At 71.3% G+C, this 112703-nt stretch carries 106 protein-coding genes and 1 riboswitch (2 of these 107 running past the window's edge); of the genes, 60 read left to right on the top strand and 46 right to left on the bottom strand.

What is annotated here, in order from left to right:
• The 6 genes from ACZ7M7_RS00810 to ACZ7M7_RS00785 all read left to right on the top strand — a co-directional run.
• Positions 1–89: the final stretch of a DMT family transporter gene (locus ACZ7M7_RS00810; protein ID WP_328428545.1), read on the top strand. 232 nt of this gene lie to the left of the window's left edge; the window shows 89 of its 321 coding nt (coding positions 233–321); its start codon lies off the left edge, out of view; it ends in the stop codon at positions 87–89.
• Entirely contained in the window at positions 89–637 is a 549-nt protein-coding gene (locus ACZ7M7_RS00805; RefSeq protein WP_383597155.1) for a TetR/AcrR family transcriptional regulator, read from the top strand. Before ACZ7M7_RS00810 ends, ACZ7M7_RS00805 begins: the two co-directional genes overlap by 1 nt.
• A gap of 224 nt (positions 638–861) precedes the next feature.
• Positions 862–1851 carry a 2,3,4,5-tetrahydropyridine-2,6-dicarboxylate N-succinyltransferase gene (gene dapD / locus ACZ7M7_RS00800; protein ID WP_383597157.1) on the top strand — a complete coding sequence of 330 codons (990 nt, stop codon included), beginning with the start codon at positions 862–864 and terminating at the stop codon, positions 1849–1851.
• A 337-nt stretch (positions 1852–2188) separates the two neighbouring features.
• Positions 2189–2428: a hypothetical protein gene (locus ACZ7M7_RS00795; protein WP_383597160.1), complete on the top strand. Its 240-nt coding sequence runs from the start codon at positions 2189–2191 to the stop codon at positions 2426–2428.
• A 176-nt stretch (positions 2429–2604) separates the two neighbouring features.
• A complete protein-coding gene (locus ACZ7M7_RS00790; protein WP_383597163.1) occupies positions 2605–3162 on the top strand; it encodes a SigE family RNA polymerase sigma factor in 558 nt (185 codons plus the stop codon).
• Positions 3159–4373: a WD40 repeat domain-containing protein gene (locus ACZ7M7_RS00785; protein ID WP_472111557.1), complete on the top strand. Its 1215-nt coding sequence runs from the start codon at positions 3159–3161 to the stop codon at positions 4371–4373. Before ACZ7M7_RS00790 ends, ACZ7M7_RS00785 begins: the two co-directional genes overlap by 4 nt.
• Here ACZ7M7_RS00785 and dapA read toward each other — a convergent pair whose 3' ends face one another.
• Positions 4374–5276 carry a 4-hydroxy-tetrahydrodipicolinate synthase gene (gene dapA / locus ACZ7M7_RS00780; RefSeq protein ID WP_472111556.1) on the bottom strand — a complete coding sequence of 301 codons (903 nt, stop codon included), beginning with the start codon at positions 5274–5276 and terminating at the stop codon, positions 4374–4376.
• 161 nt (positions 5277–5437) lie between these two features.
• Here dapA and ACZ7M7_RS00775 point away from each other — a divergent pair, with 161 nt between their 5' ends.
• The 7 genes from ACZ7M7_RS00775 to ACZ7M7_RS00745 all read left to right on the top strand — a co-directional run bounded on the left by ACZ7M7_RS00775 (position 5438) and on the right by ACZ7M7_RS00745 (position 9833).
• On the top strand, positions 5438–5590 hold the full coding sequence (locus ACZ7M7_RS00775; protein WP_383597169.1) for a hypothetical protein: 153 nt from the start codon (positions 5438–5440) through the stop codon (positions 5588–5590).
• Complete coding sequence (locus ACZ7M7_RS00770; RefSeq protein ID WP_472111554.1) at positions 5587–6282, top strand: hypothetical protein; 696 nt, start codon at positions 5587–5589, stop codon at positions 6280–6282. The genes ACZ7M7_RS00775 and ACZ7M7_RS00770 overlap by 4 nt, the downstream gene beginning before the upstream one ends.
• Positions 6283–6335: 53 nt before the next feature.
• Complete coding sequence (locus ACZ7M7_RS00765; RefSeq protein ID WP_472111552.1) at positions 6336–6755, top strand: phage holin family protein; 420 nt, start codon at positions 6336–6338, stop codon at positions 6753–6755.
• Complete coding sequence (locus ACZ7M7_RS00760) at positions 6752–7357, top strand: DUF3618 domain-containing protein (RefSeq protein WP_472111550.1); 606 nt, start codon at positions 6752–6754, stop codon at positions 7355–7357. The genes ACZ7M7_RS00765 and ACZ7M7_RS00760 overlap by 4 nt, the downstream gene beginning before the upstream one ends.
• A 291-nt stretch (positions 7358–7648) precedes the next feature.
• Positions 7649–8350 (top strand): antibiotic biosynthesis monooxygenase, encoded by a 702-nt coding sequence (locus ACZ7M7_RS00755; protein ID WP_472111548.1) that lies wholly within the window; start codon positions 7649–7651, stop codon positions 8348–8350.
• Positions 8351–8464: 114 nt separating this feature from the next.
• A complete protein-coding gene (locus ACZ7M7_RS00750) occupies positions 8465–9073 on the top strand; it encodes an ArsR/SmtB family transcription factor (RefSeq protein WP_383597183.1) in 609 nt (202 codons plus the stop codon).
• A gap of 16 nt (positions 9074–9089) precedes the next feature.
• Positions 9090–9833 (top strand): SRPBCC family protein, encoded by a 744-nt coding sequence (locus ACZ7M7_RS00745; protein ID WP_472111546.1) that lies wholly within the window; start codon positions 9090–9092, stop codon positions 9831–9833.
• Positions 9834–9846: 13 nt separating this feature from the next.
• On the opposite strand, the gene ACZ7M7_RS00740 is transcribed toward ACZ7M7_RS00745, so the two are convergent.
• On the bottom strand, positions 9847–11673 hold the full coding sequence (locus ACZ7M7_RS00740) for an endonuclease/exonuclease/phosphatase family protein (protein ID WP_472111544.1): 1827 nt from the start codon (positions 11671–11673) through the stop codon (positions 9847–9849).
• Positions 11674–11989: 316 nt separating this feature from the next.
• Here ACZ7M7_RS00740 and ACZ7M7_RS00735 point away from each other — a divergent pair, with 316 nt between their 5' ends.
• The 6 genes from ACZ7M7_RS00735 (at position 11990) to ACZ7M7_RS00710 (ending at position 19948) form a co-directional block, all read left to right on the top strand.
• Complete coding sequence (locus ACZ7M7_RS00735) at positions 11990–13423, top strand: hypothetical protein (protein ID WP_472111542.1); 1434 nt, start codon at positions 11990–11992, stop codon at positions 13421–13423.
• A 249-nt stretch (positions 13424–13672) separates the two neighbouring features.
• On the top strand, positions 13673–15121 hold the full coding sequence (locus ACZ7M7_RS00730; RefSeq protein ID WP_472111540.1) for an alkaline phosphatase PhoX: 1449 nt from the start codon (positions 13673–13675) through the stop codon (positions 15119–15121).
• A 341-nt stretch (positions 15122–15462) separates the two neighbouring features.
• A complete protein-coding gene (locus ACZ7M7_RS00725; protein ID WP_472111538.1) occupies positions 15463–17043 on the top strand; it encodes a TROVE domain-containing protein in 1581 nt (526 codons plus the stop codon).
• A 92-nt stretch (positions 17044–17135) separates the two neighbouring features.
• Positions 17136–17783, top strand: a complete 648-nt coding sequence (locus ACZ7M7_RS00720; RefSeq protein WP_383597200.1) for a GntR family transcriptional regulator — start codon at positions 17136–17138, stop codon at positions 17781–17783.
• Positions 17784–17802: 19 nt separating this feature from the next.
• The gene (locus tag ACZ7M7_RS00715) at positions 17803–18819 is read left to right on the top strand and encodes a 1-aminocyclopropane-1-carboxylate deaminase (protein WP_472111536.1); all 1017 of its coding nucleotides are present in this window, start codon (positions 17803–17805) and stop codon (positions 18817–18819) included.
• Positions 18820–18910: 91 nt separating this feature from the next.
• Positions 18911–19948, top strand: coding sequence for a LacI family DNA-binding transcriptional regulator (locus ACZ7M7_RS00710; RefSeq protein WP_472111534.1), 1038 nt, complete (start codon positions 18911–18913; stop codon positions 19946–19948).
• 76 nt (positions 19949–20024) lie between these two features.
• Here the strand turns inward: ACZ7M7_RS00710 and ACZ7M7_RS00705 are convergent, their stop codons facing one another.
• The 7 genes from ACZ7M7_RS00705 to ACZ7M7_RS00675 form a co-directional block, all read right to left on the bottom strand.
• Positions 20025–21242, bottom strand: coding sequence for a TerD family protein (locus tag ACZ7M7_RS00705; protein WP_472111532.1), 1218 nt, complete (start codon positions 21240–21242; stop codon positions 20025–20027).
• A gap of 259 nt (positions 21243–21501) precedes the next feature.
• Positions 21502–22491, bottom strand: a complete 990-nt coding sequence (locus ACZ7M7_RS00700) for a zinc-dependent alcohol dehydrogenase family protein (RefSeq protein WP_383597212.1) — start codon at positions 22489–22491, stop codon at positions 21502–21504.
• Positions 22488–23336 carry a carbohydrate ABC transporter permease gene (locus tag ACZ7M7_RS00695; protein ID WP_451168028.1) on the bottom strand — a complete coding sequence of 283 codons (849 nt, stop codon included), beginning with the start codon at positions 23334–23336 and terminating at the stop codon, positions 22488–22490. The genes ACZ7M7_RS00700 and ACZ7M7_RS00695 overlap by 4 nt, the downstream gene beginning before the upstream one ends.
• Positions 23333–24271, bottom strand: a complete 939-nt coding sequence (locus ACZ7M7_RS00690; RefSeq protein ID WP_383597218.1) for a carbohydrate ABC transporter permease — start codon at positions 24269–24271, stop codon at positions 23333–23335. The genes ACZ7M7_RS00695 and ACZ7M7_RS00690 overlap by 4 nt, the downstream gene beginning before the upstream one ends.
• On the bottom strand, positions 24268–25638 hold the full coding sequence (locus ACZ7M7_RS00685) for an ABC transporter substrate-binding protein (protein WP_472111529.1): 1371 nt from the start codon (positions 25636–25638) through the stop codon (positions 24268–24270). Before ACZ7M7_RS00685 ends, ACZ7M7_RS00690 begins: the two co-directional genes overlap by 4 nt.
• Positions 25639–25749: 111 nt before the next feature.
• On the bottom strand, positions 25750–26520 hold the full coding sequence (locus ACZ7M7_RS00680; RefSeq protein WP_328882455.1) for a DeoR/GlpR family DNA-binding transcription regulator: 771 nt from the start codon (positions 26518–26520) through the stop codon (positions 25750–25752).
• Positions 26521–26781: 261 nt separating this feature from the next.
• The gene (locus ACZ7M7_RS00675) at positions 26782–27606 is read right to left on the bottom strand and encodes an NAD-dependent epimerase/dehydratase family protein (RefSeq protein ID WP_472111527.1); all 825 of its coding nucleotides are present in this window, start codon (positions 27604–27606) and stop codon (positions 26782–26784) included.
• Positions 27607–27802: 196 nt separating this feature from the next.
• Between ACZ7M7_RS00675 and ACZ7M7_RS00670 the strand changes: the two genes are divergently transcribed.
• Positions 27803–28756: a 5-dehydro-4-deoxyglucarate dehydratase gene (locus ACZ7M7_RS00670; protein WP_472111525.1), complete on the top strand. Its 954-nt coding sequence runs from the start codon at positions 27803–27805 to the stop codon at positions 28754–28756.
• Positions 28753–29916, top strand: coding sequence for a hypothetical protein (locus tag ACZ7M7_RS00665; protein WP_472111523.1), 1164 nt, complete (start codon positions 28753–28755; stop codon positions 29914–29916). Before ACZ7M7_RS00670 ends, ACZ7M7_RS00665 begins: the two co-directional genes overlap by 4 nt.
• Here the strand turns inward: ACZ7M7_RS00665 and ACZ7M7_RS00660 are convergent.
• Entirely contained in the window at positions 29853–31091 is a 1239-nt protein-coding gene (locus ACZ7M7_RS00660) for an MFS transporter (protein ID WP_472111521.1), read from the bottom strand. The genes ACZ7M7_RS00665 and ACZ7M7_RS00660 overlap by 64 nt on opposite strands.
• 187 nt (positions 31092–31278) lie before the next feature.
• Between ACZ7M7_RS00660 and ACZ7M7_RS00655 the strand changes: the two genes are divergently transcribed.
• The 4 genes from ACZ7M7_RS00655 (at position 31279) to ACZ7M7_RS00640 (ending at position 34125) form a co-directional block, all read left to right on the top strand.
• Positions 31279–32277, top strand: coding sequence for an RNA polymerase subunit sigma-70 (locus ACZ7M7_RS00655; protein WP_383623539.1), 999 nt, complete (start codon positions 31279–31281; stop codon positions 32275–32277).
• A gap of 63 nt (positions 32278–32340) precedes the next feature.
• On the top strand, positions 32341–32796 hold the full coding sequence (locus ACZ7M7_RS00650) for a DUF6069 family protein (protein WP_472111519.1): 456 nt from the start codon (positions 32341–32343) through the stop codon (positions 32794–32796).
• Between the two features lie 186 nt (positions 32797–32982).
• Positions 32983–33420, top strand: coding sequence for a DUF6010 family protein (locus tag ACZ7M7_RS00645; RefSeq protein WP_472111517.1), 438 nt, complete (start codon positions 32983–32985; stop codon positions 33418–33420).
• 114 nt (positions 33421–33534) lie between these two features.
• On the top strand, positions 33535–34125 hold the full coding sequence (locus ACZ7M7_RS00640) for a TIGR03086 family metal-binding protein (RefSeq protein WP_383597243.1): 591 nt from the start codon (positions 33535–33537) through the stop codon (positions 34123–34125).
• Positions 34126–34140: 15 nt separating this feature from the next.
• On the opposite strand, the gene ACZ7M7_RS00635 is transcribed toward ACZ7M7_RS00640, so the two are convergent.
• Positions 34141–34797, bottom strand: coding sequence for a hypothetical protein (locus tag ACZ7M7_RS00635; protein ID WP_383597246.1), 657 nt, complete (start codon positions 34795–34797; stop codon positions 34141–34143).
• 198 nt (positions 34798–34995) lie between these two features.
• On the opposite strand from ACZ7M7_RS00635, the gene ACZ7M7_RS00630 reads away from it, so the two are divergent.
• The 14 genes from ACZ7M7_RS00630 to ACZ7M7_RS00565 all read left to right on the top strand — a co-directional run bounded on the left by ACZ7M7_RS00630 (position 34996) and on the right by ACZ7M7_RS00565 (position 51266).
• Positions 34996–35664 carry a GntR family transcriptional regulator gene (locus ACZ7M7_RS00630; protein WP_472111515.1) on the top strand — a complete coding sequence of 223 codons (669 nt, stop codon included), beginning with the start codon at positions 34996–34998 and terminating at the stop codon, positions 35662–35664.
• Positions 35661–36569 carry a dihydrodipicolinate synthase family protein gene (locus ACZ7M7_RS00625; protein WP_472111513.1) on the top strand — a complete coding sequence of 303 codons (909 nt, stop codon included), beginning with the start codon at positions 35661–35663 and terminating at the stop codon, positions 36567–36569. The genes ACZ7M7_RS00630 and ACZ7M7_RS00625 overlap by 4 nt, the downstream gene beginning before the upstream one ends.
• Positions 36566–38296, top strand: coding sequence for an L-arabinonate dehydratase (gene araD, locus ACZ7M7_RS00620; protein WP_472111511.1), 1731 nt, complete (start codon positions 36566–36568; stop codon positions 38294–38296). Before ACZ7M7_RS00625 ends, araD begins: the two co-directional genes overlap by 4 nt.
• Before the next feature lie 126 nt (positions 38297–38422).
• Positions 38423–39358: a carbohydrate ABC transporter permease gene (locus tag ACZ7M7_RS00615; protein WP_369270244.1), complete on the top strand. Its 936-nt coding sequence runs from the start codon at positions 38423–38425 to the stop codon at positions 39356–39358.
• Entirely contained in the window at positions 39355–40251 is an 897-nt protein-coding gene (locus ACZ7M7_RS00610; protein ID WP_383597258.1) for a carbohydrate ABC transporter permease, read from the top strand. The genes ACZ7M7_RS00615 and ACZ7M7_RS00610 overlap by 4 nt, the downstream gene beginning before the upstream one ends.
• 83 nt (positions 40252–40334) lie before the next feature.
• Positions 40335–41666 (top strand): pectate lyase family protein, encoded by a 1332-nt coding sequence (locus ACZ7M7_RS00605; RefSeq protein WP_472111508.1) that lies wholly within the window; start codon positions 40335–40337, stop codon positions 41664–41666.
• Positions 41663–42832, top strand: coding sequence for a Gfo/Idh/MocA family protein (locus tag ACZ7M7_RS00600; RefSeq protein WP_472111506.1), 1170 nt, complete (start codon positions 41663–41665; stop codon positions 42830–42832). Before ACZ7M7_RS00605 ends, ACZ7M7_RS00600 begins: the two co-directional genes overlap by 4 nt.
• Positions 42832–43677, top strand: coding sequence for a DUF6807 domain-containing protein (locus ACZ7M7_RS00595; RefSeq protein ID WP_472111504.1), 846 nt, complete (start codon positions 42832–42834; stop codon positions 43675–43677). The genes ACZ7M7_RS00600 and ACZ7M7_RS00595 overlap by 1 nt, the downstream gene beginning before the upstream one ends.
• The gene (locus ACZ7M7_RS00590; RefSeq protein ID WP_472111502.1) at positions 43674–45218 is read left to right on the top strand and encodes a glycoside hydrolase family 43 protein; all 1545 of its coding nucleotides are present in this window, start codon (positions 43674–43676) and stop codon (positions 45216–45218) included. Before ACZ7M7_RS00595 ends, ACZ7M7_RS00590 begins: the two co-directional genes overlap by 4 nt.
• A gap of 32 nt (positions 45219–45250) precedes the next feature.
• Positions 45251–46351: a pectate lyase family protein gene (locus ACZ7M7_RS00585; RefSeq protein WP_472111500.1), complete on the top strand. Its 1101-nt coding sequence runs from the start codon at positions 45251–45253 to the stop codon at positions 46349–46351.
• A gap of 70 nt (positions 46352–46421) precedes the next feature.
• Complete coding sequence (locus ACZ7M7_RS00580; protein WP_472111498.1) at positions 46422–47771, top strand: ABC transporter substrate-binding protein; 1350 nt, start codon at positions 46422–46424, stop codon at positions 47769–47771.
• Positions 47772–47876: 105 nt separating this feature from the next.
• Positions 47877–48680 carry a rhamnogalacturonan acetylesterase gene (locus ACZ7M7_RS00575; RefSeq protein WP_472111496.1) on the top strand — a complete coding sequence of 268 codons (804 nt, stop codon included), beginning with the start codon at positions 47877–47879 and terminating at the stop codon, positions 48678–48680.
• Between the two features lie 34 nt (positions 48681–48714).
• A complete protein-coding gene (locus ACZ7M7_RS00570) occupies positions 48715–50025 on the top strand; it encodes a pectate lyase family protein (protein ID WP_472111494.1) in 1311 nt (436 codons plus the stop codon).
• A 101-nt stretch (positions 50026–50126) separates the two neighbouring features.
• Positions 50127–51266, top strand: coding sequence for a pectinesterase family protein (locus ACZ7M7_RS00565; protein ID WP_472111492.1), 1140 nt, complete (start codon positions 50127–50129; stop codon positions 51264–51266).
• A gap of 523 nt (positions 51267–51789) precedes the next feature.
• Here ACZ7M7_RS00565 and ACZ7M7_RS00560 read toward each other — a convergent pair.
• Positions 51790–52656, bottom strand: a complete 867-nt coding sequence (locus ACZ7M7_RS00560) for an anti-sigma factor (RefSeq protein WP_472111490.1) — start codon at positions 52654–52656, stop codon at positions 51790–51792.
• Positions 52653–53222 (bottom strand): SigE family RNA polymerase sigma factor, encoded by a 570-nt coding sequence (locus tag ACZ7M7_RS00555; RefSeq protein ID WP_472111488.1) that lies wholly within the window; start codon positions 53220–53222, stop codon positions 52653–52655. The genes ACZ7M7_RS00560 and ACZ7M7_RS00555 overlap by 4 nt, the downstream gene beginning before the upstream one ends.
• A 257-nt stretch (positions 53223–53479) precedes the next feature.
• On the opposite strand from ACZ7M7_RS00555, the gene ACZ7M7_RS00550 reads away from it, so the two are divergent.
• Positions 53480–54931 carry an NCS2 family permease gene (locus ACZ7M7_RS00550; RefSeq protein WP_472111486.1) on the top strand — a complete coding sequence of 484 codons (1452 nt, stop codon included), beginning with the start codon at positions 53480–53482 and terminating at the stop codon, positions 54929–54931.
• Positions 54932–54935: 4 nt separating this feature from the next.
• Here the strand turns inward: ACZ7M7_RS00550 and ACZ7M7_RS00545 are convergent, their stop codons facing one another.
• From ACZ7M7_RS00545 to ACZ7M7_RS00520, 6 genes are all read right to left on the bottom strand, one after another.
• The gene (locus tag ACZ7M7_RS00545) at positions 54936–56381 is read right to left on the bottom strand and encodes a peptidoglycan D,D-transpeptidase FtsI family protein (protein WP_472111484.1); all 1446 of its coding nucleotides are present in this window, start codon (positions 56379–56381) and stop codon (positions 54936–54938) included.
• Positions 56382–56436: 55 nt separating this feature from the next.
• Positions 56437–57099 (bottom strand): response regulator transcription factor, encoded by a 663-nt coding sequence (locus ACZ7M7_RS00540; protein WP_451168074.1) that lies wholly within the window; start codon positions 57097–57099, stop codon positions 56437–56439.
• Positions 57096–58370, bottom strand: coding sequence for a sensor histidine kinase (locus ACZ7M7_RS00535; protein WP_472111481.1), 1275 nt, complete (start codon positions 58368–58370; stop codon positions 57096–57098). The genes ACZ7M7_RS00540 and ACZ7M7_RS00535 overlap by 4 nt, the downstream gene beginning before the upstream one ends.
• Positions 58367–59365, bottom strand: a complete 999-nt coding sequence (locus tag ACZ7M7_RS00530) for a hypothetical protein (RefSeq protein ID WP_472111479.1) — start codon at positions 59363–59365, stop codon at positions 58367–58369. The genes ACZ7M7_RS00535 and ACZ7M7_RS00530 overlap by 4 nt, the downstream gene beginning before the upstream one ends.
• An 80-nt stretch (positions 59366–59445) precedes the next feature.
• On the bottom strand, positions 59446–59916 hold the full coding sequence (locus ACZ7M7_RS00525; protein WP_427841671.1) for a GNAT family N-acetyltransferase: 471 nt from the start codon (positions 59914–59916) through the stop codon (positions 59446–59448).
• Between the two features lie 4 nt (positions 59917–59920).
• Positions 59921–60694: an IclR family transcriptional regulator gene (locus tag ACZ7M7_RS00520; RefSeq protein ID WP_383597305.1), complete on the bottom strand. Its 774-nt coding sequence runs from the start codon at positions 60692–60694 to the stop codon at positions 59921–59923.
• A gap of 130 nt (positions 60695–60824) precedes the next feature.
• Between ACZ7M7_RS00520 and ACZ7M7_RS00515 the strand changes: the two genes are divergently transcribed.
• The gene (locus ACZ7M7_RS00515; protein ID WP_472111476.1) at positions 60825–62354 is read left to right on the top strand and encodes an aldehyde dehydrogenase (NADP(+)); all 1530 of its coding nucleotides are present in this window, start codon (positions 60825–60827) and stop codon (positions 62352–62354) included.
• Between the two features lie 12 nt (positions 62355–62366).
• Here ACZ7M7_RS00515 and ACZ7M7_RS00510 read toward each other — a convergent pair whose 3' ends face one another.
• Together ACZ7M7_RS00510 and ACZ7M7_RS00505 are read right to left on the bottom strand one after the other, a co-directional pair.
• Positions 62367–63029, bottom strand: coding sequence for a response regulator transcription factor (locus ACZ7M7_RS00510; protein WP_383597311.1), 663 nt, complete (start codon positions 63027–63029; stop codon positions 62367–62369).
• Positions 63030–63121: 92 nt separating this feature from the next.
• Positions 63122–64846 carry a sensor histidine kinase gene (locus tag ACZ7M7_RS00505; RefSeq protein ID WP_472111474.1) on the bottom strand — a complete coding sequence of 575 codons (1725 nt, stop codon included), beginning with the start codon at positions 64844–64846 and terminating at the stop codon, positions 63122–63124.
• A 217-nt stretch (positions 64847–65063) separates the two neighbouring features.
• On the opposite strand from ACZ7M7_RS00505, the gene ACZ7M7_RS00500 reads away from it, so the two are divergent.
• Both ACZ7M7_RS00500 and ACZ7M7_RS00495 read left to right on the top strand, forming a co-directional pair.
• Complete coding sequence (locus tag ACZ7M7_RS00500; protein ID WP_472111472.1) at positions 65064–65660, top strand: LURP-one-related family protein; 597 nt, start codon at positions 65064–65066, stop codon at positions 65658–65660.
• A gap of 53 nt (positions 65661–65713) precedes the next feature.
• Entirely contained in the window at positions 65714–66322 is a 609-nt protein-coding gene (locus ACZ7M7_RS00495; protein ID WP_383597320.1) for a DUF1349 domain-containing protein, read from the top strand.
• Here the strand turns inward: ACZ7M7_RS00495 and ACZ7M7_RS00490 are convergent.
• Entirely contained in the window at positions 66282–67670 is a 1389-nt protein-coding gene (locus ACZ7M7_RS00490) for an MFS transporter (protein ID WP_472111470.1), read from the bottom strand. The genes ACZ7M7_RS00495 and ACZ7M7_RS00490 overlap by 41 nt on opposite strands.
• Positions 67671–67741: 71 nt before the next feature.
• Between ACZ7M7_RS00490 and ACZ7M7_RS00485 the strand changes: the two genes are divergently transcribed.
• The 6 genes from ACZ7M7_RS00485 to ACZ7M7_RS00460 all read left to right on the top strand — a co-directional run bounded on the left by ACZ7M7_RS00485 (position 67742) and on the right by ACZ7M7_RS00460 (position 72908).
• On the top strand, positions 67742–68737 hold the full coding sequence (locus ACZ7M7_RS00485) for a GlxA family transcriptional regulator (protein WP_472111468.1): 996 nt from the start codon (positions 67742–67744) through the stop codon (positions 68735–68737).
• Positions 68734–69237, top strand: a complete 504-nt coding sequence (locus ACZ7M7_RS00480) for a GNAT family N-acetyltransferase (protein ID WP_383597328.1) — start codon at positions 68734–68736, stop codon at positions 69235–69237. The genes ACZ7M7_RS00485 and ACZ7M7_RS00480 overlap by 4 nt, the downstream gene beginning before the upstream one ends.
• Before the next feature lie 74 nt (positions 69238–69311).
• Positions 69312–70028 carry a DsbA family oxidoreductase gene (locus tag ACZ7M7_RS00475; protein WP_383623469.1) on the top strand — a complete coding sequence of 239 codons (717 nt, stop codon included), beginning with the start codon at positions 69312–69314 and terminating at the stop codon, positions 70026–70028.
• 99 nt (positions 70029–70127) lie between these two features.
• Complete coding sequence (locus ACZ7M7_RS00470) at positions 70128–71180, top strand: aminotransferase class V-fold PLP-dependent enzyme (RefSeq protein ID WP_383597334.1); 1053 nt, start codon at positions 70128–70130, stop codon at positions 71178–71180.
• A 45-nt stretch (positions 71181–71225) separates the two neighbouring features.
• Complete coding sequence (locus tag ACZ7M7_RS00465; RefSeq protein ID WP_369270216.1) at positions 71226–71843, top strand: RNA polymerase sigma factor; 618 nt, start codon at positions 71226–71228, stop codon at positions 71841–71843.
• Positions 71844–71891: 48 nt separating this feature from the next.
• Positions 71892–72908 (top strand): maleylpyruvate isomerase family mycothiol-dependent enzyme, encoded by a 1017-nt coding sequence (locus ACZ7M7_RS00460; protein ID WP_472111465.1) that lies wholly within the window; start codon positions 71892–71894, stop codon positions 72906–72908.
• 3 nt (positions 72909–72911) lie between these two features.
• On the opposite strand, the gene thpD is transcribed toward ACZ7M7_RS00460, so the two are convergent.
• The 5 genes from thpD to ACZ7M7_RS00435 all read right to left on the bottom strand — a co-directional run bounded on the left by thpD (position 72912) and on the right by ACZ7M7_RS00435 (position 76889).
• Positions 72912–73799, bottom strand: a complete 888-nt coding sequence (gene thpD / locus ACZ7M7_RS00455; protein ID WP_383623463.1) for an ectoine hydroxylase — start codon at positions 73797–73799, stop codon at positions 72912–72914.
• Between the two features lie 7 nt (positions 73800–73806).
• Complete coding sequence (locus tag ACZ7M7_RS00450) at positions 73807–74211, bottom strand: ectoine synthase (protein ID WP_383597343.1); 405 nt, start codon at positions 74209–74211, stop codon at positions 73807–73809.
• 28 nt (positions 74212–74239) lie between these two features.
• Positions 74240–75511 carry a diaminobutyrate--2-oxoglutarate transaminase gene (gene ectB / locus ACZ7M7_RS00445; protein WP_472111463.1) on the bottom strand — a complete coding sequence of 424 codons (1272 nt, stop codon included), beginning with the start codon at positions 75509–75511 and terminating at the stop codon, positions 74240–74242.
• A gap of 31 nt (positions 75512–75542) precedes the next feature.
• On the bottom strand, positions 75543–76049 hold the full coding sequence (ectA, locus tag ACZ7M7_RS00440; RefSeq protein WP_427841683.1) for a diaminobutyrate acetyltransferase: 507 nt from the start codon (positions 76047–76049) through the stop codon (positions 75543–75545).
• Positions 76050–76355: 306 nt separating this feature from the next.
• Entirely contained in the window at positions 76356–76889 is a 534-nt protein-coding gene (locus ACZ7M7_RS00435) for a DinB family protein (protein WP_472111461.1), read from the bottom strand.
• A 109-nt stretch (positions 76890–76998) separates the two neighbouring features.
• Here ACZ7M7_RS00435 and ACZ7M7_RS00430 point away from each other — a divergent pair, with 109 nt between their 5' ends.
• Positions 76999–77475, top strand: a complete 477-nt coding sequence (locus ACZ7M7_RS00430) for a hypothetical protein (RefSeq protein ID WP_472111459.1) — start codon at positions 76999–77001, stop codon at positions 77473–77475.
• 89 nt (positions 77476–77564) lie between these two features.
• Positions 77565–80600 (top strand): tetratricopeptide repeat protein, encoded by a 3036-nt coding sequence (locus ACZ7M7_RS00425; RefSeq protein ID WP_472111457.1) that lies wholly within the window; start codon positions 77565–77567, stop codon positions 80598–80600.
• A gap of 3 nt (positions 80601–80603) precedes the next feature.
• Here the strand turns inward: ACZ7M7_RS00425 and ACZ7M7_RS00420 are convergent, their stop codons facing one another.
• Entirely contained in the window at positions 80604–81713 is a 1110-nt protein-coding gene (locus tag ACZ7M7_RS00420) for a pyridoxal-phosphate-dependent aminotransferase family protein (protein WP_472113837.1), read from the bottom strand.
• 193 nt (positions 81714–81906) lie between these two features.
• Here ACZ7M7_RS00420 and ACZ7M7_RS00415 point away from each other — a divergent pair, with 193 nt between their 5' ends.
• The 4 genes from ACZ7M7_RS00415 (at position 81907) to ACZ7M7_RS00400 (ending at position 85699) form a co-directional block, all read left to right on the top strand.
• On the top strand, positions 81907–82755 hold the full coding sequence (locus tag ACZ7M7_RS00415) for a transporter substrate-binding domain-containing protein (protein ID WP_383623457.1): 849 nt from the start codon (positions 81907–81909) through the stop codon (positions 82753–82755).
• A 4-nt stretch (positions 82756–82759) separates the two neighbouring features.
• Complete coding sequence (locus ACZ7M7_RS00410) at positions 82760–83602, top strand: amino acid ABC transporter permease (RefSeq protein WP_362378573.1); 843 nt, start codon at positions 82760–82762, stop codon at positions 83600–83602.
• Positions 83599–84408, top strand: a complete 810-nt coding sequence (locus tag ACZ7M7_RS00405) for an amino acid ABC transporter ATP-binding protein (protein ID WP_383597359.1) — start codon at positions 83599–83601, stop codon at positions 84406–84408. The genes ACZ7M7_RS00410 and ACZ7M7_RS00405 overlap by 4 nt, the downstream gene beginning before the upstream one ends.
• 196 nt (positions 84409–84604) lie before the next feature.
• Complete coding sequence (locus tag ACZ7M7_RS00400) at positions 84605–85699, top strand: amidohydrolase family protein (RefSeq protein WP_472111454.1); 1095 nt, start codon at positions 84605–84607, stop codon at positions 85697–85699.
• Here the strand turns inward: ACZ7M7_RS00400 and ACZ7M7_RS00395 are convergent.
• Positions 85696–86097, bottom strand: coding sequence for a carboxymuconolactone decarboxylase family protein (locus ACZ7M7_RS00395; protein ID WP_383623449.1), 402 nt, complete (start codon positions 86095–86097; stop codon positions 85696–85698). The genes ACZ7M7_RS00400 and ACZ7M7_RS00395 overlap by 4 nt on opposite strands.
• A 277-nt stretch (positions 86098–86374) precedes the next feature.
• On the opposite strand from ACZ7M7_RS00395, the gene ACZ7M7_RS00390 reads away from it, so the two are divergent.
• Positions 86375–87292, top strand: a complete 918-nt coding sequence (locus tag ACZ7M7_RS00390) for an SCO1860 family LAETG-anchored protein (protein ID WP_472111451.1) — start codon at positions 86375–86377, stop codon at positions 87290–87292.
• 36 nt (positions 87293–87328) lie between these two features.
• Here the strand turns inward: ACZ7M7_RS00390 and cobC are convergent, their stop codons facing one another.
• The 16 genes from cobC to ACZ7M7_RS00310 all read right to left on the bottom strand — a co-directional run bounded on the left by cobC (position 87329) and on the right by ACZ7M7_RS00310 (position 107440).
• On the bottom strand, positions 87329–88402 hold the full coding sequence (cobC, locus tag ACZ7M7_RS00385; protein ID WP_472111449.1) for an Rv2231c family pyridoxal phosphate-dependent protein CobC: 1074 nt from the start codon (positions 88400–88402) through the stop codon (positions 87329–87331).
• On the bottom strand, positions 88392–89321 hold the full coding sequence (locus ACZ7M7_RS00380; protein WP_383597375.1) for a sirohydrochlorin chelatase: 930 nt from the start codon (positions 89319–89321) through the stop codon (positions 88392–88394). Before ACZ7M7_RS00380 ends, cobC begins: the two co-directional genes overlap by 11 nt.
• Positions 89318–89944: a precorrin-8X methylmutase gene (locus tag ACZ7M7_RS00375; protein WP_472111447.1), complete on the bottom strand. Its 627-nt coding sequence runs from the start codon at positions 89942–89944 to the stop codon at positions 89318–89320. The genes ACZ7M7_RS00380 and ACZ7M7_RS00375 overlap by 4 nt, the downstream gene beginning before the upstream one ends.
• Positions 89941–91644, bottom strand: a complete 1704-nt coding sequence (cobJ, locus tag ACZ7M7_RS00370; RefSeq protein ID WP_472111445.1) for a precorrin-3B C(17)-methyltransferase — start codon at positions 91642–91644, stop codon at positions 89941–89943. Before cobJ ends, ACZ7M7_RS00375 begins: the two co-directional genes overlap by 4 nt.
• Complete coding sequence (cbiE, locus tag ACZ7M7_RS00365; protein WP_472111443.1) at positions 91641–92876, bottom strand: precorrin-6y C5,15-methyltransferase (decarboxylating) subunit CbiE; 1236 nt, start codon at positions 92874–92876, stop codon at positions 91641–91643. The genes cobJ and cbiE overlap by 4 nt, the downstream gene beginning before the upstream one ends.
• Positions 92873–93691 (bottom strand): precorrin-4 C(11)-methyltransferase, encoded by an 819-nt coding sequence (gene cobM / locus ACZ7M7_RS00360; protein ID WP_383597386.1) that lies wholly within the window; start codon positions 93689–93691, stop codon positions 92873–92875. The genes cbiE and cobM overlap by 4 nt, the downstream gene beginning before the upstream one ends.
• A gap of 65 nt (positions 93692–93756) precedes the next feature.
• The gene (gene cobI / locus ACZ7M7_RS00355) at positions 93757–94503 is read right to left on the bottom strand and encodes a precorrin-2 C(20)-methyltransferase (RefSeq protein ID WP_472111441.1); all 747 of its coding nucleotides are present in this window, start codon (positions 94501–94503) and stop codon (positions 93757–93759) included.
• Complete coding sequence (locus tag ACZ7M7_RS00350) at positions 94488–95963, bottom strand: cobyrinate a,c-diamide synthase (RefSeq protein WP_472111439.1); 1476 nt, start codon at positions 95961–95963, stop codon at positions 94488–94490. Before ACZ7M7_RS00350 ends, cobI begins: the two co-directional genes overlap by 16 nt.
• A 7-nt stretch (positions 95964–95970) precedes the next feature.
• Entirely contained in the window at positions 95971–96570 is a 600-nt protein-coding gene (gene cobO, locus ACZ7M7_RS00345; protein WP_472111437.1) for a cob(I)yrinic acid a,c-diamide adenosyltransferase, read from the bottom strand.
• Positions 96570–98561, bottom strand: a complete 1992-nt coding sequence (locus tag ACZ7M7_RS00340; protein WP_472111435.1) for a putative cobaltochelatase — start codon at positions 98559–98561, stop codon at positions 96570–96572. Before ACZ7M7_RS00340 ends, cobO begins: the two co-directional genes overlap by 1 nt.
• Positions 98558–102214, bottom strand: a complete 3657-nt coding sequence (gene cobN / locus ACZ7M7_RS00335; protein ID WP_472111433.1) for a cobaltochelatase subunit CobN — start codon at positions 102212–102214, stop codon at positions 98558–98560. Before cobN ends, ACZ7M7_RS00340 begins: the two co-directional genes overlap by 4 nt.
• The gene (locus tag ACZ7M7_RS00330; protein WP_472111431.1) at positions 102211–103722 is read right to left on the bottom strand and encodes a cobyric acid synthase; all 1512 of its coding nucleotides are present in this window, start codon (positions 103720–103722) and stop codon (positions 102211–102213) included. The genes cobN and ACZ7M7_RS00330 overlap by 4 nt, the downstream gene beginning before the upstream one ends.
• Positions 103719–104660, bottom strand: a complete 942-nt coding sequence (locus tag ACZ7M7_RS00325; RefSeq protein WP_383597405.1) for a cobalamin biosynthesis protein — start codon at positions 104658–104660, stop codon at positions 103719–103721. Before ACZ7M7_RS00325 ends, ACZ7M7_RS00330 begins: the two co-directional genes overlap by 4 nt.
• A gap of 102 nt (positions 104661–104762) precedes the next feature.
• Positions 104763–104902: riboswitch (cobalamin riboswitch) on the bottom strand.
• A 116-nt stretch (positions 104903–105018) separates the two neighbouring features.
• On the bottom strand, positions 105019–105240 hold the full coding sequence (locus tag ACZ7M7_RS00320) for a hypothetical protein (RefSeq protein ID WP_328428633.1): 222 nt from the start codon (positions 105238–105240) through the stop codon (positions 105019–105021).
• Between the two features lie 53 nt (positions 105241–105293).
• Positions 105294–106526, bottom strand: coding sequence for an inorganic phosphate transporter (locus tag ACZ7M7_RS00315; protein WP_328882522.1), 1233 nt, complete (start codon positions 106524–106526; stop codon positions 105294–105296).
• A gap of 164 nt (positions 106527–106690) precedes the next feature.
• Entirely contained in the window at positions 106691–107440 is a 750-nt protein-coding gene (locus tag ACZ7M7_RS00310) for a lysozyme (protein WP_383597411.1), read from the bottom strand.
• A gap of 208 nt (positions 107441–107648) precedes the next feature.
• Between ACZ7M7_RS00310 and ACZ7M7_RS00305 the strand changes: the two genes are divergently transcribed.
• From ACZ7M7_RS00305 to ACZ7M7_RS00295, 3 genes are all read left to right on the top strand, one after another.
• Positions 107649–108380, top strand: a complete 732-nt coding sequence (locus ACZ7M7_RS00305; RefSeq protein WP_451168128.1) for a class II aldolase/adducin family protein — start codon at positions 107649–107651, stop codon at positions 108378–108380.
• Positions 108381–108663: 283 nt separating this feature from the next.
• On the top strand, positions 108664–109791 hold the full coding sequence (locus ACZ7M7_RS00300; protein ID WP_451168130.1) for an alpha/beta hydrolase: 1128 nt from the start codon (positions 108664–108666) through the stop codon (positions 109789–109791).
• A gap of 182 nt (positions 109792–109973) precedes the next feature.
• On the top strand, positions 109974–111383 hold the full coding sequence (locus ACZ7M7_RS00295; protein WP_383633215.1) for a hypothetical protein: 1410 nt from the start codon (positions 109974–109976) through the stop codon (positions 111381–111383).
• A 13-nt stretch (positions 111384–111396) separates the two neighbouring features.
• Here ACZ7M7_RS00295 and ACZ7M7_RS00290 read toward each other — a convergent pair whose 3' ends face one another.
• Entirely contained in the window at positions 111397–111810 is a 414-nt protein-coding gene (locus ACZ7M7_RS00290; RefSeq protein ID WP_383633217.1) for a VOC family protein, read from the bottom strand.
• A gap of 305 nt (positions 111811–112115) precedes the next feature.
• On the opposite strand from ACZ7M7_RS00290, the gene ACZ7M7_RS00285 reads away from it, so the two are divergent.
• Positions 112116–112703 carry the 5' portion of a hypothetical protein gene (locus ACZ7M7_RS00285; protein WP_472111427.1) on the top strand. It continues 237 nt past the right edge of the window, so the window shows 588 of its 825 coding nt (coding positions 1–588); the start codon lies at positions 112116–112118; its stop codon lies off the right edge, out of view.

Genomic DNA, 112703 nt, shown 5'->3' with positions numbered 1-112703 from the left:
TGGGGGAGGGGATGACGGTCGCCAAGGCCGCGGGCATCGCGCTGATCATCGCCGGCGTGGTGGTGCTGAACCTGGGAGGAGCGCACTGATGCCCCGTCGCTATGACCCCGAGCGGCGCCAGCGGATCATCGACGCGGCGATCCGGGTCGTCGGGGAGAAGGGCATCGCGGGGCTGAGCCACCGCACTGCCGCGGCCGAGGCGGACGTGCCGCTCGGCTCCACGACGTACCACTTCAAGACGCTCGACGATCTGCTGGTCGCGGCTCTTCGCCAGGCCAACGAGGGCTTCGCCAAGGTGATCGCCTCGCGCGGCGGCCTGGCGGACCCGGACACCGACCTGGCCGCCGAACTCGCCGGCTGGATGGGCGAGTGGCTCGCGGGGGACCGCACGGGCGTGGAGCTGGAGTACGAGCTCTACCTCGCCGCCCTGCGCCGCCCCGCCCTGCGCCCGGTCGCCGCCGAGTGGGCACAGGACCTCGCCGACCGACTCTCCCGGCGCACGGACGCGGTCACCGCGCGGGCGCTGGTGGCGTTGATGGACGGGATCTGTCTGCAGGTGCTGCTGACTGAGGTGCCGTATGACGAGAGGTATGCGTGTGAGGTGCTGCGGCGGGTGATTCCTGCAGGGGTCGGGTGAGTCCCGACGGGGTGTGATCTGTGGCAGGGCGCGATGGCCTGGCCGGCGGTGCGATGCCCTGGCCGGGGCCGCCGGCCGGAGCGGGACGGCCGGAGCGGCCGACCGCACCCGGCCAGGGACGGTGGCCTGGGATCGCTGCCACGGACGTCCACCAGCGGCCCGCACCCTGAGACGCCCCTCCCGTCGGTTGGCCCGGGCGGCCCCCCGCCGGTTAGGTTGCCCTCATGACCGACACGACTGCTCCTCGTACCACCGGCGCCGTGGCAGCCGGCCTTGCCACGATCGCTGCTGACGGCACTGTTCTCGACACCTGGTTCCCCGCGCCCGAGCTCGTCGCCGAGCCCGGTCCCTCCGGCAGCGAGCGGTTGTCCGCCGAGCGCGCCGTCGAGCTGATCGGCGAGGGCGCCGCGAAGGCGATCGGGCCGGATGCGCGCCGGGGCGTCGAGGTCGTCGCGGTCCGCACGGTCATCGCCTCGCTCGACGAGAAGCCGATCGACGCGCACGACGTGTACCTGCGCCTGCACCTGCTCTCCCACCGCCTGGTCAAGCCGCACGGCCTGAGCCTGGAGGGCCAGTTCGGCTTCCTCGCCAACGTCGCCTGGACCTCCCTCGGCCCGGTCGCCGTCGACGACGTCGAGAAGGTCCGCCTGAACGCCCGCGCTGAGGGCCTGCACCTCCAGGTCACCTCGATCGACAAGTTCCCGCGGATGACGGACTACGTCGCCCCCAAGGGCGTGCGCATCGCCGACGCCGACCGGGTCCGCCTGGGCGCCCACCTCTCCGAGGGCACCACCGTCATGCACGAGGGCTTCGTCAACTTCAACGCCGGCACCCTCGGCACCTCCATGGTCGAGGGCCGTATCTCCGCGGGCGTCGTGGTCGGCGACGGCTCGGACATCGGCGGCGGCGCGTCGACGATGGGCACGCTCTCCGGCGGCGGCAACGTGATCATCACCATCGGCGAGCGCTGCCTGATCGGCGCCGAGGCGGGCGTCGGCATCGCACTGGGCGACGAGTGCGTCGTCGAGGCCGGCCTGTACGTCACCGCCGGCACCCGCATCACGATGCCCGACGGCCAGATCGTCAAGGCCCGCGAACTCTCCGGCGCGTCCAACATCCTCTTCCGCCGCAACTCGGTCACCGGCACGGTCGAGGCCCGCCCGAACAACGCGGTGTGGGGCGGTCTGAACGAGATCCTGCACAGCCACAACTGATCATCGGCGGCCGTGACCTGCGGCCGTCTTACGGTCAACGTCCTTATCTGCCGCTGTGCTGTCGGTAGCGGTCGGCGTTGGTCATCGTTGAGCGCCCTTCCACGGCCCGAGGACGGCCTGGGAGGGCGCTCGCACGTCTGCTGGTCCTGTGCGCCAGGTCGCTCCAGTCCACCTGCCCGGCCGGAGGTTTCCGGGGTCCTGACCCAGGGCGACTCCTACGCATCTCGACCCGACCCGTTCACGTACGGGTTACTCCACGTGACCTCACCCCGGTCCAGGCAGATGAACAGGTCGACGCAGTTTCCGATCACACGCCGAACCGACGAGATGAGGGCCGATGGTGGGTCGAGTGAAGACGAGGGCGCGGACCAGGGTGGTAGTGCGCCTGGTGGTGGGGACGTTGGCCGCGGGGGCGGCGTGCTGGCTGCCGGCCGGGGCCGCGTATGCCGACGAGACCAACACGGGCTCGCACAACGGGCCCCGCATCGGGCTGGTCAACGTGGGGCAGGTGGACGATCCGATGGAGGATGTGCTGGAGCACTTCCTGCTCTTCGGTGACGGGTACAAGTGGGGCTGATCGCGCGCTGAGCGCATCGAGCGTGGGCGGGGCCCGTACCGCACTGGGCGGCGGTACGGGCCCCGCTCCGTGCGCGAATTGTTTTCTGCGCGTCGGCATAGCGGCAGCACCCCGCACGCGTCACAAGGAGTAGGAGAGACGGGCACCCGGTCCGTCCGGGGGAAGAGAAGGTGACGATGGATGCCGAAGCGCAGGAAAGGTTTCGGGAGTTCGTGGAGAACCGTTCGTCCGCGTTGCTGAAGACGGCTGTGCTGCTGAGCGGGGGCGACCGGCACGCCGCGGAGGACCAACTGCAGAACGCCCTGATCAAGGCGGCCGGCCGCTGGCATCGCATCGACGAGCCGGAGGCGTATGTACGCCAGATCCTGTACCGGCAGCAGATCAGCCGCTGGCGGCTGAAGTGGCCTCACCGTGAGCTGACCGTCGCCGAGCCGCCCGAGACCGTCGCGAACTCGGACGCCGCCCCCGCCGCGGAGCTGCGGCTGCTGATGCGCGGCGCGCTGGCCCGGCTGACCGCGCGTCAGCGCTCCGTGCTGGTGCTGCGCTACTTCGAGGACTTGCCGGAGGCCGACGTGGCCCGGATCCTCGGCTGTTCGGTCGGCACAGTACGGTCCACCACTCACCGCTCGCTCGCCCGGTTGCGCGCACTTGCGCCCGAGCTGGCCGCGCTGGGCCCGGCCGAGGCCGAAGCCCGGCCGCCCCATGACTTCTCGCCAGTGGAGGTGCGTCCGTGAACGTCGAGGAACTCGTGCGTGACTCCTTGCGGGAACTGGCCGGCGAACAGGCGTCGGCGAGGCCTGGATTCGCCGACCGGGTGCTGGCGGTCCGCCGCCGCCGCCGGACTCGCCGGATGACCTCCGTCGCCGTGGTCACCGCCGCCGTGGTCGGCGTTGCGGTGGCGGTGCCACTGCTGGACTCGGGGAAGAACGACGTGCGGCCCGCGGACGTCGTGGAGAAGAGCAAGGTCAACGCGCATCCGGACCAGTCACCGCCGCGCGAGTTGATCTCGGTCGGGAACACGGCGCTGGCCGCGTACTACGTCCCCAGGACCATCAAGCACTCCGCCGAGCAAGCCGAACGCGTCCGCGACTACTGGCTGCTGGACCAGAGCACGGGCCGGTACGTGAAGACCGCCAAGTGGTCGTACGTCGCCGTCGCCCCGGGCATGAAGACCGCCGCCGTGCTGGAGCGGAACCTGCCGGCCTCCCGGATCGGCCTGCTCGACCTGGTCACCGGCAAGGTCTACCGGTGGATCCCCGTCGACCACAAGGTCGCCGGACTCTCCTTCTCGCGTGACGGCTTGAAGCTGGTCGCGACGACCTACGGCGAGAACCCCGACGCGCTGGTCAGGATGGAGGGCGCCCCCGACGGCTGGGACCAGAAGCAGCCGTCCAGCCGCACCGGCTTCTACATGTTCGACGTGGTCTCCGGCAAGGGCTCCTGGAGCGAGGTGAAGCTCGACTCGAACGACGACACGGGCGGTTTCCTCAACGCGCGGCAGGACTTCGCCCTCAGCCCCGACGGCAGGCACGTCTGGGCCGGGAACCCCATGGGAGACGTCGGCAAGCAGTTCTATGACCTCAAGGGCGCCGAGGTCGCCGTACCGGCGAACCAGAAGTACCTGCAGTGGTACGTCGACGCCTGGCAGTCGCCCAGCGGCAACCTCGTCGCCGGTGACTTCGCGGGCAAGAAGTGGAAGACGTCCTCCTGGGTCATCGACGCCCGTTCCGGCGAGAAGACCGAGGTGCGGGGGCAGCAACTGCTCGCCTGGGTCGGGGACACGTCGCTGATCGCGTGGGACATGGCGAAGGACGGCAAGAACGAGTTCCACCAGCAGCTCGTGCAGGTGACCATCGGCAGCGACAAGACGGTTCCCCTGAGCGGCTTCCGCAAGGGCAACGACGGCGACGCCGGGCGCTGGGAACCGGTCTTCGCCGAGCGCTGATCAGCCGGCGGCGCACTCCTCGTACGCCGCCAGCAGCCCGTCGACCGCCTCGCGGCCGGCGGGTCGCAGCGGTGCGCGGAGCGGGCCCGCGGGCAGGCCGAGCTCATTGAGCAGGGCCTTCGCGGTGACCGCGCCGGGCAGGCCGGCCGCCATCATCAACTCGATGAGTGGCGTGGCACGTTGCTGGAGGCGGGCGGACACGGGGGTGTCGCCCGCCTCGAACGCGTCGAGAACCGCACGGAGTTGGGACGGTACGACGTTCGCGACCGTGCTGATGTAGCCGGTGCCGCCCACCGCGTACAGCGCGAGGTTGTGCTCGTCGCATCCCGCGTAGTACGCCAACTCCGTGCGGGCGAGCACCTTCTGGGTGCCGAGGAAGTCGAAGGAGCAGTCCTTCACCGCGACGATCCGGGGGTGCTCGGCGAGCCGGATGATCGTCTCCGGCTCGATCCGGGTGCCGGTGCGACCGGGGATGTCGTACAGCGCGAGGGGCAGTCCGGCCGCGTCGGCGATCTCGCGGAAGTGCGCCTCGACTGCGTCCTGCGGGGGCTTGCTGTAGTACGGCGCGACCACCAGCAGACCGTCGGCGCCCGCCTTTTCGGCCGCCAGGGCGAGTTCGACGGTGTGCCGGGTGTCGTAGGTGCCCACACCCGCGACGACCGTCGCCCGATCGCCCACCGCTTCCCGGACGGCCGTGATCAGGTCGGACTTCTCGGCGTCCGAGGTGGTCGGCGACTCGCCCGTGGTGCCGGAGAGCACGAGCCCGTCGCACCCCTCGGTCACCAGCCGGTCGGCCAGACGCTGGGCGCCGTCGAGGTCGAGGGATCCCGCCTCGGTGAAGGGCGTGATCATGGCGCAGAGGGCCCGGCCGAAGGGAGGGGCGGAGGCGTTGGCGGTCGTCATGGTAGTAGTGTCGGCACTCTCACGTCGTAGCTCCACTTAATTTTTCTACGGGATATTGGTAAGCATTGCTTTGGCGTGTGGGGGCTTGCCCTATGTCCAAAGTCGGGCGCCATGGGTCACCATGGCCGGGACGGTCACCACCCCTGGTCATGGGAGGCGTCATGAAGCTCGGCAGGGCACTCGCCACCGGAGTCGCGGAAGAGCGGCCGCAGGACCGCGACGAACAGCTCGAACTCGCCCAGGAGATCGGGGAGATCGGGGAGATCGAGGTCGCCGAGGCGTCCGCGCCCGAAGAGGTCCCGGTCGCCCGATGAGGCTGCGGCTTCCGGAGGAACGCCCGACGGAGCCGCCGACCGGATACAAGATCGCCCACCCGATGCTGTCCCAGGACGGCGCCCGGGCCGGGTTCACCGGTGTGTCGCTGGGCGGCGCGCTGCCGTACGGAGTCCTGGCCGACGCGTCCTGCGTCTACGGCCTGCGGCACCGGGCGCCGAACCGCCGCTGCGACTGCGGCTTCCACTGTGTGCACGACCGTGCGGCGGCCGAGGCGCTGCTGTGCACGGCCGAGCACCGGGCGGCCGTACTGCTGGAAGTCACCGTGCTGGGCCGCTACCTGCGCTTCGAGCGCGGCTTCCGCTACGCACGTCAGCGGGTACGCACCGCCACGGTCGGCCCGTGCGGCTGCGGTACGGTCGCCGCCGCCCTGGCCGACGCCGGCTGGGGCCGCCCCGGCTGGCGGGCACTCGCCCCGTCCTGCGCGGGCTGTCTGCGCGGCCGTACGTCCGTCTCGCTCGCGGAGTTCGCCCGGCTGGCCGGGGAGCGGCTGCGGGTGGAGGCCGGGAGAGGGGTGTCCGTCGCCTCCGTGACCGACCTCGCCGCGGCCGATGAACTGGGTGTGCCCGAACTGGCAGCCGAGGCCGCGCTGTTGCAGGCCCGCCTCGACTGGTTCCAGGCCCAGCTGGCCCGGCTGGGCGGGCGCGGACCCGACGGCGGACGGAAGGGATAGCGGGGGCGGCACCGGGTACCCGGGTGTTCCGAATCGAGAGGAGGCGGAACACCGTGACCGGGTCCACGACCCCCGAGCGGGTGCCCGACGAGCACCACTCGGTGAGCGAACTCGTAGGGCAGGCGGGCGAACAGCTCTCCCGGCTCGTACGACAGGAAGTCGCCCTCGCCAAGGAGGATCTGGCCGAGAAGGGCCGACGCGCCGGCACGGGCGGCGGGCTGCTCGGCGCGGCGGGCGCCGTCGCGTACGCCGGTCTGCTGTTCCTGGCCGCCGCGGCCACCGCCGCACTCTCGCTGACGCTGCCCGTGTGGGCCGCGGCGCTGATCGTGACGGGGGTCCTGTTCGCCCTCGCCGGTCTGCTGGCCGCGACCGGCCGCGCCCGGCTCCGGCGCGCCGTACCCCCCACTCCGGAGGAGGCCCTCGGCAGCGTCAGGGCCGATGTCGAGGAGATCAAGGAAAGGGCACACCGATGACGGACCGCAAGGCGGGGGCGACGGGCGGCGGAAAGGCCGCGCAGAAGGGTGCCGCCAAGGCCGCTGCCGCGGGGAAGTCCGCGGCGGCGAAGGCGAGCGCGGGGGCCAAGGGCCCCGAGGAACTGCGCAGCCAGATCGAGCGGACGCGCAGCGAACTCGGCGACACCGTGGCGGAGTTGGCCGGGAAGGCGGATGTGAAGGGCCGGACCTTGGCGCGCGCCGCCGATCTCAAGGACAAGGCGGGCGCGATGACCGTGCAACTGCGCAGCAGCGCGGCCCAGGCCGGGCACGTGGTGCAGGAGCGGGCCGTACGCGCCGGGCACGTCATGCAGGACCGGGCGACCCAGGCGGGGCACGTCGTGCAGGACAAGGCGACGCACGCCGGGCACACGGTGCAGGACCGGGCGACCCAGGCCGGGCACACCGTCCAGGGCAGGGCGACGCACGCGGGCCATGTGGTCGAGCACAGCGTGCCGCGCCCCGTGCGCACCGTCGTCCAGGCCGGACTGCGGAATCCGCGGCCGGTGCTGATCGCCGGCGCGGCCGTGGGCGCTGTGGTCGCCGCGCAGATATTGCGGCGCCGGCACCACGGGCACCGCTGAGAAACGCCGATCGAGGGAGACGGCGAGGCGGGGCGGGACCGGTCACCGGTCCCGCCCCGCTCTGTGTGTACTCGGGTCCCGCGCGGCGGCTGCGTGTACTCGGACCCTGCGCGGCGGCTCCGTGTACTCGGACCCCGCGCGGCCCTGCGCGTACCGGATCCCGTGCCGTCCTGTGCCATCTCGCGGACCCCGCCCTCGAACCCCCGTCCGCCAAGGGCCACTTGACCTCAAGTCCGGTTGAGGTCGAAAGGTGTTCAGTGCACGCATTGACCACCGATGCCGGAGGCCTCCATGACCCGTCGCACCGACGCCCACCCCGACCTCACCCGCCCCGAGATCGGCGCCCCCTTCTTCAGCACCTGGCGGGTCGGCACCCCCTTGCGGCAGAAGCAGGCCGTCGAGGCGATCGCCGGCACCTGGGAGCGCCGACCCTGGCCCGCCGATGGTCTGCTCGGCTACCACGTCTACACCGGGCAGGACGCCGCCACCCTCCTGCACTACTCGCAATGGCGCAGCGAGCAGGCCTACGAGGCGTTCGTGAAGACCCACCGCCAGGAGCGCAACGACGAGATCGACACCGCCGTACCGGGCATCGAGCGGCTCGGACTCGGCCGGTACCGGCACTACCGCAGCGGCACGCGCGAGGGCGACACCCGCGTCCCCGGCTGCGTCGTGATCGTCGACATCGAGTTCGAGGGACCCGACCCCGACCGGCAGCGCGCCTGGGTCGACGCCGTCTTCGAGGCGCTGGAGAGCGAGCCGACGCCCCATCCCGGGGGCATCTCCGCCCACTTCCACCTGAGCACCGACGGCACCCGCGTCCTCAACTACGCCGAGTGGGAGAGCGCCGCGGACCACATCGCCGCCCTCGCCGCCCCGGGCGACGGCATCGGCTCGGCGACCGAGTTGTGGCACCGCGTCCAGACCTGGCCGGGGCTGAAGAGCAGCACGGTCAGCCGGTACGACCACGCCGTCGGCCTCGTCCCCGACTGACGCCGCAGGGGTCGCCGTACAAGGTCCAGCAGGGTCGATGAGGCCGACGAGAGCCGCCTCACCGAAAACTCCAACCGTCTGGACAAAAAAAGTTTTCGGTGAGACGGTGGATGCATGCTGGACGTCACCGTGATCGAGGACCCCGAGGCCGCAGCCGTCTCCCTGGACCCCACAAGGGCCCGGCTGCTCGCCGAGCTGGCGGCCGGCCCCGCGTCGGCCGCCATGCTGGCCGGGAAGGTCGGGCTGCCCAGGCAGAAGGTGAACTACCACCTCAAGGCACTGGAGCGGCACGGACTGGTGGAGCTGGCCGGTGAGCGCCGCAAGGGCAACGTCACCGAGCGGCTGATGCAGGCGACCGCCGCGTCGTACGTGATCTCGCCGCTCGCGCTCGCCTCCGTGCAACCGGACCCGGACCGCTTCCGCGACCAGCTCTCCGCCCGCTGGCTGCTCGCGCTCGGCGCCCGGCTCGTCCGGGACGTCGGCTCGCTGATCACCGGCGCCGCGAAGGCCCGCAAGCGGCTGGCGACGTACGCCCTGGACGGCGAGGTCCGCTTCGCCTCGGCGGCCGAACGGGCCGCGTTCATCCAGGAGTTGACAGCGGGCGTGAGCGCGCTGATCCACAAGTACGACGCGCCCGACGCGCAGGGCGGCCGCGATCACCGGATCGTGGTCGCCGTACACCCCACGGTCAAGGACCAGCCGAACCCCGCACTCGACCAGTAACCAGCAGGAGCCCGCCATGTCCAAGGAATTCGAGATCGCCCGCGAGTTCGAGGTCGACGCCACGCCGGAACAGGTGTGGGACGCGATCACCCGCAACACCGGCGGCTGGTTGTGGCCGTCCGAGCCGCCCGAGCCGCGCGTCGGCGGCAAGGGCGCGATGGGCTCCACGGTCACCGCCTGGGACCCGCCGCACCGCTACACCAACCGCACGGAGGACGTCGAGGGCATCGCCGAGCAGAGCCTCAACCAGCTCGACTACACCATCGAGCCACGCGAGGGAGGCCGCCGGGCCTGGGTGCGGTACGTGCACAGCGGCATCCTCGTCGAGGACTGGGACAACCAGTACGACGCCGCCGGCCGGCACACCGACTTCTATCTGCACACCCTGCGCCAGTACCTGACGGAGTTCGGCGGCCGACCGGTCGTCGCCTTCACGACCTTCGACGGACCCGACACGTCCAAGTCGGCGGACGCCTTCGCCGCCGTGGGCCGCGCGCTCGGCCTCGGGGAAGACACCGCCGAGGGGACGCGGGTTCAGGCACGCGGTCCCCAGGGGCGGCTCCTCGACGCCGTGGTCGACTTCCGCAATCCGTACTTCCTCGGGCTGCGCACGGACGACGCCATGATCCGCTTCTTCGGCCGCAATCACTGGGGCTACCCCGTCGGCATCTCCGTGCACGACTTCGCCCCGGGCGCCGACGCGAAGGCGGTGGAGGCCGCCTGGCAGGACTGGCTGAACGGCGTGTTCAGCCAGTCCTGAACCTCATCGGAGGTTACGGGCGGAACCGCAGCACCTGCGGGTCGTGGTCGCTGATCTGGTCGTTGAACTCCGCGTTGACGTGCACGCTGTCGTACTCGAAGTCGCAGGAGCGCCGGATCGACGGGCTGACCAGGATCTGGTCCAGCGTCTGGGCGTTGCCCTGGTAGACGTAGGAGTAACGCTCGCTCTTGGGCAGCGACTTGATCGCCGACCACAGCGCGCCGTCGTCCTCCAGCAGCTTGGTGGTGCCGGAGAACTCGAAGTCGTTGATGTCGCCGAGCGTGACGACGTCCGCGTTCTTCTGGACGGCCAGGATGTCCTTGACGAACGTGTTGACCGCACTCGCCTGGAGGTGACGCTGGGTCTCCGAGCTGCGGGTCGGCGGCTGGTACTGCGCGTGCAGCGACTGGTCGCCGCCCTTGGAGGCGAAGTGGTTGGCGATCACGAAGACCGTGCGGCCGCGGAAGTCGAACTCACCGGCCAGCGGCTTGCGGCTGTTCGTCCAGGCCGCGTTCGCCGGGTCGATACGGCCCGGGGAGACCGTCAGTGCCGCCTTGCCCTGCACCTTGGTCACACCGGCGGCGGTCGTGGCGTCGCCGCCCGCGCGGTCGGTGAAGGAGACCCGCTTCGGGTTGAACAGGAACACCTGGCGGATGTTGCCGCCCGGCTCACCGCCGTCGGCCTTGTCGACCGGGTCGATGGAACGCCAGTCGTAGGCCGGGCCGCCCGCCGCGACGATCGCGTCGATCAGCTTGCCCACCGTCTGGTCGGCGGCGACCGTGCCGTCGTTCTTCGCGCCGTTGTTGTCCTGGATCTCCTCCAGGGACACGATGTCGGGCGACTGGAGGTTGTTCACGATCGCGGAGGCGTGCTCGGCGAACGTGGCGTCGGACGGGTCGAGGTTCTCGACGTTGTACGTCGCGACCGCGAGCTCGTCGCGCCGCTGCTTCTGGGTCGTCTCCCGCTCCAGGCCACCGCTCTTGAGGGTGCCGAGCTCGCTCGCGACGAGGGTGTAGCCGCCGAACTGGTTGTAGTCCAGCGGGCCGGCGGTGGTGCCCGTGAGGGTGTCACCCACGTTCGCGACCGGGAACTCGGCGCCGGGGCCGAGCGACTGGATCTGCAGCCGGCCGGTGTTCTGGGAGTCGTAGGAGCCGTAGACCGTGCCGCCGCGGCGGTTGCGGTGCTCCCATGGCTTCACCGTCACCCACAGCTCGTGGAAGTCGTCGGTCGCGGTGACCACGCGGGCGTCGGCGACCTCGACGTTCATGCCCTCGAGGGACTCGTAGTGGTCGAGGGCGTACTTCGACGGCCGCAGCGTCAGGCCGTCGATCGAGCCCTTCGCGGCCGCGTCGCCGGCCGGCGTGTACCTGTCCGGCACCGAGTCCTCGTCGACGACCTTCGCGGCCGGGACCGCGTTGCCGCTGGAGACGACGGTGACCGTCGGCTTGGTGATCTCGGTCAGCGACTGGTTGCCCGAGGTCGCGCCGCCGGGGACGTACTCGGCGACCGTGCCCGCCACCAGGACCGAGTCGCCGACGGCGACCTTCGGGACGGAGCTGGTGAAGACGAACACGCCTTCACTGGTGGCCGCGTCGGCGTCGGCGTCCGGATCCTGGATCCAGAAGCCTCTGGACGAGCCGTAGGTGCGCACGCCGGTGACGATTCCGGCCACGTCCGTGACCTGCTTGCCGGCGTACGGGGATATGCGGGTGCTGCCCTGGATGTCATGGATGCGCACGGAGTCGGCGTGCGCGGGCGCGGTGAGGACAACGGTGGACGCCGCGGAACACACGGCGGCGACGGTGAGCGCGGCGAGGCGCGCGGACTTCTTGCTCGGCAACGGGATCCCTCCGGGGACATACGTGGGCGCCGGGACGAGGGTGGTGCGTGGAACGGTGGGTGCAGGCGCGACCGGTGGGGCGGCGGCGACGCGCGTAGAAAATACAGTGAACAGATGTCCGCTCGATTTCTACGCGCGTCAATCTCCTGCCTGCTCCGGTCAGTTGTCAAGGTTTCGGCCACGTACACCGCCCGACGGGGAGATGAACCGGGCGGCATGGGTGGAAACCCGTCTAGGGTGAGCGGTTGAGCCGTGAAGTGGAGCGGCTGGGCCGTGACGCCTACGGCCCTGCGGAACGCCCTAGGAGAACCAGCCGATGTCAGACAGCTCCCCCCTGCCGCCGGTGCGGCTGCATCCCGAAGCGGAGCTGGCGCGGGACGCGCTGTCCACGCCGTTGCTTGCCCGGGCCACACGGCTGGCCCGCTGGGCCGGCCCCGAGACGCGGGTCGACGCCGGGGGTGGCCTCCTCGAAGCGCAGCTCCCGGCCGCCGCCGAGGTGCTCGGACTGAGCGGGGACGACGCCGCCGCGTACGCCAGTGAGGCCTTCCGTGTCGCCGTCGACACCGGGCTGGTGGAGATCGTCGACGAGGAGGCGGGCACCGTCGCGGCGGGCGCGGACCTGGCGCTGCTGACCGGCGGTTCGCCGCAGGACGTGCTCGCGGTGTGGCTCGGCGCACTGGAGACGGTGCTCGCGGACGCGAGCGTGCCCGACCTCGACGACCTCGTCGACGCCATGGGTGCGGGCGGCGAGATCGACCTCTCCACGCTGGACTGGGACCCCGAGGCCGAGGCGGAGTTCCTCGACGGAGTGCTCGGCAACCTGTACCTGCTGACGGTCAGTGAGGACGGGCCCGGCGACGCCCCCGTGCCGCTGCCGGCCCTCGCCGCGTCGATGATCGTGCCCAGCGACATGGGCGAGCCCACCAACGACGTGCTGGAGCAGGTCTCCGACGCGATGATGCGCCTGGACGACCAGTTCCGGCTGCTGGAGCCGGTCGGCCTGGTGGAGTACCAGCCGGTCGACGAGGCGCTGATGGCGGACGTCGAGGGTGCCGAGGAGGCGGCGGCCGCCGTCGACGACACCGACGTGTCGCGCTACGGCATGGTGCGGCTGACCCCGCTCGGGCTGTACGGGCTGCGGGCGCGGCTGCTGGAGGCCGGGTTCGAGTCGCCCGCGGTCGGGGACCTGGCGGACAAGGGCGCCGACGTGCTGCTCGACGGCACGGCCACCTTCCCGCAGGCCGCCGCGCACGCCGAGACGGTGCAGTGGCTGGAGCGCCGCGAACCCCTCGCCGCGGCGCGGGAGTTGCTCGCGGCGGCACGAGGCCTGGACGCCGGGGCGCCGCTGCGGCGGCTGCGCTGCCAGCAGGCGCTGTCCCTGGTGGGCGCGGAGGCCGAGCCGGCGCTGCGGGAGGTCCTCGACGATCCGGAGCTGGGCGGGCTGGCCCGGGTCTGGCTGACCGAGGCGGGGTTCTCCGACGTGCCCCCGCCGTCCCAGGACCTGGTGTTCTGGCTGACCGTCGACACGCTTGCCGCGCAGCTCGCGGCCGAGGGGAACTCCGAAGAGCTGAGGGCGCTGGTGGAGGGGCTGGCCGAGCAGCACAGCGGGTTCTTCGCGGCGGCCTGGCGGGTCGAGCATCCGGCCACGGCGGATGTGCTGGAGGCGATGGGGCGGTTGCATCCGGACAAGAAGATCGCGAAGGAAGCGCGGAAGGCAGCGTTCAAGGCGCGTTCGCAGCAGGGGGGCTGAGCTCGTTTCGCGGGTGCGGGTGCGGGTGCGGGTGCGGGTGCGTGGGGGCTGGTCGCGCCCACGCGGCTGAGCCGCATATCGATACAGCCCCGCGCCCCTTGAGGGCGTTGTCCTGTGCCGTGCTGATTCATTGAGGTAGCTCCACTGAATCCTTCCGGCGTTCAACCCGTGTTCAGAAACAGGCGGCAGCGTTGCGGCGTTCCGGAGTTCGCCGCCCTCCACGACACACCCACTGTCACAGGAGACAGCATGTCGCTCACCCGCAGGGACTTCGCCAGGAATTCCGCGATCACCGGGGCCGGTGTCGCGTTGGCCGGCAGCGCCGGTGTCCTCGCCACCGCGCCGAACGCGCTCGCGTCCACGGAGTCCGAGACCGCGAGCGAGACGTCCGCGGACGCCCACTGGGGCGGTGTCGGGTACGGACCGCTTGTCCCGGATCCGAAGGGCCTCCTCGCGCTGCCCGCCGGGTTCAAGTACCGGATCATCACCTACAGCGGCAGGACCAAGCTGGAGTCGGGCGAGTTCACCCCCTCGAACCACGACGGCACGGCCGCCTTCGACGGCCCGCGCGGCACGACCCTCCTCGTGAACAACCACGAGCTGAAGGGCCCGCGCGCCGCCTGGGACCACCCCGTCCCGCTCACCGAGGGCCTCGTCTACGACCCCGCCGCGGCAGGCGGCTGCACCGTAGTCGAGGTCCGCCCCGGCGGGCAGGTCGCCGAATGGGTCGGCATCGCGGGCACCTCCACCAACTGCGCGGGCGGCAGCACCCCTTGGGGCACCTGGCTGACCTGCGAGGAGAACTCCGACAAGGCCGGCACCAACGGCATGACCAAGGACCACGGCTACGTCTTCGAGGTCGACCCCGCCGACCGGCGCGCCAACAAGGACCCCAAGCCGCTGAAGTTCTTCGGCCGCTACGACCACGAGGCCGTCGTCATCGACCCCAGGCGCGGCCACGCCTACCTCACCGAGGACGCCGCCTCGCCCAACGGCCTGTTCTTCCGCTGGACCCCGCCGAAGGGCTTCGAGTACGGCCGCGGCACGTTCCGCAAGCTGGCCGACGACGCCGGTGTCCTCCAGGCGCCCAAGTGCTTTGACTCCGGCGGCAAGTTCGTCGACGACCTCTCCCGGGCGACCAGGATCGGCACCGTGTACGGCGTCGACTGGCTGGACGTCCCGGACCGGGACGCCAGGACCACGCCCGTGCGCAAGCAGTTCGCCGACGGTGAGATCACCCGCGCCCGCAAGCTGGAGGGCATGTGGTGGGGCGACGGCGGCGCCTACATCGTCTCCTCGTACGCCCGTGAGGAGAGCCCCGGCCGGCACGACGGGCAGGTCTGGTTCTACGACCCCAAGCGCCGCACCCTCACCCTGAAGGTCCTGCTCGGCGTCAACCCCGACCCGTCCGAGGACGGCGCTTTCGACGGCCCGGACAACATCACCGTCTCTCCGTACGGCGGCCTCGTCATCGCCGAGGACGGCGAGGGCGTCCAGCACCTCTTCGGCGCCACCGACAGCGGCCGCACGTACCCGATCGCCCGCAACGAGCTGAACATCGGCACCGAGGACGAGCCGGAATACAGCGAGTTCACCGGCGTCACCTTCTCGTGCGACGGCCGGACGCTGTACGCCAATATCCAGACGCCGGGCATCATGCTCGCGATCACGGGGCCCTGGAAGCGGCAGCGGCGGTAATTAATTCGGTCGCCCGGCCCGAGCTGCGCCTCCTACAGTGAGATCACAACGTCACGCACCTCCCGGTGCGATGGCAGCGGCTACTTCTTTTCCAGAGAATCAGATGCCGCCGCCGACTTGATCTCGGGAGGCGCAGCTCATGGTGGGTGCCCGGTGCGCAGGCAACGGTTACTTCATTGGATCAGAGGGTTGCGGGTTCGAGTCCCGTCATCGACTTCCGGTCGATGTAGCTCAATTGGGTAGAGCATCCGATATAAGTCCGTCGCCGACTCCTGATCTCGGGCACCCACCTTTTGCTGCGTCTCCCTCCGAAACGCAAACGAATTCGGGGGGAATTCGCCATGACACGATTCAACAGGCGTGCCGCCACGGCGCGGGTCACCTCGACGGGGCGAGTGCTGCGTACCTACGAGGGCGGCCTGGGACGTGAGCGCGACGCGCGCTCCGAGCTCTTCCTGCTGGCGGTCGCCAACTTCGTCTCGCAGCGGACCTTCTACGAGTCCGGCGCCGACCGTGACGACCGGTTCGCACGTCTCGTGGGCGAGCTCGCCGTCACGGATCCCGAGTGGACCGCCGGCCTGCTCGGCTGGCTGCGCGGCGAGGGCAACCTCCGTACGGCCGCCGTCGTGGGTGCCGCCGAGTACGTGAAGGCCCGCCTGGACGCCGGGGCCACCGACGGTCCGTCGAACCGGCAGGTCATCGCCTCCGTACTCCAGCGGCCGGACGAGCCCGGCGAACTGCTCGCGTACTGGACCGCGCTGTACGGCCGTAACGTCCCGAAGCCGGTCAAGCGCGGTGTCGCCGACGCCGTACGCCGGCTCTACAGCGGCAGGTCGCTGCTGAAGTACGACACCGCGTCCAAGGGATACCGCTTCGGCGACATCCTCAACGTGGTGCACGCGGCCCCGGACCCGGACAAGCCGGGGCAGGGCGACCTGTTCCAGTACGCCCTCGACCGCCGGCACAACCCGGACACCGCTGTGCCGCCCGCGTCCAACCGGACGCTGATCGCGCATCGCGAGCTGATGGCGCTGCCCGTCGAACAGCGGCGTGCGGTGGTCACGTCGGACGGCGGTGCCGAGCGGCTCGCGGCGGCCGGGATGACGTGGGAGGCGCTGGCCGGCTGGCTGCAGGGGCCGATGGACAAGGAGGCCTGGGAGGCCGTGATTCCGTCGATGGGCGCCATGGCGCTCGTCAGGAACCTGCGGAACTTCGACGAGGCCGGGGTCTCGGACGAGGTGGCGGCCCAGGTCGCCGCCCGGATCAGTGATCCGGCGGAGGTCGTACGGTCGCGGCAGTTCCCCTTCCGGTACCTCGCCGCGTACCGGCACGCGCCGTCGCTGCGCTGGGCGTACCCGCTGGAGCAGGCGCTCGGCCACTCGCTGGCGCAGGTGCCGGCGCTGCCCGGCCGGACGCTGGTGCTCGTCGACCGCTCGGGCTCGATGTTCTGGTCCCCGCTGTCCGACCGCTCGCAGCTCAACCGGGCCGACGCGGCGGCGATCTTCGGCACGGCGCTCGCGCTGCGGGCGGCTGACGCGGATCTCGTCCAGTTCGGTACGGGCAGCGGCGAGATCGCCTTCCGCAAGGGCGAGTCGGTGCTGAAGGTCCTCGGACGCTTCGGGGACCTCGGCGGCACGAACACCACCGAGGCCGTGCGCCGGCACTACCGCGAGCACGACCGGGTGCTGATCGTCACCGACGAGCAGTACGCCCCCAGCAGCCACGGCGACCCGACCGAGCAGGTCCCGGCCGGCGTGCCGGTCTACACCTGGAACCTCGCCGGGTACCGGGCGGGCCACGGCCCGTCGGGGACGGGCAACCGGCACACCTTCGGCGGGCTCTCGGACGCGGCCTTCCGGATGGTGCCGCTGCTGGAGAGCGCTCGGGACGCCGACTGGCCCTGGACCGCCCGAGCCGCCTGAGTCCAGAGTGGCCCGCACCGCGTGGGGAGTGCGGGCCACTCTCATGTCCACGCCCTTGTCGCCGCCTCGACTGACATCTAACATTTCAGTTCATGGAGGCGATACGACCCGTAGGCCGGACCCTGCTCCGGGACCGGGCCTACGAAGCGATCCGGGACGCCATCGTGGCCGGGGAGATCGAGCCCGGCGCGGTGGTGCGGGACGCCGATCTCGCGGAGCGGCTCGGGCTGTCCCGGGCGCCGGTGCGCGACGCGTTCTCGCGTCTCGTGGACGAGGGGCTGCTGGAGAGCAAGCCGCAGAGCTACACGCGCGTGACGTCGGTCGTCGCCGCCGAAGTACGCGACGCGGCCGCCGTCGTCGGCGCCATGCACGAGCTGGTGACACGGGTCGCCGTGCCCCGGCTGGCAGCCGCGGACGTGGAGATCATGCGCGCCGCCAACGAGCGCTTCGCCACCGCCGTCGCGGCCGGCGAGGTGGACCTCGCCCTGCGGGCCGACGACGAGTTGCACGACGTGCTGGTGCGGGTGAGCGGCAACCGCGCGGCCGCCGCCACCGTCGCCCGCTACACCCCGCTCATCCGCCGCCTGGAGCGCCGGCGCTTCGGGGAGGGCGGAACCTGCCGTTCGGCCGGGCTGCACGAGCGGCTGATCGAGGCGTGCGCGGCCGGTGACGTGGACGAGGCGGTCCGGGTCACGGCGGAGATCTGGCGAGGGCTCGCCGAACTCGCCGACAGTGACTGACTCATCTCGGGAGGACCCCATGTCCCTTTCCTCGTACGACCGTTACCCCCTCCTTTTCGGCGCGTCCCCCGTGCACCCCCTGGAACGCCTGACCGCCCACCTCGGCGGAGCCTCCCTCTGGGCCAAGCGCGAGGACTGCAACTCCGGCGTCGCGTACGGCGGCAACAAGACCCGCAAGCTGGAGTACCTGGTCGCCGACGCGCTCGCGAAGGGCTGCGACACGCTCGTCTCGATCGGCGGGGTGCAGTCCAACCACACCCGTCAGGTCGCCGCGGTGGCCGCCCGTGCCGGGCTCAAGTGCGTGCTGGTCCAGGAGAGTTGGGTGGACTGGCCCGACTCCGTGTACGACAAGGTCGGCAACATCCTCGTCAGCCGCCTCGCCGGGGCCGACGTACGCCTGGTGCGGGCAGGCTTCGGGATCGGCTTCAAGGAGAGCTGGGAGCAGGCGCTGCGCGATGTGGAGGAGTCGGGCGGAAAGCCGTACGCCATCCCGGCCGGTGCCTCCGACCACCCGCTCGGCGGGCTCGGCTTCGTCGGTTGGGCGTACGAAGTGGCCGAGCAGGAGCGGGAGCTGGGCGTCTTCTTCGACACCGTGATCGTGTGCTCGGTGACCGGCTCCACGCAGGCCGGTATGGTCGCCGGATTCGCCGCCCTCAAGGAGGCGGGCGGCCGCACGCGCCGGGTCCTCGGCATCGACGCCTCGGCCAAGCCGGCCACCACACGCGAGCAGATCGCCCGGATCGCCGGCAACACCGGCCGGCTCATCGGCGTCAAGCGCGAGGTGACCGAGGCCGACGTCGAGCTCGACGACCGCTATCACGCGGGCACGTACGGGATACCGGACGAGACGACGCTGGAGGCGATGCGGCTGGCGGCGCGGACCGAGGGCATGGTCACGGACCCGGTCTACGAGGGCAAGTCGATGGCCGGGATGATCGACCTGGTCTCACGCGGGGAGATCGCGCCGGACTCCACCGTCCTCTACGCCCACCTCGGCGGGCAGCCCGCACTGAACGCGTACAGCGCGCTGTTCTAGGCGGCCGCCCGCGCCGAGCCGCGGGGCCCGGGCCGGCCCTGCGGTGCCGGGCCCTGCCGTGCCGCGCATCTCGCCGGATACAGTGCACAGCGTGTGGGCGGACGATCAGCAGCGGGAGTCGGGTGTCGAACGGCCCGACGGCCCCCGCCGCCGGGCCACGATCCACGATGTCGCGAAGCTGGCCGGAGTGTCACGGCAGACGGTCTCCCGGGCGGTCAACGACAAGGGCGAGATCGACCCGGCGACGAAGGAACGGGTGCTGGAGGCGGCGCGGCTGCTGGACTACCGGCCGAGCCGTTTCGCACGCGGCCTCGTGCAGAAGGGGACCGTGACGGCGGGGCTGGTGATCCCGGATCTGATGAATCCGTTCTTCCCCGAGGTGGCCGCCGGTGTGCTGGAGGCGGCCGAGCAGCGCGGCTGGCAGGTGGTGATGTGGGACTCCCGCATCGACGAGGCCCGGGAGCGCGACGCGCTCGATGCGCTGTCCCATCAGGCCGACGCGATCGTGGGCTACTTCCGGAGCCCGGAGGACGTGCTCGCCCGGCACCTCGGCGGCGTACCCCTGGTGCTGCTGGAACGCGGGCCGCAGCAGACCCGTTTCGCGGCCGTGGGCATCGACTCCGCCGCCGGTCTCGAACAGGGCATGGCGCATCTGGTCGCCGCGGGGCACCGCCGAATCGGCATGCTGGACGGTGTGCACGGCCCGGCCCTGCGCAGGCGGGCCTTCCTGGAGCTGGCGCGGCGGCACGGTCTGCCGGTCGACGACAGCTGGATCGCGCTGAGCCCGGAGCACAGCGTGGCCGGCGGTGAGGCAGGCATGGAGCGGCTGCTCGACGTCCGGCCCGACATCACGGCCGTCTTCGGTTTCAACGACCTGATCGCGGTCGGCGCCATGCGTGCCGCCCGACGGCGCGGCCGGCGGGTGCCCGACGACCTGGCCGTGATGGGCTTCGACGGACTGTCGCTGGGTGAGCTGGTGGAGCCCGCGCTGACCACCCTGCACATCGACAAACGGCGGCTGGGGCGGCTGGCGGTCGAGCAGGTCGCCCGGCTGCGCGCCGGTGAGGAACCGCTGCGGGGCGCCGAGGCGTGGGTGGTCCCGGAGCTGGTGGTGCGGGCCTCGGCCTGACGGCTCGGTGGGCAGGTAGCGCCTCAACGCCGGGCGCCCCCTTCGACCGAGGGCGCCCTGGACGTCGTACGGCTGTCTACAGCGCCTGGGCCGCCGGCTTCACCATCCCCCTCACCGTGCGGGACTTCACGAAGTCGCCCATGGCCGTCATCTCCCACTCGCCGGAGAACTGCTTGATCAGCTTGGCCATCATCACGCCCGTCTGCGCTTCGGCGTTGGTGAGGTCGAAGCGGACGAGCTCCTCGCCGGACGCGGCGTCGATCAGCCGGCAGTAGGCCTTGGCGACCTCGGTGAACTTCTGGCCGGAGAAGGAGTTGACCGTGAAGACGAGTCCGGTGACCTCCTGGGGCAGGCGCCCGAGGTCCACGGTGATGACCTCGTCGTCCCCGCCGCCCTCGCCGGTGAGGTTGTCGCCGGAGTGACGGATCGCGCCCTGCACGATCTGGAGCTTGCCGAAGTAGCAGCTGTCGATGTGGTTGCGCTGTGGGCCGTACGCGATGACGGAGGCGTCCAGGTCGATGTCCTTGCCGCGGTACGCCGGCTCCCAGCCGAGGCCCATCTTGACCGAGGAGAGCAGGGGGCGGCCGCCCTTGACGAGGGAGACCGTCTGGTTCTTCTGGAGGCTTACGCGGCCCTTGTCCAGGTTGATCTTTCCGGCGCCGGGGGCGGGCGGCGCGGGCGGGGCCGGGGGAGCGGCGGGTGCCTGGGGTGCCGGGGTGGACATGGGCGGGGCCGGCGGGGCGGCCGGGGGCTGCATCGTGGGCTGCGGCGGGGCCACGGGCGCGGCCGCGGCGGGGGCCGGTTCCTCGACCGTGACGCCGAAGTCGGTGGCGATGCCGGCCAGGCCGTTGGCGTAGCCCTGGCCGACGGCGCGGGCCTTCCAGGCGCCGTTGCGCAGGTAGACCTCGACGATCACCAGGGCCGTCTCGGTGCCGAGTTGCGGGGGCGTGAAGGAGGCCAGGACGCTGTTGTCGTCCGCGTTGCGGATGGTGGCCGTCGGTTCGATGCCCTGGAAGGTCTGGCCGGCGGCGTCGGGGCTGGCGGTGACGACGATCTTCTCGATGCCGGGGGGTACGGCCGAGGTGTCGACCACGATCGCGTCGGGGCTGCTGCCGCCGCCCGAGCGGTACGTCACGCCGGGGCCGGACGGTTGGTTGTAGAAGATGAAGTCGTCGTCGGAGCGCACCTTGCCGTCGGCGGTGAGCAGCAGGCCCGATACGTCGAGCCGCACCGGGGCGGCGACGTCCACCGTCACGCGCGCGGCGGAGAGAGGGATGTTCGAGCCGGGGGTCATAGCTGTCATGGTCCGTGAACGAGCGGGGGCGCTTTACCGTTCCCTTACCCACGGCCATTCGGCGGGGGCCGCGGATTTCGCCCCCGCCGCCCTTGCCCGTCCCGTCCTCCAGGGGCTCTGCCCCTTCGACCGCGCCCCCTGAGGGCTGCCGCCCCCAGACCCCCGCTGTCGGCCCGAACGGCCTCGTCCTCAAACGCCGGACGGGCTGGATTGCCCGGACCGGCATCGAGAGGGCTCGAACCCCGCTGGGCGGAAAACCCTACGGGACCACCACGATCTTCCGGCCCACCCCGGACGCGAACTGCTCCAGCGCCTGCGGGTACCGCTCCAGCGGGATCCGGTCGCTGATGAAGATCTCGGGGTCGAGGACGCCGTTCGCGAAGAGTTCCGCCGCGCGCTCGAAGCTGTGCAGGACGGCCATCGAACCCGTGATGGTGATCTCCTGGTTGTAGATGCGGTACGGGTCGATCGTGACGCGCGTCGCGTAGTCCGCGACCCCGAACTGCAGGAACGTACCCGCCTTGGCGACCCGGTCCAGGCCGTCCTGGATCGCCGCCGCGTTGCCGGTGGCGTCGACGACGAGGTCCCAGCCCTGGGGGCGGTCCAGCTCGTCCGGGTTGGCCGCGGAGGCCGAGACGCCGAGGCGGCGGGCCGTTTCCAGGCGGGCCGGGTTGATGTCCACCATGTCCACGCTGGCCGCCCCCGTCCGCTTGGCCAGCTCCAGCATCATCAGGCCCATCGTGCCCGAGCCGTAGATCAGGACGTGGGCGCCGAGGCGGGACTGCAGGACGTCGTAGCCGCGGACGGCGCAGGAGAGGGGTTCCACGAGGGCCGCGTCCTGGGTGCGGACGTGGTCGGGGAGCCGGACGCAGTTCGCGACCGGGGCCACGGCATAGCGCGCCGCGCCGCCCGCCGTCGTCACGCCGATCGCGGCCCAGCGTTCGCAGAGGTTGTTGTGGCCCGTACGGCAGTGGCGGCACTCGTAGCAGTACAACGACGGGTCGACCGCGACCCGGTCGCCCACCGACAGCTCCGTGACCTGGGTGCCCACCCCGACCACCTCGCCCGCGAACTCGTGCCCGGGGACGATGGGCAGCTTGGGCGCGAACTCGCCCTGCAGGATGTGCAGGTCCGTGCCGCACAGGCCGCAGGCCGCCACCTCGACGACGACCTCGCGCGGGCCGGGTGTCGGGTCGGGGACCTCCGTGACCACTGCCTTCCCGACGGACTCGATGACGGCGGCCTTCATTTCACGGCTCCCAACGACAGGCCCTGGACCAGCTTGTCCTGGGCGGCGAACCCCGCGGCGAGCACCGGCAGGGAGATGACGAGCGACGCGGCGCAGACCTTCGCCAGGAACAGGCCCTGGCTGGTGATGAAGCCGGTCAGGAAGACGGGGGCGGTCTCGGCGACCACGCCGGTCAGTACTCGGGCGAACAGCAGCTCGTTCCAGCTGAAGATGAAGCAGATCAGGGCCGTCGCGGCGATGCCCGGGAGGGCAATGGGGGCCACCACGCGCGTGAGGATCGTCGGCAGCTTCGCGCCGTCCACCCTTGCCGCCTCGATCACGGCGACCGGGATCTCGGCGAGGAAGGACTGCATCATCCACACCGCGATCGGCAGGTTCATGGAGGTGTAGAGGATGACCAGCAGCCAGATGTTGTCGAGCATGTCCGTGTTCTTCGCGAACAGGTACAGGGGCAGGAGGCCTGCCACGGCCGGCAGCATCTTCGTGGAGAGGAAGAAGAACAGGACGTCCGTCCACTTCTTCACCGGGCGGATCGACAGCGCGTACGCCGCCGGGAAGGCGAGGATCAGGACGAAGAGCGTCGATGCCACCGACGCCACCGTCGAGTTGATCAGCGCCGGCCAGGGGCTCGCGCCGCCGCCCGCGCCGAAGAACTCCCGGTAGCCGTCCAGCGTCAGCGACGCGGCGAAGGACGGCGGGTTGGTCGCCGCGTCCGTCTCGGAGTGGAAGGACGTCAGGGCCATCCACGCGATCGGCAGGAAGAACAGGATCCCGAGCAGCCAGGCCACCAGGCCGAGGCCCACTCCCTTGCGGCGGCTGCGAAGTCGTACGGCCACTGCACTCATGCGCGCGACACCTCCTCGCGGAACAGGGACGACACCACGCGCAGCGCGAAGGTCGCGATGATGATCGAGCCGATGACCACCAGGACGCCCGCGGCCGAGGCGAGGCCGTTCTCATGGGCCTGGTAGAAGCTCTGGTAGACGGTGTAGGGGAGGTTGGCGGTGCCCAGGCCGCCCGAGGTGATCGTGAAGACCGCGTCGAAGTTCTGGACGATGTAGATCGAGCCCAGCAGGGCGCCGAGTTCGAGGTAGCGGCGCAGGTGGGGGAGCGTCAGGTGGCGGAAGATCTGCCAGTCACTGGCGCCGTCGACCCGCGCCGCCTCGATCTGTTCGTGGTCGCGGCTCTGCAGGCCCGCCAGCAGGATCAGCATCATGAACGGCGTCCACTGCCAGACGAGGGAGGCTTCGACCGCGAGGAGCGGGGTGTTGGAGATCCAGTCCGGCTGTGGGCCGCCCACATAGTGCAACAACCCATTGAACAAGCCGTATTCGGGGTTGTAGAGCACATGCTTCCAGAGCAGGGCGGCCGCCACGGGCACCACCAGGAACGGGGCGATCAGCAGGGTGCGGACAACTCCGCGGCCCTTGAACTTCCGGTCCAGGAGCAGGGCCAGGATCAGCCCCAGCACCAGGCTCGCCAGCACCACCGCGACCGTCAGCAGCACGGTCGTCCACACCGAGTGGCGCAGGTCCGCGTCGGTGAGGACCTCCCGGTAGTTGTCGATACCGGTGAAGTGGCGGGCGTCCGGGTAGAGGGAGTTCCAGTCGAAGAAGGAGATCACCAGCGTGGCCACGAACGGCAGCTGGGTCACCACGACCATGAAGATCAGGGCGGGCAGCAAGGGTGCCCGGGTCGCCCACGCGCGCAGGCGGGCGGACGGTTGGCGGGTGGTGCGCACGGGTGTCGTGGCCACGGGGGCCGTTGTCGTCGTTGTCATCGCCCCTCGTACTCCTCGGAGATCTTCTCGGCGAGCTGCTGGGACTTCTTCAGGGCCGACTCGACGGACTGGCGCCCGGCGATTGCCGCGCTGATCTCCTGGGAGACCTTGGTGCCGAGGTCGGTGAACTCGGGGATGCCGACGAACTGGATGCCGGGCGCGGGGCGCGGCTGCACGCCGGGGTCGTTCGGGCGGGCGCCCTCGATGGCCTCCTTCGTCATCTCCTGGAAGGCGGCCGCCTCCTCGCGGTAGGCCGGGTTGGCGTACGTGGAGGCGCGCTTGCCGGCCGGGACGTTGGACCAGCCGATCTCGTCGCCCACCAGCTGCTCGTACTGCTTGCTGGACGCCCAGGACACGAACTTCCAGGCGTTGTCGGGGTTGCGGGACGCCTGCTGGATGCCCCAGGCCCAGGTGTAGAGCCAGCCGGAGGACTCCGTCCTGTCCACGGGCGCGGGTGCGTAGCCGAGCTTGCCCTTGACCGGGGACTTCGCCGCCTCCAGGGAACCGGCCGCGGAGGTGGCGTCGTACCACATGGCGACCTTGCCCTGGGTCATGTTGTTCAGGCACTCGGCGAAGCCGGACTGGGCCGCTCCCGACTCACCGTGCTCGCGGACCAGGTCGACATAGAACTTCGTCGCCTTCTCCCACTCGGGAGAGTCCAGTTGTGCCTTCCAGTTCTTGTCGAACCAGGTGCCGCCGAAGGTGTTCACGACGGTGGTGAGCGGGGCCATCACCTCGCCCCAGCCCGGCAGACCGCGCAGACAGATGCCCTTCATGCCCGGCTCGGCGCCGTCCACCTTCGCCGCGATGGCCGCCACCTGCTGCCAGGTGGGCTGCGCGGGCATCGTCAGGCCCTCCTTCTCGAGCACGTCCTTGCGGTACATCAGGAAGGACGACTCGCCGTAGAAGGGCTGGCCGTAGAGCTTGCCGTCGTCGCCGGTGAGGGACTGGCGCATCGGCTTGAGGACGTCCGGCTCGTCGTAGGCAGGGTCCTTGGCTACGTAGGAGTTCATCTCCTTCAGCCAGCCGTTGCGGGCGTAGATGGGTATCTCGTAGTTGGAGAGGGTGGCGACGTCGTACTGGCCGGCCTGGTTGGCGAAGTCCTGGCTGATCTTGTCGCGGACGTCGTTCTCGGGCAGGACGGTGAAGTTGACCTTGATGCCGGTCTCCTTGGTGAAGGCCGGGGCCAGCTTCTGCAACTCGGTCATCTGGGGGTTGTTGACCATGAGGACGTTGATCGAGTTGCCGCCCGACCCCGCCCCGCCGGCTCCGACCCAGCAGCCGGAGAGCAGCGGGGCGAGCAGCGTCCCTGCGGCGGCCATGGCGAGCGTGGCTCGCGGTGGCCTCCGTCGGCTCTGGGTTCGCATGGATCGCTCCTGGACGTAAAAGAGGGGACGTATGGGGAGATAAGTGGTGCCGTGAGGCGTGAAAATGCCCTGTGGGGAAGTGAGTTGGAATTTCAGCGTGAGTTGGGATTGTCAGACGCGGATGACCTGGGGTCCCCGCAGGGAGTAGCGGTGGGCCTCGGCGGCGGGGAGCAGGGTGCTCGTGACGATCGTCTCCAGTGCGCCGATGTCGGCGAACCGGCAGAAGCTGACCGCCCCGAACTTGGTGTGCACGCCCGCGAACACCGTGCGGCGCGAGGCCCGGATCGCCTGTGCCTTGACCTCGCTGACGGCCGGGTCGGGGGTGGTCAGGCCGTGTTCGCGGGAGATGCCGTTGGCGCCGATGAACGCCAGGTCGATGACGAAGCCGGCCAGCATCTTCGTCGTCCAGTGGTCGACGGTGGCGAGGGTGCCGGACCGCACCCGGCCGCCGAGCAGCAGCACGGAGACGTGCTCCGTCTCGGCGAGCGCGCCCGCGACCGGCAGGGACGCGGTGACCACGGTCAGCGGCCGGTCGGTGGGCAGGGCCTCGGCGATGAGCTGCGGGGTGAAGCCCTCGTCGACGAAGACGGTCTCGGCGTCCCCGAGCAGCTCGGCCGCGGCGGCCGCGATCCTGCGCTTCTCGGGGACGTGGCTGGTGGCGCGGAAGGCGAGCGTCGTCTCGAAGCCGGCGCTCTCCACGGGGTAGGCGCCGCCATGGGTACGCCGGAGGAGGCCGTGGTCCTCCAGGACGCGCAGATCGCGCCGTACCGTCTCCTTGGCCACGCCCAGCTCGGCGGCGAGCGCGGTGACGTCGACCGAGCCGTCGCGCCGTGCGGCCAGCACGATCTCGCGCTGGCGTTCTTCCGCCGTCCTCGTGCTCATGCCGACCCTTGCCTTCCGCCTTGCTGCCCGTTCGGGCCCGGTGAGGCCCATGGGGGAAGTTCTACAGCGGGTGTTCGGCACTGACCAGCTCTGTTGCAGGTTCGATGCTGCCCGTGTGTGCCCGTTCACCGTGTGGTGTGCCCGTCTCGGACCTGCACGGTTGTGGTGGGGCGCGTGAGATCGGGCGCACCTGGTGCCCGAATACGGCGGCGGGCGGGCCCGTTCGGTGCCCGCCCGCCCTCTTGCAGCGAAATGTTTCGGTCAGTACGGCCAGATCGGCGGGTCGCTGACGAAGTGGCCGCCCAGGTAGGCGTGCGCGATGTTCTCCGGGTCGAGCTCGCCCTGCTCGGCGATCAGCTTCTCGGCGTACGGCTCGGAGTCGTCCTGCGGCTCGTAGCCGAGGGAACGGGCGCTGGTCAGGTCCCACCACAGGCGGGTGTTCGCCGAGGAGCCGTGGACGACCGTGTGCTCGACGTCCTCGGCGGTCAGGGCCGCGTGGAAGAGGCGGGCGCCGTCGGCGGGGCTCATCCACACCGAGAGCATCCGGACGCTGGTCGGCTCGGGGAAGCACGAGCCGATGCGCACGGACACCGTCTCCAGGCCGTGCTTGTCCCAGTAGAACTGCGCCAGGTCCTCGCCGAAGGACTTGGACAGGCCGTAGAAGGTGTCCGGGCGGCGCGGGGTGTCGATGGGGATCAGTGCGCTCGGCTCGTGCGGCGCGGTGCCCTCGGGGCGGGGCGTGAAGCCCACCGCGTGGTTGGAGGAGGCGAAGACGATGCGTCCGACGCCCTCCTCGCGGGCGGCCTCGTACAGGTTGTACGTGCCCTCGATGTTCGCCCGGAGAATCTTCTCGAACGGGGCTTCCAGGGAGATGCCCGCGAGGTGGATGATCGCGTCGACGCCCCGCACGGCCTCGCGCAGTGCCTCCTGGTCCGCGAGGTCGGCGACGATCGCGTCCGGCTCGCCCTCGATGGGCCGCAGATCCAGGAGCCGCAGCTCGTAGCCGTACGCCGGGAGCAGGTCCCGCATCAGGGTGCCGAGTCCGCCGGCGGCGCCGGTGAGCAGGACGGTGCGGGGGGCTGGCATCCTCGGTTCTCCTTGAGTCCAGGGCCGTATGCATGCACGGTATTCACACTCATGGACAAGTTAAGGATCATCGACCTTGCCCGTCAAGGGTGGTGCGTCATGCGTTCATAAACGTAAACTCTGATCAGAATCCCGCATGCGACCGTCCCGTTCCTGTGCAGCCGTCCTCGTTACGTCCTCGTTCTAGGGAGAGCCCGTGACGCCAGCCCCCCTTGCCGCACGCCTCAGCGTCCCCGGCGGGCCGTTGTTCTTCCCCGTCACCGCCTACGGCCCCGACGGCTCGGTCGACCTCGACACGTACCGCACCCATGTCCGCCGGGGTGTGGAGGCCGGTGCGGCCGCCGTGTTCGCGTGCTGCGGTACCGGGGAGTTCCACGCGCTCACGCCCGAGGAGTACGAGGCGTGCGTGCGGGTGGCCGTCGAGGCGGCGGCGGGACGTGTGCCGGTCGTCGCGGGCGCCGGATACGGCACCGCCCTCGCCGTTCGGTACGCGCGGCTCGCCGAAGGGGCCGGGGCGGACGGGCTGCTCGCCATGCCGCCGTATCTCGTCCTCGCCGGGCAGGAGGGGCTGCTGCGGCACTACGGGGAGATCGCGGCGGCGACCGCGCTCCCCGTCATCGTCTACCAGCGCGACAACGCCGTGTTCACCCCGGACACCGTCGTCGAACTGGCCCGCACGGACGGCGTGATCGGGCTCAAGGACGGGCTCGGCGATCTGGACCTCATGCAGCGGATCGTGAGCGCCGTACGCACCGAGGTCCCCGGCGACTTCCTCTACTTCAACGGCCTGCCGACCGCCGAACAGACCCAGCTCGCCTACCGGGCCATCGGCGTCACGCTCTACTCCTCCGCCGTGTTCTGCTTCGCCCCGGAGATCGCCCTCGCCTTCTACGACGCGCTCGAGGCCGGCGACGACGCGACCGTGGGCCGCCTCCTGGACGGCTTCTACCGTCCCTTCGTCGAACTGCGCGCCCAGGGCCGCGGATACGCCGTCGCCCTCGTCAAGGCGGGCGTACGGCTGCGCGGGCTGGACGTGGGGGAGGTCCGGCCGCCGCTGCACGAGCCGAGCGAGGATCATGTCAAGCAGCTCGCCGAGGTGATCGAGCGCGGCCACGTGCTGCTGGAGAAGGAGCCGGAGGACACCAAGTGAAGGCGTCGGCATTCGTCTACCCCTGGGACGTCAACGGCGACCCGGAGGCACCCGCGAGGATCGCCGCCCTCGGCGTTCAACAGGTGACGCTCGCCTCCGCGTACCACTCCACCCGAGCCCTCACCCCCCGCCATCCCCGCCATCGCATCGTCACCGCCGAACACGCGGCCGTGCTCTACCCGGCGGACGACCGGTGGAAGGGCCGGGAGCTGCGCCCGTATCCGGCCGGGGACTGGGCACCCGGCGACGCCTTCGGCGAGGCGGCCGAAGCGCTGGCGAGCGCGGGTCCGGAGGTGCACACCTGGGTGGTCCTCGCGCACAACTCCCGCCTGGGCGCCGAGCATCCGGACACCTCGGTCGTCAACGCCTACGGCGACCGCTACCCGTGGGCCCCGTGCATCGCCCAGCCCGCCACGCGCGCGTACCTCGTCGACCTGGCCGCCGAGGCCGCCGTACGGCCAGGGGCGCGCGGCACCGAGCTGGAGTCCCTCGGCTGGTACGGGTTGCAGCATCTGCACGCCCACGACAAGACCGGCGGGGTGCCGCTCGGGGACGCCGGGTCGTACCTGATGGCGCTCTGCTTCTGCCCGACGTGCAAGGAGGGCTACGGCGCCCAGGGCCTGGACGCCGACGAGCTGGCGGCAGCCGTACGCACCGCCCTGGAGCCGTTGTGGCGGGGAGCGGCGGACGACGGGAACTGGTCCGGTGTCGAGAAGCTGCTCGGCCCGCAGACCGCGGCGGCCACGCGCGCGTGGCGTGACGAGACCGCCCGCACGCTCCAGGAGTCGGCCGTCCGGGCGGTGCGCCGGGCCGCTCCCGAAGGCTTCCAGGTGCTCCTGCACGCCGACCCGGTGACCCATCACGTCGGCGCGAACGCCGGCGTCGACCCCGAGCACATCCTGTCCGTCGCGGACGGCGTCGTCGTGCCGTGCGCGGGCGGCCCCGGCCTGCTGACGCCTTTCGCCGAGCAGGGCCGTGACGCCGCGGTCGTTGCCGCCAACTTCGGTGTGGTCTCCCGGATGGGCGGCAGCCCGGGCACGCTGGCGTCGGACACGGCACGCGCGCGTGAGCTGGGGGCCACCGAGATCCGGCTCTATCACGCGGGGTTGGCGTCCGACGGCGACCTGGCGGCGGTACGGGAGGCGCTCGCCGCCCTCTGAAGCAGCGGCAGTGCGGTCAGCAGCCACGCCGGGCCGAGCATCGCCAACAGCAGCCGCACGTCGAGCAGTTCGACCAGCGCCGCACCCACCGCCAGTCCGACGACGGTCGGTGTGAAGACGAGCGAGTTGGCCGTGGCGGCCGTACGGCCGAGCAGCGCGTCCGGCGTCTCGCGCTGCACGGCGGTGAGCGCGGCGATCAGCACACAGGGCAGCCCCGCGCCGGCCGCCGCGCTGCAGGCCAGGGCCACCGGGTCGGACGGGATCGCCCGCAGTCCGGCCGCGGTGGCCGTCAGGGCGATGCCGTACGCGGCGAAACGGCGTTCGCCGAGTCGGCGCAGCAGGGGGCCGGACAGCAGCCCGATCGCGACCGAACCGGCACCCTGGACGGCGTACAGCACACCGGCGTAGGCGGGGTCGTGCCCGAGGCCGTCGATGACGGCGTAGATCGTCGACCCGCTGAGCCCGGCGAACAGCATGGTGGTGCCGCCGGCCAGGACCAGGGGGCGCAGCCGGGGGTGCGCCCACAGGAAGCGGGCGCCCTCGGCGGTCTGCGTCCGCCAGCCACCGGGCGCCGGCTCGGGCCTGCTCTCACGCACGCGCAGGCACGCGTACAGACCGGTCGCGACCACGAACGTCACGGCGTCGAGCAGGGCGACGCTCGCGCCGCCGTACGCCGCGTAGACGCCCGCGCCGGCCGGCGGGGCGAGCAGCTTCATGCCCTCGGAGGCCGTCATGCGCAGCCCGTTGAAGTCGCCGAGCAGGGACGCGGGCACGGCGCTCGCGACGAGGGCGGACTCGGCGGCGTCGTGGACGACCCCTGCGGCGCCGTAGACGAACAGGACCGCGAACACCAGCCAGACCCGGTCCGCCGAGTCGACCGCGAACAGGGTGGGCAGCAGCGCGGCCAGGAGCAGGTTCACGCCGATCAGCAGGGGCTTGCGGCGGGTGCGGTCGGCGAGCGTGCCGAGGAGCGGGCCGGCCAGGGTGGGCGCCCACATGGCGAGCATGCACAGCGCGGCCAGGCCGTCGGAGCCGGTGAGGTCCTTGACCCATACGCCGGAGACCAGCCACAACGCGGAGGTGCCGAACCCGGAGATCACGACTCCGGCGAGATACAGACCGGAGTTGCGGTCGCGCAGGACCCGGGGGAGTGGCCAAGTGGTGGTGGTCGTCATGTCGGGCCACTGTGCGGCTAAGGCGGGGGCGCGGGGATCGGGGAGGTGCCCTAGAAGGCGCCTTCCTTGCGGCGTGCGCTCTGGGGGAGCACGCCCGGCCGAGCCGACCGGCCGACCCGGTGATGAGTTTTCGCGCCCCCGCCCGTCACACCTACGACGGGACACGACGAGGCGGAAGGATGACGTGATGAGTGCGGACACGCTGCTGGAGGAGCTGGGTGTGAGCGGGCTGGGCGAGATCGACGAGCCGACGTTCTCGGGGCTGGCAGAGCGGCACCGGCGGGAGCTGCATGTGCACTGCTACCGGATGCTCGGGTCGTTCGAGGACGCCGAGGACACCGTGCAGGAGACGTTCCTCCGTGCCTGGCGGCGGCGGGAGACCTTCGAGGGCCGGTCGACGTTCCGGGCCTGGCTGTACCGGATCGCCACCAACGCCTGTCTGGACCTGCTCGCCAAGTGCCGCCCGGAGCCCGCGACCGGCGGCGAGGTGCTGTGGCTGCAGCCCTACCCGGACCGGCTGCTCGACGAGCTGCCCGCGGGCGGCGCGGACGAGCCGGAGGCCGTCGCCGTCGCGCGGGAGACGATCGAGCTGGCGTACGTGGTCGCCGTCCAGCACCTCGCGCCGCGCCCGCGGGCCGTACTGATCCTGCGAGACGTGCTCGGCTGGCCGGCGAAGGACGTCGCGGAGCTCCTCGGGGACTCCGTCAACTCCGTGAACAGCGCGCTGCAGCGGGCCCGCGCCGGCATGCGGGAGCACCTGCCCGCCGAGCGGCAGGACTGGACCGGCGGCGAACAGGACGCCGTGACGCGCGAGCTGGTGCGCCGCTACACCGACGCCAGCGTGGCCACGGACGTCGGCAGGATCGCCACACTGCTGCGGGACGACGTCCGCTGCTCGATGCCGCCCACGCCGGGCCTGTTCGTCGGCCGCGACGCGGTGGTGAAGGACTGGGTCGAGAGCGGCTTCGAGGGCATGAAGGGCCTGCGTACCGTCCCCACCTCCGTGAACCGGCAGCCCGCCGTCGCCTTCTACCTCTGGGAGAAGCCGCAGGGCGCGTACCTGCCGCTGACGATCGACGTCCTGCGCGTCACCGGCGGCGCGATCACCGAGATCGTCACGTTCCACGCCGACCGCTTCCCGCGGCTCGGTCTGCCGGAGCGCCTGCCGGCGGACGGCACGGAGTAGTCCCGGGGCTCACCTCAGCGCCAGGACGGTCACATGCCCGGTACCGACGAATGGAGGAACGACATGAACGGCATGGATGACATGGGGGTGGTCGCGGGCACGGCACCGGGCCGGGCCGGTCACACCCGCCGACTCCGCGGGCTCGCCGGCACCGGCCTCACCGCCACGCTCGCGGCGATGGTGGCCACCACCCTCGCCGCGGCGCTCGCCAACACCGCCGGCGTCGACTTCGAGGTCCCTGATGGTGGCGAGACGATCCCGTTGTCCGGGTTCGCCGTGGTGACCGGCTTCTTCTCGGCCGTGGGCGTGGTCATCGCCGTCGCTCTGCTCCGTTGGAGCGTGCGCCCCGCCGGGCGATTCGTGTGGACGGCAGTGTCGCTGACCGCGATCTCGTTGGTCCCGCCCCTTCTCTCCGGGGCGAACACCGCCACCACCGCCGCCCTCCTCGGGCTCCATCTCGTCCCTGCGGCGGTGATGATCCCCACCCTGGCGCGGAGCCTCCGCGCCCGGACCGGTTGACGATCCCGCAACAGAACAATGCACGTTCCTTTTCGCGGGCAATTCGAGGGGGAGAAAGCCCGGTCCGCGGACCGAGGCGGCTCGGCGGGAATCCGTCGGAAGCTGTCGATTCAGCCTCTGGGGCGGTCGAGGACCTGGTCATAGCGTGGTGCGCGTCCAAGTCATTCGTGGGAAAAGGCACTTCGCATGCAGTACATCGCGCCCATCGGCGTCGGACTTCTCTACGCCCTTCTGATGTCCCTCATCCGGGAACCGCACCGGCGGCGTTTCAACGCGGTCATGGTCGCCGGAGCGGGCGCCGCCTATCTGAGCGGTGGCGGCCTCGGCGGCTGGGAATTCGCGTTCACCGCGGTGCTCACCTACGTCGCTTATCGCGGCCTGGACTCCTGGACCTTCATCGGCGTCGCCTGGCTGCTGCACACCGTGTGGGACGTCGTCCACCACATCAAGGGAAACCCGATCATCCCCTTCGCCCACACCTCCTCACTGGGGTGTGCGATCTGTGACCCGGTGATCGCACTGTGGTGCTTCGCGGGCGGGAAGACGCCGAAGGAACTGGCGGCGTGGGTGCGGGGGGCCAGGGGACGGGGGGCGGAGCCGGAAGCCGGCCTGTCCGGTGCATAGGACAGGTCGGACCGGGGCCCGGGCCGTCGGCACCGGATCCCCTCCCCATCGGCGATGACTTTCGCCGCCCGGGCCGGTCCACCTTTCAGGAACAGATCCGTGAGGAGCCCGCCCATGACCGACCCGACCATCGACCTCGCACCGCAGACCCGCGTCGTCGCGCGTCTCGCCGAGGCCGTCACCGACGAGCAGCTCTCGGCGCCGACGCCCTGCCCCGAGATGGCTGTGCGCAATCTGCTGGGCCACCTGCTCGGCCTGTCCGTCGCCTTCCGCGACGCCGCCCGCAAGGACCTGGGCGCCACGACCGACACCGACCCGGGCTCCGTGGTCCCGGACGTCGGCCCGGGCTGGCGCGAGGAGCTGCCCAAGGTGCTCGACGAGCTGGGCGAGGTGTGGCGCGCCCCGGACGCGTGGACCGGCATGACCCGCGCGGGCGGCATCGACCTGCCCGGTGCCGTCGCCGGCGCGGTGGCCGTGGACGAGCTGGTGATCCACGCCTGGGACCTGGCCCGCGCGACCGGCCAGGACTACGCCCCCGACCCCGCCGCGTTGCAGGCGTCGCACGACTTCCTCCTCGCCTCCGTCGACGACCCCGGTCGAGGCAGCATCTTCGGCCCCGTGGTACCGGTCCCCGCCGGTGCACCGCTGCTGGACCGGGCGGTCGGGCTGAGCGGACGGGACCCGGGCTGGGGGAGGGATCGCTGACCTGGGGAGTTTCCCTTAACCAAGCTGGTGCTCAACCCGGTGCCGCAGGTACTCGTCGGAGTGGGTGCGCGCGATGTGCACCGCCTGGGCGACCAGGTCGTGCAGGCCGGCGGGGTAGTGGCGCGGGTTCAGGGGGAGTCCGGGGAGTATGCAGCGGCGCACGTCCAGGTCGTCGTTGCTCACGAACTCGCGCAGCGTGGCCTCGTGCCACGTGGCACGGAGGTCGGCCACGGCTTCGAACTCCGCCTTGCTCTCGGGCGTCGGCACCCGCGTCTGCCCGCCGCGGAACCTCAGCGGCGCCTGTGCCCAGTACCAGGCGCGGGCCGCCCCGGCACGCTCGTGGTCGGTTCCCGTCCGCACATACTCGATCAAGGCGGTCTGCACCCGCCGGCGACCGAACACGGTCACAGCAGGCTCGACGAACAGCCGATTGTGGCTGGGGTCGGGGTCGAGGACGGCCGTGCGCAGGAGCGGGTCGAAGAGCAGCTCGGGCAGCGTTTCCACGGTGCGCAGGGCACGCCGGAACGCCATCCGTGCCTCCCCCTGCCACTCCCGGTCGCGCGGCACCCGGTCGGGGAGGTCGACACCGGCCAGTCGGGCCAGCTCGGCCAGTTGCAGACGGAACGCCGATGTCCGGTCCTGCGGCCGGCCGGGAAGCGGTGCGAACGTCATCGGCGGTGTCCTCCCTGAGGTGTTGTCGGAGCAGCGTAGGCCCGCGGCCCCAACTTCCTTTGTCAGAAGCGTTGACGAATCATGCGCGCCCTCCTACCTTCATCGCGTCGTACTTCGTACGTCATATATGAGACGCGATACGTGAGATCCGATACGCGAGACCCGGCCCTGGGCCCCGCGAAGATCCGAGAGGCGCGCATGACCTCTGTGCCCACGCCGATCCCCTCCCGCACGCAGTTCGTGCTGGAGGAGATCAAACGCCGCATCCTCACCGGGCAGTTGACGCCCGGTCAGGCCCTGGTCGAGACCGAGCTCGCCGCGCAGTTCGGGGTGTCGAAGACCCCGGTGCGCGAGGCGCTCAAGACGCTGGCCGGGACCGGACTGGTCGTGATGAACCAGTACAAGGGCGTCACGGTGCGCATGGTGGACGCGGACATGGCGCGCGAGGTCTACGACGTACGGCTGCTGCTGGAGCCCGAGGCGCTGAAGCGGGCCGTCAGGCGCGGCGCCTCCCTCGACGCCGCCCGTGACGCGCTGACCCGCGCCGACGCGGCCGGCGACACCGCCGAACGCTCCCTCGCCAACCGGGAGTTCCACCGCGCCCTCTACCTGCCGTGCGGCAACCCGCTGCTCGGCCGGATGCTCGACGAGGTACGGGACCAGGCCGCCCTCGTCTCAGCGGTCGCCTGGGCCGCCTCCCCCTCCTGGGAGCGGGAGGCCGGCGAGCACCGCGACATCCTGCGGCTGGCCCTCGACGGGGACGCGGACGGCGCCGCGCGTGCCCTGCACGTCCACATCGCGTCGTTCGTGCGACGGGCCTTCCCGGACGCGGGAGTCGAGGCCCAGGGAGAGGACGGTCCGGCATGACCACGACGTTCGAGCCCCAGCGGACGGCCCTGGCCGACGTGGTGGCGATCCCGGTGACCCCGTTCGCCGAGGACGGCCGCGTCGACCAGGACGCCCACCGAGCCCTGCTGCGTCGCCTGCTCGACGGGGGCGTCACCACCCTCACCCCCAACGGCAACACCGGCGAGTTCTACGCCCTCACCCCCGAAGAGCGCGGCCTCGTCAACGAGTTGACCATCGAGGAGGCGGGCGACCGCGCCGCCGTCCTGGTCGGCGTCGGCCACGACGTACCCACCGCCATCGCCTCCGCCCGGCACGCCCGCGAGCTCGGCGCCCGGATGGTGATGGTCCACCAGCCGGTCCACCCGTACGTATCCCAGAGCGGCTGGGTCGACTACCACCGCGCGATCGCCGCCGCCGTGCCCGAGCTGGGCGTCGTCCCGTACATCCGCAACGCCCAGCTCAGCGGCGCGCGCCTCGCCGAACTCGCCGACGACTGCCCGAACGTCATCGGCGTGAAGTACGCCGTCCCGGACGCCGCCAAGTTCGCGGCCTTCGCCCGCGACGCAGGCCTCGAGCGCTTCGTGTGGGTCGCCGGTCTCGCCGAGCCGTACGCGCCCTCGTACTTCTCCGCGGGCGCCACCGGCTTCACCTCCGGGCTCGTGAACGTCGCCCCCGCCGTCTCCATGAACATGATCGAAGCGCTGCGGGCCGGGGACTACCCGGGCGCGATGAAGGTCTGGGAGCAGATCCGCCGCTTCGAGGAACTGCGCGCCGCGAACGGCTCCGCCAACAACGTCACCGTCGTCAAGGAGGCCCTCGCCTCCCTCGGCCTGTGCCGCCGCGATGTCCGCCCGCCCAGCAGGGAACTGCCCGAGGGCGAGCGCGCCGAGGTCGCCGCCATCGCCGCCGGGTGGTCGATATGACCGGCAGGAAGCGCCCCGAGGAACTCAGAAGCCATCAGTGGTACGGCGCCGAGGGCCAGCTGCGCACCTGGTCGCACAACGCCCGCATGCGCCAGCTGGGATACGAGGCGGAGGAGTACCGGGGCCGTCCGGTGATCGCCGTCCTCAACACCTGGTCCGACATCAACCCCTGCCACGTCCATCTGCGCGAACGCGCCGAGGCGGTCAAGCGGGGGGTGTGGCAGGCCGGGGGCTTCCCGCTCGAGTTCCCGGTCGCCACGCTCTCGGAGACGTACCAGAAGCCGACCCCGATGCTCTACCGCAACCTGCTCGCGATGGAGACGGAGGAGCTGCTGCGGTCGTACCCGATCGACGCGGCCGTACTGCTCGGGGGCTGCGACAAGTCGACGCCGGCGCTGCTCATGGGCGCGGCCTCGGCCGACGTACCGTCGATCTTCGTGCCCGCGGGGCCCATGCTGCCGGGGCACTGGCGCGGTGAGACCCTTGGGTCCGGTACCGACATGTGGAAGTACTGGGACGAACACCGCGCGGGCAACCTGACGGACTGCGAACTCCGGGAGCTCCAGGGTGGGTTGGCGCGTTCGCCGGGTCACTGCATGACCATGGGGACCGCGTCCACGATGACCGCGGCGGCGGAAGCCCTCGGCATGACGCTGCCGGGTGCCTCCTCGATCCCGGCCGTCGACTCCGGGCACGAGCGCATGGCCGCCGCCTCCGGGCGCCGCGCCGTGGAGCTCGCGTGGACCGGGCTCAAGCCGTCCGGGATTCTCACCCGCGAGGCCTTCGAGGACGCCGTCACCACGGTGCTCGGGCTCGGCGGCTCCACCAACGCGGTCATCCATCTGATCGCGATGGCGGGACGCTCCCAAGTCCCCCTCACCCTCGACGACTTCGACCGCATCGCCCGTACCGTGCCGGTCCTCGCCAACGTCCGTCCCGGCGGACGGACGTACCTGATGGAGGACTTCTACTTCGCCGGCGGCCTGCCCGCCTTCCTCTCCCGGATCACCGACCTGCTGCACCTGGACCGGACGACGGTCAGCGGCACTCTGCGGGAGCAGCTCCAAGGCGCCGTCGTGCACGACGACGACGTCATCCGCACCCGCGGGAATCCGGTCGCCGGCGAGGGCGGCGTCGCCGTGCTGCGTGGCAACCTCTGCCCGGACGGCGCCGTCATCAAGCACATCTCGGCCGAGCGGCACCTGCTCAAGCACACCGGTTCCGCCGTCGTATTCGACGACTACAGGACGATGCAGCGGACCATCAACGACCCGTCGCTGAACATCACCGCCGACAGCGTGCTGGTGCTCCGCAACGCCGGGCCCAAGGGCGGTCCGGGCATGCCCGAGTACGGCATGCTGCCGATCCCCGACCACCTGCTGAAGCAGGGCGTACGGGACATGGTGCGGATCTCCGACGCCCGGATGAGCGGCACGAGTTACGGCGCGTGCGTGCTGCACGTGGCGCCGGAGTCGTACGTCGGCGGCCCGCTGGCCCTGGTCCGGACAGGGGACACCATCACCCTGGACGTCGAGGCTCGCATGCTCCAACTCAACGTGGACGACGACGAGTTGGAACGCCGTCGGGCCGAGTGGACACCGCAGCCCGCGCGCTACGAGCGCGGCTACGGCGCGCTCTACAACGAACAGATCACCCAGGCCGACACCGGCTGCGACTTCGAGTTCCTCGCGCGGCCCGGCAAGGTGCGGGACCCGTACGCGGGCTGAACCACCCTCGACACACAGTCTCGCTTGGCCGAAATACCGAACGATGATCGGTAAGCGCTTCACCGAGTAAGGCTTCACCGAGTAAGGCTTCACCGAGTACGGCTTCACCGAGAACGGAGAACTGTCATGGCCCAAGCCGCAGCCGTGGCGAAACCGCCCGCGCCACCCCGGCGGCGCCGTGCCTCCGCCACCCCGCGCAGGCTCCCGTATCTGCTGATCGCCCCGGCGGCCCTGCTCATGCTGGGCTTCATCGCCTACCCGGTGATCAGCGTCTTCTACTACAGCCTGCAGGAGTACAACCCCACCAAGCCATGGCGGAACGGCTTCACGGGCTTCGACAACTTCGTCCACGCCTTCACCGCGGACCCGCTGTTCTGGGACACGCTGGTCTTCAGCGCCAAGTGGGTGTTCGTCGAGGTCGGGCTGCAGCTGCTGTTCGGGCTCGCGCTCGCGCTGATCGTCAACCAGACGTTCGCGGGCCGGGCGCTCGGCCGAGCGCTCGTGTTCTCGCCGTGGGCCGTCTCCGGGGTGCTGACCTCGGCGATCTGGGTGCTGCTCTACAACTCCCAGACGGGCATCACCCGTTACCTCGCGGACGTCGGCATCGGCTCCTACGGCACCAGCTGGCTGTCGGACACCTCCACCGTGTTCCCGGCGGCGGTCGTCGCCGACCTGTGGCGCGGGGTGCCCTTCTTCGCGATCCTCATCCTCGCCGACCTCCAGTCCGTCTCCAAGGACCTGTACGAGGCCGCCGAGGTCGACGGGGCCGGCCGGATCAAGCAGTTCTGGCACATCACACTGCCCCACCTCAAGGACGCGATCGTCCTGTCCACGCTGCTGCGCGCGGTGTGGGAGTTCAACAACGTCGACCTGCTCTACACGCTGACGGGCGGCGGCCCGGCGGGCGTGACCACGACCCTGCCGCTCTACATCGCCAACACCAGCGTCGACGCGCACAACTTCGGCTACGCGTCGGCCCTGACCACCGTCGCGTTCGTGATCCTGCTCTTCTGCTCGATGGTCTATCTGCGGCTGAGCAAGTTCGGAGGTGAGGACAAGTGAGCGTCAAGGAAGCCACCCAGGTCGCGCCCGCGCCCCTGCGGGCCGCCCCCGAACCGCCCCGTCCGAGGAAGAAGCACCGCGCCTACGACGAGGTCCCGCGCTGGCAGATCTACCTGCCGCTGTCGATCTACCTGGTCTTCACCCTGATCCCCTTCTACTGGATCCTGCTGTTCTCCCTGCGCCCGGCCGGCTCGACCTCGCTCGTGCCGTGGCCGATGACCTTCGACCACTTCGAGAAGGTCTGGACGGAGCGGAGCTTCGGCACCTACTTCCAGAACAGCGTGCTCGTCGGCGTGGTCACCCTGCTGATGACGACCCTGGTGGCGCTGGCCGGCGGCTATGCCCTCGCACGCTTCAACTTCAGGATCAAGCGGGCCTTCATGCTGGCCCTGCTCTGCTCCCAGTTCGTGCCGGGCGCGCTGCTCCTGGTGCCGCTGTTCGAGATCTTCGCCGAGCTGCAGATGATCAACTCGCTGGGCAGCGTCATCATCGCGGAGACGGTGTTCCAGCTGCCGCTGTCGATGATCCTGATCAGCAACTTCATCAAGAACGTGCCGTACTCCCTGGAGGAGGCCGCCTGGGTCGACGGCTGCAACCGGATGACCGCCTTCAGGATCGTCGTCCTGCCGCTGCTGCGGCCCGGTCTGATCGCCGTCGGCTCCTTCGCCTTCGTGCACTCCTGGAACCACTTCCTGTTCGCCCTGATGTTCCTCAACAACCAGGAGAAGCAGACGATCCCGGTGGGACTGAACACGTTGATGGGCGCGGACAGCGTGGACCTGGGGGCGCTTGCCGCCGGCGGGATCATCGCGGCTGTGCCGGTGGTGATCGTGTTCGCGTTCATTCAGAAGTGGCTGATCACCGGGTTCAGCGCGGGGGCGGTGAAGGGATGAGACTTCGTCATATCGCGTTGGCCACCGCGTTGTTGGGGGTTCTGTGCGTTCCTGCGTACGCCGACGCCTCTGGAAATGCCGCGATGGGTCGTCTGGCGACTGCTGCGCCGTCGGGGCTGGTCGCGCCCCGCGGCGGAGCCGCACATCGATACAGCCCCGCGCCCCTTGAGGGCGCTGCCGCAGACATCTCTCTCGGTGACATCAGCCGCGACACACTACCCGCAAACGACGGCTGGGCCGCGGCCGACGGCGGTACCACGGGGGGTGCCACCGCCGACGACGCCCACGTCTTCACCGTACGCAACCGAAGTGAGCTCGTCCGCGCCCTCGACGGCGGCAGTGCCACCCCGAAGATCATCAAAATCGCCGGCACCATCGACGCCAACACCGACGACGACGGCGACCACCTGGACTGCGCCGACTACGCCACCGACGGCTACGGCACCGGCAAGTACCTGGCCGCCTACGACCCCCGCACCTGGGGCTCCGCCAAGCCCAGCGGCCCGCAGGAGGAGGCCCGCCAGGCCTCGGCGGCGAAGCAGGCCGAGCGGGTCGAGCTGGCCGTCGGCTCCAACACCACCATCGTCGGACTCGGCGACAGCGCGGTCCTCAAAGGCGCCGGCCTCCAGCTCCGGGACGTGCACAACGTCATCGTCCGCAATCTCGAACTGCGCGACGCCTACGACTGCTTCCCCGTCTGGCAGCCCAACACCGGCGGCCTCGGCGACTGGAAGACGGCGTACGACAACATCTGGCTGCGCGGCGCCACCCATGTGTGGATCGATCACGTGACCCTCAGCGACAAGGGTCACCCGGACGAGCGGGAGCCCACCTACTTCGGCCGCAACCACCTCCGCCACGACGGCCTGCTGGACATCACCAACGCCTCCGACCTGGTCACCGTCTCCTGGAGTCGGTTCGCCGACCACGACAAGGCGATCCTCATCGGCAACGGCGACACGGCCACCGCCGACCGCGGCAAGCTCCGGGTCACCCTGCACCACAACGAGTTCGAGTCCGTCGTCCAGCGAGCGCCCCGCGTCCGCTTCGGCCAGGTGCACCTCTACAACAACCGGTACGTCGTCCCGGCCGACGCCCACGACTACCGCTACTCCGTCGGAGTGTCGACCGAGTCGGCGATCCACGCCGAGAACAACGTCTTCCACACCCCCGGCCACATCGAGGTCGCCGACCTGGTCAAGAGCTGGAACGGCACCGCCCTCCACCAGTCCGGCACCCTCTTCAACGGCTATCCGGTGGATCTCCTGGCCATCCACAACGCCTACAACTCCGGCAGCGAGCGCGATCTCACGGCCGACGTCGGCTGGACACCTACCCTGCACACAAAGATCGACAGCGCCGCCTCGGCCGACCGAGCGGTGGCACGCGGCGCGGGCGCAGGGAGGATCCCATGAGCACTGCCGTACCCATCGTGCTGGCGGGCGCGCGCGGCCACGGCCGCTGGCACCTCGACAACATCCGCCGGCTCCAGGACAAGGGGATCGTGCGGCTGGCGGGGATCTGCGAGCTCACCCCGCTGAGCGAGGAGGAGCTTCCCCAGGGGCTCGTCACGCCCTCGGGCGCGCCCGAACAGTCCGCCGACTTCGGCGCCCTCCTCGACTCCACCGGCGCCCGGATCGCCGTGATCTGCACGCCGATCCCGACCCATACCGACCTCGCCCTGACGGCGGCCCGGCGTGGCGTGCACATCCTGCTGGAGAAGCCGCCCGCCCCGTCGTACGCCGAGTTCCGGCGCATGGCCGACGGGGTCGCCGAGGCCGGCGTCGCCTGCCAGATCGGCTTCCAGTCGCTGGGCTCGCACGCGGTGCCGGCGATCCGGACGCTGATGGCCGAGGGCGCGATCGGTGCGATCGCCGGGATCGGCGGGGCCGGCGCCTGGGCGCGTCCGGAGGCTTACTACCGGCGGGCGCCCTGGGCGGGCAGGCGCAGGCTGCACGGCGTCGACGTCATCGACGGGGTGCTCACCAACCCCCTCGCGCACGCCGTCGCCACCGCGCTCGCGCTGAGCGGGACGGTGCACGCCGAGGACGTCACCGCCATCGAGACCGAACTGCTGCGCGCCAACGACATCGAGTCCGACGACACCTCGTGCGTCCGCGTCACCACTGCACGGGACTGCCCGGTCGTCGTCGGTGCCACCCTGTGCGCCGAGGACCCCGACGAGCCGTACGTCGTCGTCCACGGCGACCAGGGCCGGATCACCTTCTGGTACAAGCAGGACCGCGTCCTGCTCCAGCGCGCAGGCCACGGCCCCGAGGAGTACGAGTACGGCCGCACGGACCTGCTGGAGAACCTCGTCGAGCACGTCACCGACGGCACCGGCCTGCTGGTCACACCCGATGCGACCGGCGCTTTCATGAAGGTCGTTGAAGCGATTCGACTGGCCCCGGACCCGGCCCCGCTGCCGGACGAGGCCTGGCGGCTGCTCCCCGACGAGCAGCGCCGTGTCGTGCCCGGCATCGACGGCCTCGTCGCGGCCGCCGCCGACACCCTCGCCCTCTACTCCGAGCTGGGCGCCGCCTGGGCGCTCCCGGCGAGAACGAAAGAGGTGAGCACCTGATGACCCCCCATGACACCGCGGTGCTGCGCGTCGCGGGCCGCCCGGTCAGCCGGTACGTCACCCGGCCCGAACTGCCGGCCCGGCTCGCCCCGCGCCCGTACCTGCACCCCGTCACCACGCCGGCCGGCACGGTGGTCACCGAGCTGAGCCCCGGCGACCACGCACACCACCTCGGCGTCGGTGTCGCCGTTCCCGACGTCGAGGGGGCCAACTTCTGGGGCGGACGCACCTACGTCCGCGACCGGGGCCCGACCGAACTGGACAACCACGGCGCCCAGCGGCACTCCGCCTTCCAGCTGCGCGACCCCGACGGCTTCGTCGAGGAACTGCGCTGGGTGGCGGCAGGGGCCGAGCTGCTGCGCGAGCGCCGTACCGTCGCGGCCACCGAACTCACCGCATCCGCCTGGGCGTTGGACTTCACCTTCTCCCTGACCAACGTCACCTCCGGCCCGCTGTCCATCGGCAGCCCCGCCACCAACGGGCGCCCGGGCGCGGCTTACGGCGGCTTCTTCTGGCGGGCCCGCAAGGAGTCCTCGGCGCCCGACGTGTTCACCATCGACCGCGAGGGCGAGCAGGAGATCCACGGCAGCCGCGCCCCCTGGGTGGCGCTAGCGGGCACCACCTGGACCCTGATCTTCGCCGGCGCCACCGAACGGACCCGCCTGGACCCGTGGTTCGTACGCGCCCAGGAGTACCCCGGCGTCGGCTCCTCCCTCGCCGCCGAGGAACGGCTTCCGATCCCGCCCGGCGAGACCGCCGTACGCCGGATCGTGACCGTGGTCGCCGACGGACGCGTCAGCCGGCTCGAAGCGGCGTCCCTGGTCCGGAAGGCGGTGAGCCCGTGACGACCGGGACCTACACGAACCCCGTCCTGAACGCCGACTGGTCCGACCCGGACGTCGTCCGCGTCGGCGACGCCTTCTACCTCACCGCCTCCAGCTTCGGCCGCGCCCCGGGCCTGCCCCTCCTCCACTCCCGCGACCTGGTCAACTGGACCCTGGTCGGCCATGCCCTGGAACGCCTGGAACCAGCAGGGGAGTTCACCTCGCCGCGCCACGACTGCGGCGTCTGGGCCCCCTCCCTCCGCCATCACGACGACCGCTTCTGGATCTTCTGGGGCGACCCCGACCAGGGCATCTTCCAGGTCAACGCCCCCGAGATCCACGGCCCCTGGACCCGCCCGCACCTGGTGAAGCCGGGCAAGGGCCTGATCGACCCCTGCCCCCTCTGGGACGAGGAGACCGGCGACACCTACCTCGTGCACGCCTGGGCCAAGTCCCGCTCCGGCGTCAAGAACCGCCTCACCGGCCACCGGATGCACCCCGACGGCACCGAACTCCTCGACGACGGCAAGCTGATCGTCGACGGCGACCGCATACCCGGCTGGTTCACCCTCGAAGGCCCCAAGCTCTACAAGCACGACGGCTGGTTCTGGATCCTCGCCCCCGCCGGGGGAGTGGAGACCGGCTGGCAGGGTGCCTTCCGCTCACGCGAGTTCTTCGGGCCGTACGAGGAGAAGATCGTCCTCGAACAGAAGGACACCGACGTCAACGGACCGCACCAGGGCGGCTGGGTGCGCACCCCGTCCGGTGAGGACTGGTTCCTGCACTTCCAGCAGCGGGGCGCCTACGGCAGGGTCGTCCACCTCCAGCCGATGCGCTGGAGTGCCGACGGCTGGCCGGTGCCGGGCCGGGACGGCGCACCCGTCGCCGTACACCGCAGACCCGATCTGCCACCGCAGCCGCCCGCCGCGCCCGCCACGGACGACGACTTCCCCGGCGGACGCTTCGGCCGCCAGTGGTCGTGGACCGCCAACCCTCCCCCACTCTCGGCTTCGCTCGAGCGGGGGGACCCCCATGCCGGCTGGGCCACCCAGCACTCCGGCGACGGGCTGAGACTCGCCTGCGTCCGTACGGCCGACGCCCACGATCTGCGCAGACTGCCGCACATCCTCACCCAGCGACTGCCCGGCATGCCGTGTGCGGTCGAGGTCGAACTGCGGCTGGACAGCGTGGAGCCGGGGGCACGGGCAGGGCTCGCGGTGCTCGGGGACGCGTTCTGCTGGATCGGGCTGCAGCGCGGCGCGGACGGGGCGGTCCATGTCGTGCACCGGTTCGCCGAGGCCGTGGCGGAGCGGGAACGGGACGCCGCACACGTGCGGCTCGCGCCACAGGGGCGGGTGCGGCTGCGGATCGAGATCGGGGCCGGGGCGCGCTGCCGGTTCTTCCACGACGTCGGCGATGGCCTCCGAGCTTCGGGGCCGGTGTTCGCCGCCACGCCCTGGCGCTGGGTCGGCGCCCTGCTCGGCCTGTTCGGCCTCGCGCCCGAAGGCCAGGGACACGCCGGCGCGGCAACCTTCTCGCACTTCAGGATCGACTCCTTGTAACGCACCTGACCCGTAGCCCGTTGGGAGCCGCAATGACGCAGCACCTTGATAGCAAGCGCTTGCACAGGCCCGGCTACGGCACGGTCCTGGCCGCCGTGCTGGGCCTTGTCGCCGCGCTGAGCCTCGAGGCGATCGGGGAGGCCAACGCCGCGAGTCCGACGGCGGCTTCGTCCTCCGTCGATCGCTGGACCGACCGACCCCACGGCTTCGCCTCCCTCGCCGGGGGCACGACCGGTGGCGCGGGCGGCGAGGTCGTCACCGTCACCGACCAGGCCTCCCTCGCCAAGTACGCGGCGGCAACGGAGCCGTACGTCATCCGGGTGCGGGGCGCCATCACCGCGCAGCCCTTCGGCGCGAGCATCACCGTCGCCTCGGACAAGACCATCGTCGGCGTCGGCAGGAGCGGCGAACTGGTGCAGGGCGAGTTCCACCTCGAACCCGGCACGCACAACGTGATCATCCGCAACCTGACGATCCGCGACTCGGCGATCGAGGGCAACTGGGACTGCAAGGACACCGATTTCGACGGCATCCAGATGGACACCGTCCACCACGTCTGGATCGACCACAACCGCTTCTCGAACATCTGCGACGGCCAGCTGGACGTGCGCAAGGACAGCGAGTACGTGACCGTCTCCTACAACCGGTTCGAGAACAACAACAAGACCTTCGGACTCGGCTGGACGTCCAACGTCAGGACGCAGATAACGATCGACCACAACTGGTTCGCCGACACCAAGCAGCGCAACCCGTCCGTGGACAACGCCGCCTACGCGCATCTGTACAACAACTACTTGACGGCACAGGCCGATCCGGGTGACCCGGTGTGGACCTACGGCAACTGGTCGCGGGGCCGGACCAAGATGGTCATCGAGAACAGCTATTACCGCGACGTCCAGCACCCCTACCAGGCCGACGCCACCGCGGAGCTGGTGCAACGCGGGTCGATCCTCAGGAACACGACCGGCCGGCACGACGAGTGGGGTGCCGCCTTCGAGCCGCGGGACTTCTACGACTACCGCCTGGACCCCGCGGCCGCCGTGCCGGCGCTCGTGACGCGCTTCTCCGGGCCGCAGCAGCGGATCGGCCACCTCAACGGTGCCGACGGCCGGGCGCCGCATGCCCGGCGCTGAGTTCCGCTCGCGCCCCGAAGACCCCCACACCTTCACATCTCCGTCTGATCCAGAAGAAGAGAGCCGACCAATGAAGATCAGCATTCGCAGAAGCAGGCGCGCCGCCGTGGCCGTCGCTCTGGGCTCCGTCCTCGCCCTGACCGCCACCGCCTGCGGTGACGACGGGAGCAGCGCGGGCGGTGACAAGGGCGCCGAGGGCAGCGGCACCGGAAAGATCGTCTTCTGGGACAACAACGGCGGTGTCCGCACCGACATCTGGAAGGAGATCATCGCCGACTTCGAGAAGGCCAACCCGGACATCAAGGTCGAGTACGTCGGGATCCCGTCCACCGACTACCAGTCCAAGGTGGACACCGCCATCCAGGGCGGCGGCCTGCCGGACGTCGGCGGCGTCGGCGCGGCGATGCTCGCCGGGTTCGCCGCGCAGAACGCGCTGGACCCTCTGGACGACCGGGTCGCCAAGTCCTCCCTGAACGGCAAGCTCAACGAGGACATGGTCGCCTCGCTGAAGGCCGCGGGGGGTGGCGACGGCAAGCTGTACTCGGTGCCGACCTCCGCCAACAACGGTGTGCTGTACTACCGCACCGACCTGTTCGAGAAGGCCGGGCTGGACGAGCCGGCGACCTGGGACAAGTTCTACGAGGCCGCCGAGAAGCTGACCGACGCCGGGAAGAACAAGTTCGGGTACACCATCCGTGGTGGGGCCGGCTCCATCGCCCAGGCGCTGGACGCCATGTACGGGCAGTCCGGGATCACGTCCTTCTGGGACACGAGCGGTGCGAGGACGACCGTCAACGACCCCAAGAACGTGGCCGCGTTGGAGAAGTACGCCGCGCTCTACAAGAAGGTCACTCCGGCCGCCGACCTCAACAACGACTTCACCAAGATGGTCGCCCAGTGGGATTCCGGCACGATCGGGATGCTGAACCACAACCTCGGGTCGTACCAGGACCATGTGAAAGCCCTGGGCACGGACAAGTTCCGGGGGATTCCGCAGCCGGTCGGCTCCTCCGGCAAGCGGGTTCAGGTGTCCAACCCTGTGGACGGGATGGGGCTGTTCAAGAGCTCCAAGAACAAGGACGCCGCCTGGAAGTTCATCGAGTTCGCCACGTCGCATGACGAGAACTCGAAGTTCAACAAGGCGGCCGGTCAGGTGCCGTCGAACAATGACGCGGCGAAGGACGCGTGGATTTCTGAGGCCGAGCCGACGAAGTTGGCTGCCGCGGCGTTGACGGACGGGTCGACGACGATTGTGCAGTTGCCGTACTACCTGCCCGACTGGAACACCATCTCCAAGGCCGACAATGAGCCGAACCTCCAGAAGGTGCTGAACGGGGACATGAGCGCCAAGGAGTTCCTGGACACGGTGGCCGATCAGCTGAATGAGGCTCAGACCGAGTGGAAGTCGCGTAACGGCTGAGAGCTCGGTCGCTTCGCTGTGCGGCCGGCTGCGGGTCTTGTTGTGGCTGGTCGCGCGGTTCCCCGCGCCCCCAGGGGGATACCCCCCGCGCTGAAAGGCACCCGCGTGTCTCTTACCCGTAGACAGGTCAGTTCGGCGGCCGTCGCCGCCGTTCCTCTCGCCCTTTCGGGCATCGGTACCGCCGAGGCAAGTCAGCGCCGCCGCATCCGCTCCCTCTACATCGCCGGTGATTCCACCGCCGCCCAGAAATACGCCGACGCCGCACCCGAGACCGGGTGGGGAATGGCGCTCCCCTTCTTCCTGCGCAAGAACCTGCTCGTCTCCAACCATGCGGTGAACGGCCGTAGTTCCAAGAGCTTTGTCGATGAAGGGCGGCTGGATGTCGTCCTTGCCGCCATCCGGCCCGGAGACTTCCTGCTCATCCAGTTCGCGCACAACGACGAGAAGGCCACCGACCCCACGCGGTACACCGAGCCCTGGACCACCTACCAGGACTACCTGCGTCTCTACATCGACGGCGCCCGTGCCCGAGGCGCCCATCCCGTACTCGCCACCGCCGTCGAGCGCCGCAGGTTCGACGGTGACGGCAACGCTCTGCCGACCCACGGCGACTATCCGGCAGCGATGCGCGCGCTGGCCCAGCAGAAGCGGGTCACCCTGCTCGACATCCAGGCCCTGTCCCTCGCGCTGTGGCAGCGGCTCGGGGTCGAAGAGACGAAGACGTACTTCAACTGGACCGCCACCGAGCAGGACAACACGCACTTCAACCCGCCCGGCGCGATCGCCGTGGCGCGTCTCGTGGTGCATGAGCTGCTGCGTACGCGGGTGCTCGGCCCGCAGGACGTGCGCCGACTGGGCGAGGCGATCCCGGAGTCCTGGATCACCTGGCCGGAAGCGTCCGCCGCTTAGTCAACCTTCAGATCGCAGAAGAGAGAGCCGCACAATGAACGCACAGATATGGCATGGGCATGCCACGCAGAGAGTGGCCGTTCTGATCGGCTGCACGGCCCTCGTCCTCGGTCTCACCGGCACCGGGGCGGAGGCAAAGCCCCGTGACCTCGGCCGTCAGGTCCTCGGCGCGAGTGACGGCTGGGCCTCCGAGGGGGCCGGGACGACCGGCGGGGCCGCCGCCGACGCCGCGCACGTGTACACCGTGAGCACCTGGGCGGAGTTCAGGCAGGCGCTCGCCGACGGTGGAAGCGCGCCCAGGATCATCAAGGTCGACGGCGTGATCGACGCCGTGTCGGAGGGCTGCGACGCCTTCGCGGCGGACGGGTACGACCTGCAGCGGTATCTCGCCGACTACGACCCCGCCGTGTGGGGCCACGACAGTCCCGTCAGCGGGGAACAGGAGGAATTGCGCGCCGCGTCCGCCGCCCGGCAGGACCGGGCCATCAAGGCGAACGTCCCGGCCAACACCACCATCGTCGGGGTCGGCAAGGGCTCCGGGATCCTCGGCGGCAGCCTCCAGATCAAGGGAGTGGACAACGTCATCCTGCGCAACCTCACCATCGAGGCCCCCGTCGACTGCTTCCCGCAGTGGGACCCGACCGACGACAACAAGACCGGCGCCTGGAACTCCGAGTACGACGGCGTGGTGGTGTACGGCTCCACCCATGTGTGGATCGACCACAACACGCTCACCGACGGCCGGTACCCGGACAGCACCTTGCCGACGTACTTCGGCAAGGTCTACCAGCGGCACGACGGGCTCCTCGACATCGTGCGCGGCGCCAACCTCGTTACGGTGTCCTGGAATTCGTTCACTGATCACGACAAGACCATGCTGATCGGCAACAGCGACAGCGCGGCTTCCACCGACACCGGCAAGCTCAAGGTCACCCTGCACCACAACCGCTTCGAGGGGATCGTCGAGCGGGCGCCCCGGGTGAGGTTCGGGCAGGTCGACTCGTATAACAACCACTTCGTCGTCACCGGTGACCAGCACTATGCGTACGTCTTCGGCATCGGCGCCTCCTCGCAGCTGTACGCCACGCACAACGCCCTCTCGCTGGCCCCCGGTGTCAGCGTCGGCAAGGCGCTGAAGAAGTGGAACGAGGCGCCGCTCACCGCTGAGAACAACTACGTCAACGGCAGGCTGACGGACCTCATCGCCGTCCACAACGCCGAGATCCCCGGCGAGACCCTCCAGTCGGGTGCCGGCTGGACGCCGACCCTGCGGACGAAGGTCGACAACCCCAAGGCGGTGCCGGGCATCGTCGACCGCTGCGCGGGCGCCGGCAAGCTGCGCTGACCCCCTCCTCTCCCGACCGGGCCGGGGCCCCGCCGCCCCGGCCCGGCCCACGCGAGGAAGCACCGCACCCCTGAAGAGCCGCACTCCCAAGGAGCACCCGCATGCCCTCGCCCCACCTCCGACGCCCCTTGCCCAGAAGGGGATTCCTGCTCGCCGCCACCGGCGCCGCCGCCACGCTCGCCCTCGCGCCGACCCCAGCCCGGGCCGCCGGCAACCCCAGGCCGCCCCGCCCCTTCGGCCGTTACGGTTCACCGGCCGCCCGCCTGACCCCGCAGACCCTCTACGTCCACCCGTCCGGACAGGGCGACTTCACCTCCGTCCAGGCCGCCGTCACCGCGGCGACCGGCAGCGGCCGGACGCTGGTCATCGCGCCGGGGACGTACCGGGAGACCGTGGCCGTGGACGTGACCCGGACGGGGATGAGCTGGCTCGGCGCCAGTGGCGACCCGCGTGACGTCGTCATCGTGTACGACAACGCCGCGGGCACTCCCAAGCCCGGCGGCGGCACCTACGGCACCACCGGCTCCGCCACCACCCTCGTCCAGGCCGACGGCTTCACCGCCCGCGATCTCACCTTCGCCAACGACTGGCTGCGCGCCGACCACCCCGGCATCAGCGGCACCCAGGCCGTCGCCATCAAGGTCCAGGGCGACCGGTCGGCCTTCCACCACTGCCGTTTCCTCGGCCACCAGGACACCCTGTACGCCGACTCGATCGCCCTCGGCGTCTTCGCCCGCCAGTACTTCTCGCGCTGCCACGTCGAGGGCGACGTCGACTTCGTCTTCGGGCGGGCCACGGCCGTCTACGAGCACTGCCACTTCCGGACCCTGACCCGGACCGACCTCTCGGCGGCCCCGTACGGCTTCGCCTTCGCCCCCTCGACAGCGGCCGCCAACCCGCGCGGCTACCTGGTGACCAGGAGCCGTATCAGCAGTGAGGCCCCGGACGCCCACTACAAGCTGGCCCGCCCCTGGGTGCCGAGCTCCGACACCACCGCCCGCCCCGGCCTCGTCGTCCGGGACACCCACCTCGGCCCCGGCATCGACGCGGTCGCGCCCTACACGAACATGTCGGACAGCTTCCCGTGGCAGGACCAGCGCTTCGCCGAGTACCGCAACAGCGGTCCCGGCGCGGTCGTCACCGTCCCGGCCAACCGACCCCAACTCACCGCCGAACAGGCCGAGTCGGCCACCCGCGCGGCCTACCTCGGCGACTGGCAGCCATGGAAGGCGGAGTGCTGACATACGCAGACGCACCCTGCCGGCCGGGATGACCGCGGCGGCGGGCGGCGGCCTGATCGCCGGGACCGCTCCGGCCTCCGCGAGCACCCCCCGTGTCCTGCACGTCCGGCTTGGCGACTCCGTCCCGCGACCGTCCCCTGTCCCTCCCCCCACCGCACGACGAAAGGACCGCACTCCATGTCTCGTCGTACCGCTCTCGCCGCCCTGTCGGCCCTGACTCTGGGGGTTCGGGTGGGGGATTGTGTTCGCTCACGCTGCCTCGGAGTGTCATCGGCGGGGAACAGCACGTCAATCGGTGTGCGAGGGACGTGCGGGAGCGAAACTTTCGCTCGCTTTCGCGGGGGCGCGGCAACCCACGCGCGAACGCCCCGCCGGTCGTCACCGGCGGGGCGTTCCGCTCTGCCGGCCGAGGGGGGCTCATGCCGGCAGGTCCAGGGGGCTCCGCTCACGCGTACGCGGTGGCGGGTCGCGTTCGTGATGTCAGATGCCGAGAGACTGCGGGAGGTTGCTTGCGGATCGTGCCTTACGAATCCCCGTCGGCCGTCGAGTCGTTGTCGCCGTGCGCCGCGAAGCCGCCCGCCACGGAGAGCTGTTCGCCGCCTGCCTCGGCCGTCATCGCATAGCTGTCGCCCCGCGCGTCCCGGCCGCCTCGCTCATGATCGTACTGCCCCGCGAACACCCACGCGCCCTCGCGGACCGTACGGCCCTCCTTGAGTGTCCAGGTGTAGACGAGGAAGCCGTCCTCCTCCTCGACGGTCAGCGTGAAGTCCTCCTCCGGCAGCGAGCGCCAGGCGCCTGCCGTTCTGACCCCGCCGGTCTGCTTGATCTTCAACCGGACGGTGAGCGCGCTGAGTTGCTCACTCGTCTTCAGGGTCAGATTGCTCTGCGCCCAGAAGTCATTGCTGTGCGGGTCCACCGAGCCGTCCGACCACAGGGGGCCGTCCCGCTCGCCCTTCGCGGCGGGGGGCTCGGCCGTGGCGCTCGGCTGCCGGGTCGGCGCCGTGGTCGTCCCGCGGGACTCAGGCGTCCGCTCGGGCGTCGGGTCCGTCGACGGGGCGGGCGGGACCGGGGCGCCGCTCGACGCGTCCGGGGGCGGGGTGGGCGTCGGTGAAGTGGCCACCGACTGCTGCGGGGTGTCCTCCTGCACGGCGGACGCCACCGCGTACCCGCCGACGGCGAGCACTCCGGCGACCGCCGCCGTCGCGCTCACCACGCGGAACCAGCCGTACACCGGTGGGCGGTTCGCCCGGTGGTCGGTGCGGGTCTGCCCGGAGGGGTCCGCCATGCCGCGCTCGACCCGGGCCAGGATCCGCTCGCGGTCGGGCTCGTGCGCCTCGGCCGCCTCGTGCAGCCGGGTGCGCAGGTCGTCGTGCACGTCCCGCCGCATCATCGGTTCCCTCCCGCGGCGCCCTCGGTGCGCACCATCGCCGCCGCGTGCACCTCGAGGGGAGCGGCCTGTGTCCCGAGCCGCCGTTGCAGCTCGGCCATCCCCTTCGAGGTCTGGCTCTTCACCGTACCGACCGATATCCCGAGGGCGAGCGCGGTGTCCTTCTCGGAGAGGTCGAAGGCGTGCCGCAGCACCACACAGGCGCGTTTGCGGAACGGGAGTCCACGCAACGCCTCCTGGACGTCGACGACGCCCGCGATGTCCGGGTTCTCCGCCTTCTCCTCGCGCTGCGACCAGAACAGGGCGACCCGGCGCCGCTCCCGGACCGCGCTGCGGATTCTGGTGCGGGCCAGGTTGGCCACGACGCCGCGTGCGTACGCCACCGGACGGTCGGCCGCGCGGACCCGGTCCCAGCGGTGCCACAGCGCCAGCAACGCGTCCGCGGCCAGATCGTCGGCCGCGTCCGCCTCACCCGTCAGCAGGTGGGCCAGGCGCGCGAGTTCGGCATAGTGGCGCTCGAAGAAGGCATGGAACTCCACGGAGGCGGCGTCGTCGACGACCGTGCCCACGGGCGGCCCTCCTTGCCTATGAGTGGCATGTGTATGACATGTGATCGTCCGGCGATCATCCCGCGATCATGCTGAGAGGTCGGGAAGCGTAGCAGCGATCGAATGCCCTGTCGTACGAAGTCTCGAACGACGTGTGGTACGTCGCACGAAAGTAGGCCTGATTCCGTAACACGGGGAAAACCTGAAGCGCGTTCAACGCGGGAACAATCCAGCCAGCATCCGCACACCGATCAGTCAGGCAGCTAGGAGCAACCGCCATGTCCGATTCCCAGAAGGTGGCCGACCGGTCAACTGCCCCGCCGCCAGGCGTGAACAGCGTCGACCGGTTCTTCAAGATCTCCGAACGGGGCTCCACCTTCGCCCGTGAGATACGGGGCGGCTTCGCCACGTTCTTCACGATGGCCTACATCCTTGTCCTGAATCCCATCATCCTGGGCAGCGCGAAGGACAAGTTCGGCCACCAGTTGGATGCGGTCCAACTCACCACCGCCACCGCCCTGGTGGCCGCGGTCATGACGATCATCATGGGCGTCGGCGGCAACCTCCCGCTCGCCCTCGCCGCCGGCCTGGGCCTGAACGCCGTCGTGGCCTTCCAGATCGCCCCGCTGATGTCCTGGGACGACGCGATGGGCCTGATCGTCCTCGAAGGCCTGCTGATCTGCGTGCTGGTGGTCACCGGGCTGCGCGAGGCCGTCATGCACGCCATCCCGCAGCCCCTCAAGCAGGCGATCAGCGTCGGCATCGGCCTGTTCATCGCCTTCATCGGCTTCGTCGACGCCGGGTTCGTCAGCCGTGTCCCGGACGTCGCGAACACCACCGTGCCGGTTCAGCTGGGCGGCACCGGCACCCTCACCGGGTGGCCGATCCTCGTGTTCTGCCTCGGAGTTCTGCTGACGGTCGCCCTGCTCGCCCGGAAGGTGAAGGGCGCCATCCTGATCAGCATCGTGACCATGACGGTCCTCGCGATGGTCATCAACTCGGTCGCCGACATCAAGGCCTGGGGTCTGACCACGCCCGCATGGCCCGACAAGGTGGTCGACACCCCCGACTTCGGACTCATCGGCGACTTCAGCCTGTTCGGCGCGTTCGGCGAGACCACCGCCATCACCGTCGTGCTGCTGATCTTCACGCTGGTGCTGTCCGACTTCTTCGACACCATGGGCACGGTCGTCGGCATCAGCGCCGAAGCCGGTCTCCTCGACGAGCAGGGCAAGGTGCCGAACCTCGGCCGGGTGCTGCTGATCGACGGCGCCGCGGCGGCAGCGGGCGGCGCGGCCTCCTCGTCCTCGGCGACCTCCTACATCGAGTCGGCCGCCGGCGTCGGCGAAGGCGCGCGCACCGGCTTCTCCAACCTCATCACCGGCGGCCTGTTCGCCCTGGCCCTCTTCCTGACCCCGCTGCTCACCATCGTCCCGCTCCAGGCGGCCGCCCCCGCGCTGGTCGCCGTCGGCTTCCTGATGATGACCCAGGTCAAGCACATCGACTGGGACAAGTACGAGATCGCCATCCCGGCATTCCTGACCATCGCCGTCATGCCCTTCACCTACTCGATAACGAACGGCATCGGGGCGGGCTTCCTCGCCTACGTCGTGATCAAGACGGTGCTGGGCAAGGCGAAGGACATCCACTGGCTGCTGTGGGGAACGTCAGCGCTGTTCCTCGTGTACTTCGCCATCAACCCGATCGAGCAAATCCTGGGCGTCAAGTGACCCGCTAGTTCTTGAGCGCCGCCTCCATCACCTTCCTGGCCACGGGGGCGGCCAGCCCGTTGCCGCTGACCTCGGACCTGGCGGCGTTCGACTGCTCGATGATCACCGCCACGGCGGCCTCCTTGCCGTCGGACTTCCCGTACGACGTGAACCAGGCGTACGGCGTCTTGCTGTTCTTCTCGCCGTGCTGGGCCGTGCCCGTCTTGCCGCCCACCGTCGCGCCCGGGATCTGCGCGTTCGTGCCCGTGCCCTTCTCGACGACCGTCTGCATCGCCGACTGGAGCTGCTCGGCGGTGTCCGAGCTGATGATCTCCTCGGTCTCGGCGCTGTCGTCGTAGTTCTCCAGGACATCGCCGCCGCCGTCGGTGATCTGCGACACCATGTGCGGCGAGACCAACTTGCCGCCGTTGGCGATGGCGGCCGACACCATGGCGATCTGCAGCGGGGTCGCGGTGACGTCGAACTGGCCGATGCCGGAGAGCGCGGTCTGCGGCTTGTCCATGTCGGAGGGGTACACGCTGGTGTACGCCCGCACCGGGACGTCCTGCTCCTCGTCGTTGAAACCGAACTTCTCGGCCGTCTCCCTGACCTTGTCCTGGCCCAGGTCGACGGCCATCTTGCCGAAGACGTTGTTGCACGAGTACTGCAGGGCGACCCGGATCGAGGCGTCCTTGCAGGGGGCGTTCGGGTTCTCGTTGCCCAGCTTCCGGTTGGTGTCCGGCAGCGGGTACGGGTCCGGGCTGTCCGTCTTCTCATCCACCGACGAGTACAGGCCGTCCTCCAGCGCGGCGGCCGCCACGACCAGCTTGAACGTCGAACCCGGCGGCAGCGGCTGCCGCAGCGCGCGGTTCGTCATCGGCTTCTCGGCGTCCTTGGTCAGCTGCGTCCAGGCCTTCGAGTCGCCCGTGGTGATCCGCGACGGGTCGTACGACGGAGTGGAGACGACCGCGAGGATCTTCCCCGTCCTGGGGTCGATCGCGACTGCGGCGCCCTTGTTGTCGCCGAGCGCCTCGTAGGCCGCCTTCTGCACATCCGGGTCGATCGTCGTGACCACATTGCCCGGGTCGGCCCGTTTGTCGGTGATGGTGTCCATCACGCTCTTCACGCGGGTGTCGCTCCCGTCGAGCAGGTCCTGATAGACGCCCTCCAGCTGGGTGGCTCCGAACGCCTGCGAGCTGTAGCCGGTCACGGCCGAGTACAGCGAGCCGTCCGTGTAGGTCCGCTTGTACGCGAGGTCGCCGCTCTTCGTCGGCGCGGAGCCGGTGACCGCCTCGCCGCCCACGATGATGTTGCCGAGCGGCTGGCTGTACAGCGCCATCGTGTTCCGCCGGTTGTCCTTGTCGTCCGCGAGGGCCTGGCCTTCGTAGAACTGCACCCAGGTCGCCCTGACCAGCAGAGCGAACACCAGGAGCAGCGTGAAGACGGACGCCCGCCTGATCGTCTTGTTCATCCCACCCGAGAGGACGATCCGGATGGGGGCAATCGTTCCCTTGCGCCCGTATTTCTCATCGGGCGTTCATGAAGCCCGCCTCGTACGCGGCGATCACGGCCTGCGTGCGGTCCCGGGTGCCGGTCTTCGCCAGCACCGCCGCCACGTGCGACTTCACGGTGGCCGGACCGACTTCCATCCGCCGTGCGATCTCCGCGTTGGTCAGGCCCTGCGCCATCAGCCGCAGCACCTCGCTCTCCCGGCCTGTGAGCCTCGCCACCCAGGGCGGCGGCGCGGGGTACGCGCGCGCGTGCTCGGCCGCGAGGGTGCGTACGGCCGACGGGAACAGCAGGGTGTCGGTGTGCGAGACCAGCCGTACGGCCTGCACGAGCGCGTCGGCGTCCGCCCGCTTCAGCAGGAACCCGGCCGCTCCGGCGCGCAGGGCGTCGTACACGTAGGAGTCGTTCTCGAAGGTGGTCACGACGACGATACGGGGCGGTTCGTCGAGGGTGGCGAGGATCTGCTCGGTGGCCCGGATGCCGTCGATCTCGGGCATCCGGACGTCCATGAGGACCACGTCGGGCCGCCGCTCCCGCACGACGGACACTGCCTCGGCGCCGGTCGCTGCCTCGCCGACCACCTCCAGGTCCGGCTCGGCGGAGAGGATGGCGCGCAGGGCGCTGCGGACCATGCGCTCGTCGTCGGCGAGGACGACACGGATCGTGGGGCGGGGCGTCATGGGCGTTCCCTCGGGGTCGGCGGGCAGGTCATCGGCAGCCGTACGCGCAGTCTCCACCAGCCCTCCGCCGGCCCCGCCGCCACCGTCCCGCCCAACAGCCGGGCGCGGTCGGCGATGCCGCGCAGGCCGTGGCCGCCGCCGGGGCGGCAGGTGGGCGCGTGGGTCAGCGGGTTCTCCACGGTGATCTCCAGGTGCCCTTCGGCGATCACGATCCGCAAGGTCACGCTCACCCGCTCCCCGGCGTGCTTCAGAGCGTTGCTCAACCCCTCCTGCACGATGCGGTAGGCCTCGCGGGACAGGACGGGCGGCAGGGCGTCGGGGTCGGCGTCGACCGTGGAGGTCACCCGCAGCCCGCCCGCGCGGGTGCGGCGCAGCAGCCCGGCGAGGTCGGCGCCGAGGGTGGGCGCCGGGGCCGTGCCGGGCGCGTCGCCGTCTCTCAACACACCGAGTACGGCGTCGAGTTCGCCGACCGTGCGCCGGGTCGTGTCCTCGATCGCGGCGAGGGCCTCGCGGACGAACTCCGGGTCGGTGCCGAGGACCCGGCGGGCCGCACTCGCCTGCAGGGTGACGGCGCTCAGGGCGTGGCCGACGGAGTCGTGCAGTTCGCGCGCGAGCCGGTTGCGCACGGCGAGGTCGGCGGCGCGCGCCTCGGCCACCGCCAGCCGGTCCTCCGGCGTGGTGCCGAGCAACGCGGGCGCCCAGCGGGCGAGAAGCGCGCCGCAGACGGCCGCGCAGCCGGCCAGCGCGACGAGCGTCGCCACGCCCGCGACCGGCGCCAGCGCCAGCCCCCAGGTCTGGTCGAGGGCCTCGGGCAGGTCGACGAGCCGGGCGCCGCCCAGCCACACGAGCAGCGGCAGCGCGGTGAGGAAGCCGGCGAACGGCGGCACCGCCAGCGACATCCCCGAGATGATCCCGCCGAACCCGAGATGCAGCGTGAACCAGGCCGCCGCCCGCCCCTTCGCCGCCCGCGTACGGGCGGGCCCGCGGGCGAGCAGGCCCGCGTCGACACCGCACAGCGACCGCACCGCACCCGCCTCCATGGGCCGGGTCAGCGGGAACAGGGCCGCGGTGAGGGTGGCGAGGGGCAACCCGACGGCGAAGGAGAGCAGTTGGAGCGGGAGGTCGTTGAAGACGTACCGCGAGTTGGTGGCGGGACCGACGACGAGCTGGCCCACGAAGACGTACGGCATGGCGAGCGCGCCGCCGAGGATCAGATGGATCCAGCGCCGGCGCGCCCGCCGCCCGAACAGCAACCCGATGAACCGGCTCACGCCGTACGACGATTCCGGCTCGCGGAGCGCTCCGCGAGGAAGTGGACCCCGAGGCAGGCGACGAGGATGCCGACGATCATCTGGCCAGCGTAGGTGAGGCTCAGCACCGCTGTAGGGCCGTCCGCCACGTCGGTGAGCGGGGCCAGCGACAACCAGCCGGCCCAGCAGACCGCGGCCGCCGAGCCCACCCAGGCGAGGGCGAGGGGCAGCGCGACAGGCAGGGCCCTGCCGCGCCGGAAGGCGAGGAGGAGTGCGCCGGTGACGGCCATGGCGAGGAACACGGCGGACAGGGCCTCCATGACGTAGAAGCCACTGGTCCGGTCTGCGAGGTGGGTCGCGTCGAGCCCGGCGGTGCCGCCGCACGCCCACAGCAGGTGGGCGACCAGTGCCGGCAGCGCGCAGCCGGCCGCCGCGACGGCGATGGCACGCTGGGCCGCCCCGATGAGGCCGACCGGAAGCTCCCACACCCGCCCCTCCCACAGCCGGCCCCAGCGGTCGCGGGCGTAGCGCACGAGCAGGGCGCCGAGGGTGAGTCCCTGCACGATGAACCCGGTGTAGACGACCCCGAAGACCCAGGCGTCGAGGAACGGTTCACCATCGGCGGTGGTGTTCGTGGGCCCGCCGAGCGCGTCGACGACGAGCTGGATCGGGAACCCGGCCATGATCGGCGCGAGCAGTCCCGTGGCCACCCAGGCCGGGAGGGCGAGCAGCCACGCGGGCACCCGCAGCCCCCACGGCCGGGTCAGCAGCAGCGCGAGCACGACGACGGCCGCGTCCATGAGCACGGTGACGCTGTTGGCGACGGCCATGCTCGCCCGGTGCTCCAGCAGCGAGCTGCCGTCCGGGATGCCGACCCGACTGCCCGCGATCCAGGCGGCCTTGAGCGAGAGATACGGCACGCAGGAGACGATGGCGACGGCCCGCAGGGCGCGACGGGACCTGCCGGGACCGACGGCGTGGTCGGTCTCCGGGGCGGGAGCGAGTGTCTGCGTCATACGGCCACGCTCCCGCGAGAGCACCGGCCGGCGCCTCCTGCACGGCGATGATCCCTCTCCGCCTCACGGGGGAGAGGACCTCACCCCTCCAGGTGCAGCACGACCTCGTCGATCTCCTCGCCCCGCGCGTTCGCGAAGCCCCGCGCGTACGCGGTCACCCGGAACCCGCACTTGTACAACACCCGCAGCGAGCCCTCGTTGTCCGCCGCCGCCCGCGCGTACAGCGGGCGTTCGGGGACCTCGGCGAGCAGCCCGCGCAGGGCGGCCGTGGCGACACCCCGGCCCCAGTACGCGCGGTCGACCCAGTAGGTGACCTCCCGCTCGCCAGGCTCCCCGTACACGGCCGCGCTGCCCACCACGTCACCGTCGGCCAGGATCGTGCGCATCACGTCGTCCGAGGACCGGATCCGCCTCCAGCGGGCGTCGAAGGCGTCCCAGTCCTCCGGGTCCTTGGGGGTGAAGGCCGCCATCCGCAGGGCCTCCGGGTCGTTCAACTGCCGGTAGAAGACCGGCAGATCGCTGTCGTGCACCTCGCGGAGTTCCACATCCATGGAGTCAGAGCCTACGAGTGGCCAGCGTCAGCCTGTCGCGCGCGTCGAACAACGCGTCCTTCACCATCTGCTCGTGCGCGGGCGTCAGCCGTGCCACCGGCACCGAGCAGCTGATCGCGTCGCGGGCCGGCGTGCGGTACGGGATCGCCACGCCGAAGCAGCGCAGGCCGAGGGTGTTCTCCTCGCGGTCGACGGCGAAGCCCTGCTCGCGGACCTGGTGCAGCTCCTCGATGAGCTTCTCGCGGTCGGTGATCGTGTTCTCGGTCAGCGCGGGGAGCGTCTCCGGGAGCATCTTGCGGACCTGCTCGTCCGTGTAGGTGCTCAGCAGCGCCTTGCCGAGGGAGGTCGAGTGGGCCGGGAGCCGGCGGCCGACCCGGGTGAAGGGGCGCAGGTAGTGCTGGGACTGGCGGGTGGCCAGGTAGACGACGTTCGTGCCGTCCAGACGGGCCAGGTGGATGGTCTCCGTAGTGTCGTCCGAGAGGCGGTCCAGCGTCGGCCGCGCCGCCGCGACCACCTCGTCGCCGTCGATGTACGAGGTGCCGACCAGCAGCGCCCGTACGCCGATGCCGTACCGCGTGCCCGTCGCGTCCGTCTCCACCCAGCCGAGTTCCACGAGTGTGCGCAGCAGCATGTACAGACTGGACTTGGGGTAACCGACGGCCTCCTGGACCGCGGCGAGGGAGTGCATACCGGGGCGTCCGGCGAAGTATTCGAGCAGTTCAACCGTCCGTACCGCGGACTTGACCTGCGCTCCGCCCCCCGTCTCGACAGCCGACATCGCCCTTGACCCCTTCGTTCGACGGGAAATAGTCTCCGCAGCATATTCATCATCAGAGACAACGTTCAGTATATCGAACGACCCTGGTGGATGACCCAGTACTGCGGCATTACATGTGGAGGGACCCGCGGTGGCAGCAGCACCAGTCTGGAGTGTCGACCCCCGAACCGGGAAGCAGCGTGAACAGGTTGCGGTGGAGGCCACAGCCCAGGAGGTGGACGCCACCGTCCGCGCCGCGCACGAGGCGCGGGGTGCGCTCGCCGACCGCTCGGTCCGCGCGGCCTTCCTGCGCGGTGCCGCCGACCGGCTCCAGGCCGCCAAGGACCACCTCGTCGAGGCCGCTGACGCCGAGACCGCGCTCGGCCCGGTCCGCCTCACCGGTGAACTCGCCCGCACCTGCTACCAGCTGAGGGCCTTCGCGGACATCGTCGACGAGGGCGCCTTCCTCGACGTCGTCATCAACCACCCCGACGACACCGCGACCCCGCCGATCCCGGACCTGCGCCGCTACAAGGTGTCCCTGGGCGTCGTCGCCGTCTACTCGGCCTCCAACTTCCCCTTCGCCTTCTCCGTGGCCGGCGGCGACACCGCGAGCGCGCTGGCCGCGGGCTGCCCGGTCGTCGTCAAGGCCCACCCCGACCACCCGGCGCTGTCCGAGCTGGTCGCCAAGGTGCTGCGTACGGCTGCCGCCGAGCACGGCATCCCGGCGGGCGTGCTGGGCCTGGTGCACGGCTTCGACGCCGGCATCGAGCTGATCAGGCACCCGCTGGTCGCCGCGGCCGGCTTCACCGGTTCGGTACGGGGCGGGCGTGCCCTCTTCGACGCCGCCGCGGCCCGTCCGGTCCCGATCCCCTTCCACGGCGAACTGGGCTCCCTGAACCCCGTCGTGATCACCGAGGCCGCCGCCGCCGAGCGGGCCGAGGCCATCGGCACCGGGCTGGCCGGCTCGATGACGATGGGCGTCGGCCAGTTCTGTGTGAAGCCCGGGCTCGTGCTCGCGCCGAGCGGTGCGGCCGGTGACCGGCTGCTGAAGTCGCTCACGGACGCCGTCAGCGACACCGAGGCGGGCGTCCTGCTGGACCACCGCATGCGGGACAACTTCATCGCCGGGGTCGCCGAGCGCACCGGGCTGCCGGACGTGGAGTCGCCGGTGACGCCGGGGGCGGGCGGGGACCACACGGTCAGCGCCGGGTTCCTGACGGTCGCGGCCGAGAAGCTGACCGCCGAGGGGGCGTACGACCTGCTCCTGGAGGAGTGCTTCGGGCCGGTGACGGTCATCGTCCGCTACGACGACGACACCCAGGCCCAGGCCGTGCTGTCCCGGCTGCCCGGCAACCTCACGGCGACCGTTCACCTGTCGGCCGAGGAGGCGGCGGGCGAGGGGCGCGGCGCGGAGATCCTCGCGGAGCTGACGCCGCTGGCCGGCCGGGTGCTGGTGAATGGGTGGCCGACGGGTGTCGCCGTGGCGCCGGCTCAGCATCACGGCGGTCCGTACCCGGCGACGACCTCGACGTCCACGTCGGTGGGCGGCACGGCCATCGAGCGGTGGCTGCGGCCGGTTGCCTATCAGGGGGCGCCCGAGGCGCTGCTTCCCGCGGAGCTGCGGGACGACAACCCGCTGGGGCTCCCCCGACGGTTCAACGGCACGCTGGAGCGCTGAGGTTCGTCCGCGTCAGCCCCGGTCCGCCTCCAGGCCCGCGTCCCGGGCCAGGAGGGCCGCCTGCACCCTGTTCTCGCAGTCGAGCTTGGTCAGGATGCGGCTGACGTACGTCTTCACCGTCGCCTCGCTCATGTGCAGCCGGGCCCCCGCGTCCGCGTTCGACAGGCCCTCGCCCAGCAGGGCCAGTACCTCGCGTTCGCGGGCGGTCAGGTCGGCCAGCCGGCGGCGGGCCTCCTCGCCGCGCGCGGTGGCGGCGGGGGAGGCCAGGATGTCCACGACGTGGCGGGTCGCGGCCGGGGACAGATAGGCGTTGCCGGCCGCCGCCGCGCGCACCGCGTGGATCAGCTCCTGCGGCGCGGAGTCCTTCAGCAGGAAGCCCGCGCCGCCGTGGCCGAGGGCCCGCAGGACGTTGTCGCGCTCGCCGAACGTGGTCAGGATCAGCACGCGCACCCCCGGCGCGGCCCGGCCGAGCTCGGCCAGCGCGGTCAGCCCGTCCATCACCGGCATCTGGATGTCCAGCAGGGCCACGTCGACCGCGGTGCTCCGGGCGGTCTCCACCGCCTCCCGGCCGTCGCCCGCCTCCGCGACGACGTCGATGTCGTCGGCAGAGGTGAGGATCATCCTGATGCCGGCCCGGATGAGCGGCTCGTCGTCGGCGACGAGGACCCGGATCACGCGGCCTCCTGCGCGGTGTCGGTGTGATGAGCGGATGGCAGAGCCCCGCCATCATGCCGGATCCGCTCACCCGTGCGACCCGGTGCCGCCGTTCAGAGCTCGTCCTTGAAGGTCTCCTTCGCGACCAGCTTCCCGTCGCGGAAGCAGAACCGGTAGACGACGTCGTCGTCGATGTCCAGATAGTGACGGCACGTCGCGCCCTCGGGCAGCGGCGGGCCGTTCTTCTCCTGGCCCTCGGTGAGCAGGGAACTGCCCTCGGGCAGCTTGGCCGTCACGTCCTTCTCGGCGTCGCCGACCTTCGCGGACTTGTACACGCCCGGCGATATGGTGCCGCTCTCCACCTCGTCGAACAGCGCCATCAACCCCCAGGCCCCGAGGGCGAGAACGCCCACGACGAGGACGACGGAGGTGACGGCACAGCCGAGGGCGACCTTCTTCTTGCTGCTCATGATGGCGGCGAACTCCCCTTGCGGATCGGAACGGTCGATGACCGCTCCACCGTCGCCCGCCGCGCCCCCGCCGAGCTGCCCCCGAAAGTCGTCGTCCGACGAGACGGAGGTCGCGCCGTCCGGGCGGGGCAGGGTCTCGCCACCGCCGTAGGGCAGCACACCGGCGAGGCGGAAACCGCCGTCGGGACCGGGGCCGGTGTGCACCATGCCGCCGACCAGCCGTGCCCTCTCGCGCAGGCCCGCCAGCCCCTGGCCGCCGCTCACCGCGGGCGGGGCCGCCGGTGCCCCGGCCGGCACGGGCCCGTTGGCCACCTCGACCACCAGACTGTCGGGTTCGTAGCGCAGCGCCACCGTGATCGGGGCGCCCGGCGCATGCTTGTGCGCGTTGGTCAGGCCCTCCTGGGCGATGCGGTACGCCGCGTGGTCGGCGGCGGGCGCGAGGGGACGTACGGTGCCGGAGCGGTGCAGCTCGATCGCCGCGCCCGCGGCCCGCGACGCCTCGACGAGGCCGTCGACGGCGGCCGCCACCCGGGCCGTCGGGGGCTCGGCGTCGGCCGGGTCCGGCCGCTGCCCGGCAGGCGCCTCGACGCCGTCCCGCAGGATGCCCACCGCCTCGCGCAGCTCCCGCATCGCCGCACTGGAGGCCTCCCGGAGGATGCCCACCCCTTCCCGCTGCCGGTCGCCCAGCTCCGGGTCCACCTCCAGCGCCCCGGTGTGCACGGCGATCAGGGCGAGCTGGTGGCCGAGGCTGTCGTGCATGTCCTGGGCGATGCGCTGCCGTTCGAGGAGGCGGGCCTGCCGCGCCACCATCGCCTGCTCGCGCACCAGCTGGGCGTTGTGCCGCTGCAGGGCGTCGAGCAGCGCGTGACGCTGTGCGCGATAGCGGGAGGCGAGACCCGGCACGACCACCATCGCCAGGAACGTCGCCGCCGCCAGCGCGGCCGTCATGAGCAGCGACAGCTGGATCTCCTCATCGGCCGCGCTGCGGGCGCCCACGGCGCAGTAGAGGACGAATCCCGCGGCGTACGCGGCCAGCGCCCGCCCGGGACGCATGATGCGGCTGCCCGCCGACCAGCTCGCGTACGTCAGCAGCAGCGCCGCGCCGGTCACCGCCCCGGCCATGGCCGACGAGGCGAGCAGCACCGTCGCCGGCAGCGACCGGCGGGCCAGTGTCAGTACGGCGACGACCAGGGCCACGGCGACGCCCCGCGCTCCGAACCCGGCATCGCCGTCGAAGAGACCCGCCGTCCCGGAGAGCACGACGGTGAGCACGGCCTCCCCGACGATCCGCTTACGGGGCCACGGGGAGGCGGCGGCGAGCCGGGCGCGAAGCGGCCGGTCGGTACGGGGTGTCAGGCTTGCGTCCACGCGCAGACGATAGACAGCCGCCCCCCTGGGCCCGCATCCGCCCTTAGGCGCACCCGCGCGCGACGAAAGTGAACACCCGCTCCCCATCGCGGCCGTCATCTTTGGTCGCTGCGGACGACGACTTACGGAGACTGACCCGGGCCGGGTCGCGCGGTGAGGATGGAATCGCCGGACGACGGAGCCGGCAGCGGAGATCAGCGGCTCGGGGAGCGGAACAGTGGACAGCGCGCGACAGCAGGCGAACGAGCGTTTCATCATCCGGCAGAAGACCACCTTCATGATCAACCGGTATGTCGTGGCCGAGACACTGCCCGACGGTTCCGAAGGCCGGGTCCTCGCCTTCGCCGAGCAGAAGCGGATGACGCTCAAGGAGCGGATGACCTTCTACACCGACGAGTCCAAGAACCGTGTCCTGTTCACCGCCCAGGCCCGTCAGGTCCTCGACGTCGGCGCCGTCTACGACGTGCGGGACGCGACGGACAACCTCGTCGGCACGTTCCGCAAGAAGTTCGCCGCCTCGCTGCTGCGCTCGACGTGGGAGCTGGACCAGCCGGGCTCGGTCGCGGCCGTCGGCCAGGAGCGCAACCGGGTCGTGGCCGTGCTGCGCCGGGTCTGGGAACTGCTGCCGCTCGATCTGGTGCCGTTCGTGTGGCCGTACCACTTCGACTTCACCTCGGGCGACAAGCAGGTGATAAGCGTCGACAAGAAGATAGGGCTGCGCGATCGCTATCTCGTCGACGTGGCCTCGCCCGATCTCGACCTGCGTCTCGCCATCGCCCAGGCCGTGGCCCTGGACGCACTCCAGTCGCGCTGACGGGATCACCCCTGGGGCCTCCGCCGCCGGGCCCCGCCTGGAAGAATCCCGCCATGGACCTGAAACTCCCCGGACTGCCCTTCCTGCTGCGCACCTACGGCCCCGACGGCCACTGGTCCTACGAGGACGGCATGCTCTCCGGCTGGGCCGGCGCCCGGCAGGACCGTTTCGTGCCGCCCACCGGGGAGGCCCTGGACGCCGCCTCCGACGCACCCCGGCTGCTCGGCGCGCCCGAGGGCGACTTCCAGCTGATCGCCCGCGTCACCGTCGGATTCGCGGGCGCCTTCGACGCCGGGGTCCTCTACGTCCACGTCGGCGAGCGGGCCTGGGCCAAACTGTGCCTGGAGTACTCCCCGGACGTGCCCACCGTCTGCACGGTCGTCACCCGGGGCCACTCCGACGACGCCAACTCCTTCACGGTGGAGGGGAGTTCGGTGTGGCTGCGGGTGAGCCGGACCGGCCGCGCCTTCGCCTTCCACGCCTCCCGCGACGGCGAGCGGTGGACCTTCGTCCGGCTCTTCACCCTCGGCGACGAGGAGGAGACCGGCGCGGCCCTCGTCGGCTTCATGACGCAGTCGCCGATGGGCGAGGGGTGCGTGGTGACGTACGACCACCTCGAGTTCAGGCCCGACTGGCCGAAGGACCTGCGAGACGGAAGCTGAGCAGACCCGTCACCGCGAGCAGGGCCGCGCTGATCCCCAGACTCAGCCGCATCCCCGCCACGAAATCGCCGGAGATCAGCGCCCCGAAGACGGCGATGCCCAGCGCCCCGGCCATCTGCCGCGCCGCGTTGAGCACGCCGGCCGCCAGGCCCGCCCGTTCGGCGGGTACGGCGTCCATCATCGCCGCGGTGAGCGGCGGCACCGTCAGCGCGCAGCCCAGCGCCATGGGGACGAGGAGCAGGGCCACCAGCGTCGGAGGCGTTTCGGTGTCGACGTACAGCATCGCGAGCAGGCCCGCGACGGCCAGGCCCTGCCCCACCAGCATGGGCAGCCGGGCGCCGTGGCGTCCCGCGAGCTTGCCGGCCACCACGTTCGTCACCGCGATCAGGCCCGTCATCGGCAGGAACATCAGCCCGGCCTGGAGCGCCGAACGGCCCTGCACCTGCTGGAAGAAGAGCGAGAAGACGAAGACCATGCTGTAGAAGGCCACGCTGACGGCCGCTCCCGCGGCGACGGTCACCGCCACGGTCCGGTTGCGGAACAGACTCAGCGGGACGACCGGGTGCGGGTGACGTGCCTCGACCCGGAGGAACGCCACCACCGCAAACACGGCCACCGCCAGCGCCGCCCAGCCTGCCGTCCCGCCCTCGATCACCGCGAACGTCAGCGCCGTGAGCGCCACCACCGCCGTCACCTGGCCGGGCAGGTCCAGCGGTGCCGGACGGGGGAGCGAGCGCGGGGCCCGCAGCAGCAGCACGAGGATCAGCGCGCCGACGGGAAGGTTGACGAAGAAGATCCCGCGCCAGTCCCAGGCCGTGGTCAGCACACCGCCCGCCACCGGACCCAGCGCCACCGCAACCGAACCGCCCGCCGCCCACACGGCCACCGCACGGGCGCGCCGCGCCGGATCGGCGTACGCCTGCCGCACCAGCGCCAGCGAGGCCGGCAGCACGACGGCAGCCGCCACGCCCTGCACCACCCGCGCCCCGATCAGCGCCGGCAGGTTCGGCGCCAGACCGCAGGCCGCCGAGGCCAGCGTGAACACGGCGGCACCGATCGCGTACGCCCGGCTCGCCCCCACCCGGTCCGAGAACGCACCGGTGGACAGCATCAGCGCGGCGAAGGCCAGGGTGTAGGCGTCCACCACCCACTGGAGGCCGGACATTCCGCCCCCGAGGGAAGAACCGATCGCGGGCAGGGCCACGTTCACGATGGACGCGTCGAGGCAGACCAGCGCGAAGCCGAGGAGGCCGGCCGTGAGGGTGAGGGCGGAGGACGGCCTCTTGGGCCCCAACCCGCCGGGGGAGAGGGCGAGTTCGTCGCTCTTGAGGGTCTGGTTCGTGGACATGCCCTCCATGCTGCGGATCCGCGCGGTCGTACAGTAGTGGCCGGAATGCCATGCACCCGGAGGTTCTGGCCATGCCCCAGTCACGCGCCCCGCACCGCATCGCCGTCGTCGCACCGTCGCCGGTCTCGATGTTCAACCTCGCCATCCCGGAGATGCTGTTCGGCAAGGTCGAGGTGGCCGGGCGGGCGGGCTACGAGGTCGTCATCTGCGCGGCCGAGCCGGGACCGGTGCCCACCAGCGGCGGGCTCGACCTGTACGTACGGCACGGACTCGACGCCGTGCGGGCAGCCGACACCGTGCTCGTCGCCGGGACCGGGGAACCCTTCGAGCCGGACGCGCGGATCGTCACCGCCGTCCGCGAGGCCGCCGACGCCGGCAAGCGGATCGCGTCCCTGTGCACCGGCGCCTTCCAACTCGCCGAGGCGGGCCTGCTGCACGGACGCCGGGCCACGACGTACTGGGCGCACGCCGAGGAGCTGCGCCGCCGCTACCCGCACGTCGACCTGCGGGGCGATGTGCTCTACGTGCAGGACGGGCCGTACGTCACCTCCTCCGGCTACGCAGCCGGCATCGACCTGTGCCTGCACATCATCCGCACCGACTACGGCGCCGCCGTCGCCAACGAGGTCGCCCGCCGAGCCCTCGTCGCGCCCGTACGGCCGGGCGGCCAGACCCAGTTCACGCAGACCCCGTTGCCGCCCGAGCGCGGCAACGCCTGCGCCGACACCCGCGGCTGGGCCATGCGCAACCTCGACAGGCCGCTCACCCTCACCGACCTGGCCCGCCATGCCGGCGTCAGCGTGCGCACCCTCACCCGCCGGTTCCACGCCGAGAGCGGGGTGAGCCCGCTGCAGTGGCTGCTCCACCAGCGCATCGAGCGCGCCAAGGAGCTGCTGGAGACCACCGCCCTGCCCATGGACCAGGTGGCCCGCGCCTGCGGCCTGGGCACGGCCGACTCGCTGCGGGGGCATCTGGTCCGCCGTACCGGATTGACGCCGAGCGGCTACCGGGCGCAGTTCAGCCGGCTCGGAACCGGGGCGGCCGAGGGCACGTCCTCCGTTGCATGATCAGCCACAGAGTGACCGGAACCCGGGTGATCCGTACCGTCCTGCCCGCCGAGGCGGAGACGGTCGCCGCCCTGCACGCGCGTGCCCGGGCGACCTACTACCCCGACGGGCTCCCGCAGGACGGCACCGACTGGCTCGCGGCCTGGCAGGGCGCCATCGCGCGGCCGGACGGGCATGTGCTGTGCGTCGTGGAGGACGGCCGCCTCATCGGGCTGGCCTCCTTCCGCACCCCGGAGGACGCCCCCGCCGACACGGTCAAGCTGTTCCAGTTCCATGTCGATCCCGAGCACTGGGGCCGCGGTGTCGGTACGGCCCTGCACGCGGCCTGTGCGGAGGAGTGGCGGGCCGACGGCAGGCTCACGGCCGTGCTCGACGTGCATGCCGACAACCGGCGCGCCCAGGCCTTCTACGCCCGTCAGGGCTGGATCCCGGACCCGGACAACCCGCCCGCCGAAGGGGACCACCACCTGAATCTGCGCTACTGCGTGCCCGGGGAATGAACGCCGCTGTTTGAACGTTCATGCACTAGGCGGAGGGGGTCTCCGCATCCCGTACGACCTGGAGAGCCGAAGACATGCGCGTCGAGATCTGGAGCGACATCGCCTGCCCCTGGTGCTATGTGGGCAAGGCCCGCTTCGAGAAGGCGCTCGAGGCCTTCCCGCACCGCGAGCAGGTCGAGGTCGTGCACCGCTCGTTCGAACTGGATCCGGGGCGCGCCAAGGGCGACATCCAGCCCGTGATCACCATGCTCACGAAGAAGTACGGCATGAGCGCGGCGCAGGCGCAGGCCGGTGAGGCGAACCTCGGTGCGCAGGCCGCCGCGGAGGGACTCGACTACCGCACCGAGGGCCGCGACCACGGCAACACCTTCGACATGCACCGGCTCCTGCACCTCGCCAAGGAGCAGGGCAGGCAGGACGCGCTGATCCAGGTCTTCTACCGGGCGAACTTCGCCGAGGAGCGGTCCGTCTTCGCGGAGGGCGAGGAGCGGCTCGTGGAGCTGGCCGTCGCCGCCGGACTCGACGCCGACGACGCCCGCAAGGTTCTCGCCGACCCGGACGCCTACGCCGACGACGTCCGCGCCGACGAGCGCGAGGCCGCCCAGCTCGGCGCCACCGGAGTGCCGTTCTTCGTCCTCGACCGCAAGTTCGGCGTCTCCGGCGCCCAGCCCGCCGAGGTCTTCGAGCAGGCGCTCACGCAGGCGTGGGGCGAGCGGTCGCCGCTGACGCTCATCGACCGGGGTGACGCGGACGCGTGCGGTCCGGACGGCTGCGCGGTGCCGCAGCACTGACCGAACGCGCAGGTCGGGGCGCATTCATAAGCGCCGCTTGGTGAAACCACGCAAAGAATCGCAATGGACCGAGAGGTGCCGAGGGCTCAGAGTGGAGCCATGGAGACCTTCGAGACCCTCGTCCGTGCCGAGTTCGCCCCGAAGAACGTCTATCTCAACACCGCGAGCAACGGCCTGCTGCCGGCCCGCACCGTGACCGCGGTGCAGCAGGCCGTGCGGATGCGGGCCGAGGGCACGCCGCTCGGCCCGCTGTACGAGGACGTGGAGGCCGTCCGCGCCTCCTTCGCCCGGCTGGCCGGCGTCCCCGTCGAGCGGGTCGCGACCGGAGCCTCCGTCGCCGAGTACGGCGGGCTGATCGCCGCCTCGCTGCCCGCAGGAGCCGAAGTCCTCACCGCGGAGGCCGACTTCGCCTCCCTGGTGAACCCCTTCCACATGCGCGGCGACCTCAAGGTGCGCGCCGTCCCGCTGGACCGTCTCGCCGAGTCCGTCCGCCCGGACACCGCGCTCGTCGCCGTCAGCTCGGCGCAGTCCGCCGACGGCCGTGTCGCCGACCTGCCCGCGGTGTGCGCGGCGGCCCGGGCGCACGGCGCGCGCACCTACGTCGACGCCTCCCAGTCGGCCGGCTGGCTGCCGATGGAGGCCGGCGCATACGACTTCCTCGCCGCCGTCGGCTTCAAGTGGCTCATGGGCCCGCATGGAGCCGCGTTCTGCGTCGTCCCCGAGGACTTCGGCGGACTCACCCCGCTGCTCGCCGGCTGGGTCGCCGGGGAGGTCCCGTGGGACAGCTGCTACGGCCCCGTCGAGAACCTCGCCCGCTCCGCCCGGCGCTTCGACATCAGCCCCGGCCTCTTCACCTTCGCCGGGCTGCGCACCTCCCTGGAGCTGATCGAGGAACTCGGCGTGAGCGCCATCCAGGCCCACGACCTGGCCCTCGCCGACCGTTTCCGCGCCGGGCTCGCCACGCTCGGCCACGAGCCGGTGCCGGCCCCCGGCTCGGCGATCGTGTCCGTGCCCGGACTCGGCCACCGCCAGCCCGAGTTGGGCGCGGCCGGAATCCAGGTCTCCGACCGCGCGGGCAACCTGCGCGCGGCCTTCCACCTCTACAACACCCCTCAGGATGTCGACCGGTTGCTGGACGTCCTGTCTTCCTGAACCACTGGCGCGGGCTCGGCCGGGACGCTAGGAAGGGCACCAGGGGTGGTGGTGCCGGTGGAGTACCCGGGCGATACGTCCGTACAGCCGCCTGCCGACGCGGAGGTGCACCGGCGGCTGGTGTACGGCGACGAGTCCGCGCTGGCCGAGGTGTACGCGACGTACGGCGGGCTGGTGCGGCGGGTCGCCGTGCGCGTCACCCGCTCCGCGGCCGCCGCCGAGGACGTGGCGCAGGAGGTCTTCGCCCAGCTGTGGAGCAGGCCGTACACCTTCGACGCGCGCCGTGGCTCGCTGCGCACCTGGCTGTCCGTGGTCGCCCACCGGCGGGCCGTGGACTGGGTCCGCAGCGAGGCCCGGCACCGCAAGAACGCCGGGGCCGACGACTCGGTGCTCCAGGCCATCCCCGACACCGGTCCCGGCCCGGACGAGACGGTCGTCGACCGGGAACGCTCCCTCCTGCTGCACACCGCGCTCGCCGAACTCCCGCAGCCCCAACGGGAGGTCGTGCACCTCGCCTACTTCGCCGGCCGCACCTACCGGCAGGCCGCCGCCGAGCTGGGCATCCCCGAGGGCACGGCCAAGACCCGGCTGCGCACCGCCCTGCGCACCTTGGCGGAGACTTTGGCCGACCCACCGGACCCGGCGCTCGAAAGAGGCGCATGATGGCGAGAGGGGCACGAACCGGGAACGGGCACGGAGAGGTGGCGCGCGGTGACCGACGATCACGAGGCGGTACGTGACCTGCTGGCCGCGTGGGCCTTCGGCGCCCTCGATCCGGCCGAGGAGAAGGCGGTCCCGGCGCACCTCGCCGAGTGCGAGAGCTGCGCGGCGGAGGCGGAGCGGCTGCGGGAGACGGTACGACTGCTGGAGGGGCCGCCGCTCGGTGCTCCCGCGGGGTGGCCTGCCGAGGGGGCGCCGCCCGCGCTGTCCCTCGCCCTGCGCACGCGCCCTGCCGCCGGCCCTGCCGTGCTCGCGCACGTCGCGCCCTACGCCGCCGCGGTTGCCGGGCTGAAGGTGCTGCTGCCCGAGCTCGCGGGCCGCTGGACCACGCCGGTCGTGCACGACTGGGACGCGCACGCCACCGTCGCCCACCTCCTCGCCGCCGACGAGCACCTGGCCGCCCGGCTCGGCGCCGGCTCCCGCGTGCGGCCCTCGCCGGCCGAGGAGGGACCGCGGTGGGAGGACGCCTGGAACCGCCGTACCGCGGAGGTCATCGCCCATGAGCACAGCCGTACGCCGGACGAGACCGTGGCCGACTGGGCCGCGCAGGCGGACGAACTGCTCGGCGCACCCGAGGCCCACGACGCCGAACTCGCCGCCCGGGCCGTGACGTTGATGGGGCTGCGGCTGCCCGTCGCCGAGCACTTCCTGGTGCGCGCCTTCGAGACCTGGATCCACAGCGACGACATCGGCCGCGCGCTCGGCCTCACCGTACCGCCACCGCCCGAGCAGCATCTGGGACAGCTGATCCGCCTTGCCGTCCGCATCCTCGGCCTGTCCCTGGGACCCACCGCGCCCCCGGTGCTCTTCTCGGTCACCGGGGGCGAGGAATGGGTACTGGGTTCCGAGGACGAGCCCGTACAGGCCGAACTCACCCTCGACCCCCTCGACTTCTGTCTCCTGATCGGCGGCCGCCGATCCCCGCAGACAGTCCCGAGGGGCACCACGGGCGACGCGACCGCCGCCCAGAACGTACTGGAGCGAGCCGCGTCGCTGGCGTGGCTGTGAGGGTTACCTCACCGGGGTGAAGTCCCTCGCGCCGATGAACTCCGGGCGGCGGATCGGGGCCGCGAAGGGGTCGACGGCCGTGTTCTCGACGCTGTTGAACACGATGAACACGTTGCTGCGCGGGAACGGCGTGATGTTGTCGCCGGAGCCGTGCATGCAGTTGCAGTCGAACCAGGTCGCCGAACCGGCCTTGCCCGTGAACAGTTTGATGCCGTACTCGGAGGCCATCTTCGTCAGCGCCTCGTCGGACGGCGTGCCCGCGTCCTGCATCTGCAGGGACTTCTTGTAGTTGTCCTTCGGCGTGGCCCCCGCGCACCCGAGGTAGGTCCGGTGCGAGCCGGGCATGATCATGAGCCCGCCGTTGGTGTCGTAGTTCTCGGTCAGCGCGATCGAGACGGACACCGTCCGCATGTTCGGCAGACCGTCCTCGGCGTGCCAGGTCTCGAAGTCGGAGTGCCAGTAGAACCCACTGGCCCCGAAGCCCGGCTTGACGTTGATCCGCGACTGGTGGACGTACACGTCCGACCCGAGGATCTGCCGTGCCCGGCCGACGACCCGCTCGTCGCGCACCAGGGAGGCGAACACCTCACTGATCTTGTGCACTTCGAAGACGGACCGGATCTCCTTGGACTGCGGCTCGATGATCGACCGCTCGTCGGCACGGATCGCCGGGTCGGTGACCAGCCGCTCCAACTCCTGCGCGTAGACGGCCACCTCGTCGTCCGTGATGAGCTGGTCGATGGCCAGGAAGCCGTCGCGCTCGAACGACTGGAGTTCGGTGGCCCCGATCGGCCCCGGCGTGTCGGGGGAGCCCCACACAACGGGGTCCTGGCGCGGGGTCGACACCTCGGTGGCGCCGCGGCTGGGGTAGAGATCGGTGACGGTGGTCATGGGTTTCTCACACCTCCTCGGGCTCGGTGAGCAGCGGGTACACGCCGTTCTCGTCGTGGTCCTCCCGGCCGGTCACAGGCGGGTTGAAGACACAGATGCAGCGGAAGTCCTCCTTGATCCGCAGCGTGTGCCTCTCGTGCCCGTCCAGGAGGTACATGGTCCCGGGCGTGATCGCGTGCGTCTGCCCGGTCTCGTGGTCGGTCAGCTCGGCCTCGCCCTCGACACAGACGACGGCCTCGATGTGGTTCGCGTACCACATGGACGTCTCCGTACCCGCGTACAGGATCGTCTCGTGAAGCGAGAAGCCGACCCTCTCCTTGGCGAGGACGATGCGTTTGCTCTCCCAGGTACCGGACGCCGATTTCACGTGGCGGTCGGTGCCTTCGATGTCCTTGAACGAACGGACGATCACGGTGCTGCGATGCCTCCTAGGTGGTGTTTCAGATGGTTTCCCGTACGGCGCGGGCGAGGATGCTGAGCCCCTCGTCCAGCTCGTCCGGGGTGATCGTGAGCGCCGGAAGCAGCTTCACGACCTCGCTCTCGGGGCCCGACGTCTCGATGAGCAGCCCCAGCTCGAAGGCTCGCTTCGCCACTCGGCCGGCGCGATCCTTGTCGTGGAACTCCAGGCCCCACACGAGCCCGCGCCCGCGGTACTCCCGCACGTCGGCAAGGTTCTCCTCGGTGATGGAGATGAACGCCTGCTCGATCTGCTCGCCGCGCTTGCGGGTCTGCTTCTCCATCGCGGACCCGTCCGTCCAGTACGTCTCCAGCGCGGCGGTGGCGGTGACGAAGGCGGGGTTGTTGCCGCGGAAGGTGCCGTTGTGCTCGCCCGGCTCCCAGATGTCCAGCTCGGGCTTGAACAGGCACAGCGACATGGGCAGTCCGTAACCGCTGATGGACTTGGACACGGTGACGATGTCCGGGGTGATGCCCGCCTCCTCGAAGGAGAAGAAGGCGCCGGTACGGCCGCAGCCCATCTGGATGTCGTCGACGATGAGCAGCATGTCCTGCCGCTCGCACAGCTCGGACAGGGCGCGCAGCCACTCCGGGCGGGCGACGTTGATGCCGCCCTCGCCCTGCACGGTCTCCACGATCACGGCGGCGGGCTTGTTGAGTCCGGAGCCCTGGTCCTCCAGGAGCCGCTCGAACCACAGGAAGTCCTCGACCGTGCCGTCGAAGTAGTTGTCGAACGGCATCGGCGTGCCGTGCACGAGCGGGATGCCCGCCCCGGCCCGCTTGAAGGCGTTGCCGGTCACGGCGAGGGAGCCCAGGGACATCCCGTGGAAGGCGTTGGTGAAGGACACGATGGACTCGCGGCCCTTCACCTTCCGCGCCAGCTTGAGCGCCGACTCGACGGCGTTGGTACCCGTGGGGCCCGGGAACATGACCTTGTAAGGCAGGTCACGCGGCCGCAGCACGATGTTCTGGAAGGACTCCAGGAAGGCACGCTTGGCGCTCGTCGACATGTCGAGCCCGTGCGTGACGCCGTCGCGCTCCAGGTAGTCGATCAGGGCCCGTTTCAGGACCGGGTTGTTGTGCCCGTAGTTCAGTGAGCCCGCGCCGGCGAAGAAGTCCAGGTACTCGTGGCCGTCCTCGTCGTACATGCGGCTGCCGCGCGCGCGGTCGAAGACAGTGGGCCAGCCGCGGCAGTAGCTGCGCACCTCGGACTCGAGGGTCTCGAAGACGCTGAGGTCGGGCTGGGTGATGGTCACGACGAATCGCTCCTCGTTGCGTGGGGGAAGTTCAGAGGGAGAGGGGACCGATGCGGTAAAGCACTTCCGGGTCGTGCGGTCCGTCCGGAAAAAGGTCTGTGGGGAACAGCACCTCCCGCTCCAGAGCGGCGCTGTGCCGCTCGGCGAAGGCGCCGAACAGGCGTTCGGAGGCGGTGTTGCCGGGTGTGATGGTGGTCTCGACGCTCGTGACGCCGTACTCGCCACCGACCCGTGCGACGAGCCCGTCGAGCAGCGCGGCGGCGATGCCGCGTCCGCGATAGGCGTCGTCCACTGCCACCTGCCAGACGAGCAGGGTGTGCGGACGCTCCGGCCGGATGTATCCGGTGACGAAGCCGACCGGCTCCCCGCGCTCGTCGCGGGCGACGGCCGATGTGCCGGCGAAGTCGCGGCACCACAGCAGATAGCTGTACGACGAGTTGAGGTCGAGGGCCTTGGAGTCACGGGCAATCCGCCACAGCGCGGCCCCGTCGGCCACCGCCGGTCGGTCGATTTGCAGGTCTGCTTGTGCGGCAGTCATGCGAATTGAATTTACCGAGGGAAATTCAAAATTGCATTGCCGTCAGGGGTTACGTATCAGAGTCGGGTGTGTTATCACGCGGGCGTGAGTGATACTGCCTAGAGGGTGCGAAACGCCCGAGTTTGCCCGGCTAATCCATCCCAAAACGGTCACGATGTGGAACGCGTCACAGCCGTGTAACTCCTACGAGACCTGCCCGAATTACGTCGGTTGGCGTTCGCGAAATCTTTGTGTTTAGGTCCGGAGAAAGCGGGCAGAAGAGGATGGGAAGCTACCCCTAAAGGAATTCCTGGAATTACGTTGAATTCAGGCTCCGGTTACACCGTCGATGCACTCTCGCAGAATGTCGGCGTGACCGTTGTGCCGCGCGTACTCCTCGATCATGTGAATCAACACCCACCGCACACTGACCTCCACCCCGGCCATCGCCCCGCCTCGGATCCGCCCGACACTCTCCAGCCCCCGCCCGGCACACACCTCCCGCCCCCGAGCGATCTCCCGCTGCCAGGCCCCGAGCGCCTCGCCGATCCCACGCCCGGGCTCGAGGCCGTACCCGGTCTCGTTCCCCTCCCCGAACACGGGCGGCACGTCCAGCCCGCCGACCACCCGCTGGAACCAGTTCCGCTCACACTCCGCGAGATGCTGCACCAGCCCGAGCAACGTCAGCCCCGACGGCTCGACGGAAGCCCGCCGCAACTGCGCGTCCGCCAGCCCCGCACACTTCAGCTCCAGCGTGGCCCGATGAAAGTCGAGCCAGCTCTCGAGCATGGGCCGCTCGTCGCCGGTCATGAGAGGGATGGGGCGGCCGTCGGGGAGGGTGTGGTGAGCGTTGGTGACCATGGCCCCCACCATGGCCCATACGGTCGTTTTTTCCGGTAACGCTGCGCAGGATCGGGACGGGGCCTTACTTTGCTGGCGAGATCGGTGATCCTGGGGAGGGTGAACGGGGATGCTGGAGCAGGCGTTGACAGCGCTGGCCGCCGCCGGCGGTGCAGCCGTGGTGCAGGCGGCTGGAACGGATGTGTGGACCGGACTGCGACAGGCAGTGGCCCGCTGGTTCGGGCGCGGTGACGGACAGCGTGAGCGAGCGGAACTCGAACGCCTGGACCGGACCGTCAATGATCTTCAGTCAGCGGAGGCGGGCCAGGCGGAGCGGCTGCGTATCCGTGAGGAGGCGGCCTGGCAGGCACGCATCGAGGCCCTGCTGGAGAGTCTGGAGCAAGACGAACGAGCCCGGGCCGCCGAGGAGTTGCGTGCCGTGCTGGCCGAGCAGACCCCGCGAGGCGGGGCATCTGCCGGCGAAGGGGGCCTGGCCGTGGGCGGCAATGTGGACATCCGAGCCGAGGACGGTTCGATCGCGGCGGGAGTCATCCATGGAGGCGCGCACATCGGACGCCCTCAGGCGCCGGATCCGTCCCAGGGCTGAACGGACCGGCCAACTCCAGCCCACCCCAGCCCGCTGTCGACCTCAACGCATCGACGGCCCTCGCCCTTCCCGCCGCACACGGCGGGTTGATGGCAGGGCGTGGTCCAGGACTGTCCCTGGCGGCGCGTACGGCTGATCCGAGAGTCCCCGAAGACGCGGACGCCGTCGCTCCCCCGTGGTTCGGCACCGAGTCGGCCCCTGTTCTCGCCTCTCACGGCGGGGTCGCGGCGGGCTACGTCGCCGGTGGAATCCATCATCACTATGCCGCCGACGCGACGGAGACGACGGCGCTGGGGAACTGGCAGCCGGTGAGCGACACCGACCTGCTCGGCCTCGGTGTGCACCGCGCCCGTGCCGGGGAAAGCGATGGATCGGCGCTACCGCCCTACGTCCTGCGCGATGTGGACGGCCGGGTGCGGGCCGAACTGAGGACGGCGGGTGAGACGGGCGGGCTCGTGCTACTCACCGGTGACTCGACCGCCGGCAAAAGCCGCACGGCCCTCGAAGCGGCACGGGCCGTACTCCCGGGGCATCTGCTCCTCGCCCCGCCCTGGGGCGCTGATCTGCGAGCGTTACGCCGAGTGCCCGGCAGGCCCGCGTACCAACGGCATGTCCTGTGGCTCGACGATCTGGAGCACTATCTCGGACGCGGTGGCCTCGAACCGTCCCTGCTGGCATCGCTGATCAGAGCCCGCCTCGTGGTGTTGGCAACCCTGCGGGACGAGCGCTACGACACCTTGCGCGAAGTGGCCGACGGGGCCTCCGCCGACGGCGGCCCCAGCCGCATGGCGGCCGAGACCGGACTGCGCGTACTGAACATGGTGGAGCCCATAGTCGTGCGGCGGTTGTGGAGCGCCACAGAACTGGCTCGGGTGGCGCAGATCGACGACCGTCGGTTGAGTGAGGCCTTCAAGCGGCATGGCACACATGGCATTGCCGAGTACCTGGCCGCCGGACCGGAACTTCTCGGCGAGTGGCGCAGGGCGGAGCGAGCAACCGCCAAGGGCGGACATCCTCGAGGTGCGGCACTCGTCGCGGCCGCCGTGGACCTGGCTCACATCGGCATGATCGGTGACCTGCCGGAAGCCCTGCTGCGCGAGGTTCACGAGGGATACCTTCGTGCCCTCGGCGGGTCCGCGCTGCGCCCGGAGTCCTACGCCGACGCCCTCGACTGGGCCTCTCAGGTCCGGTACGGCGTCGCGAGCCTGCTGATGGAGGGCGAACAGGAGGGGACCAAGAGGCCCTTCGACTACTTGGTCGACTCGGTCGCCCGAAATGCCCAGGTACCCGATCCACCGGACTCTTTGTGGCTCAAGGCACTGGAGCACGCCGACGAGCGGACACGCCCGCTAGTCGCCCAGACGGCGTCATTCACCGAGCGGTGGGCGGTCGCCGAGGAGGCCTGGCGGCCCTTGGCCGAGACCGGCGAGGAGGAAGCAGTCATCAACTACACATCCGCGCAACTGTTCCAGCGCGCGGATCCGGACGAGGTCGAACCGCTGCTACGCCCGCTTGCCGAGGCGGGGAGCTCAGTCGCGCGAACCAACCTCGGCGCCGTCCTCAAGATGAAGGGCGCGGAGGCGGAGGCCGAGAGATGGTGGCGGGCAGCAGCTCAGGCCGGGCAGGCTCTCCCCTCCTTCAATCTCTTCATGCACTACCGCGAAAAGGGCGAGGACGGGCCGGCCGAATCATGGTTGCGGAGGGCCGCGGAGGACGGCTATGTCAGGGCGATCACCACTCTGGCGGCGCTCCTGCACATGCGTGGGGACGAGACAGGGGCAGAGCCATGGTGGCGGGAGGCAGCCATGGCAGGTGACACCCAGGCCATGTACGTGTACGGGCACCTGCTCCAGCGCGGCGGTGATGACCAGGCCGAGCTATGGCTGCGTAGGGCCGCCGACAGAGGCCAGGCCCAAGCCGCGGAGAGACTGGGCCGAGCCGCCGACGAACGCGGTGATCTCGCAGAGGCCGAGCGATGGTGGCGGCAGGCCGCCGAGGCGGGGAACCTGGAGGCAGCCAACCAACTCGGCGTGCTCCTCAGCCGTCGGGGCGAACAGGCAGAGGGCGCCAGATGGTACGCCGCGGGGGCCGAGGGCGGTCACAAGGTGGCCATGTTCAACCTTGCCGAGTGGCTGTCCGGCGAAGGCGACGTCGAGGGGGCCAAGAACTGGCACCGGCGAGCCGGTGAGGCCGGACGTGTCGAGTCGTTCAATAACCTTGGAGTGCTTCACCTTGGAGAGGGCGATCTTGCCGCAGCCGAGACGGCGCTGCGCCGCGCTGCGGACGCAGGCGACGCCAGAGGCTGCCTCAACCTGATCGGTCTGCTGATCGGCGAAGGGCGTCCTGAGGAAGCCCAGCCGCTCGTTCTCGAACTGCTCAGCGAAGCCGAAGGCGCCGAAGACGCCATCGGATTCGCTGAGTTCATGCGGCGTGCGGGCCAGCCGCACATCGCCAAGACCATCTTGCACTGGGCCGCCGAAGCAGGCCGCCCCGACGCCGCGCACAATCTCGGCGCCCGCCACTACGAGGAAGGGACGCTCGAGGAAGCCGAACGGTGGTGGCGGGTCGCGGCACCGCACGTCCCCGCCTCTGCCTACAACGTCGGCGGCCTGCTTTCCGAGCGGGGCGACCACGAGGAGGCGGCCTCTTGGTGGCGCACGGCTGCCGATGCAGGACACCGACAGGCGAGCCTCCGACTCGCCGATTGGCTCATCGCATCCGGAGAGCCGGAGGAAGCGGAGCAAAGGCTCCGCGCGCTCGCCGAGGAGTTTCCGGAGGCTGCCTTCCTGCTCGGTCTGATGCTCTTCGACAAGACTGGTGACGCTGCGGAGGCGGAGCACTGGTGGCAGCGGGCCGAGGAGCAAGGGGATGCGGACACTGCTTTCGCCTGCGCGTCTTATCTCGCGGCGCGCGGCGACGAGGAGCGGACAGAGTTCTGGTGCCGCAAGGCCGCCGAGGCCGGGCATTGCCGAGCAGCCCACAACCTTGGCGCCCTGCTGGCCGAGCGCGGAGAGCTGGCGGCAGCCGAGTCCTGGCTGGCCGAAGCCGTGCGAAGAGGCTTTGAACCCGCGATCGAGCCCTTGAGTCTGCTGAGGGAGTTCATGGCCTCCCAGGACAGCACCTGAGCCCTACCGCCGTTCCGTCCATGCCGCAGTGGCGGCCCGCCGGGCCCCCTCCGGATCCACCGCCACTCCGAACTCGGCGAGCGCCGCGCCCAGAGCGACGACACAAGACTCCACCAAATCCTGGCGAGCGTCCAGGCCGTAGTGGTTCACGCGGATCATCTTCCCGGCCAGGGAACCCCCACCCGCGGCCAGCGGCAACGCGGAGTCCGGGCCCAAAGCCCTGGCAACCACAGACGAGGCGTCCACGCCGGACGGGGTCCGAAGCGTCGTGGCGACCGGCGCGGCCTCGCCGTCCTCGTACACGTACGGCTCCAGTCCGCCGCCCAGAGCCCGCACCCCGGCCCGCGTGGCCGCCGCAGCGGCCCCATGCCGGCCCATCACCGCATCCAGCCCATCCGCCTCGATCCGCTCCACGCAAGCCTCCAGAGCCAGCATCTCCAGCTGTGCCGGCGCGTGCAGCAGGGCCTTCCGGCCTCCGTCGATCCACCGCTGCTTCCAGTCCAGCAGCGACAGATACGACCGCCGCGGCGCTCGCGGATTCGCCGCCATCCGGGCCCACGCCCGCTCGCTCACGGACACCGCCGACACCCCGGCAGGACCGCCCATCGCCTTCTGCGCCCCGATCACGCACAGGTCCACGCCCCAGGCGTCCGGCAGCACCGGTTCGGCGCCGATCGACGCCACCGCGTCCAGGTAGAACAGCGCCCCGTGCGCCCGCACGACCTCACCGATCTCGGCGACGGGATTGGTGTTGCCGGTGGCCGCCTCCGCGTGCACCAGGGACACGAAGTCGATCTCGGGGTGCTCGGCGAAGGCCGACCGGATCTGATCGGCCGTGACCGCCGTGTGGAAGGGCACCGCCAGATCGATCACGGTCGCGCCGCAGTCCCGCAGCCAGTCCCCGAAGGTCTGCCCGTACGGCCCGGTGATCACGTTCAGCGCGGTCGTACCGGGCCCGGCCGTTCCCCGGATCGCCCCCTCCAGCGGCAGCAGCGCCTCGCCCTGCATGATCACGACGTCCTGTTCGGTCCCGAGCAGCCGGGCCACCCGGTCCTCGATCGCGGCGAATCGCGCGGCGCTCAGCGGGGCCAGGTCCAGGAAGGGGTGGTTCACGGCGGGGCTCACGTCGCTCTCTCAGCTCTCTCGGGTCCGCAGATGGACGTGACGAGGGTAACCGGGGGCCCCAACACCCCAGCCGGCTCCCGACTTCTTAGGTCAAACAGCCCCCTAACCATCAGTTGTGTTTGAGGACCTCAAACCTCTCCTTATAATCGGAAGCTACAGTTCCCTCACAGGAGGCTCCCCCGTGAAGACGACCTTCGGGCGCCGGACCCGCATTCTGGCCGCCACCACCGCGACGGCCGGGCTGGTGCTCGTGGCCGGCTGCTCCTCCGACGACAGCGGCGGCAGTGGTACGAAGACGGCCGCCGGCGGTGTCGAAGTCGTCAAGGCGGGCCAGCTCACCACCTGCACCCACCTGCCCTACCCGCCCTTCCAGTCGGAGATCGACGGCAAGGTGCAGGGCTTCGACGTCTCCCTCATCGACCTGGTCGCGGACGACCTCGGCGTCAAGCAGACGATCGTCGACCAGCCCTTCGAGAACTTCAAGACCGGTGGCTCCCTCAACGCCGGCAGCTGCGACCTCGCCGCCGCCGGCATGACCATCACCGAGGAGCGCAAGAAGAACGTCGACTTCTCGGACCCGTACTTCGAGGCCACCCAGGCCGTCCTGGTCGACAAGAAGAGCGGCATCTCGTCCTTCGCCGACCTCAAGGGCAAGAAGGTCGGCGCCCAGGCGCAGACGACCGGCGAGGACTACGCCAAGAGCAAGGGCCTGGACCCCGTCTCCTTCGAGTCCTCCGACGCCGTCATCAACGGCCTGCGCACCGGCCAGGTCGAAGCGGTCGTCATCGACTACCCGGTCGTCCAGGGCTGGCTGAAGGACAAGGCCAACGCCGCCGCCTTCGAGGTCGCCGAGCAGATCAACACCGGTGAGCAGTACGGCTTCACGGTGAAGAAGGGCAACACCAAGCTCCGCGAGGCCATCAACAAGGCCATCGCGGACGCCAAGGCCGACGGCACGTACAAGAAGCTGTACGAGCAGTGGATCGGCCCGTACGACGAGTCCGCCGCCTCTGCCTCGCCCGCCGCCTGACCCCATGGCCGACACAGACGTACAACTGCAGCCGAAGCAGCCCAGGAAGAAGGGCCTGACCCGGCGCCAGAAGCGCAGCCTGTCGCGCGGCATCCAGTACGTCGTCTTCGTCGCGGCCGTGATCGCCTTCGCGGTCGCGGCCGACTGGGGGCGTCTGCAGAACCAGTTCGCGCAGGGCGACATCGCCGAGCAGATGTTCCCGGACGTCATCACGCTCGCGCTGAAGAACACCGTGCTCTACACCCTGTCCGGCTTCGTCGTCGGACTGGTCCTCGGCATGGTGATCGCGCTGATGCGGCTGTCGTCGGTGGGGCCGTACCGCTGGCTCGCCGGCATCTACATCGAGATCTTCCGCGGGCTGCCCGCCCTGCTGATCTTCATCTTCATCGGTGTCGCCGTGCCGCTGGCCTTCCCCGGCACGGAGATCCCGGGCGGCACCTACGGCAAGGTCGCTCTCGCGCTCGGCCTGGTGGCGGCCGCGTACATGGCGGAGACGATCCGCGCGGGCATCCAGGCGGTGCCCAAGGGACAGATGGAAGCGGCGCGCTCGCTCGGCTTCTCGCCCGCCCGCGCCATGATCTCGATCATCATCCCGCAGGCCTTCCGGATCATCCTCCCGCCGCTGACCAACGAACTCGTCCTGCTCTTCAAGGACTCCTCGCTGGTGCTGTTCCTCGGTGTGACGCTGGAAGAGCGGGAACTGTCCAAGTTCGGCCGTGACCTGGCCAGCCAGACCGCCAACTCCACGCCGATCCTGGTCGCGGGCCTGTGCTACCTGCTGGTCACGATCCCGCTCGGCTTCGTCGTACGCCGCATGGAGGCGAAGGCCCAGGAGGCCGTGAAATGAGCGAGAGCCTTCTCAAGGCCGGCCCGGAGATCGAAGTCCGCGGCCTGCACAAGTCCTTCGGCGACAACGAAGTGCTGCGCGGCATCGACCTGCAGATCAACCAGGGCGAGGTCGTGTGCGTCATCGGCCCATCGGGCTCGGGCAAGTCGACGCTCCTGCGCTGTGTGAACCTGCTGGAAGAGCCCACCAAGGGCCAGGTCTTCGTCGGCGGCGCCGAGCTCACCGACGAAGACGTCGACATCGACGCCGTACGCCGCCGTATCGGCATGGTCTTCCAGCAGTTCAACCTGTTCCCGCACCTCACGGTGACCGAGAACCTCACGCTGCCGCAGCGCCGGGTTCTCAAGCGGGACAAGGCCGCGGCCGCGAAGGTCGCCGCCGAGAACCTGGAGCGGGTCGGCCTGTCGGAGAAGGCGACGGCGTACCCGTCCTCCCTCTCCGGCGGCCAGCAGCAGCGCGTCGCCATCGCCCGCGCCCTCGCGATGGGTCCCGCGGTGATGCTGTTCGACGAGCCGACGTCGGCGCTCGACCCCGAGCTGGTGGGGGATGTCCTCGCCGTCATGCGCATGCTCGCCGACGAGGGCATGACGATGATGGTCGTCACCCACGAGATGACCTTCGCGCGCGAGGTCGCCGACCGGGTCGTCTTCATGGACGGCGGAGTGATCGTCGAGGACGGCACCCCCGACCAGGTCATCGGCGACCCGCAGCACGAACGCACCCGCCACTTCCTCTCCCGTCTCCTCGACCCGGCGATGGCCGAGGTGGAGGAGGAGACCTCGGACCAGGTGGGCAGGAACGACTAGGGCCTGTTGCGACAGTGGCCTCTGCCGCGCGGCGTCCGGCACGCGCTCTCGCCGCACCGCCCGAAAACCCGAGTACGCCCGGTACGAGGGCTTTCGGCCGGCACGCCGAGAGCACGCACCGGACGCCGCGCGGCCGCCCTTCGGGCGACGAGGCCACTGTCGCAACAGGCCCTGGCCGGTCACTAAGGTGCGGTGCATGAGCGATCGCGGGGTTGTGCTGCACCTGAAGGGCCGGGTCCTCGTCGGACCGGACGACGTCCGGGACGAGCTGTGGGTCATCGACGGCCGGATCTCCTACGACCGTCCCGTGGGCGCGCGCGACGTGCGGACCGTCGAGGGCTGGGCCCTGCCCGGCCTGGTCGACGCGCACTGCCACGTGGGCCTCGGCGCGCACGGCCCGGTCGACGACGACATCGCGGAGAAGCAGGCACTGACCGACCGCGAGGCGGGCACCCTGCTGATCCGCGACGCCGGTTCGCCCTCCGACACCCGCTGGGTCGACGACCGCGAGGACCTGCCGAAGATCATCCGGGCCGGCCGGCACATCGCCCGCACCCGCCGCTACATCCGCGGCTACGCCCACGAGATCGAGCCGGAGGACCTGGTCGCCTACGTCGCCCAGGAGGCCCGGCGCGGCGACGGCTGGGTCAAGCTGGTCGGCGACTGGATCGACCGCGACCTCGGGGACCTCGCGCCCACCTGGCCGCGCGAGGCGGTCGAGGCGGGCATCGCCGAGGCCCACCGGCTGGGCGCCCGCGTGACGGCGCACTGCTTCGCCGAGTCCTCGCTGCGCGACCTGGTCGAGTCGGGCATCGACTGCATCGAGCACGCCACGGGTCTCACGGAGGACCTGATCCCCCTGTTCGCCGAGCGCGGGGTGGCCATCGTCCCCACCCTGGTGAACATCGCGACCTTCCCGAAGCTGGCCGACGGCGGCGAGTCCCGGTACCCCCGCTGGTCGGCCCACATGCGCCGGCTCCACGAACGCCGCTACGACACGGTCCGCTCCGCCTACGACGCCGGCATCCCCGTCTTCGTCGGCACGGACGCGGGCGGCACCCTGCCGCACGGCCTGGTGGCCGCCGAGGTCGCGGAACTCGTCACCGCCGGCATCCCCGCGGTCGAGGCCCTCGCGGCGACCACCTGGTCGGCCCGCACCTGGCTCGGCCGCCCGGGCCTGGAGGAGGGCGCCGCGGCCGACCTCGTCGTCTACGAGTCCGACCCGCGGGCCGATGTACGCGTGCTGGCGGCACCTCGTCGGGTGGTGCTGAACGGGCACGTGGTCGGCTAGCCGCTCGCCGTCTCGGCGAAGACCTCGCGGGCGACCCGGTAGCTGTCGAAGGCGCGCGCGGCACCGGCGTAGGCCTCGATGTGGATGAACGCCTCGACGATCTCCTCCGGGGTGACCCCGTTGTTGAGGGCGATGCGCAGCTGGCCGCGCAGCGGTTCGAGGGTGCCCAGGGTCGCGGCGATCGTCACGGAGACCAGGGCCCGGGTGCGGATGTCGAGGACATCGGTCCGGGGCCATGCGTCGCCGAAGGTGTGGACCGTGGCGAGGCGCTTGAAGTCCGCCGCGTTGGCGGGCTCTCCCGCACCTGGTTCGAGGAAGCGCTCCAACGGCATGCCGAGCAGCCGCTCGGCCGTGCGGAGCGCGGCGGCGTAGTCCCGCTCCTCGTCCTGGTCGGCCATCTTCTGCTTCCCTTCGTTTCGGGCAGCCGGTTGACGCAGCGTAACGACGGGTAGTCCGGTGTCGACGCCCGCTCCCTCGCCCGCGCCCACGTGTTCACGCGAGCGCTCGCACAGAAGGGGGTACGGGGGTGACTTCGAGGAACATCCGTGCCCAGAGAATCGAAAGCATTCACGGGAGAGTCACGTTGGAGTGAAGTCCTGGCGGATTGCTGACTCTTCACTCTCAGTACGCAATTCTTGCCGGGTCCCGAGCAAGTCCTCTCTGGGGGTCCCCACCTTGAACGGCAAGAACTTCCGCCTGCCCGCACGCCGTCTCGCCACCGTCGCGACGGCCACCGCCCTCACCGCCGGACCCCTGGTTCTGGCCGCGGGCCCCGCGCACGCGACCGGCGACGAGGGCCGCGCGAGCGCCGTCGTGCTCCGTACGGGGCTCGACGTCTCCCTGCTCAACAAGACCGTGAACGTCCCGCTCGCGGTCTCGCTCAACGAGGTACAGGCGCCGCGGAGCGCCGAGAAGGCAACGCTGACGGCCGAACTGAACGGCGTGGACGGCGGAAAGCCGTTCAACGTGCTGAGCGCCGAGGTCGCCTCGTCGAAGGCCACGGTCGAGGGCGGCAGGGCCGAGGGGTACACCAACCTCGCCCACGCCAAGGTCCACGTCCCCGGCCTGCCGCTGCTCTCGCTCATCGAGGTCGGCCAGGTCACCTCCAAGGCGACCTGCGAGGCCGGCAAGAAGCCGACGGCCTCGTCCAACCTGCTGGGCGACGTCACCGTGCTGGGCAAGAAGGTCACGCTGACCGCCGGCGGCACCACGAACGTCCAGGTGCCGGGCGTCGGAGACGTGCGGCTGGACTACTCCAGGACGGAGAGCACCTCTGACACGGCCGCCGCCACCGCCCTCGAACTCAAGGTGTCCGTCAACCCGTTGAAGCTGAACGTCGCCGAGGTCGAGGGCACCCTGACCCTGGCCGAGGCGACCTGTGAGACCCCGGCCGCGCCCGAGGAGGAGGCCGCCCCGAGCGCCGACCCGAGCGCCGAGCCGGCCGGCGACGTGAAGCCCCAGGGCGAGGCCGCCGACGAGGGCCTCGCCGAGACCGGCGGCAACTCCATGACGCCGTACATCGCGGGCGGCGCGGTAGCGCTCCTCGTCGCGGGCGGGGGAGCGGTGGCGCTGGCGCGGCGCGGCCGGAGCTGACCGATCACGGCACGCTGGAGCGGGTGCCGGCCCGGCTCAGTCACGCGCGAGAGCCATCGCCCGTTCCAGCGCCCGCAGGAAGCGGCTGACCGTCGCCCGGTCCCGCACCGCCAGCCGCAGCCACTCCTCGCCGAGCCCGGGGAAGGTGTCCCCGCGCCGGACGGCGAACCCGAGGCCGCGCAGGTGCTGTCGTACCGCGGTGGCTCTCGGCAGCCGTACGAGGACGAAGGAACCCTCGGCCGGCTCGACGACCCGGAGTCCCGCCGACGCGAACTCGCCGAGGCCGGCGACGAGATGGGCGCGGTCGGAGGCGATGCGGTGAGCAGCGTGGGCCGCCTCCGCCAGTGCCTGCGGTGACACGCACGCCTCGGCGGCGGCGAGCGCGGGCGTGGAGACCGGCCACAGGGGCTGGGCGCGCTCCAACTCTGCGATGGTCTCGGGGGCGGCCAGGACATAGCCGATCCGCAGTCCGGCCAGCCCCCACGTCTTGGTGAGGCTGCGCAGCACCACCAGGCCCGGCACGTCCGTCCGCCCGGCCAGCGCCTCCCGCTCGCCCGGCACCGCGTCCATGAACGCCTCGTCCACCACCAACGTCCGCCCGGGACGCGCGAGTCCGGCGATCGACGCGGCCGGGTGCAGGACCGACGTGGGGTTCGTCGGGTTGCCGATGACGACCAGGTCGGCGTCCTGGGGGACGAGAGCCGGGTCGAGGCGGAAGCCGTCCTCCTCGCGCAGCAGCACCCGGTCGACGGTGTGGCCCGCGTCCCGCAGCGCTGCCTCCGGCTCCGTGAACTGGGGATGCACGACGACCGGCCTGACCACCTTCAGTGCCCGTGCCAGCAGCACGAACGCCTCCGCCGCCCCCGCCGTCAGCAGCACCCGCTCGGCCGGCAGCCCGTGCCGCGCCGCCACCGCCGCCCGCGCGGCCCGCCCGTCGGGGTAGGCCGCGAGGGAGCCCAGTGACCCGGCGATGCGCTCGCGCAGCCAGACCGGTGGCGTGTCCGCGCGGACGTTCACGGCCAGGTCGACGAGCGCCGCGCCGGCGTCACGGACCTCGGCGTCGCCGTGGTGCCGCAGGTCGTGCGCCGGACCGGGTGTCTCAGTGGGCATGCGAGTGGGCGCCGTGGTGATGGTGGTGGTGACCGTGGTCGTGGCCGTCGTCGTCCGGGTGGAAGTGCGGCTGCTGCGGCATGCCGACCTTGTCCTCGAAGCCGGGCAGCGCGATGCGGTACACGCACGAGTCGCAGTTCATCCGCAGATCGCCCTTCAGGGCCTCCTCGTACCGCTCCATCACCAGATCGAGCAGCTCCGGCTCCGGACCGATGACGTCCGCGGAGCGCACCTCGATCTCCGGGTGGGCCGCCGCCCAGCCCTCCGTCTGGTGCCGCACCCGGTCCGGCAGGATGCCCGTGAAGAGGAAGTAGGGCAGCACGACGATCTTCCGCGCCCCCAGCTTCACGCACCGGTCGAGCCCGCTCGGCACGTCCGGCGCCGCCAGCGACACGAACGCCGTCTCCACGCCCGCGTATCCGCGCCCCTCCCACAGCAGCCGCGCCGCCTTGTGCACCTCGGCGTTGGCGTCCGGGTCGGTCGAGCCGCGCCCGACCAGCAGCACGGTGACGTCGGCCCGGTCCCCGGGCGTGCGGCCCTCGGTGCCGAGAGCCTCGTCCAGCCGCCGCTCCAGGACGGACAGCAGCGACGGGTGCGGGCCCAGCGGGCGGCCGTAGGTGTACGAGATCCCGGGGTGCCGTTCCTTCTCGCGGGCCAGCGCGGCCGGGATGTCGCCCTTGGCGTGTCCGGCGGACACCAGCATCAGCGGCACGGCGGCGAAGCGGCGTACGCCCTGCTCGACCAGTTCGGTGACGGCCTCGCCAAGGGGCGGCGGGGAGAGCTCGATGAAGCCGCCCGCGACGGGCAGTTCGGGGTGGCGGCGCCCCAGCTCCCGCACGAAGTCGCGGAACGCCTCGGCTCCGGCCTCGTCCCGGGTGCCGTGACCGGCGATGAGCAGGGCGGGCGGCGGGGTGGTCACGATTTCTCCTCGGAATGCGAATCAGAATGCGAATCAGAATGCGAATCGGGGTGCGAAAGGGGGTGGTACAGCAGGGCGTTGAGCGCGGCGGAGGCGACCGCCGAACCGCCCTTCTCGGACACGTTGCTCACGGCGGGCAGACCGCTCTCGCGCAACGCGGCCTTGGACTCGACCGCGCCGACGAAGCCGACGGGCAGCCCGATGACGAGCGCCGGGGCGGCGTCCAGGGTCAGCAGCTCCTCCAGCGCGGTCGGCGCGTTGCCGATCACCCAGAGCGCGCCGGGGCCGACCTGCTCGTGGGCGAGCCGTATCGCGTGCGCCGAACGCGTCAGCCCGGGACCGGCCACCGCGTCCCTGAGCCGGCAGACGGTCTCCCGCCGGGTGATCCCGGCCGCCACCATCTCGACGTCCACGACGACGGGCGCCCCGGCGTGCAGGGCTGCGTGCGCCTTCTCGAGGGAACCCTCGTCCATGACGAGATCGGTGGCGTAGTCGAGGTCGGCGGCGGAGTGGATGACCCGTTCCACCACGGCCCGGGTCAGCGGCGGGAAGTGCGAGGTGTCCAGGCGGGCGCGCAGCCGCCGGTAGGACTCCTCCTCTATCGGATGGACGACGCGATTCACTCCGCTCCCTCCTGCGATGCCTGCCAGCGGTAGCCGCGCGGCGTCACCATGCGACCCGCGATGTCCCGGGTCGCCGTGTTGCCGACGGTCACGACCGTCATCATGTCGACCGTCGCCGGGTCGAGGGCGCCCAGTGTCGTGACCCGACTGGACTCGTCCGGCCGCGACGCGTTCCGTACGACACCGACCGGCGTCGTCGGCTTCCGGTGCTCGGCGAGGATCGCGAGGGCCTTGGGCAGCTGCCAGTCCCTGCCCCGGGAACGGGGGTTGTAGAAGGTGACCACGATGTCCGCCTCGGCGGCGGCCCGCACCCGCCGTTCGATGACCTCCCACGGCGTGTGCAGGTCGGAGAGGCTGATGGACACATGGTCGTGGCCGAGCGGGGCGCCCAGGATCGCGGCGGCGGCGAGGGCGGCGGTCACACCCGGCACGCCGATCACGTCGATGTCGTCGGACGCCTCGGCGAGCGCGGGGGAGGCCATGGCGTACACGCCCGCGTCCCCGCTGCCGATCAGCGCGACCGCCTGCCCCTTGCGGGCCTCCTCGACGGCCGTGCGCGCCCGTTCCTCCTCGGCGCCGAGCCCCGACTCCAGGACCCGGGTACCGGGCCGCAGCAGGTCGCGGATCTGGTCGACGTACTGGTCGAGCCCGACCAGCACGGAGGCGCGCCGGAGCTCGGCCTTCGCGCGGGGCGTCAGCAGGTCCCGCGCGCCCGGCCCCAGCCCGACGACCGCGAGCCGCCCGCGCCCCGGACGCCGTACGACGGCACAGGTCGCCATCGCGGGCCGCCCGTCGGAGCGCTCGGACTTCCGCTTCGGTACGAGGAGTTCACCGCCGCGCATCAGAGCGGCGGCCTCGGCCACCGAGGGCGTGCCGACGGCGGCGAGGGGCGCGTCGGAGGGGTTGGGGACCTCGACGCCCGCGAGCTGCTCGGCGGAGTGGGTCACCACCGGCACCCCGAGCCGCTCGGCGGCCGCCACGATGCCGGGCTCGTCGGCCTTGGCGTCGACGGTGGCGAGTTCGGCGAGGGACTGGGGGGAGAGGCCGGCCTCGCGGAGCGTGCTCTCGATCAGCCCGAGCACCTCGTCGACGGGGGCGCCCTTGGAGGCACCGACGCCGACGATCAGGGACGGCGGGCGCAGCACGACCTCGCGCTCGGCGACGCGCTCGACGAGCCGGTCCGTCACCCGGACGACGTACGCCCCGTCGGCGCCGACCCGCAGCGGCGGCAACGGCCAGGCCACCTCGGCCCGCAGCGCCACCGGCTCCCCGTCGAGCAGCGCCCGCGAGACCCCGGCGACATCGCCCTCCACCGGCAGCCCGAGCGTGTCCAGACCGGGCACCCCCACGGCATCGGTCGCCGTCGTCACCACGGGCTGGGCCCCCAGCAACTCTCCGACCTGCCGGGCGAGTTCATTGGCTCCGCCGCCGTGCCCGCCGACCAGCGACACGGCGAACCGCCCGCCCTCGTCGACGCACACCACACCCGGGTCGGTCGCCTTGTCGGCCAGCAGTGGCGCAACGAGCCGTACGACGGCCCCTGTCGCCAGGAAACACACGAGCTGCTCGCACTCGGCGAACGCCCGCCGTACGGCGTCCCCGACGGGACCGTCGTACACGCGCACCCGGTCCGGCCACGCCGTGACCAGCCGGTCCCGCGCAGCCGCCCCCGCCGCGGTGGCGGAAATGAGGCCGATCACTGGGCAACTCCCTCTCGGTACACGGGGTTTCTGACACCCCACAGCAGAAATACGGGATTGGTGGCCGCGAGCCGGGTCACGTCCCCCGGCAGCGGGGCGAGCCGCGACGACTGCAGCAGCACTCCGTCACAGGAGAACCCGGCACCGGTGAGTGCCTCGCGAGCGGCGGGCACCCGGTCGAGCGCGGCCATGGCGACGACGACCGTCCGCCGCGCCCGACGCGCGCACGCGGTGACGATGGCGGGCAGCTCGCGCCCCCCGCCCCCGATGAACACCGCGTCCGGATCGTCGAGGTCGGACAGGACGGTGGGCGCCGCCCCGTGCACCACGTGCACGTCGACGCCGTGCGCGGCGGCGTTGGCGCGGATCCGCTCCACACCGTCCCGTGCCTTCTCGACGGCGACGGCCGCCGCGCCGAGCCGGGCGCACTCCACGGCCACCGATCCGGAGCCCGCGCCGATGTCCCACACCAGGTCACCGAGCCGCGGGCCCAGCCGGGCCAGGGCCAGCGCCCGCACCTCGAACTTGGTGATCATCGAGTCGCGGTGTGTGAAGTCGGCCTCGTCCAGGGCCCATCCGGCGGGCCCCGGCGCAGGACCGGCCACCGTACGCACCGCCCCGACGGCCCGCTCGGGGTCCAGGCACAGCACGACGCTCACCGCCGTACCCCAGTCGCGTGCCGCGGCCTCGGCGGGCGTCACCCGCTCCACGCGCTCGCGCCGAGGATCGCCCAGCGCGGAGGCGACGACCAGAACCCGCCCGGTGTGCCGCAGCGCCGCGCCCAGCTCGGCCGGCCCCGCGCCCGGCCCGGTCAGCACCGCCACCTTGGGATGCGCCCGGCACACGTTCACCGCCGTACGCGGCTCACGCCCGTGTGCGCTCACCACCACCGCGTCGTCCCAGGGCAGCCCGACCCGCGCGAACGCGGCGGCCACCGAGGACACCCCGGCACGCACATCCAGCCGCTCCGACCCGAACCGCTCGGCCAGCGCCCGCACGATCCCGAGGAATCCCGGGTCGCCCGAGGCGAGCACCACCACGGGCCGCTCCTTCTCGACGTACTCCGCGATGGTGTCGAGGGCGGGCGCCAGCGCCCCGAGAACGATCCGCTCCACGTCCTCGGGCAGCCGTACGGCATCCAGGTGCCGCCGCCCGCCGACGACCAGCTCGGCCCCGGCGAGGACGTCCTCGGGAACCGGCGCTCCCGTCCCCGTGCCGACGACGGTGATCACGTACTGGCTCCCCGCTCACGCAGCGCCCTGCGCGCCTGCGGGTCCGCCTTGCGGTACCCGTGGAAGTGACCGGGGTGGTAGAGGTGCGAGCGGGTGCCGTGCGCGTCGAGGGCGGGGCCGACCAGGAACAGGGTGTGCTTCCAGAGCTTGTGCTCCTTGACGGTCTCCTCCAGGGTCTCGATGGTGCACTTCACGACGAGCTCCTCGGGCCAGGTCGCCTGGTAGGCGACGACGACCGGCGTGGACGTCGGATACCCGCCCTCCAGCAACTCCCGTACGAGCTGACCGCTGCGGGCGGCCGACAGGAAGATCGCCATGGTGGTGCCGTGCTTGGCGAACTCCCTGACCTCCTCCCCGGGCGGCATCGGCGTCTTGCCGCCGCCGAGCCGGGTGAGGACGACGGACTGCGCGACCTCGGGGATGGTCAGCTCGCGCCCGGCGAGCGCGGCGACGGCGGAGAAGGCGGAGACCCCGGGCACGACCTCGGTCCCGACGCCGATCACGGCACACCGGTCGAGCTGCTCCTGCGTACCGCCCCAGAGGGCGGGGTCGCCGGAGTGGATGCGGGCCACCTTGAGGCCGTCGGCGCGGGCCCGCTCGTACACGGCGACCACGTCCTCGAGAGACATGGTCGCCGAGTCGAGGATCTCGGCGTCCTCGCGCGCGTGCTGGAGGACCTCCGCCTGGACCAGGCTGGCCGCCCAGATCACGACGTCGGCCTCGGCGATGGCACGCGCGGCACGGAACGTCAGCAGATCGGCGGCGCCGGGGCCGGCACCGACGAAGGTCACCTTGCCGGTGGGGGCATCGGCCATGGGAATTGGGTCCTCTCCTACAGGGGTCGGCGGGGGTTGGTGTGCGGGGCGTGGGACCGGCGTCGTCAGAGCTTGCCGCCCCGCCCGCCGTCGCGCGGGGCGGGTGCGATGAGGGTCGAGAGGTAGGGCAGGGGGGAGCCGTCGAGGTCGGCGGCCGGCCGGATCGACTCCTCCGTCAACCCCAGCGCCGACCCCCACACCGCGTCTTCGAGCCGCCCGGTCTCCCGCAGCGCCTCGGCGACCTCACCCGCCTGCCGGCCGAACTTGTAGGCGACGACGGTCCCGGGCCCGCTGAGAGCTTCCTTGAGCACCGTCGCCCCCGCGGTCACGGGCACGAGCGTGAGCGGCTCGGTCCCCTCGGTGAGAACCGCGCCCGACCTCGCGGCGAGGTCCTGCATGGCGGTGATGCCGGGGACGGTCTCGATGACGGTGCCGGGCACCGCCTCGCCGATGGTCTGCGCGAGATAGGTGAACGTGGAGTACACATTGGGATCGCCGATGGTGGCGAAGGCGACGGCGCCATGCTGCTCGAGCAGCTCGGCGACCCGCTCACCCGCCGCGTCCCAGGCGGCCTCGCGCCGAGCATGATCGGTCCGCTCGTTGAGCGCGAACACGACCCGCACGACCTTGTCCTCGGGCACGTAGTGCAGCACGGTGGCCTCGGCCCGCCCGCGCTCACCGGTGTCCATGACGGGTACGACGACCACGTCGGCCGCGCGCAGAGCGTTGACGCCCTTGACGGTCACCAGCTCCGGATCGCCGGGACCGACCCCGACTCCGATCAACCTGCTGCTGCTCATGACGTCCGGCACCTCTCCACGAACCGACGGGCGACACCGGGCTGTGCTGCCCAGTGCGTGTGCAGATAACTCGCGTGCACGCCCTGCTGTACGAAACCTTCGACCCGCCGCAGCGGGGTCCTGACCCCCCAGGCGGGAGCCGTCCCCGAGCCGGGCTCGACGACGGTCCGATGAAACTCGTGCGCCCGCATCCGCGTTCCGGCCGCCGCCAGCACACTGTCACTCACGGCGACCGCGTCCCGATACCCCAGCGTCAGCCGCTCGCTCATCCGCGCGGTCACGTCGAGCACACCGCACATGGGCTGCCCGTCCAGCTCCCGGCTCAGATAGAGCAACCCCGCACATTCGGCGGCCACCGGAGCAGCGCTCCCCGCGAGGGCGGCAACGGCCTTGCGCAGCGGTTCGTTGGCGGACAGCTCAGCGGCGTACACCTCGGGAAACCCGCCACCGATGACCAGGCCCCGGGTGTCGTCGGGCAGTTCCTCGTCCCGCAGCGGATCGAAGGGGACGACTTCGGCACCGGCGGCGGTGAGCAGTTCGGCGTGCTCGGCGTAGGAGAACGTGAACGCAGGTCCGCCGGCAATGGCGACCACCGGCTGTTCCGGTATTTCAGCCCGTCTGGGGGTGCCCCCTCTGGGGGAGTTTGAGGACGGCGCCCCTTCAGGGCCGAAGCGGGGGTCTGGGGGCGCAGCCCCCAGGTTCGGGACGGGAAGGGGCGGCGGGGGCGAAGAAGCCAAGACGTCAGCCGCATGCCAAGCTGCACAGGACAACGCGCCCGCACCCCGCGCCAGCCCCAGCAACCCCTCCAGATCACACCCACGCTCGACCTGCGCCGCCATCGCCGCAACCGCCTCCACGGCCTCGCCCCGCCGCTCGGCAACCGGCACCAGCCCCAGATGCCGCGACGGCGTATCCACCTGAGCCGCCCGCCGCAGCACCCCCAACACGGGCACCCCGGCCGACTCCAGGGCCTCCCGCAGCAACTCCTCGTGCCGATCCGAAGCGACCTTGTTCAGAATCACGCCCCCGATGCGCACCTCGGGATCCCAGGACGCGAACCCGTGCACCAGCGCCGCCACGGACCGCGACTGCGACGACGCGTCGACGACGAGCACCACCGGCGCCCGCAGCAACTTCGCCACCTGCGCGGTGGACGCCAGTTCACCCTCCCCGGCGGCCCCGTCGTACAGCCCCATGACCCCTTCGACGACGGCGATGTCACACCCGCGCGCCCCATGCAGGAACAACGGACCGACCAACTCCGGCCCGCACAGATACGCGTCGAGATTCCGCCCCACCCGCCCGGTCGCGAGCGCGTGATACCCGGGATCGATGTAGTCCGGCCCGACCTTGTGCGGGGACACGGCAAGCCCCCGCGCGGCGAACGCGGCCATCAGCCCTGTGGCAACGGTGGTCTTGCCGCTGCCGGAGGAAGGCGCGGCAATGACCAGTCGAGGGACGGAGGAGGACATCACGCGTTCACCACTCGATGCCTCTCTGGCCCTTCTGGCCCGCGTCCATGGGGTGCTTGACCTTGGACATGTCGGTCACGAGGTCGGCGAGGCCGACCAGCTTCTCGGGCGCGTTCCGCCCGGTGATGACCACATGCTGGGTCCCCGGCCGGTCACGCAGCACGGAGACGACCTCGTCGGTGTCCACCCATCCCCAGTGCATGGGGTAGGCGAACTCGTCGAGCACGTAAAGCTTGTACGTCTCGGCCGCCAGGTCCCGCTTGACCTGCTCCCAGCCCTCCCGGGCCTTGTCCTCGTTGTCCATCTGGGCGTCCCGCTGAACCCAGGACCACCCTTCGCCCATCTTGTGCCAGTCCACGGTCCCGCCCTGCCCGGACGCTCCCAGCACCCGCAGCGCGTTCTCCTCGCCGACCTTCCACTTCGCCGACTTGACGAACTGGAACACCCCGATGGGCCACCCCTGATTCCAGGCGCGCAGGGCAAGCCCGAAGGCAGCGGTCGACTTGCCCTTGCCGATCCCCGTGTGCACGACCAGCAGGGGCCGGTTACGACGCTGACGTGTCGTCAGTCCGTCGTCCGGCACGACACTCGGCTGTCCCTGCGGCATTACGCGGCCCTCCTCTGTACGTCCTTGACCAGGCCTGCGATGGACTCCGCCCGCAGCTCGTCCAACGTCACCGCCGTACCGCCGAGTTCACCCGCGAGCTGTCCCGCCAGCCCCAGCCGCACGGGCCCGGACTCACAGTCGACGACCACGGACGCGACACCGTCGGCCGCGAACAGCCGGGCCGCCCGCCCCGCGAGCGCGACCGGCTCGGGACCGCCCGTGGCCCGTCCGTCGGTCACCAGCACGACCAGCGCCCGCCGGGCCGGATCCCGCAGCCGCTCCACCCGCAGCACCTCGTGCGCCTTCAGCAGCCCGGCCGCAAGCGGCGTACGCCCACCGGTCGGCAACGACTCCAGCCGGGCCGCGGCGGCATCCACCGACGACGTGGGCGGCAGCGCGACATCGCCTGCCGTACCCCGGAACGTCACCAGCCCCACCTTGTCCCGCCGCTGGTACGCGTCCAGCAGCAGCGACAGGACAGCGCCCTTCACAGCGCTCATCCGCTGCCGGGCCGCCATCGACCCGGAGGCGTCCACGACGAACAGCACCAGGTTCCCCTCGCGCCCTTCCCGAACGGCCTGCCGCAGATCGTCCCGCCGCACGACGAGACCCCGCCCGGACCGCCCCCGCGCCCGCTGATGCGGCGCCGCCGCCTGCACGGTGGCCGCCAGGTGCAGCTTGGTGAGCGCCCCCCGGGGCCGCCGCGCGCCGGTCGTGCGCCCATGCTCGGTCCGCGCCCGCGAACGCCGCCCGGCGGCACCTTCACCGATGCCGGGCACGCTCAGCACCTTCGTCCGGAAGGGCTCGGACGCCCGCGCGGGAGTCTGCTCCCCGGCCCCGGAAGCCTGCGGCTCCCCGTCCTCGCCGGCCTCGGGCCGCGCACCGGAGTCCGCGCCCTGTGGTCCGTCGGACTCGGACGGCGGCTGCCCGCCACCCCCGCCGGGCCCGTCGGGATCGGGATCCTCGTCGCTCTCGTCGTCACCGGAGAACTCCTCCAGCGTCTCGTCGAGCTTGTCCTCGTCCAGCCCCGGCGCATCGAAGGGGTTGCGGCGGCGACGGTGCGGCAGCGCCAGCAGCGCCGCCTGCCGGACGTCCTCGGCCAGCACCTCGGTCCGCCCGGCCCACGCGGCCAGCGCGGTGGCCGTACGGGCCATCACGATGTCGGCCCGCATGCCGTCCACCTCGAAGGCCGCGCAGGTAGCCGCGATCTGCCGCAGCGCCCCGTCGCCGAGCCGCACCGAGGGCAGCAACTCCCTTGCGGCGACGATGCGTTGACGCACAGCGGTCTCGTCGTCCGCCCACCGCGCGGCGAACCCGCCCGGATCGTCGTCGTACGCGAGCCGCCGCCGTACGACCTCCACCCGCTGCTCGGGTTCCCGCGAGGCGGCGACCTCGACGGTCAGCCCGAACCGGTCGAGCAACTGCGGCCGCAGTTCGCCCTCTTCGGGGTTCATGGTCCCGACGAGCAGGAAACGCGCCGCATGTCGTACGGAGACACCCTCGCGCTCCACATACGACGCACCCATCGCCGCCGCGTCCAGGAGCAGGTCGACGAGGTGGTCGTGCAGGAGGTTGACCTCGTCGACATACAGGATTCCGCGGTGGGCGTCCGCGAGCAGCCCGGGTTCGAAGGCCTTCACGCCCTCGGCCAGCGCACGCTCGATGTCCAGCGCGCCGACCAGCCGGTCCTCGGAGGCGCCGACGGGGAGTTCGACCATGCGGGCGGGGCGCCGCGAGCCGGCACCTGCCTCGTGCGGCCCGTCGGGGCACGCGGGGTCGGGGGCGCCCGGGTCGCAGGAGAAACGGCACCCGGCGACCACCGGGACCTCCGGCATCAGCGCCGACAGCGCGCGTACCGCCGTCGACTTGGCGGTGCCCTTCTCGCCGCGCACCAGCACACCGCCGACCGCCGGGGACACGGCGTTCAGCAGCAGCGCGAGCCGCAGGTCGTCCTGGCCGACAACGGCCGTAAAGGGGAAGGGGGTTGTCACTGGTCGTCGCCCTCCAAGTCGCCTTCGAGCTCCAGGTAGGTGGCGCGCAGCCGCTCCAGCGTCTCGGCGTCCGGCTCGGCCCACAGCCCGCGGTCGGCGGCCTCCAGCAGACGCTCGGTGACGCCACGCAGCGCCCACGGGTTGGACTTCTTCATGAAGTCCCGGTTCTCCGGGTCGAAGACGTACTCGGCGCTGAGCTTCTCGTACATCCAGTCGTCGACCACGCCCGCCGTGGCGTCGTACCCGAAGAGGTAGTCCACGGTCGCCGCCATCTCGAAGGCGCCCTTGTAGCCGTGCCGGCGCATGGCCGCCATCCAGCGCGGGTTGACCACCCGGGCGCGGAACACGCGGTGCGTCTCCTCGCCCAGCGTCCGCGTCCTCACCTGGTCCGGAACGGCGCTGTCACCCACGTACGCCTCGGGGTTCGCGCCCGTCAGGTGCCGCACCATGGCGACCATGCCGCCGTGGTACTGGAAGTAGTCGTCGGCGTCGACGAGGTCGTGCTCGCGGGTGTCGACGTTCTTCGCGGCGACGGCGATCCGCTTGAACGCGGTCTCCATGTCGCCGCGCGCCGCCCGCCCGTCGAGCCCGCGCCCGTAGGCGTAGCCGCCCCAGACGGCGTACACCTCGGCGAGGTCGGCGTCGGAGCGCCAGTTGCGGGCGTCGATCAGCGGCAGCAGGCCGGCCCCGTAGGCGCCCGGCTTCGAGCCGAAGATACGGGCCGTCGCGCGCCGCCGGTCGCCGTGCTCGGCGGTGTCCTCGTCGGCGTGCGCCCGTACGTAGTTCCGGTCGGCGGGCTCGTCCAGCTCGGCGACCTTGCGGACCGCGTCGTCGATCAGCCCCACCACGTGCGGGAACGCGTCCCGGAAGAAGCCGGAGATACGCACCGTGACGTCGATGCGCGGCCGTCCGAGCTCCTCCAGGCCGATGATCTCGAAGCCGGTCACCCGGCGCGAGGCGTCGTCCCAGACCGGGCGGCAGCCCAGCAGCGCGAGGATCTCGGCGATGTCGTCGCCCTGGGTGCGCATCGCGGACGTGCCCCAGACGGTCAGGCCGACCGACTTCGGGTAGTCGCCGGTGTCCTGGAGGTACCGCGCGACCAGCGAGTCGGCGAGCGACTGCCCGACCTCCCAGCTCAGCCTGGACGGAATGGCCTTGGGGTCGACGGAGTAGAAGTTGCGCCCCGTCGGCAGGACGTTGACCAGCCCGCGCGTCGGTGAACCGGACGGCCCCGCCGGGACGTAACCGCCGTCGAGCGCCTTGAGGATGTGGCCGATCTCGTCCGTCGTACGGGCGAGACGCGGCACGACCTCGTTGCAGGCGAACTCCAACACGGCGACGGCGTCGGGGAGTTCGGTGCCGAGGACGTCGCCGATCAGCGCACGGCTCTCCGTGACCGCCCAGTCGCGCTCCTCCATCCCCTCCGCGATCCGCCGGCACAGCTGCTCCAGCAGGTCGATCGCGTCGGCGGCCGTGCGTGAGGGGCCGTCGACCAGATCCGACAGCTCCACCGGCACCTTCAACGGCGCGCCCGGTTCGCCCAGCAGTTCCTTCTCGTCGAGCCCGAAGTGAGCGGCCAGCGAGGCCCTCAGGCCCGGCAGGGCATTGGCCTGCCCGCCCCACACCTGCGAGGCGCGCAGCACGGCCAGCACGAGGTTGACCCGCGCCTCGTCGACCGGACCGCCGCCGAGGATGTGCAGTCCGTCGCGGATCTGCACGTCCTTGATCTCGCACAGATAGCCGTCGATGTGCATGACGAACTCGTCGAAGGCGTCGTCGTCCGGCTGGTCGTCGACATGCAGGTCGTGATGCAGCTCGGCCGCCTTGACCAGCGTCCAGATCTGCGCGCGGACCGCCGGAGCCTTGGCCGGGTCCAGGTCGGAGACGAGTGCGTACTCGTCGAGCAGCTGCTCCAGCTTGGCCAGGTCGCCGTAGGTGTCGGCCCGTGCCATCGGCGGCACGAGGTGGTCGACGACGGTGGCGTGCCCGCGCCGCTTGGCCTGGGTGCCCTCGCCAGGGTCGTTGACGATGAACGGGTAGATCAGCGGCAGGTCCCCGAGGACCGCGTCCGGGGCGCACCCGCCGCTGAGCCCCAGCCCCTTGCCGGGCAGCCACTCCATCGTGCCGTGCTTGCCCATGTGCACGATCGCGTCGGCGCCGAAGCTGTTGTCCAGCCACCTGTACGCCGCCATGTAGTGGTGCGACGGCGGCATGTCGGGGTCGTGGTAGATCGCGATCGGGTTCTCGCCGAAGCCGCGCGGCGGCTGGATCATCACGACGACGTTCCCGAACTGCAGCGACGCGAGGACGATGTCGTCCCCGTCGACGTACAGCGACCCCGGCGGCTCGCCCCAGGCCTCCAGCATGCCGTCCCTGAGCTCCGGGTCGAGCTTGTCGAACCAGGCCCGGTAGTCGGCCAGCGGCACGCGCGCGGGTGCGGCGGCCAGCTGCTCCTCGGTGAGCCACTCGACGTCGTGGCCACCGGCGTTGATGAGCTGGTGGATCAGCTCGTCGCCGTTGTCCGGGTACTCGGTGAGGCCGTACCCGGCGTCCCTGAGCGCGTCCAGCACCCGCACCGCCGAGGCGGGCGTGTCGAGACCGACCGCGTTGCCGACGCGCGAGTGCTTGGTCGGGTAGGCGGTGAAGACGAGCGCGAGCTTCTTCTCGCCGTTCGCCTTGTGCTTCAACTCGGCGTGCCGTACGGCGATCCCGGCGACGCGCCCGGCCCGCTCCGGGTCGGCGACGTACACGGGCACGTCGTCCGGGCCCTGCTCCTTGAAGGAGAACGGCACGGTCACGAGCCGCCCGTCGAACTCCGGGATCGCGACCTGCATCGCCGCGTCCATGGGGGAGAGGGCGGCGTCGGACTCGTCCCACGCGGCTCGCGAGGAGGTCAGGCAGAGGCCTTGCAGTACCGGCACATTGAGCTCGGCGAGCCGGCCGATGTCCCACGCCTCCTCGTCACCGCCCGCCGACGCCTGCGAGGCGTGCGTGCCGCCGGCCGCGAGGACGGTGGCGACCAGGGCGTCGGCCTTGCCGAGGATCTCGTACAGCTCCGCGTCCGCGCCGCGCAGCGAACCGCAGTACACCGGAAGAGCGTTGGCGCCCCGGGCCTCGATCGCGTCGCACAGGGTGTCCACGAAGGCGGTGTTGCCGCTGAGTTCGTGGGCCCGGTAGAAGAGCACGCCGACGGTCGGACGGCCGCCGACGAAGGCACGCTCGCCATGGACGCCGAACTCCGGCATCTTCTGCGGCTCGACGAACCCCTCGCCCGTCAGCAGCACGGTGTCGGAGAGGAACCGCGCGAGTTCGGTGAGGTTGGCGGGCCCGCCCTCGACGAGATACCTCAGCGCCTCGGCCACCACACCGGCCGGGACGGACGACTCGGCCATCAACTCCGCGTCCGGGACGGCCTCGCCGCCGAGCAGCACCGTCGGGATGCCCGAGGCCTTCAGCGCGGCGAGCCCGTCCTCCCAGGCCCGTTTGCCGCCCAGCAGGCGTACGACGGCGATGTCCGAGCCCTCGATGAGCGCGGGCAGTTCCTCGGTGACGTCCACGCGGGTCGGATTGCCGATCCGGTACGAGGCACCGGAAGCGGCCCTGGCCGCCAACAGGTCCGTGTCGGCGGTCGACAACAACAACACAGTGCTCATGCGGGCGCTCCCGGTGGAATGAAAGGCAGTCCTTGCGGCGCGCCCGACTCGATGAGCCGCCGGAGCGCGTCCGTGTCAGCGTGCTGTTCGATCAGGTCGCCGAGCCGGTCGAGCTGCTCCTCGCGCAGCGCGGCGAACGACGTGTCGGGGGCCGGCACGAAGCGGCGGCCCGCGGCGGCGGCCACCTCGCGCAGGAAGGCCCGCCGGAAACCGTCCGACTCCAGCGAGCCGTGCCAGTGCGTGCCCCAGGTCTGGCCGACCCGGCAGCCGTCGAGGAAGGCTTCCCCGCCATGGATCTCGGCGACCCCGTGGTGGATCTCGTACCCCGCGACGTGCGCGCCGAGGGCTTCTCCCGCCGGCCGGGTGAGGGTCTTCTCGCGGGCGAACCGCACCCGCACGGGCAACACACCGAGCCCCTCGACATGACCCCGCCGGCTCTCGACCTCGTCCTCGATGTGCTCGCCGAGGACCTGGAAGCCGCCGCAGATGCCGAGGACGGGCCGTCCGTCGGCGACCCTGCGCTTCAGGGCCTCCGCGAGCCCCCGCTCCCGCAGCCACTCCAGCGCCCGGACCGTCCCCCGGGTCCCCGGGACGATGACGAGATCGGCGTCCGCCAGTTCCTCCGGCCGGTCCACGAACCGCACGACGACGCCGGGTTCGGCGGCCAGGGCGTCGACGTCGGTGAAGTTTGACATCAGCGGCACGGCACAGACGGCGACCCGCAGCACGTCCTCGCCGACAGGCGGGGCGACGTTCGACTCCCGGACGGTCCCGCGCAGGGACACCCGCAGCCCGTCCTCCTCGTCGATGCCCAGGCCGTGCTGGAAGGGGAGGATGCCGTAGGTGTGCCGTCCGGTGAGGCCGTGCAGCATGTCGATCCCCGGCTCCAGGAGGCTGACGTCGCCGCGGAACTTGTTCACCAGGAACCCGGCGACGAGCGCCTGATCCTCGGGTGAGAGGAGGGCGACCGTCCCGAAGAAGGAGGCGAACACGCCCCCGCGGTCGATGTCACCCACCACCAGCACGGGCAGCCCGGCATTGCGGGCGATCCCCATGTTGACGATGTCGGTCCGCCGCAGATTGATCTCGGCCGGAGAGCCGGCCCCCTCACAGATCACCGCGTCATACGTGCCCCGCAACTCGGCGAGACAGTCGAGCACGGTCCCGAGCAACTGCTGCTGCCGCCCGCCGTGATAGCCGCGTGCGCTCAGCTCACCCACCGGCTTGCCCAGCAGCACGACCTGACTGCTCTGCTCCCCACCGGGCTTGAGCAGCACGGGATTCATCAGCGCGGTCGGCTCGACCCGGCACGCCTGTGCCTGCATGGCCTGCGCCCGCCCGATCTCGGCGCCCTCACGCGTCACGAACGAGTTGAGGGACATGTTCTGCGCCTTGAACGGCGCGACCTTCACTCCCTGCCGCACCAGCCACCGGCAGATCCCGGCGGTGACGACGCTCTTGCCGGCGTCGGATGTGGTGCCGGCGACGAGAAGACCACCGCCCGTCATGAGGTACGCCCCTTCGCGATGCGGCGCGCGGCGACACAGACGCCGAGCGCCAGCCAACCGACGCGCTGCGACAGCCGTACGGCCCGTTCGATGTCCTGCGTGCCGACGGCCCGCCCGTCCCCGTTCAGCACGGGCCGGTGCTCGACCCGTCCGCCGTACGACAGCGTCCCGCCCAGCCGGACCCCGAGCGCCCCCGCGAACGAGGCCTCCACGGGCCCCGCGTTGGGGCTCGGGTGCTGTGCGGCATCGGCGCGCCACGCTCGTACCGCCCCACGGGGGTCACCCCCGGCGACGGCGGCGAGTACGGCGGTCAGCCGGGATCCCGGCCACCCCGCCACGTCGTCGAGCCTCGCCGAAGCCCAGCCGTAGCGCCGGTACTTGGGCGACTTGTGCCCGACCATGGCGTCGAGCGTGTTCACCGCGCGGAACCCGACCAGCCCGGGAACGCCTGCCACGGCGCCCCACACCAGCGCCCCCACGACCGCGTCGGAGGTGTTCTCGGCGACGGACTCGACGACCGCCCGCGCGATGCCGTCCGCGTCCAGTGCCTGCGGATCCCGCCCGCACAGATGCGGCAGCCGGGCACGTGCCGCCTCGACGTCCCCCGCTTGCAGTGCCTGCCCGATGCCCCGGGCCTCCCGGGCGAGCGAAGTCCCCCCGACGACCGCCCAGGTGGCGGCGCCGGTCAGCGCGACGGAAGTGGCGGGGGACGTACGTACGAGACGAGCTGCGGCGGCACCGAGCGCGACGGCGCCACCGGCGCACACGGCGGTGTGCACCGCACCGAAGGCGCGGTGGTCGCGCCACAACACCCGTTCCACGGCGTCGGCGGTCCGCCCGAACACGGCGACCGGATGCCCTCGGCGAGGATCGCCGAGCAGCAGATCACCGAGAAGTCCGGCGGCGGCGCCGTACGCGAAGACGCGATCGGCACGCATCGGGGTCAGCCGATCGTCGAGTCAGACGAGGGTCCGGTTCTGCATGTCGATCGGCAGGCGAGCATCGCGTTATGTCCTCACTCAGGGTGTCCGCGCCCTGGTTCGACGAGACCGGCGGTGAGAGTTCCTGGCTCCCGGGGCTATCTACCCCGGTGACAGTGGCGGGACCGCGCCGGATTCACACCGGCTTCCTCTCCTGCCGCCGCACTTGGCTCCGGCAGTCCACCACGGGGTTGGAACGGCCGTCAACTTGCCGTTGACCTGCGAAGGGAGAGTGTGCGAAGGCCCACACAGCAGTGAGGTGCGGGACGGTGATCCGTCCCGCACCTCGGGTGTTTCAGGTGGTGCGCGTCGTGCGTCAGGCCACGATCAGATAGATGCCGTACGCCACTGCCGCCGCGCATGCCGCGAAGCACGCGTACGCGCCCGTGACCGCGAGAGAGGCCGAGTCGCCCTGCGCCACGGCCCGTTCGCGCCGGGACAGGCCCGCGATGCCGAGGGTGAACAGACCCACCAGGGCCACGGTCACCACGAGGCTGACGCCGAAGACGGAGCCGAGTGCCGCCCAGTCGATCTTCATGCTTCTGCTTTCTTGAGTGAGTGAGGGGGGAGTGACTGGAATGACCGGGTGCGTCAGACGGAGGCCTTCGAAGGCTTCGGCTCCGAGGACTGGGCCGGGATGGTGGCCGTGAGTTCCTCGGTCGCCGTGCCCGCGGGCGGCGGGGTCACGGCGGCCATGGCCGTGGTCACCACGCCGGCCGGCTCGTCGGACTCGTTGACGTTGGTGTGGTCGATGACCTCGCGGCGGGAGATCTTCCAGATCGCGGCGCTGGAGGCGACCAGGAAGACCGCGACGACGGCCGTGCCCCAGGCACCGAAGCCCGTCACGTACTCCGCGATCGCGCCGACCAGCGCGGCGGCCGGGAGGGTCAGGCCCCAGGCGACGAACATGCGGGTCGCCGTCGACCAGCGGACCACGCCGCCCTTGCGGCCGAGGCCCGCGCCCATCACCGCGCCGGAGACGGAGTGCGTGGTGGACAGGGAGAAGCCGAGGTGGGAGGAGGCCAGGATGACGGTGGCCGCGCTGGTCTGGGCGGCGAAGCCCTGCTGCGGCTGAAGGTCGGTCAGGCCCTTGCCCATGGTGCGGATGATGCGCCAGCCGCCGAGGTAGGTGCCGAGCGCGATGGCCAGGCCCGCGGAGAGGATGACCCACATGGGCGGGTCGGAGTCGGGCGCGAGGGTGCCGCCGGCGACCAGGGCGAGGGTGATGATGCCCATGGTCTTCTGCGCGTCGTTGGTGCCGTGGGCCAGGGAGACCAGGCCGGCCGAGGCGATCTGGCCGGCGCGGTAGCCCTTCTTGGCGGACTCGCCGTCGGCCTTCTTGCCGAGCGAGTAGGTCAGGCGTGTGCCCAGCAGCGCGGCGATTCCCGCGACGAGCGGGGCGGCGATCGCCGGGATCAGCACCTTGGTGACGAGCGCGTCGCCGTGGACCGCGCCGACGCCGGCCGAGGCGATGGTGGCGCCGATCAGACCGCCCATCAGGGCGTGCGAGGAGCTGGAGGGCAGGCCCACCAGCCAGGTCAGCAGATTCCAGAGGATCGCGCCGACCAACGCGGCGAAGATGACCTCGGGACGGATGCCGGTCTCGTCGACGAGACCCTTGGAGATCGTGTTGGCGACCTCCACGGAGAGGAAAGCGCCTACAAGGTTCAGCGCGGCGGACATGGCCACCGCGACCTTGGGCTTGAGCGCACCGGTCGAGATGGTGGTGGCCATCGCGTTGGCGGTGTCGTGGAAACCGTTCGTGAAATCGAACGCGAGTGCGGTTACGACCACAATCGCGAGGATCAGCGAGAAGTTTTCCATTTACCCAGGCAATCGTTCGAGGTCATTGGCCGGACGAACGTAGGTAACCTGAGTGAACGGAAGGTGAACTGAGGTGAGCCGCACGGTGTCCGGGTGAGGGGGTTAATCGTCCGGTGGGCGAGGCCCCTCTCCTTCGGCCATCGCGCGGCCCAGGCGCCGCAAGGTCAGTAGCCTCGGGCAAACTTTTTCAGCTGGCTCATGGACCCGTTGAAGAGATTTTGGTCACCCGGCAGGCTGCCGCTGCCGTTGTCGTACTGCCAGATGGTCCAGAACTGCCATCCGGCCGGTAGTGCCCCCGCGCTGGAGGAGTTGTAGCGGGCTATCCACAGCGCGTGGTTCGACGCGAAGGCGCGGCTGCCGCCGGTGCAGTTGTTCCACCAGTGCGTGGTCGTGTAGATCACCGGGCGGCGGCCGGTCAGCCGCTTCACCTCGTTGCTGAAGGACTGGATCCAGCTGACCATCTTGGCCTTGCTCAGCCCGTAGCACTTGTGCTTGCTGTACGGGTTGTACTCGATGTCGAGGGCGGGTGGCAGGGTCCAGCCGTCGGATCGCCAGCCGCCGCCGTTGCGCACGAAGTACGCGGCCTGCGTCCTGCCCGACGACTTGTTCGGCAGCGCGAAGTGGTAGGCGCCGCGGATCAGGCCCGCGTTGCGGGAGCCGTTGTACTGCTGGCCGAAGTAGGGGTTGCGGTAGGTGTGGGACTCGGTCGCCTTGACGTAGACGAACTTGGCGCCCTTGCTCTTCGAGCTCTGCCAGTTGACGTTCTTCTGGTGGGAAGAGACGTCATGGCCCTTGGGCTTGCCGGCCGCCGCGGCCGGTATCTCGGCGAGTGCGGTTCCGCCGAGCGTGAGCGCTGCGACGGAAACCGCCAGGAGGCGGGAGCGGTGACGGGACGGTTTGCGATCACGGGCCATATTTCCCCCCGGAATGGCGACGTGCACGACAAATCAGCCAGAGGCTACGGGAAGATCGTTGAATCCTGATCGATCCCAGGCCAAGCTGGCAGGCGAGTGATTATGTCCCGGTATGCGCCCTGCCGGACGCCGGTCCTCCTCCCCTAAAGTGCCCCGGCCCGGCGGAGACTTGATGCCGTGCCGCCGCCCCGCCTGGCAGGATCGCCGCATGGCTGAGGAGCGGCGGGACCGGCGGGGCGCGCGGGACGCGCGGGAGGGCGCACAGGAAGTGGGGGAGTCGTGGGGCCGCAGTGTGCGCCCCGAGGAGGCGGAGGCATGGGAGGCCCTCGTGGCGACGGCCCGCCGGACCGTCTCCGACGGCCTGGTCGTCGGCACGTCCGGGAACGTCTCGGTGCGGGTCGACGACACCGTGCTGGTCACGCCGTCGGGAGTGCCCTACGACCGCCTCACGCCGGAGGATGTGACCGGGGTCGACCTGGACGGCAGGCAGGTGCTGGGAACGCTGGTGCCGACGAGCGAGCTGCCCATGCACCTCGCCGTCTACCGCGCCACGGACGCCGGCGCCGTCGTCCACACCCACGCGGTCCACGCGACGGCCGTGTCGACCCTGGTGCCCGAGCTCCCGCTGATCCACTACATGGCCGCAGCCGTCGGCGGTCCCGTCCGAGTTGCCCCCTATGCGACGTACGGCACCCAGGAGTTGGCCGAGAACATGCTCCAGGCCCTCACCGACCGCACCGCCTGCCTCCTCCAGAACCACGGCACGATGGCCTACGGCACGACCCTGGACCAGGCCTACGACCGCACGGCCCAGCTCGAGTGGATGTCCCGCCTGTGGCTCACGGCATCCTCGGTACCGGGCCTGTCCCCGACGCTGCTGTCGGAGGGGCAGCTGGGGGAGGTGGTGGAGCGGTTGCGGGGGTACGGGCAGCGGGGGTGACGCTTTGCGGGTGCGGGTGCGGGTGCGGGTGCGGGTGCGGGTGCGGGTGCGGGTGCGGGTGCGGGTGCCCACGGATGTAATCCGACGCCGGTCCAGGTATTTCAGCCCGTCCGGCGTTTGAGGACGAGGCCGTTCAGGCCGACAGCGGGGGTCTGGGGGCGGCAGCCCCCAGCAGGCCCGCGCCGACGCCGCACACCCCGCAAGCCCACGGCAGTGACCCCGCACAGCCCACGGCAGTGACCTCCCACTGGCCGCCACCCCCATCCGCCCGGACACTGGAGGGGTGCGCACTGTCAAAGCGACGGCCGCTGCCGTCACCGTGGCTCTGGCCGCCGGCGCCGCAAGCGTCGCCGCCGGGCGGTTCGCCAGTGGCGTCGCACTGACGGCGCCCCCCGGCAGGCCCCTGCCCACCGAACCCCGCCTCACCGTGCACGCCACGGCCGCCGGCCAGATCGCGCTCACCCGCGACCTGGCCTCCCTGCGCCCCGGCACCTACGGGCTCTCCGGCGACGGCTCGCACGCGGTCGTCGGCCCCGTCCTCGCCGCGGCGAGGCACTCCGCCGACACCGTCGTACGCCGACTGGAGCGCGTCACCCACGGCACCCTGGAACCTGGCGACAACGTCTGGCTCACCCCGAACGTGTACGTCGGCAACCCGAGCGACGCCCTCGGCCTGGAGCACGCCGACGTCGACATCCCCGGCGAACTCGGCGCCCTGCCCGCCTGGTTCGTCCCCGGCGCGCGGGACACCTGGGTCATCGCGGTGCACGGCCTCGGCACCACCCGCGAACAGGCCATGAACGTCATGGAGTTCCTCAGCGGCCGCCACTTCCCGGTCCTCGCCCTCGCCTACCGGGGCGACCTCGGCGCGCCCCGCCCGCCGGACGGCCTGAACCACCTCGGCGAGACCGAGTGGCGCGACCTGGACGCCGCGATGCGCTACGCCGTGCGGTACGGCGCCAAGCAACTCGTCCTGCTCGGCTGGTCCACCGGCGCCACGATGGCGCTGCGCGCCGCCGCGCACTCCGGGCTCCGCGACCGTGTCTCGGGCCTCGTCCTGGACTCCCCGGTACTCAGCTGGGAGGCCACCCTGCGCGCCCTCGCGTCGGCCCGCCACACGCCGAGCGTGCTGCTGCCGCTCGCGGTCCGCGCGGCACAGGGCCGCACCGGCCTGAACGCCGACCGCGCCAACGGCAACGGCAACCGCGACGACCTCACCGTGCCGACCCTGATCTTCCACGGACCCGACGACCGGGTGGCCCCCTGGAGCCTCTCCCGCCGGCTGGCCGACGCCCGCCCCGACCTGGTGGCCCTCCAGACCGTCGACCGCGCACCCCACGCGGCCATGTGGAACGCCGACCCCGAGTTCTACGAGGAGTCGCTGCGCCGCTTCCTGACACCGCTGATGTGACGTCGGTGCGACGCCCCTCGGCCCACCCCTCCCACACTGGTCCCGCAGATTCCATTTAACCCCGTACCAGTGGCCTGTATTCGGCCCCTTGCCGCTCGCAGGACCCCGTGCGTTGGCCATCCCCGTCGCCCCTCGTGACATTCCGTTTGGGTTTTCGGACCGTCAACCGGAAGACTGCACCCGTGACGTCCCGTATCCCGCGCGACTCCAGGCTTCGACTCGTCCGCCCGCGACCCCTGGCCGCCGCCCCACGAGCTGTGAACCAGCGGCGCCCCCGCCGCCCCGCGCCCCGCCCCCCGGAGGGCACACCGGCCCGGGCGGAGCTGGCCAGAATGGCTCGCTCCGGTCTGGCCGCCGCGGCCCGCGTCGCCCACTGGGCCGACACCGCGCTGCGCCCCGGCCGCGACAGCGCAAGCCCCGACGGCAAAGGCACCCTCTCCGAGGCAACGGCCGAACGCGCGGCCCGCGACCTCGGCCTGACCGTGACTCAGGTCCGCGCCGACTGGGACACCGCCCGCCTGGCCGGACTCGTCGAGGTGCACGGCGACAGCGCCCGCCCCGGCTGGCGCCTGCGTGCCTGGGACCGTGACGACAGCGCCGTGCTGCGCGGCTGGGTCGCCCTCTTCGACGCCTGGTCGCTCGCCCACCCGGAACCCGAGGACCACGAGCACGGCGCCGTGGCCGACGTCGTCTCGGCCCTGCCCCAGGTGCTCTCGTTCCTCCAGCTGTCCGCCGGGCCCGTCCCGGTGGAGCAGCTCCTGGACCTGCTGGAGCAGCGCGTCACCGAGCTGCGCACCGAGAGGTGCGAGATCCCCTACGGGCCCCAGCCCCAGCCCGCGCCGGTCGCCGAAGCCACGGCCGCCGAGGACACGCCCCTCGCCCCGCTCCTCGACTGGGCCCTGCACGCCCTCGCCTCCGTCGGCGCCCTCACCTGCGGCGACGGCCAGGCGACGCTCACCCCGCTCGGCAGCTGGGCGGTCTGGGTCAAGCTGGAGCAGATCTGCGTCGCCGCGCAGAGCCCCGCCGGGAACATCGAGCAGTCCGCCGAAGCCATGCTCCGCGGCTGCGCCCAGCTCCGCCCGAACGCCGCCCGCGACGAATACCGCGCCTGGCTCGCCGCCCGCCCCGTGGGCAGCGCCGTCACCGAACTCCTCGGCGCCGCCCGCGGCGACGACGCCCTCCTGCGCGGCCTCGCCTTCGAGGCGCTGCGCGTCGTCGGCGCCCCCGCCGAGCCCGACGTGCGTGCCGTCCTCGACCAGCCGACCCTGCGCCCGTACGCCCTGCTGTGGCTGGCCGAGCACGACGGCATCGACCCCGAGGACGCCCACGAGGTGCTCACCCGGGACGAGGCCACCTGGCTGTGGGTCGACACCGCCGCCGCCGTCGCCGACCACGGCGAGGCCCCGATGCTGGTACGGCACCTGGAGTCCTCGGTGCAGCCGACCGTGCCCGCGCTCCTCGACGAGGTGCGCGCCGTCGGCCACCCCCGCACCGTGCAGGTCCTGGTCGCGCTCGCCGCCGCACACCCCGACCCCGCCCTCGCCAAGGCCGTACGCCGGGCCGCCTTCCAGGTGCACACCGGGGGGAGCTGAGCCGGACCGGCGCTCAGCCCTTGATCTCGGGGGCGTAGGTGCCGAAGCTCCACACATTGCCCTCGATGTCCCGGGCCATGTAGTCCCGCGAGCCGTAGTCCTGGTCCGTCGGGGGCATCAAAATCTCTGCGCCCTGCTCCACGGCCCGCCGGTGGTGTGCGTCGACGTCGTCCACGACGACGTACACCCCGGTCGTGCCCGCGTCCTTCATCACCTTGTCGAAGGCGCTGCCGGTGCCCTTGGAACCGAGCATCACCGCGCCATTGCCCTGCGCCAGCTCGGCGTGCGCCACCGAGCCGTCCTCGCCCTCGTACACGGCCAGCGCCGTGAACCCGAAGGCCTCCGTGAGCTGCTTGATCGCCGCCTTCGCGTCCGCGTACAGCAGCGTGGGGTAGATGCTCGGACGCCCACCGCTCGTGCCTGCCATACCGATCACTCCTTTGTGACCCATCGCCGTGACCCATCGCCGTGATCCAGCTTCGTGGTCCATCGCTGTCGACCGCCGGAACACCGACCGCTGCCAGTCTTACAGCGACCACTGACAACGGCCCGCGAACCGAAGCGGCCAAGCGGGGGAAGGCCCGAGCGCCCTCGCCGTGTCCCGACGGCAGGCACCCGCCACCGGCCCCGGGCAGGGCTACGCTGCTGCGCCTGATCCGTGGGAAGCGGGCTCAGGCACAGCCGGACGAGACCCGGCCGATGACACCCGGGCCGATGAGACCAGGGGGTGTGGTGGCCACTGAGCCGGTCGAGGCGGCCGAGAGCAGCGAAGCGACCGCGGCTCCCGCAGCCACCGCCCCCAAGCCCGCCACAGCCACCCGCTCCCGCCTGCTGCCGACAGTTCTCGCGCTCCTCCTCGCGCTCCCGCTCCTCGCGATCGCCCACCATGCCCGCCCCGCCCCCTACGGCGACCACCTCACCGTCCACGCGGCCGCCCACGCGCGTGTGCGCCCCGGCACCACCCCACAGCAGCCGCAGCCGCCGCCGACGCCCCTCCGCTTCCGCACGCGCGGAGCGGCCCTCGAGGCCCACCACCCCGTCACCGGCGCCCCCCTGTGGCGCTACGCCCGCGAAGGCCGCCGCCCGCTCGGGTCGCTCCACGCGCGCGGGGAGGTGATCACGCTCTGGGACGACGGCATGGTCACCGCCACCGACGGCCGCTCGGTGCGCTGGCACCGCGCCCTGCCCGCGGCCGGCGAGTGGCTGCCGGACCACGGCGGCGCCGGTGTCCTGCATGCCCTCGGCCGCGGCATGCTCGCCGTCGTCACTCCGCACCGCGTCGCCGCTTACCGCATCGCGGACGGCGACCTGCGCTGGGTG

Source organism: Streptomyces sp. NPDC111606, assembly GCF_055656945.1.
The sequence above is the reverse complement of the archived record's forward strand: the minus strand, read 5'-3'. Positions and strand labels throughout refer to the sequence as shown.

Bases quoted from the DNA above. Each gene is read 5' to 3' on its own strand.
- ACZ7M7_RS00805 (WP_383597155.1), top strand. From the start codon at position 89: ATGCCCCGTCGCTATGACCCCGAGCGGCGCCAGCGGATCATCGACGCG.
- dapD (WP_383597157.1), top strand. From the start codon at position 862: ATGACCGACACGACTGCTCCTCGTACCACCGGCGCCGTGGCAGCCGGC.
- ACZ7M7_RS00795 (WP_383597160.1), top strand. From the start codon at position 2,189: ATGGTGGGTCGAGTGAAGACGAGGGCGCGGACCAGGGTGGTAGTGCGC.
- ACZ7M7_RS00790 (WP_383597163.1), top strand. From the start codon at position 2,605: ATGGATGCCGAAGCGCAGGAAAGGTTTCGGGAGTTCGTGGAGAACCGT.
- dapA (WP_472111556.1), bottom strand. From the start codon at position 5,276: ATGACGACCGCCAACGCCTCCGCCCCTCCCTTCGGCCGGGCCCTCTGC.
- ACZ7M7_RS00775 (WP_383597169.1), top strand. From the start codon at position 5,438: ATGAAGCTCGGCAGGGCACTCGCCACCGGAGTCGCGGAAGAGCGGCCG.
- ACZ7M7_RS00770 (WP_472111554.1), top strand. From the start codon at position 5,587: ATGAGGCTGCGGCTTCCGGAGGAACGCCCGACGGAGCCGCCGACCGGA.
- ACZ7M7_RS00760 (WP_472111550.1), top strand. From the start codon at position 6,752: ATGACGGACCGCAAGGCGGGGGCGACGGGCGGCGGAAAGGCCGCGCAG.
- ACZ7M7_RS00755 (WP_472111548.1), top strand. From the start codon at position 7,649: ATGACCCGTCGCACCGACGCCCACCCCGACCTCACCCGCCCCGAGATC.
- ACZ7M7_RS00750 (WP_383597183.1), top strand. From the start codon at position 8,465: ATGCTGGACGTCACCGTGATCGAGGACCCCGAGGCCGCAGCCGTCTCC.
- ACZ7M7_RS00745 (WP_472111546.1), top strand. From the start codon at position 9,090: ATGTCCAAGGAATTCGAGATCGCCCGCGAGTTCGAGGTCGACGCCACG.
- ACZ7M7_RS00735 (WP_472111542.1), top strand. From the start codon at position 11,990: ATGTCAGACAGCTCCCCCCTGCCGCCGGTGCGGCTGCATCCCGAAGCG.
- ACZ7M7_RS00730 (WP_472111540.1), top strand. From the start codon at position 13,673: ATGTCGCTCACCCGCAGGGACTTCGCCAGGAATTCCGCGATCACCGGG.
- ACZ7M7_RS00725 (WP_472111538.1), top strand. From the start codon at position 15,463: ATGACACGATTCAACAGGCGTGCCGCCACGGCGCGGGTCACCTCGACG.
- ACZ7M7_RS00720 (WP_383597200.1), top strand. From the start codon at position 17,136: ATGGAGGCGATACGACCCGTAGGCCGGACCCTGCTCCGGGACCGGGCC.
- ACZ7M7_RS00715 (WP_472111536.1), top strand. From the start codon at position 17,803: ATGTCCCTTTCCTCGTACGACCGTTACCCCCTCCTTTTCGGCGCGTCC.
- ACZ7M7_RS00705 (WP_472111532.1), bottom strand. From the start codon at position 21,242: ATGACCCCCGGCTCGAACATCCCTCTCTCCGCCGCGCGCGTGACGGTG.
- ACZ7M7_RS00700 (WP_383597212.1), bottom strand. From the start codon at position 22,491: ATGAAGGCCGCCGTCATCGAGTCCGTCGGGAAGGCAGTGGTCACGGAG.
- ACZ7M7_RS00695 (WP_451168028.1), bottom strand. From the start codon at position 23,336: ATGAGTGCAGTGGCCGTACGACTTCGCAGCCGCCGCAAGGGAGTGGGC.
- ACZ7M7_RS00690 (WP_383597218.1), bottom strand. From the start codon at position 24,271: ATGACAACGACGACAACGGCCCCCGTGGCCACGACACCCGTGCGCACC.
- ACZ7M7_RS00685 (WP_472111529.1), bottom strand. From the start codon at position 25,638: ATGCGAACCCAGAGCCGACGGAGGCCACCGCGAGCCACGCTCGCCATG.
- ACZ7M7_RS00680 (WP_328882455.1), bottom strand. From the start codon at position 26,520: ATGAGCACGAGGACGGCGGAAGAACGCCAGCGCGAGATCGTGCTGGCC.
- ACZ7M7_RS00675 (WP_472111527.1), bottom strand. From the start codon at position 27,606: ATGCCAGCCCCCCGCACCGTCCTGCTCACCGGCGCCGCCGGCGGACTC.
- ACZ7M7_RS00660 (WP_472111521.1), bottom strand. From the start codon at position 31,091: ATGACGACCACCACCACTTGGCCACTCCCCCGGGTCCTGCGCGACCGC.
- ACZ7M7_RS00655 (WP_383623539.1), top strand. From the start codon at position 31,279: ATGAGTGCGGACACGCTGCTGGAGGAGCTGGGTGTGAGCGGGCTGGGC.
- ACZ7M7_RS00650 (WP_472111519.1), top strand. From the start codon at position 32,341: ATGAACGGCATGGATGACATGGGGGTGGTCGCGGGCACGGCACCGGGC.
- ACZ7M7_RS00645 (WP_472111517.1), top strand. From the start codon at position 32,983: ATGCAGTACATCGCGCCCATCGGCGTCGGACTTCTCTACGCCCTTCTG.
- ACZ7M7_RS00640 (WP_383597243.1), top strand. From the start codon at position 33,535: ATGACCGACCCGACCATCGACCTCGCACCGCAGACCCGCGTCGTCGCG.
- ACZ7M7_RS00635 (WP_383597246.1), bottom strand. From the start codon at position 34,797: ATGACGTTCGCACCGCTTCCCGGCCGGCCGCAGGACCGGACATCGGCG.
- ACZ7M7_RS00630 (WP_472111515.1), top strand. From the start codon at position 34,996: ATGACCTCTGTGCCCACGCCGATCCCCTCCCGCACGCAGTTCGTGCTG.
- ACZ7M7_RS00625 (WP_472111513.1), top strand. From the start codon at position 35,661: ATGACCACGACGTTCGAGCCCCAGCGGACGGCCCTGGCCGACGTGGTG.
- araD (WP_472111511.1), top strand. From the start codon at position 36,566: ATGACCGGCAGGAAGCGCCCCGAGGAACTCAGAAGCCATCAGTGGTAC.
- ACZ7M7_RS00615 (WP_369270244.1), top strand. From the start codon at position 38,423: ATGGCCCAAGCCGCAGCCGTGGCGAAACCGCCCGCGCCACCCCGGCGG.
- ACZ7M7_RS00605 (WP_472111508.1), top strand. From the start codon at position 40,335: ATGGGTCGTCTGGCGACTGCTGCGCCGTCGGGGCTGGTCGCGCCCCGC.
- ACZ7M7_RS00600 (WP_472111506.1), top strand. From the start codon at position 41,663: ATGAGCACTGCCGTACCCATCGTGCTGGCGGGCGCGCGCGGCCACGGC.
- ACZ7M7_RS00595 (WP_472111504.1), top strand. From the start codon at position 42,832: ATGACCCCCCATGACACCGCGGTGCTGCGCGTCGCGGGCCGCCCGGTC.
- ACZ7M7_RS00585 (WP_472111500.1), top strand. From the start codon at position 45,251: ATGACGCAGCACCTTGATAGCAAGCGCTTGCACAGGCCCGGCTACGGC.
- ACZ7M7_RS00580 (WP_472111498.1), top strand. From the start codon at position 46,422: ATGAAGATCAGCATTCGCAGAAGCAGGCGCGCCGCCGTGGCCGTCGCT.
- ACZ7M7_RS00570 (WP_472111494.1), top strand. From the start codon at position 48,715: ATGAACGCACAGATATGGCATGGGCATGCCACGCAGAGAGTGGCCGTT.
- ACZ7M7_RS00565 (WP_472111492.1), top strand. From the start codon at position 50,127: ATGCCCTCGCCCCACCTCCGACGCCCCTTGCCCAGAAGGGGATTCCTG.
- ACZ7M7_RS00560 (WP_472111490.1), bottom strand. From the start codon at position 52,656: ATGATGCGGCGGGACGTGCACGACGACCTGCGCACCCGGCTGCACGAG.
- ACZ7M7_RS00550 (WP_472111486.1), top strand. From the start codon at position 53,480: ATGTCCGATTCCCAGAAGGTGGCCGACCGGTCAACTGCCCCGCCGCCA.
- ACZ7M7_RS00545 (WP_472111484.1), bottom strand. From the start codon at position 56,381: ATGAACAAGACGATCAGGCGGGCGTCCGTCTTCACGCTGCTCCTGGTG.
- ACZ7M7_RS00540 (WP_451168074.1), bottom strand. From the start codon at position 57,099: ATGACGCCCCGCCCCACGATCCGTGTCGTCCTCGCCGACGACGAGCGC.
- ACZ7M7_RS00530 (WP_472111479.1), bottom strand. From the start codon at position 59,365: ATGACGCAGACACTCGCTCCCGCCCCGGAGACCGACCACGCCGTCGGT.
- ACZ7M7_RS00525 (WP_427841671.1), bottom strand. From the start codon at position 59,916: ATGGATGTGGAACTCCGCGAGGTGCACGACAGCGATCTGCCGGTCTTC.
- ACZ7M7_RS00520 (WP_383597305.1), bottom strand. From the start codon at position 60,694: ATGTCGGCTGTCGAGACGGGGGGCGGAGCGCAGGTCAAGTCCGCGGTA.
- ACZ7M7_RS00495 (WP_383597320.1), top strand. From the start codon at position 65,714: ATGGACCTGAAACTCCCCGGACTGCCCTTCCTGCTGCGCACCTACGGC.
- ACZ7M7_RS00490 (WP_472111470.1), bottom strand. From the start codon at position 67,670: ATGTCCACGAACCAGACCCTCAAGAGCGACGAACTCGCCCTCTCCCCC.
- ACZ7M7_RS00485 (WP_472111468.1), top strand. From the start codon at position 67,742: ATGCCCCAGTCACGCGCCCCGCACCGCATCGCCGTCGTCGCACCGTCG.
- ACZ7M7_RS00480 (WP_383597328.1), top strand. From the start codon at position 68,734: ATGATCAGCCACAGAGTGACCGGAACCCGGGTGATCCGTACCGTCCTG.
- ACZ7M7_RS00475 (WP_383623469.1), top strand. From the start codon at position 69,312: ATGCGCGTCGAGATCTGGAGCGACATCGCCTGCCCCTGGTGCTATGTG.
- ACZ7M7_RS00470 (WP_383597334.1), top strand. From the start codon at position 70,128: ATGGAGACCTTCGAGACCCTCGTCCGTGCCGAGTTCGCCCCGAAGAAC.
- thpD (WP_383623463.1), bottom strand. From the start codon at position 73,799: ATGACCACCGTCACCGATCTCTACCCCAGCCGCGGCGCCACCGAGGTG.
- ectA (WP_427841683.1), bottom strand. From the start codon at position 76,049: ATGACTGCCGCACAAGCAGACCTGCAAATCGACCGACCGGCGGTGGCC.
- ACZ7M7_RS00435 (WP_472111461.1), bottom strand. From the start codon at position 76,889: ATGGTCACCAACGCTCACCACACCCTCCCCGACGGCCGCCCCATCCCT.
- ACZ7M7_RS00430 (WP_472111459.1), top strand. From the start codon at position 76,999: ATGCTGGAGCAGGCGTTGACAGCGCTGGCCGCCGCCGGCGGTGCAGCC.
- ACZ7M7_RS00425 (WP_472111457.1), top strand. From the start codon at position 77,565: ATGGCAGGGCGTGGTCCAGGACTGTCCCTGGCGGCGCGTACGGCTGAT.
- ACZ7M7_RS00410 (WP_362378573.1), top strand. From the start codon at position 82,760: ATGGCCGACACAGACGTACAACTGCAGCCGAAGCAGCCCAGGAAGAAG.
- ACZ7M7_RS00405 (WP_383597359.1), top strand. From the start codon at position 83,599: ATGAGCGAGAGCCTTCTCAAGGCCGGCCCGGAGATCGAAGTCCGCGGC.
- ACZ7M7_RS00400 (WP_472111454.1), top strand. From the start codon at position 84,605: ATGAGCGATCGCGGGGTTGTGCTGCACCTGAAGGGCCGGGTCCTCGTC.
- ACZ7M7_RS00395 (WP_383623449.1), bottom strand. From the start codon at position 86,097: ATGGCCGACCAGGACGAGGAGCGGGACTACGCCGCCGCGCTCCGCACG.
- cobC (WP_472111449.1), bottom strand. From the start codon at position 88,402: ATGCCCACTGAGACACCCGGTCCGGCGCACGACCTGCGGCACCACGGC.
- cobM (WP_383597386.1), bottom strand. From the start codon at position 93,691: ATGGCCGATGCCCCCACCGGCAAGGTGACCTTCGTCGGTGCCGGCCCC.
- ACZ7M7_RS00350 (WP_472111439.1), bottom strand. From the start codon at position 95,963: ATGTCCTCCTCCGTCCCTCGACTGGTCATTGCCGCGCCTTCCTCCGGC.
- cobO (WP_472111437.1), bottom strand. From the start codon at position 96,570: ATGCCGCAGGGACAGCCGAGTGTCGTGCCGGACGACGGACTGACGACA.
- cobN (WP_472111433.1), bottom strand. From the start codon at position 102,214: ATGAGCACTGTGTTGTTGTTGTCGACCGCCGACACGGACCTGTTGGCG.
- ACZ7M7_RS00330 (WP_472111431.1), bottom strand. From the start codon at position 103,722: ATGACGGGCGGTGGTCTTCTCGTCGCCGGCACCACATCCGACGCCGGC.
- ACZ7M7_RS00325 (WP_383597405.1), bottom strand. From the start codon at position 104,660: ATGCGTGCCGATCGCGTCTTCGCGTACGGCGCCGCCGCCGGACTTCTC.
- ACZ7M7_RS00320 (WP_328428633.1), bottom strand. From the start codon at position 105,240: ATGAAGATCGACTGGGCGGCACTCGGCTCCGTCTTCGGCGTCAGCCTC.
- ACZ7M7_RS00315 (WP_328882522.1), bottom strand. From the start codon at position 106,526: ATGGAAAACTTCTCGCTGATCCTCGCGATTGTGGTCGTAACCGCACTC.
- ACZ7M7_RS00310 (WP_383597411.1), bottom strand. From the start codon at position 107,440: ATGGCCCGTGATCGCAAACCGTCCCGTCACCGCTCCCGCCTCCTGGCG.
- ACZ7M7_RS00305 (WP_451168128.1), top strand. From the start codon at position 107,649: ATGGCTGAGGAGCGGCGGGACCGGCGGGGCGCGCGGGACGCGCGGGAG.
- ACZ7M7_RS00290 (WP_383633217.1), bottom strand. From the start codon at position 111,810: ATGGCAGGCACGAGCGGTGGGCGTCCGAGCATCTACCCCACGCTGCTG.